Source organism: Crocinitomix catalasitica ATCC 23190 (assembly GCF_000621625.1).
Classification (GTDB): Bacteria; Bacteroidota; Bacteroidia; order Flavobacteriales_D; family Crocinitomicaceae; genus Crocinitomix; species Crocinitomix catalasitica.
Genome location: NZ_JHXV01000021.1, coordinates 1 through 89,374, shown reverse-complemented (window position 1 = coordinate 89,374; position 89,374 = coordinate 1). Strand labels below are relative to the sequence as shown.

Sequence of the window (89,374 nt, the reverse complement as noted above, 5' to 3'; positions counted from 1 at the left end):
AAAATAAATTATCGAGCCATAGTTCTAGACTATCTGCTCCTCCTAATAATTCAATTAACCCATTGATGTCTTGGGGAACAAACAGTGAATATTGCCATGAGTTCGCTTCTGTAAAATCAAATGTTACTTCGCTTGGTTTAAAGTTATCTTTCCATCCTCCATTAAATCGTGGTTGCATGAATTTAGAATCTGGATGGTATAAGTTTTTATAATATTGCGCACGTTTATAAAAAATGGAAGCGATAGAATCATGTCCTAAAGAGTCTGCAAATATAGCGATACACCAATCATCATAGGCATATTCTAATGTTTTAGAAACTGATTCAGATTCGTTCTCAGAGGAAATAAATCCGGCCTTTTTATAGTCTTTAAGTCCTAAATGATCTTGTTCTGCACTATGGATCATTGCTTTTAATGCCAATTCGTGATCGAATTTTCTAATACCTTTATTATAAGCATCAACAATTACTGGAATGGCGTGATAGCCGATCATACAATGCGTATAATTCGCAGAAAGCTCCCAAATCGGAAGAATGCCACCATCTTTATATTGATTTAGAAAAGTATTGATAAAGTCAACAGTCTTTTCCGTTTGCATGATAGTAAATAGGGGATGAGTCGCCCGAAAAGTATCCCACAATGAAAAAACGGTGTATTGCGAATGATCAGCTGCTGTATGTATTTGCTGATCCATCCCACGGTATCTGCTGTCAACATCCGAAAATAAATTAGGATTTAAATAACTATGGTAAACTGCAGTATAGAAAATACTTAATTCGTCTTTGTCATCTGTTTGTATTTGAAGTTTACTCAATTCTTGATTCCAAACTTTTTTATTCTCCGCTAAATACGAATCAAAATCCCATACTGAACCTTCCTTTTTTAAATTGTTCAAGGCACCTTTAATATCAACAGCTGAAGCACCTACTTTAACGATCAATTCCTTTTTTAAATGACCAAATTGTAAAGCTAATTGCGTAGGTTTACCTTGTTTGTTTTTAGTTAAAACCCTATCCTTTACAGCTTCAGAAAATTGAATAGCAAAATAGAAATGCTGTTCCGTAGCCCACGCTTCTGATATCCGCTTACCTATTATTGTCGAATCATTCATAAAAATAAGATCGGCGTCTAAAACTTTGTCTCTATGATTGAGGTCGAGTAATAATTTTTTTGTTTCCCATTCTGGAAAAGTATAGCGATGAATTCCGCATCTTTGAGTCGTTGTAAGTTCGACTTTTATGTCATCCTCAAATAATTCGACCTTGTAATAACCAGCATTTGCCTCTTCCGATTGATGACTGAATTTTGCGCCATAACCTTGTGAATTCGGGTAACCACTTTCCCATTCTGTAATTCCTGTAAAAGGCATTAAAAGTAAGTCGCCATAATCAGAAACACCAGTACCGCTTAAATGTGTATGACTAAATCCGTATATAACAGAATCGCTATAATGGTAACCTCCACAACCATCCCAGCCGTCTAGTCTGGTGTCTGGAGATAATTGTACCATACCAAAAGGCATTGCTACACCTGGATAAGTATGTCCATGACCACCTGTTCCAATAAAAGGATTTACATAGGCCGTAAAGTCTTTTAATTGAGCATTAGCAATTGAACTAGAAAGTAGTGTAAATAGAAAGAGGCAACAAATTCTTAACATATGATTCTAGATAGAAACAGGGACAAGACTTTCGTGAATAGTCGCAACAGCACCTAAAATTCCACCATTAATTTCGTTTAATGTCGAAATGCGTAAGTTTAATTTGTCACGCATATTTGGTAAAATGTAGGATTTAAGATGTTTTTCAGTTTTACGTTTCAATAGATTCCCGCTCTTTGTGATTCCACCTGAAAGGTAAATACATTCTAAATCTAGAATGTTTACAAGTTGAGAAATACCGAAAGCCAAATCTCTTGTTACTGTTTGGATAATTTCAAGGGCTACAGGATCTTCTTTTCTAGCCGCTTTCATTATTTCAATTGGCGTAAGGTTACTTGGAGAAATATTGTTCAAAACAGAGCCTCCGCTACTGAATTCTAATTTTTCTTTTGCCGTTTTAACAATTCCATCTTTTGCAACGTATGTTTCTAAACAACCAAAATTACCACATTTACATTCCCTTCCATCTCTCCTTACAATAGTATGTCCTAATTCACCAGCTAAGCCATTACTTCCCAAATAAATTTTATTGTCAATATAAAGTCCTAGACCAATACCAGTGCCTAAAGTAATAACAGCAAAATTATTTTGATCGGTAGCTTCTCCAAATACTTTTTCTCCTATTGCCGCAGCATTTGCATCATTAATTACGCGGATAGGTAGATTGAATTTAGCAGCAAAGATTTCATTTAATGGGACTATTTCACCCCAGGAAATATTAGGAGCAAATTCCATACTTTGATTGGTCTCATTAACGCTCGGAGCGCCAATACCAATGCCTGTGAATTGGTGTTTGCAATTTTTTTTCAAGTGTTGTTGAATTGATTCAGCTAAGTCTTCAGCCGATTCAAATTCTGTTGTTTTGAATGTGTTTTCGTACAAAAACTCACCATTCTCAGTGACAACACCAAAACATACATTTGTCCCCCCAATATCAACGCCCAAGTAGTTATTCATAAATTTTGGTTTGTTTTATTTTATAACCAATTCTCCCAAAATAGAGGATGTAAAGGTAAGAAATTATCGGAAACAAGAAGGCTGTAGGTAAATCTATCCAATCTGCCATCAATCCAAAACCTAAAGGAAGTATTGCGCCACCAACAATCATTATAATCAATAAAGAGGAACCTTGACTGGTATAATCTTTTAATTCGGCAATTGACAATGTGAAGATGTTAGACCACATGATTGAATTAAATAAGCCGATTGCTATGACTGACCATAAACCAATATTACCCTCAAATATATATGATGTTAGGAGCAGGGCAACGCAAATGAAAGAGAAACTAGCCAATAGTTTTTGACTTGATTTGCTAAAAATCAACATTAAGATGAATTGAATTGTCACAAATATTAGTAGTGGTGATGTGAACTTGAAAATGGATACAAAAATGCCAATTGTCAATGATTCGTCATTCGCCAATACATGAGACTTTAATCCAATAAACATGAATAGAATAATAAAGGTTGAAAATATTGTCAATACACCATTTCTAATTTTCTGGGCAAGTGTTTTTTGCATATCAATCTCATCAGCAATACTTGCAATTAATAATCTGCCAATCATAGCTCCTCCCCAGTATAAAGCTAAATAATCTGTAGCCATTGACTTATTGACATTACCTATTGTTGGTAGCATTGCATATTCTAATAATTTACTACTGATTGCAACTTCGGCTCCAACATAAAAAAAGATAGCCAACATTCCTTTTTTTAGATGTGAAAACTGTAAAGCATTCCCTTTTAAGTTCGTTGATAATTGATTTTTATAATCGGGTAGATCAACTTTATACAACAAGAAAGCGAATAAAAATAGAATAGCACCGCATATAAGATAAGGAACTTGAATGGCTGTATTGCCCGATAAATAATTAAATACTAAAAAACCACCTAGTAGCGGTCCTAAAGTCGTTCCCAACGAATTGAATCCTTGCGCCAAATTCAATCTAGCACTAGCAGATTCAGGTTTACCAATTATCGCAACATATGGATTACATGAAATTTGAATAAGTGTTAAACCAATTCCAATTATAAAGAAAGAACCTAGAATTACATAATAGTTATTAGACAATATTGTTGGGTAAAAAGACATACAGCCTATACCTGCAATGATTAATCCCGACATTATTCCTTGTTTATAGCCAACCTTATTTATAGGATCACCAAATTTGTTGGAATAAAGATAATAGGAGAGGGCACCTAGTCCATAAGCACCAAAAAAGGCAAATTGAATCAATAATGATTGTAGTTCTGTTAGAATGAAAAGTTCTTTGAAATATGCAACCAATACATCGTTCATGGCCGATATACCTCCCCATATAAAGAAAAGTAAAATGATTAAAATAAGAGCATAAGGATATTTCGACTTTTCTACATTCACACAGGCCATTTTTTGAAGAATTTAAAAGTAACAAATAATTTTAACTGCTCGTGAGATTTTTTTTCAATAAAACTGAGTAGTTTTATGCTCAAATAATTTATTTAAAATTAGGTCTTAATGTGCGGAATTAATGGAATTTTCAAATATGCGGGCATATCGCATTCAGAAGAATTAATAAAAAACATGAATTTTGCCTTGAAGCAACGTGGACCTGATGCTGAAGGAATTTATACAGATGAGCATATTCATCTAGGACATCGACGCTTATCGATTATTGATCCTGTAAGTAGTTCAGACCAACCATTTACTTCACATGATGGCAGATATGTTATTGTTTTCAATGGTGAAATTTACAATTTTAAGTCTATTAAAGCTGATTTAGATTATCCATTTTCTACGAATGGTGATACAGAAGTTGTTCTAGCTGCATTTATTAAATACAAGGAGAAATGTTTAAAATTATTTAATGGCATGTTTGCCTTTGCTATTTGGGATAAAAAGGAACGTTCTTTATTTATAGCGAGAGATAGGATGGGCATAAAACCACTTTATTATGTTTTAAATAATGAAGAGATTATTTTTTCATCTTCTCTAAAATCAATCCTCTCTACCAAGTTAATAGATAAGAAAATTTCAGAAAATGGACTTGTCGATTATTTAAGGTATCAAACAGTTCATGCGCCTTATACCTTAATAGAAGGTGTATTTATGCTGATGCCTGGTCAGTACCTTAATCTAGTAGAGAATAAAGAACCAGAATTTAAAACATATTGGTCTCCTGCAAATGATTATGTTCAAAGTGGCAATTCAATAACGGAAGTCCAAAAAAATGTTCGTCAAAAACTATCCGAAAGTGTAGAAAGAAGAATGGTTGCAGATGTGCCTTTTGGTGCATTTTTATCAGGTGGAATAGACAGTTCAATTTTAGTGGCTTTAATGAGCAAGCAACACAATAGTAAAGTTGATACTTTTTCAGTCGATTTTGAAGAAGAGGAATTTTCTGAGGCTAAATATGCACGAGAAATTGCTGCATTGTACAAAACGAATCATCACGAAATAAAATTAGACGTCAATGATTTCAAGGATATGATCCCTGAAGCATTATCATTTATGGATCATCCAAGTGGTGATGGTTTGAATACTTTTGTTGTATCAAAAAAAACTGCTGAAGCTGGGGTTAAAATGGCATTAAGTGGATTGGGCGGAGATGAACTTTTTGCAGGGTACAGTATTTTTAATCAGATCGGTGATCTTCAATCGAAAAAATGGCTATCAAGTTTTCCAGTTTATTTAAGAAAACAAATTGGGAATGTTTTGTATCTCATGAAACGAGATGTGCCGTCTGCAAAAATTCAGCAAATATTAAAGTTAGAATCATTTGATTTAGAATATATATATCAATATTATCGCCAAGTTTTACTTGATAAACAAGTGAGTTCTTTATTGACAAGTTCAGTATTGCCATCTAGTCGTGTTTTGGATATTGTTCACGAACAAGTAGGATATAAAACTGCAGGGTGGAATTTACCGTCATTAAGTCGAATTTCAATTGCGGAATTCTCAACTTATATGCAAAACACCTTGTTGCGTGATGCTGATCAAATGAGCATGGCTAATGGATTAGAAGTAAGAGTGCCATTTTTAGATCATGAGTTAGTTGCTTATGCTTTAGGAATAAGAGATGAAATAAAAAAACCAACAAGTCCTAAAAAATTATTAGTAGATTCTTGTGCTGATTTGATTCCGGAGTCAATCTATAATAGAAAAAAAATGGGATTCGTTCTTCCTTACGAAACATGGATGAAAGGTGAGTTAGCTTCTTTTTGTAAGGAAAGGTTAGACCAGTTGAAAAATATTAAATATTTTCGTTCAAATGTTTTAGATCAATATTGGACTGAGTTTTTAAATGGGTCTAAAACAATAACATGGTCGCGTATATGGCCATTAGTAGTATTAGGAGATTGGGTAAAAGAAAATGGAATTGGAGAATAAAATAAAATTAAAACGTGTATTAGTCTGTATTGACTGGTACGAACCTGGTTTCAAAGCGGGAGGACCGATCAGGTCGGTTGTTAATATAATCAACGCCTTGAGAGGCGAATTCGAGTTTTATGTTTTAACCAGTGCATACGATTTAGGAGAGACTGAACCTTATCCTGGAATAGAGACAAATCAATGGTTTGATCATGATGGGATATTGATAAAGTATTTGAGTAAAGACAATATGAAATCTTCAGCAATTAGAGGAAATGTACTTGAAATTGCTCCGGATTTAATCTATTTGAATAGTTTGTTTTCAACGCTATTTACGCTTGTTCCTTTGCGTCTTGCAAAGAAAATTCCAGTTATTATAGCACCAAGAGGAATGCTTGGAGCTGGGGCTTTAGCGATTAAGAAGAATAAAAAGAGAACTTTCCTTAGAATAGCAAAATGGAGTAGAATATATAAGAATGTTACTTGGCATGCATCTTCGAATTTAGAAGCAGACGAAATTTATGGGATGTTCGGTACACAAATAAAAGTATTTGTAGCTCAAAACATTTCGGTTGTTCAATCTATTAAATTAGATGATATTTTGGAACGCAAATCATTCGACCGAATAAAAATAGTTTTTATTAGCAGAATTTCAAAAAAGAAGAATTTATTGACTGCGATAAAAGCATTACATAAACTAAACGTTGATATTCCAATTGATTTCACTTTTTATGGCAACATAGAAGAAGACAATTATTTTAAGCAGTTAAAACGGGGGTTGGTAAATTCTAATGGCTTAACTATAAAATATGGAGGCGTATTACGTCCAGAAGAAATAAAGGCGGTATATGCAGAAGCTAATTTTATGTTAATGCCAACTGAACACGAAAATTATGGTCATGCTATTGTTGAGGCTTGGGCTTTTGGATGCCCAGTTATCATTAGTAAAAATACGCCTTGGCTTGATTTGCAAGAAAAAAATATTGGATGGGATGTTTCCTTAGAAGAAGAAGGGGCATTAGAGAATGCCATTACACGAGCTGTAGAGATCAATCAAGAAGAATATTTTGATATGGTTAAATCAAGTTTCAGCTTCTTTGCTGAAAACTTAGCTGCAGAAAATGTAATTGAATCCAATAAAAATCTTTTCAATAATGTCAGTTGATTTATCTACGTTTTCGAATAATTGGTATCAACCAGGGGGCTTTATAAAAAGGGGGGCTTGGTATATTTGTAATATTGTCTTTCTTAAAAACAGCCTTAACCCTTCTGGGAAACTGAAAATTTTTATTCTAAAATTATTTGGAGCAAAAATTGGGAATAATGTCGTGATTAAGCAAAGTATCAATATTAAATATCCATGGTTTCTAGAAATAGGAGACAATACTTGGATAGGGGAAGAGGCATGGATTGATAATTTAGGAATGGTGAAGATTGGTGCGAATGTATGTATATCGCAAGGCGCATTATTGTTATGTGGCAATCATAATTATAAATCTAAAAGTTTCGACTTAATGGTCGGTGAGATAATATTGGAAGATGGTGCTTGGATTGGCGCTAAAACTGTTGTTACTGGAGGAGTTAGAGTCGCTTCACATGCTGTTCTCTCTGCAGGTTCAATTGCGAATTCGAATTTAGAACCTTATAAAATTTATCAGGGGAACCCTGCTATTGCTATTCGTGATAGAAAAATTGACAATAACGAATGAAAATTTCATTAATTACAATCACGTACAATTCGGATAAAACACTGATTGATACGATCAATTCTGTTCGAAATCAAACCTACAATAATATTGAATACATTATAGTAGATGGAGGTTCGAAGGATGAAACTTTAAAAATAATAGAGAACAATAAAGATATTATCACACATTTTATTTCTGAACCGGATAAAGGGATTTATGACGCAATGAATAAAGGTGTAAATTTGGCAACTGGGGATATTGTAGGCATTCTTAATTCGGACGATTTTTATGCGAATAAGGATGTAATATCAAAGGTCGTCAACCAATTCAATGATAATGTTGATGGCGTTTATGCTGATTTAAATTATGTTGACCCGATAGATACTACCAAAACTATTAGGGTATGGAAGTCTGGAAATTATATTGAAGGTTCATTTAAAAAAGGATGGATGCCTCCTCATCCAACTTTCTTCGTTAAAAAGGAGGTATATAATAACTTTGGAGGTTATAGTATTAAATTAAAATCAGCTGCAGATTACGAGTTTATGCTTCGTGTCATTCATAAAGAAAAAATACGAATTAGTTATTTGCCAGAAACTATTGTAATGATGAGGGCTGGCGGATTGAGTAATGCTTCTCTTAAAAATAGAATTAAGGCAAATCGTGAAGATCGTGAAGCGTGGAGAATGAACAACATCAAACCGGGCTTATTTACCCTTATACAAAAGCCACTTTCTAAAGCGCTTCAATTTCTCAAAAAATAACCATTTTCGTACTTTATTTTTCTTTTTCGGAAATCTAATTAATTGATATTCTATTTTTTTAGTATTCCAGTGAATACAACTTACTTAGGGATTTAAATACTTTTGATTGTCTTATAAATAGCACTTCAATAATAACTGGTATTTTTTCTAGTGATTCCTTATATCTTAATGTATTTTTACACAAAACGTTTACTTATGAAGAAAAAGATATTGTTGGGCGCAATCCTTTCAACAGGATTACTGTCATACGGTCAAGGACTGACTGAAAATTTTGATGATTATACAGAGGGAGAGTATATTGGAGTTGTGTCGGACGAATTTTCGACGTGGAGTGGAACGGTAGGAGGATCAGAAGATGCGAAAATTAGTACTGCTGAAGCGGCTAGTGGAGCAAATTCCATTTATTTTAACTCGAGTGTTGCTGGTGGTGGACCACAAGATGTTGTTGTTCCTTTTGGAGGAGAATATAATACAGGTAATTTTGTTTTTGAGTCTAATTTTTATGTAGCTGCTGATCGTGGAGCTTATTTTAACTTTCAAGGAACGGAAGAATTGTCTGAAATGTACAGTGTAAATTGCCAAATGGTTAATGATGGGCAGTTGATTTTATTCCCTCAAACAGGAGGTAGTTTTATTGAAACCACTTTCGAACATGATACTTGGTTCAATTTGCGAATAGAGGTGAATTTGAATACCAATAATTGGGAATTATTTATTGATGATGAATCAAGAGGAAGTTTTACAAATAACCAAAATCAAATCTCTTCTATTGATATTTTTCCGGTGAACAATGCATATGGAGGGAATAATAGATCAACTTTTTATATAGATGATTTTATGTATATGCATACACCCTATACATTACCTGATGTAAATGCAGCTGTAGTTGGTATTGGTAATGTGAATGGTTTGGCGACTGTATCAAAAACTGCAAGTGTCGATATTAGAAATTTAGGAACAACTACTATCAATTCTTTTGATGTTGAGGTGACTTATAATGGGACTACATTATCACAAAGTTATTCGATGGATATTGCTTCTGGTGATATTTTAACAGTTGATATAGACGAAGCTTTTGAATTGGTTGGAGGTGCAAATGATATTGTTGCTACTGTTTCAAATGTTAATGGCGCTGCAATGGATGATGATGCGTCTGACGATACAAAAATTATTACGATTGATCCATTAGTTCCAGCCACAGGTAAAATTGTTATTGGTGAAGAAGCTACTGGAACTTGGTGTGGTTGGTGTCCTCGTGGAGCAGTATATTTGGATTATATGGCTGAACAATATCCTGATCATTTTGTAGGAATTGCAGTTCATAACGGTGATCCGATGGTTTATGAACCTTATGACTCGGGTATTAACGGCTTAATTTCAGGCTATCCAAGCTTATTGGTTGATCGATTATCAAGCATTGATCCTTCAGCTGTTGAAAGTGATTTTTTAGAAAGAATTGTCGTTGATCCTAAGGCCGTAATAACTGTTGGAGCTGATTATATTGATGGCAGTGATTGGATTGATATTTCTGTGACTGCTGATTTTAATGAAGCGGTTACAGGAAATTACAAATTGGCTTGTGTGATTGTAGAGGATGAAGTGACTGGTACCGGTAGCGGATATAATCAAGCGAATTATTATGCAGGAGGTGGATCAGGTGTAATGGGAGGTTATGAATTATTACCAAGTTCTGTTCCTGCCACAATGATGGTTTATCAGCATGTAGCTCGTGTTATTTCTCCAAGTTTTGCAGGATTAACTGGTAGCTTTCCTGATGCTATTGAAATAGGAGCCTCTCATACTGTTAACTTTAATTTGGCTATCGATCCAAATTGGGATTTAGATAATATTCATATTGTTGGTATTCTAATTGCTCCAGATAGAAAGGTCGATAATGCTGGTTTTGCTTCTATTTCAGGAGCAGTGGAAAACGGGTTTATTGAATCTGAGAAGGTTGTTCTAGCTACAGAAAAATTAGATGCAGGATTAGATAAAGTCACAATTTTTCCAAACCCAGCAACTGATCAAGCAAATGTTCAATTGGTTAATTTGAATGACGAAGATGTTGAGCTTTCTATTTATACAATTAGTGGAACGTTATTAATGCAAAAGAGCTACGGAAAATTAAAAGGTGATTTTAATTTACCAATTAATGTGAGTCAATTAGCAAAAGGAATTTACATGGTGAATACGCAAATTGGTGAAAGAACTAAAGTTATGAAATTAAGCGTTAACTAATTTTAACTGTAACATAAGTGTCTATTTTGTCTTATACTAGATAGGATAGATCAATATTAAGTCAACATTCAAAAATTCTATCAACACCAAATTGGTGAATAAATAGTAGTTTTGAATGTTGATTTTTTTTTGGGAAGTCACTACTTTGGATCTTTAATATAATAATTCTTATGACGCTAACGAAAAGTCTTTGCTTTGCTCTTATTTGTTTAAACTTTGGTTTGTATGCTCAGACAAGGTTCGATAAGCATTTAATAGAGGTTACATTACATGAATCGGATTCGTTATTCTTGAATTTCGTGAAGACTCCTGATTTATTCAGTGAAAGATGGGATACTTTAGCACAGCCTAGTTTTTGGAAGTTTGTAATGCGAATGTCTCCTGAAACGAGCATTCTTAACGTAGCTTCGACTAGAGAAATTCTTGAATTAAAGCCATTAAAGGATTGGGATAAATTATCTGATGATGAAAAGGAAGCATATCGTGTAGCTTTGCGAGCAGAGCATAATTTAGCTGAAGATACACGCATTTTCATGACAACTGGAAAAAGTGACTTCTTTCAGTTTGATTTGGTATTTCCTAGTATTTCTAAAGGCGTAGAGGTTTTTGTTGAGAATAATACTGACCCTTGGTATGCACAAGCTATTTTAATGATTGAAAGTCCAGGAAAGGTGGCTTTCTCCAATGCAGGTGCACTTGGTCCATTTCAGTTGATGAAATCAGTGGCTAAAAATCATGGACTTCGCGTTGATAAGTATGTTGACGAACGAAAAGATTTCGAAAAATCGGCTAAAGCTTCAGCTCATTTAATTCGAACAGCTTGCATTCCTGAAGCTAAACGTATTTTGCGAAAATTTGGAATAGATGTATCACCAGAAGATGAACATACATTGTGGTTTAGATTAATTGTAATGCATTGTTACCATGCAGGTGCTGGAAATGTTGAAGGTGTTTTGACTAATATCGTTAAACCCAATAGTGGTGGACAGGATTTAATAACTAATTTGTGGATGTCTGAATATGGTAATTTTAGAAATGCTTCACAAAATTATTCTCAATTAGCATTGGCGGCATTAATAATTCTAGACGACCTCATTCTAACAAAATGTGCAGAAATTTGCGAATACGAGTTGCTGAATTAATATGATCTCGTTTTTGGGCATAAAAAAACCCATATAGCTATAAATTTTAAAATTCTTCTAAAACATGGTTAGCACTACCAACTTGGTTTTGAAATCCTCTGTTAACATTTATAAAAATGATCAAATCTAAATTTGATTGAGGTCTGTCAGCAGGAAGTTGAGATCATACTAATATAAAAAACGTTAAGAACCAAAAACATACTACATGGGCGTTTGCCTGTGCAAACTAAAGTTAAGACTCACTGCGTGGCTAACTTGTTTTATAAAGGTAAGGCTAATTATCCAATTTCAAAAATGAAGTTTTCAACAATCTTCAATCCATACTCTGATAAAATTGACTCCGGGTGGAATTGAACACCTGAAATAGGTAGTGTTTTATGGTCGAAAGCCATCACAATATCATTTTCTGACAATGCGGTTATAACTAAGTCTTTCGGAAAATTAAAGGCATTTGCAGCCCAAGAATGATATAAACCAACCTTGAATTTTGGAGCTGTATCAAGAAATAATTTTGATGGTGATACGATTTCAATCGATTCGGCAATACCATGTTTGACAACTGGTTGATTGTATATTTTACCTCCAAACTTCTCTATTATGGCCTGAAAACCTAAGCAAACACCTAGTACTGGTGTTGTTTCTATAACTGCATCCAAAACGTCAAATAACCTACCCGCATCCTTTGGTAATCCTGGACCTGGCGAAATTATAATCTTATCGTAAGAATGAAGTTGAGTAATTTCTATTTGATCGTTGTAAACAACATCTAATTCTACATCAAAGGATGTTATATAGTGGACTAAATTGTATGTGAACGAATCGTAATTATCTATTAATAGTATTTTCAAAATTCACAAATTAAGATTCAGATTGAGTCACAAATTTAAACAAGAGTTTTAAAAATAGGTAGACTATTGATTTTATTATTTTTGAATTCTATTATGTCTCAAGTTTTGATCACCAAAAACGAACCTATACCGCAAGAAAAATTCCATCGCACCAATACTATTACTTGCTGTATTTAAACTCGATACATTTATATCGTAAGAAGCACCAATACTAAATTTCGATAGTTCTAATATAGCATTCGCGATTAGTGCATCCCCAATTCTAAAATATCCTCCAATATTCAATTTTACATTGTCAAAATATGCTGTAGAACGCGAAGCTCCTTTTAATTGGAATCTGAAATTAGAACCTAAGGTTAACGCTTTATTTGGCCCTTGAATAAAGCCATAGAAACCAGGCATGAATGTGATGTTTGTATATTCATTACCAAATTCTCCCTGACCGTGAAGTGTTAGTTTTCTGAATAATTTATCTTCCGCCCCAAAAACACTCACTATTTGTTTTGTTAAATGCTCTCCTGCTATACCAAGATTTATTTTTTTATCTCTGCTGAATCTTTTCTGCCAATAAATTCCAGCTGCCATATCAAATTTAATGATGGTCATATTGTTCGAGAAAAAGTCTTCATTATGACCTATTTCTTGATTGAATGATGAACCTGTCCATTGGTTATCCCATGTTAAATTATCACCGGTAATTGTTCTTTGAAAAAACGCAGGTTGAATACCAAAGGCAATGTGATCAGCTTCTCCAATTTGAATGGCATAGCTAATTGGAACAGCAATAATATTTGTTGTATAATTACTTACACCGGCAGCATCGTTGAAAAAGGTAATACCAGCGCCTAAAAAATTAGCTTCACCAGTATATGTTTCGTCTAACATTCGCCAATCTGCACTTGCTGTTATTGTTCGATAAGGTTCTGCACTTACACTCAACCATTGACTTCTATATCCTGTTGCTAAGCGTAAATGATCTTCAAAAAATCCCGCACTTGCCGGGTTGATATTTAGTTGAGATTCATTAAACAAACTGTAATGTTTATCCTGCTGAGCATGAATTGAATATGTCTGATTAAGAAACAAAAGAAATGCAACGATAATCTTAATTTTCATAGCGATAAATTATAAAGTAATCATACCTGATAATTACAAAAAGATTAAAATATAAAATTTATTCAATATGTAGGCAATATTCTCTGTTTGAGTAGGTTATTTGTTTAATTTATAACAGTTATAAACAGAACGGTTTATTTATTTCAATACATTACTTGCCTTTATCGGTAAATGATTCGTTATTTTCGTGTCCAATTCAATACAAATAATTTTTAAATTAAATTCAAACGCTTTCGGATATGAAAACAATTATAGAAACAAAAAATGCACCTTCAGCTATTGGTCCTTATAGCCAAGCAGTTCTTTTTAATGGAGTTTTGTACACAAGTGGTCAAATCGCGATTGATCCAAAAACTAATGCTTTGCTAGAAACAGATATTCAAGGTGAAACAAAAATGGTTATGAATAATTTATCGGCAGTATTATCAGCTGCTAAGATGAATTTTTCTCATGTGATTAAAACAACAATTTTCTTGAAAGATATGGATGATTTTCAGGCTGTAAATGAGATTTATGCAACTTTTTTTAGTGATAATTTTCCTGCTAGAGAAACAGTTCAAGTTGCAAAATTACCTAAAGATGTAAAGGTTGAAATTTCAATGATTGCCAGCCTCTAAATGTTTACATTTTTTCGATGGAAAATGAAAAGACCTATTAAAAAATACAATATTGTTGAGGCGATTAATATAAGATCGAAATAACCAAATTCCAATTCAAAAAATCTGGCTCCCATGTATAGGTAAGCCGTTAAAATTAATGCTACCTGCGCTAGCATATAGCAGATAAAACCTATTCTTTTTTTTCTCCAAATTAAAACCAAGCCAATTAATGAAATAAATAGGATTAGTATTTCTGCTAAGGTGTATATGGTTAATTGTTGGTAGGTATCAAAATAAAAATATTGTTTGAAACCTATATTCTCGTATGCTGCCTTTACGTAACCCCCATTCTTTAAATTTCCTACGAGTACTAGAGAAATCAGTGTGAGAATATGCCAAGAAATTAAATATATCCATACTGCAAAACCCGCAATTACAGAGAGTCGCGTTAAGATATTTGGACGTGTTTTACCCAATACAATATTCTTGAATCGCTGAAAAAAGGTATGTTTTTGGACTTTTTCTAATGTCATGTTATACGCGTATTATAATCCAAAATTAAACTTAAATTAAATCGAAATCTATACCAGACCATTTTTTGAATAGTGATTTCCCTTGCTTTGAAGGAATCTGCATTTTTTCAATTTTATAGTGTGGATAAGATGACTTATTTAAATTAGGACAAGTGATTTCTACAATTCTACCAAGTCGACTAACTACCAGTTCTATAGAACTATCTTTTAAATCTTTAAATAACTCACTGATATTATCCTCTACGAGATGACCATTAACTTTTTCAATTATGTCGTTATGCATTACTCCTCCTAGCTCTGCCGAACTGCCTTGAGCGATTCGTTGAACCACTGTTTTACCTGCAATATTTACAATTTTAATTCCTAATATATCTTCTATTAATACAGGGTTCTGTTCCATCACCAATTCGTACCCCATTTTCTCTAATGTTTCCACTAAAATTGATTCGAATAGGGTAGTGCCGAAATAATAATTTTTGAAAAAAGCATCTAAATTTTGTCCAGTAAATTCTTCGAGTATACTTTTATAGTCTTCTGTAGAATAACCTTTATTCTTTAATGCAAAATCTTTATAAAGCTTAAACATCACATCGTGAATAGTAAATTTGCTTTTACTGTTATCACGAATCATAATATCAAGGATAAAGGCCAATATAGCACCTTCTGTATAGATAGATACTTTTCTGTTTGGTGCACCTAATTCATATCCATCTAACCAAGTATCCCAACTTGATTCGGCTACAGAATAATTAAAGCGTCCAAAATTGTCGAAGTGTTTTTGGAATAATTTTTCTAATTCTAATTTATACCAACTAAAATCTTTCACTTCTGATTTTAATAAAAACCAATCTCCTAAATATGTCGTTACACCTTCTGCAACGAATCCTAAATGACTATAATTCTCTTTACTATAATCATAAGGATACATTTCGGTTGGTCGAATAGCTTTAACATTCCAGGCGTGGTATAATTCATGCGCACTCACACCTAAAAAATCATCATATAAAGCAGTCATTAAGTCTTTACCTGGACCTAAAGCGATCACTGTATTATGCGTGTGTTCAACTCCGTGATAAGCTTTTACATCTAAAATTTGATAGAGAAAATGATAAGGTATTTTAGGGAATCCAACAAATTTATTCCTTCTATCACTGAATGATTCAAGCTGTAATAATGTGAATTTTTCAAAATCTGCGATAATTTTATCCCAATCTAGCTCAGCATTCCCTTGAATCCATATGTGGAATTCACGATTTAATACATTATAAGTTTTGTGAATCAAATTGGCACTTGCGATAAATGGAGAATCTGCTAAATCGTGGTAAGAATCAGCGTATATTGTATTCCCTTTTAATTTTGCACTACATGCAATTTGAAAATCGTCCGGTAAATCCAAACTTACTTCACAGGGGCTATTGATAGACGATTCATCATAAATAATACAATTAACAGGATTTACATACAATTGTATGTCATCCATATAAGTTGATCCTGCATTTAATTGAGCAGCGAAATATTTATATCGTATATGTATGGTTGAAGAATTTTCGCAATTAATTTGCCATTTATCCTTCGAGATTTTATGAAAATCTACATTTTTATGATCTTCATTTTTGACTTCGAAATTTTTTATGTTCTTAGCAAAATTCCCTAATTCATATCTGCCTGGTCGCCACGCAGGGAATTGTAAGATTATTTCTTTTCGTTTATTTGTTTCAAAAATCGCTTCAATTAAAATATATTGTTGCGTAGGTTGTTCGTAAGTAATTTTATAATTCATCAAGCTTTATTCTTCTGTTGATCGGTTAAAATTTTCTATCATTATTTGAGGTAATGGACCAGATTCACCTGATTTTCCAATTTTACCTACTTGTCCATCTATTCCTTGTTTACCCTCTTCTTGTCCATCAAGTGCTTTGCCTGGGTCACCCGCTTCGCCCGCTGCACCCGCTTCGCCCGCTTTACCTCCTAAATTGTACACGAGTATTTTCTGCTTTAAATTTTCGGCTGTAGGGTGCAAATATAAATATACTTTTCCGCCATTGCCACCTGTTCCACCATTTCCACCATTTCCTCCGTTACCTCCGTCTCCAGGATTGATATTGCTATCATCCTTTATGCGACCTTTTCTGCCATCAGTACCTTTAGATCCATTTCCGCCTTTACCTCCTTGACCGCCGGATGCATCAATTTTAACACCAAAACCATTGTCATAATATTTATAGTAGAAAATTTGATTCGTTATTAAATCTTCAACCTTGAATACGTAGAATTCATCGCTTGTATGTTTCCAGACTTTAACAGAGATTTCTCTACCATGACTTCCGTTTAACCCGTCTTCACCATCTCGACCGTCCTTCCCGTCACTTAAGAGAACTGGTTTCAATTTTCTATTCGCTTTATCTCCTTCAATACCATCAACTCCTTGAAAATTTATAGTTAATGTTCCCTTAAAGTTATAATCAATTAACGCCGTATTGGTCAGTGAGTTTTCGTTGTGAATGTACGAAGCTGTTATCTTAATTTGTGTTTCATCAAATGATTTTGGGAAACTATCGATATATATATTCCCGTCTAAAAAGGTGCCGCCAGTTAGTACTATTTGTAAATCTCTTTTATCAGTTATATCTTTTTGTTTTCCTTCCTCATTAGACATTTTAATTTTAATAGGAATTACACCAGCATAATTGATGTTTTGAGATTGATCATATTCCAAATTAATTGATGTATAGTTTTGATTTTTAGACAATATAGCACAAGAGCCTAAGCACATGCTCATTATAAGGCATATATAAATTATATTTTTCATAGGTTAAATGATTTTGCTTATTCAAAAATAAAATAATTCCATTGTCTATCACAATATAAATGATAATTACTTAAATTCGCACCAGATAAATAAATTGAATTATGACTTACGATATAATAGTAATAGGAAGTGGGCCTGGCGGATATGTAGCTGCGATTAGAGCATCTCAATTAGGTTTAAAAACTGCAATTGTAGAAAAAGCCGAAATTGGTGGTGTTTGTTTGAATTGGGGATGTATTCCAACGAAAGCCTTATTAAAAAGTGCAAACGTATTTGAATATATAACACATGCCGAAAATTATGGTATTGAGGTCAAAGGAGGTACGCCAGATTTTGACAAAGTAGTTAAAAGAAGTAGAGGCGTTGCTGATAAAATGAGTAACGGAGTTCAATTTTTGATGAAAAAAAATAAAATTGACGTTCTTGCAGGAATGGGAGAAGTAGCTGCTGGTAAAAAGGTAAATGTTACTGATGATAAAGGGAAAACTACTACTTATTCAGCAAATAAAGGTGTTATTATTGCTACTGGTGCACGTTCTAGACAACTACCAAACTTACCTCAAGATGGTAAAAAAATAATTGGATATAGAGAAGCGCTTGTTCTTCCATCTTTACCAAAATCTATGGTTGTTGTTGGTTCTGGAGCAATTGGAGTAGAATTTGCCTATTTCTATAAAACAATGGGAGTAGATGTTACTATTGTTGAATTTATGCCAAATATTGTTCCAGTTGAAGATGAAGAGGTTTCTAAACAATTAGAGCGTTCTTTCAAGAAACAAGGAATAAAGATCATGACGAATTCTTCTGTTGAGAAAGTTGATACGAAAGGATCAGGTTGTAAAGTATCTGTTAAAACCAAAAAAGGAGAAGAAATTATTGAATGTGATATTGTTCTATCTGCTGTTGGTATAGAAACAAATTTAGAAGGTATTGGTCTTGAAAAAGTTGGAATTGCAACAGATAAAGGAAAAGTATTAGTTGATGGTTATTACCAAACTAACATTCCAGGATATTATGCTATTGGAGATATCGTATCTGGACCAGCACTAGCACACGTTGCATCTGCAGAAGGTATTATTTGTGTTGAAAAAATAGCAGGGATGAATATTGACACTCTTGATTATGGAAATATCCCAGGGTGTACATATTGTTCTCCAGAAGTTGCCTCTGTTGGTATGACAGAAAAAGCAGCAAAAGAAGCTGGACATGAAATTAAAATAGGGAAATTCCCATTTTCTGCATCTGGTAAAGCTAGTGCCGCTGGAGCAAATGATGGATTTGTAAAATTAATTTTTGATGCAAAATATGGTGAACTTTTAGGAGGACACATGATTGGTGCCAATGTTACTGAAATGGTAGCTGAATTGGTTGCTGTTAGAAAACTAGAAACAACAGGGCATGAATTGATTAAAACTGTTCATCCTCACCCTACAATGAGTGAAGCGATCATGGAGGCTGCAGCTGCAGCTTATGATGAAGTTATACACTTATAGGGAACCAAGATATTTATATAAAACACCCAAATTGCTTTTTAGCAGTTTGGGTGTTTTTTTTTAATTTTTATCAATTTAAAAGTCCAATAATAGAGGAAATAGGTTGAAAATCGGGTTAATTTATTAATAAATTAGGTATTTATACTGTTTTTAATGGGGGGTGACTGATATATATTTGCTATATCATTATACCCAAAACTAATTGAAAAAATTAAATTCATAACGATGAGTTTAATAAAAAACTGAGTGGTAGTCCAATTTGTAGATTTATTGAGAGTAGGGTTTTTCATGGTAATACAGCAAATTGTACAATACTCAGATTAAGTAGCAATTCAATACTCATTTCATTTTTGAAATGAGTATTGTTTTTTTAGTACATTTGGTTTCAAATTTTTGAAGTGAAAAAAGTCCTTTTCTATATACTACTTTTAACTACCATCTACTCGTGTAATAAAACACCCTTGCTCGAAGCATCTGAAGCTTTAGTTGGTAATTGGGAACACAAAACCGCATTTGCAGTTGCCCACCAAATAATCATAAATGAAAATGGGGAAGGTTATATGGTTTGGGTTATTGACGGTAAGAATTCTAAACAAACCAAAATAAGAAAATGGTATCTCGATAATAATCAATTGAATTTTGGAAAGGCTGTATTTAATGGTGAGTTCTATGAAATTGATGAATATCCTACAACTGCTTTTACAGAATTAATAAATTATTATGATACTATTTTGAAGGATCAGCGTTATATTATTCTGGATGGAAATTATTATAAAGAATTCGAATAGTTAAAGCTAAAACTTAATTAATTTTACACAAAAAACATGAAATTTTATCTTTTCATCCCATTCATCTTTTGTTTAAATTCCTGTTCTAATGGTGAACTATCTGATGCGGAGGGATCAGAAGTTCCTTATGCTAAGGGAAAAGAAATCTATGATAGGTCTTGTGTTTTATGTCATCAAGAAAGTGGATTAGGTATTCCTGATTTATATCCACCATTAGCACAATCAGATTACCTCTTAAAAGATAAATATCGATTAATTAGGAATATTGCTTTCGGACTAGAAGGAGAGATTGTTGTAAACGGAGTTGGTTACAATTCGATAATGCCACCACAAGTTCTAAATGCTGAAGAAATTATGAATGTATCTAATTACGTTTTAAATACTTGGGGTAATAAAGCAGGGGAGGTTTCAATTGAAGATGTTGAAACAATTTTAAAAGAAACAAATTGATCATTTTAAGCAAATTAAAATTGAGATTAAATTTTGCTATTTTTGGACTTGTGTTAAAATAAGATAAACTATGATTCTACTAGACGGAAAAAAAACATCGAACGAAATTAAAGAGGAAATTGCTAAGAAAGTAGAATTACTGAAGCAAAACGGTAAAAAAACACCGCATTTAGCAGCTGTAATCGTCGGTGAAAATGGCGCTAGTTTGACTTATGTTAATGCAAAAGTAAAGGCTTGTGAAAAAGTAGGATTCGAGTCAACTTTAATTAATTTACCGGAGGATACAACTGAAGAAAAATTGCTAGACGTAATTCGTGACCTTAATACGAATGACGAAATTGATGGTTTTATTGTGCAATTGCCTTTACCAAAACATATTGATGAGCATAAAGTGACGCTTGCCATTTCTCCTGCGAAAGATGTAGATGGATTTCATCCAGAAAACTTAGGGAGAATGGTACTTGATTTACCAACATTTTTACCAGCAACTCCCTATGGAATTGTTCAATTATTAGACCGTTATAATATTGAAACTTCGGGTAAAAGTTGTGTGGTAATTGGAAGAAGTCATATTGTTGGTTCTCCGATGAGTATTTTGATGTCTAGGAATAATAAAGTAGGGAATTGTACGGTGACCTTGACCCATTCAAGAACAAAGAACTTAATTGATTACACTAAAAATGCTGATATCATAATTGTAGCCTTAGGTAAAACTGAATTTTTGACTGGTGAAATGGTGAAAGATGGAGTAGTGGTTGTTGATGTTGGCATTACAAGAGTAAAGGATGATACAAAAAAGTCTGGATTCAAATTATTAGGTGATGTTAAGTTTGATGAAGTTGCCGCTAAAGCATCTTATATCACTCCGGTTCCTGGTGGGGTTGGACCGATGACAATCGCTTCTTTATTGATGAATACATTGCAGGCCGTAGAGACGAAATAAGTTTCAGATGAAAAAAATCGTCTTTTTTTCGTCATTAATTATTGTAATTAGTATAAGCCTTTTTCTGTTTTATAATCCACATATATACAGAAAAATACAGTTTAAAAATGAACCGCCTAAAATTGGTTTATTGCCTTTTGAGGACTTTTCTGAAAAGGATATTGAGGTTGTTAAAACTGAATTAGCAAAGCGATATGGATTCGATATTGCAATCCTTCCCCAATTCAAATTACCTGCAATGGCATATACTACAATCAAAAAACCTAGGTATCGTGCAGATTCTTTATTAAACTGGCTAGAAACTGTTCTTCCAGATAGTTTGGACGCTTTAATAGGACTAACAAACAGGGATATTTCTTTTACTAAATACCAAGAAGACAGCAAAACAATTAAGGATCCTGAATGGATGTATAAAGATTTTGGAATTTTTGGACTCGGTAGAGTTGGAGGAACAGTAGCTGTTGTTTCCTCTAATAGACTTCGGGCAAATGTTTCTAAAGAAAAGTTTCACTTAAGGTTAGCACGAATTACTTCACACGAATTAGGTCATGTACTTGGTTTGAGGCATTGTCCTACAAAAGAATGTTTGATGAATGATGCGAATGAGTCAATCAAAACTATTGATCAAAGTACGGGCGAATTATGCGAGGATTGTAAATCGAAGATTAATTAGATCGTTTAGACAGATGAATTAAAGTTCCGTTTTCTATAGTCAAATTCGAGTCAAAATTATTCGTAAATAATTGCCCTGTTCCTAAACCTTGTGGTAAAGGATTATTTTTGGTAAAAGTGTATTGAGCAATTGCATTTAAACCAATATTGGTCTCTAAAGCGGATGTTATCCACCATTTTATATTGAATTCTTCCGCAGCTTTTATCCATTCGTTTGTTCCTCGAAGACCACCAATTAAACTTGGTTTTAGTATGATATATTGTGGTTTAATTTGTGTCAATAATTCCAGTTTATTTTCGTAACCTGTAATGCCTATTAACTCCTCATCTAAAGCAATGGCTAAAGGTGTATTTAAACAAAGTTCAGCCATCTCCTTATGCTGTCCTTGCTTAATAGGTTGCTCAATAGAGTGTATATTTAAACTTGCTAAACGCTTTAGTTTGTCCATCGCTTCTTCAGGAGAAAAGGCGCCATTTGCATCTACTCGAATTTCTATTTGATCTTCATTAAATTCGTTTCGAATTGAAGCGATTAGTCGTAATTCACTTTCGAAATCAATTGCACCTATCTTTAATTTAATGCATTTGTAACCAGCTGCCAATTTTTCAATGATTTGTACGCGCATTTTTTCATATTCGCCCATCCAAATCAATCCATTGATCGGAATTGAAGCTTTACCATCAGTGAACGCAGATGGAAATAAAATGTCATCACCTCCATTCTTAAGATCCAATAAAGCCGTTTCAATCGCAAATAGAATAGATGGAAAGGATGTTAATTCCACCAAATCATTTTCAATATGATCATTAATATTGGCAGCAACTGAATTTAATTTATCAATATATAATTCGTTCCAATCGGGGGATAGTGTTTTGATAATGGAAGCCTCACCTTTACCTACAAGTAATTCGTTTTCTGTTTTCCAAAGACTTAAAATCCAGGAATCTTTTTCGGTCAAAACACCTCTTGATGTTCCACTTGCTTGTTTGAAAATTGATTTATGGTTGACAAATTTTGCTGCATACATAGTGCAAAAATAATCGATTTTAACTGCAATTAAAACTCATCTACATTCATCTGTTTATATTATTTACCGACATGTCACGAATTGATATTTTGTTTATCGTAAATTTGTACCCATGAATTTACCGTCTAAACATTTAGAAGAACTAGTAGAACATTTTTCATCTCTACCTGGTATCGGAAAAAAAACGGCTTTAAGGTTAGTCCTCAATTTGATGAAGCGCGATAGCGATGACGTGAAGTCATTTGCCAATTCTTTAGACCTATTACATGAAAATATTGCTTCTTGTACAAATTGTGGGAATCTCACAGATAAAGAATTATGTCAAATATGCTTACAACCTAATCGTTTAAATGATTTGGTTTGTGTAGTTGAAGATATCCGTGATATCATGGCAATTGAAGCGACACAGCAATTCTCAGGGCATTATCATGTGCTAGGAGGTGTTATCTCTCCGATGGACGGTATCGGTCCAGCAGACTTAAATATTGAGCATCTAATTGAAAGGTTGGTAAAGGGCAGTATTTCTGAAGTGATTTTAGCTTTAAATTCATCTATGGAAGGAGATACAACGAATTTCTATCTCTTCCGAAAATTATCACAATTCCCTGTTAAAGTCACTACATTATCTAGAGGTGTTGCAGTTGGAACAGAATTGCAATACGCTGATGAAATTACTTTAGGTCGATCTATCGTTAACAGAATGCCTTTTGATTTTAATTTGGTGAAGAAATAAGCATTTGTGAATTATGATTGTGAGGCGTAATCATAAAATGCATTAGAATAATATCCCTTACGAAGCGAACCCGCAAAACTTGAACCCTTCAGAAGATTGCATTGTTTACGGAATCGAGCAAATAAATGATGAATTATACTATCTTATTTTAGCTAAAGGTGATTATACTCCAAGACTCTATCATCGGGATAATTTTAAAGTTATAGATAACCATGAATCATCTTATTGGATAGCGGATAAAAACCTTCCTGCCCGAAAATTATTCAATGATTGGCTAGTATTTGAAGATTATTTAGACTGGTTTTTTAATGGAGCGGAACACTTGGATGTTGATGAGTTTGAAGTTAATATTGAATACTTTCCGTATTATCAAGATTTGATCGAAAACGAATTGAATGGTATTGTTTCAAATGAAATTTGAAAATGAATACGATTGAAGCTTTCCATTTGTCAATATAATTTAGCAGAATTGACATTCGTCAGTATTACAACCCTAAATATTAAGTACCTTTAAAGAAGGTGGTGAATATTGTAATTCCCTCAATTAATTTGAAAGAATAAAAATTAAATATTATGAACGCAACGAATAATAATTGGACCAAAGAGGAATTGAAAACTTATATCTTGATTTATTCTGCGAATGCGGATCTATCAGCATCTCAAGAAGAAATTACATTAATTAAATCTAAAGTAGATGCTGGTGTTTGTGAAAAAATGAACAAGGAATTTGCTAAGGATAATGACTATCAAGCGTTGCAAAAGATGCTTAAATTTATTGAGAATTTGGGTTATTCAAATGAGGAAATAGATGCGTTATATGCAGAAATAAATGAACTCTTTTTAACGGATAATGATTTTGATATCATGGAACAGAATCTAGGCATGGGATTAAAACGACTTTTTGGTATGATTAAAGCAGACAACGAAAAACAGGAATAATTCCGTTGATAATTTAAATTGATTCAAAAAAAAACCTTCTCATCAATATGACGAGAAGGTTTTAATATTGTAATCCTATAGTTCTCTAGTGACCTTTTGCTGCTAAATATCTTTCAGCATCCAAAGCAGCCATACAACCAGTACCAGCAGCAGTAATTGCTTGACGGTAAACATGATCAGCAGCATCTCCTGAAACAAATACACCTTCAACATTCGTTTTTGATGAACCAGGTTGGTTAATGATATAACCAGTAGCATCTAATTCTAAATAGTCTTTAAATATTTGCGTGTTTGGAATGTGTCCAATTGCAATGAAAACACCTGTTGCAGCTATTTCCTCTGTTTCTTTTGTTTTATTATTGATTGTTCTTACACCAGTAACAACAGCGCCATCTCCTAATACTTCGTCAATTTCTGTATTGAATTTGATCTCAATATTTTCAATTGATTTCACTCTTTCTTCCATAATTACAGAAGCACGGAATTCGTTTTTACGAACCAACATGGTTACTTTTTTACAAATATTCGCTAAATAACCGGCTTCTTCACAAGCAGAATCACCAGCTCCTACAATCACAACTTCTTGTTCTCTGTAGAAAAAGCCATCACAAACAGCACATGCAGAAACACCTCCACCTAAAGCTAAATATTTTTGTTCAGAAGGTAAACCTAAGTATCTTGCAGAAGCTCCTGTCGAAATAATAATTGTATCAGCATGAATTTCTTTTTTCTCATCAACCCATACTTTATGAACAGGACCACTAAAGTCAACTTTTGAAACCCAACCATCTCTTACGTCAGTATCAAAGCGTTTTGCTTGATTCATTAATTGAATCATCATTTCAGGACCAGTGATGCCGTCAGGGTATCCAGGGAAATTTTCAACATCATTTGTAGTTGTTAATTGTCCACCAGGTTGTAATCCTTGATATAAAACAGGTTTCATATTCGCTCTAGCAGCATAAATTGCCGCAGTATATCCAGCAGGACCAGATCCAATGATTAAACACTTTACTTTTTCTATATCACTCATATTATTGTTTTAATTTCTTAATTTTTGTCAAAGATAATAGGTTTGGAATTTATTTCAGCAATTGTTTTCGATGAATGTTTAAATGCTAAATTTTAAAATGATTTGAGAATAGATTACGATTAACTTTTTATTTCAATTAAAAGATGGTATTTTTGCACCGCTCAAAAAATACGATGTATCATTATGATTGACCATTCTCTCTTCAAGAAAAAAGAACTTTACCCATTCCAAAAACGAGTCGTAGAACAGATTATAAAGGAATTACAGACGGAAGGAGAAAATTTTAATCTATTATTCCAACTTCCAACTGGTGGTGGAAAAACTGTGATATTTTCAAATATCGCGAATGAATATATTAAAAGGACGGGAAGGAAAGTTCTAATTTTAACACACAGAATCGAATTATGTGTCCAAACTTCAAAGCAATTGGTTGCTTTAGGTATTAAAAATAAGGTAGTAAATAGCCTTGTTAAAAACCTTGATGACCAAGCGGATTTTAATTCGTTTACAGCAATGGTTGAAACTTTGAACAATCGTTTACAAGAAGATAGTGATTTTGTAAAAAACATTGGTCTTGTAATTGTCGATGAAGCACACAATAATTCATTCCGTAAGATTTTCCAATATTTTCAGGATATAAATATACTTGGTGTTACAGCAACACCGTTAAGTTCGAATAAAACTTTACCTTTAAAAGACAATTACGATAAATTAATTGTTGGAGAGAGCATCAAGTCTTTAATTGATAATGGTTACTTATCTAATGCCGATACTTATACCTATGATGTTAATTTACATGGACTTAAAATAGGGGTGAATGGTGATTTTACTGTCAGCTCTAGTGATAAAGTCTACAGTAATTATTTTATGCAAGAAAAGTTGCTCTTTGCATATGAAGAGGTTGCTGTCAATAGAAAAACATTAATATTTAATAGTGGAATTGAATCATCAAGAGCTGTTTATGAACTGTTTAAAAAGCAGAATTATAAAGTTCGTCATTTGGATAGTACTTTCGGCGATGCCGAACGGAAAGATATCCTAAAATGGTTTAAAGAGACACCAGGATCTATATTAACGTCAGTAGGAATCTTAACGACAGGTTTTGATGAACCTACAGTAGAAACGATTATTCTAAATAGAGCAACACGATCACTGACTTTATATCATCAAATGATAGGTCGTGGATCTCGAAAATTAGAGAATAAAAGTTTATTCCAAGTTATTGATTTAGGGAATAATGTTCGACGTTTCGGTTATTGGCAAGAATATATTGATTGGCAAGATGCTTTTAATTATCCGGATAGATTTTTGGAAGCTAGACTTAGCGAAGAAGACGATATTCAGTTTGAGGCGGCATATGAGCTTCCAATGAATTTAAAAAATAAATTAAAAACGCCTCAATTACTTGAAGATTTCTCAATGAAGAAAGTCTATAATACTTGCATTGAGACGGGTAAAAAAGGTAAAGAAGCTGTAGATATATCGTTAGATAACCATTTTGAAGTCGTGATAGAAAATTCTGAAGATGTTTATGATGGACTGATTCTACAAGAAGCTTTACAAGACGACATTGAAAGACGTTTGAAGCATTATACTAAATGTATCACTAAAGCGACTGACAGTTATTTAAATTGGCTGAAAGAAACTTATAATAGACAGCTGAGTCAAAGAATTCGTTCAGAGCTAGACGGGTAATTAAAATTTGGCTATAATTTTTTTGGGAACTTCACCTTTTCATTTGCGTTTAGAATATAGTTTTAGGCGGCTTATGAAAAGAATCCTCAATATTTGTTTAATCATTTTGTTTTTTTCATATAAACAAAAATGCCTAAACCATACTAAATGGTAGTTTTTAAGAGACAATCGCCGGTATGGTTTGTACTTACAATCTATCCAATCCCGTTTTTAATAGTCAAAGGTCTGTAATGCAGCATTGAAACCATATATGAGTGGGGGTAGATGTGTATGATTATACATTCTTTAATTTTACTAGATGGGGTGAGTTACTTTTCGAATCACATAATTTGAATGTTGGTTGGGATGACTATTATAATGGAAAAGTCGCTGAAGCAGGCGTATATTTATGGCAAATTGTAGGCGAAGAGATAATTTCTGACAAGACATTATCGTATCAAGGACAAATTACATGATTAAAATAGTAGAAAATTATTTCTCCGCAAAAAAGCGCGTGAAGTATTAAAGCATTTCGAATTCCATTCCTTCTTTAACTTCTCCCATTACTTTGGTTTTCAAGTTTTGAAAGTCGTATAAGTCAGCATCAAACATATGACTTGGTGTTATATTCTTAAGGGCTGTGAACATAATTTCAGACCTATTGGCATATTTTTCATCCCATGATTGTAACATCTTTTTCACAACTTGTCGTTGTAAATTTTCTTGTGCTCCACATAAGTTACAAGGAATAATAGGGTAGTCACGCATTGCTGCATATTCAATTATTTGTGCTTCCTTAACATAAGCCAACGGACGCATTACAACAAATCGTTCATCATTCGTAATATATTTTGCCGGCATTGTTTCAATCTTACCAGCAAAGAATAAGTTTAAGAAAAATGTTTCCAAAATATCATCTCTATGATGTCCTAAACAAATTTTATTACAACCTAAACGTTCGGCTGCTTCGTATAAAGTTCCTCTTCTCAATCTAGAGCACAAACTACAAGTTGTTTTACCTTCAGGCACCATTTCTTTGACGATGCTATATGTATCGCGTTCAACGATTTCAAAATTAGCACCAACTTTAGATAAATATGCAGGTAAAACTTCTTCCGGAAATCCTGGTTGTTTCTGGTCTAAATTTACAGCAATGATTTCAAAATTAAAAACAGATGCTTTTTGAATTTGCATCAAAATATCTAACATCGTATAACTGTCTTTTCCGCCAGATACACATACCATTAATTTATCTCCATCTTGAATCATATCAAATTCATTGATGGCGTTCCAAACTGTTTTCTTAATCTTTCGATTCAGTTTTTCTTCCTGAGCATCAGTATCAACTACCTTCTCTTCATTCATTGTTTTTCCCATTTTAAAATTCGGTCATACATTATTAAACTACCACTTACAGCGACGTTTAATGATGATTCACCTGGTAACTGTACTAGATGATGACAACGATTAATTACATGTTTCGGTAAGCCATTATCTTCGGCTCCTAACAAGTACGCTCCTCTGGCAGGATGTGCAAAGTTAGTGATTGCTGTAGAATTATCACTCATTTCTACACCAACAAGTTGTGTTGAGTAAGGTAAAGTCTTGTAAAACTGGTCGAAATCATCATATTTATAGAAGGGGATTTTAGACCAAGTCTTTTGAGAGTCTGAACTTTGATGGTTATACTTGCCGTCTATAATAAAAATGAATTTGGCTCCTAAAATATAAGCACTCCGCCATAATGTTCCTACATTATGATGCGTTTTAGGTTGATAAAGCCCAATACCAAAAAACGATTCTTCTTTCAGCGGCCACTTTTTCTTCATTCCTGCTAATTTTCGTTCAAATTATCAGCTTGAATTTCTTGTCGTTTATATATGTCGTAATATGCACCTTTCAAATCCAGTAAAGAGTCGTGTGTGCCAGATTCTATAATTACACCATCATCAAATACTAAAATTTTATCAGCATATTTTAAACTAGAAATTCTGTGACTTATAATAACAGCTGTATTATTGGCTAAATCATTTTTAATGGCATCTAAAATATATTCCTCTGTTTCATTGTCTACGGCCGATAAACAATCATCAAGAATTAATAAACTTGGTTTCTTTATCAACGCTCGAGCTATTGAAAGCCTCTGTTTTTGACCACCGGATAAGTTAATTCCTCTTTCTCCTAAAATGGTGTCAAAACCTGCGGGGAATTTTTCTATAGTTTCTAAAATACCTGCATTATTTGCAGCTGATCGCATGGTTTCTTCATTCACTTGAGTACTATTCACTCCAAAATTGATGTTATTTTTAATAGTGTCAGAGAATAAAAAATGTTCTTGAGGTACATAGCCTATAATTTTACGCCAACTGTCTAATTTTATATCCGTAAGTGGAATGTTATCAATTAATATTTCACCGCTATTTGGATCCAATAATCGCATTAATAAATATGCTAATGATGATTTTCCAGATCCCGTTCGTCCGATAACACCAACCGTTTCACCTTTATTTATTGTAAAAGACAAATTTTTCAATGCATGATGTCCTGTATTTTCGAAAGTCAAATTCACATCGTTAAAAGTGATACTTTCTTCGAATTCAATATCACGACCAATATCTGTGATGATTTCAGGGTCATTCTCTAAAAATTCATTAATTCTTGTTTGTGACGCTGCTGCGTGTTGAACAATTGAAGTAACCCAACCAACAGACGCAAAAGGCCATGTCAACATATTAACATAGATCACAAATTCGGCGATTTCACCAGGATCTATTTCTCCGTGATAGGCTTGAATTCCTCCAACGTATATTGTAAGAATTGTACTTACACCTATTAATAGGGTAATGGTTGGCATAAAAAAAGCATTGGTAGTTGCCAAAGACATATTATTGTCCTTGTAATCATTCGCGGCTTTATTGAATTTCCCTTCAACCGAATTCTCTTTAATATGTGCCTTAATGACTCTAATTCCAGAAAAAGACTCTTGAACAATAGTCGTTAATAAAGATTGTTGACGTTGAACTTTTTCACTTTTCTTATTCAAAATTCGACTGACATAATAAATCAATACCGACATGATTGGCAATGGCATTAATACATAAACTGTTAACGTTGTATTCGTTTTTAGCATTTGGTATAAAACCAAAGCAAATAGGAAAAACAGATTTATAGTATACATTATGCCAGGTCCTAAGTACATTCTAACACGACTGACATCCTCACTAATTCTATTCATTAAATCCCCTGTAGAATTCTTTTTGTAGAATTTAAAGCTTAACTTTTGGTAGTGGGTATAGATTTCATTCTTTAAATCGAATTCAATATAACGTGACATGACAATGATCGTTTGACGTGTAAGAAATAGAAAGAATCCCTTTAATAAGGAGAATAACATGTATAATCCACCGGCCTTAAGTCCAAGTTTTAGTAAATTTGAAAAAGTGTCTGTTTCACCACTTTCAACTTGAGCAAAAATTTCGTTGATTGTTACCCGCACAATTACAGGCATTTCAACTGAGAAAATGTTGGAGATAATGATGAAAATTACCCCAAGGATGAGACGCCATTTATAGCGGACCAAATATTTATTTAAATAGAATAAAGAAGACATGTAAAAATTAGTACTTTTGTAGCGCAAAAATCACGTGCAAAGTTAGTATTAAGATTCAGAATAAACTAAAATATTTTAACCTTCTATAAATATGTTTGAAGTAAAAGATATCAATGAAATAGACTTGGAAGCAAATCCAATTATTGAAAGAATGTCAAAATACAACCATGAACAGTTGTTGTTTTGTAATGATAACGCTACTGGTCTTAAAGCGATTATCGCGGTACATAATACTGTTCTAGGACCTGCACTTGGAGGAACTCGAATGTGGCAATACAACAACGAAGTGGAAGCTTTAAATGATGTTCTAAGATTGTCAAGAGGAATGACGTATAAAAACGCAATTTCTGGATTGAACTTAGGTGGGGGTAAAGCGGTAATTATTGGCGACTCAAGAAAACATAAGAGTGAAGCGTTATTCAGACGATTCGGGAAATTTGTTGAAAGTCTGGGTGGTAAATACATTACAGCTGAAGATGTAGGTATTTCTCCACAAGATATGACTTGGGTAAACATGGAAACAGATCATGTTGTTGGTTTACCTGGTAAGAGCGGTGATCCTTCTCCAGTAACGGCTTATGGTGTTTACATGGGGATGAAAGCTGCAGCTAAAGCTCAATTCGGAAGTGATTCATTAACGAATAAGAAAGTGGCTGTTCAAGGTGTTGGACATGTTGGAGAATACCTAGTTTCTCATTTGGCACGCGAAGGTGCTGAGATCTTTATTACAGATATCCACGAAGCTACACTTCAAAATGTAAGTGCTAAATATGGTGCTAAAGTTGTCGGATTGGAAGAAATTTATGATGTAGATATGGATATTTATGCTCCATGTGCATTAGGAGCAACGGTAAATGATGCGACTTTAGAAAGATTAAACTGCTCAATTATTGCTGGTGCTGCGAATAACCAATTGCAGGATGAGAATATCCATGGCGAAATAGTGAAAGAGAAAGGAATTATATACGTACCTGACTTTATGCTAAATGCTGGTGGAGTTATAAATTGTTATGCTGAAGTAAAAGGTTTAACAGCTGAATGGGCAATGACCAAAGCTGAAGAAATTTATAATACATCTTTGAATATTATTAATAGATCAATTGAAGACAATGTTCCTACTTACAAAATTGCAAATGCAATGGCAGAGGAAAGAATTAAGTCAATAGGAACAGTAAAACTACCAATGTAATATAATGTTAAACAGACGACATTTAAGAATAAAAGTATTGCAAATTTTATACGCATTTTTTCAAACGGAAGATGCGGATTTAAGAACTTCTGAAAAGCAATTGTTGCGATCGGTTGAAAGGATGTATGAACTTTATTTAAGTTTTTTATTGACTTTTGAAGAAGTGCAAGGATTTGCTCAACAAAGAATAGAGGACAGACAGAATAAAGTACGTGCTACAAAAGAAGATCTAAGTCCAAATTTGAGATTTGTAAACAATCCTATTATTCAACATTTTAAATTGAATAATGACCTTAAACGAGCTTCTGAAGAATTGAAGATTGATTGGACAGGTGTGGTTGAAAATGATTTGATGAAAAAATTATTTCTAAAAATAATTGAATCAGACATTTATCTCGAATATATGGCGCTTGAATCCACAGACTTTGAAACGGACAAAAAATTCGTAGTTGATTTATTTAAGAGTGAAATAGCTAATTTTGAATTGCTACACGATTATTATGAAGATCAAAGTATTTTTTGGTTAGACGATATTGATCTAATGTGTTCAATGGTTGTGAAATCTATTAAGTTAGTAACTGAAGAGTCTGATGAAAAAGATCAAATCTTAAGATTACACAAGGATAAAGCAGATGAAATTGATTTTATTCTAGAATTGTTACGTAAGACGGGAAAGTATGATGAAGAAAATTCAAAACTGATTGATGAACTTACTCAAAATTGGGAATTGGATAGGATAGCTAAAATGGATATTATTCTATTAAAAATGGCTATTACTGAATTAAAAGTATTGTCTTCAATTCCTAAAAAGGTAACATTGAACGAATATATAGAGATTTCTAAGTTTTACAGTACTCCTAAAAGTCAAGTATTTATTAATGGTATTTTAGATAAAGCGATTGAATTACTTGAGGAAAGAGGAGAGTTGAAGAAAACAGGACGTGGACTAATAAATTAAATAAAATGAAAAAACTAATTTTAATAGCAGGTATTGCTTTAACGATTACAGCTTGTACTTCAAATGAAGGAGCTAATGATGAAGCTAGAAGAACTGAATATGCCAAATTTTTGGATTCACCAACAACTATTGAATACGACGAAGAAGTATTTAATTTTGGAGAAGTAAAGGAAGGAGAAATGGTTAAACATACTTTCAAATTCACAAATACTGGTGACGAGCAATTAATTTTAGTAAATGTAAATGGATCATGTGGTTGTACTGTTCCCGAAAGTTGGCCTAAACATCCAATTGCACCAGGAGAAGGCGGAGAAATAAGCGTAGTTTTTAATACCAATGATAGAGTAGGGAAAGCCCAAAAGAGTATTAGAATAGAAGCGAATACGGCACCTGTTTCAACAACTGCCGTTCAGTTAGTTGGAACGGTAGTAGAGTAATTTAATTAATCAAATAAAAGAAAATAAAAAACATGAACAAATCAGTTATATTATTGCAAGAAGCAGCACAAGGTTCGCCTTACCAGAGTTTAATTATGTTCGGGTTAATTGGAATTGTATTTTACTTTTTCATGATTAGACCCCAAATGAAAAGAACGAAAGAAGCGAAAAACTTTAGAGAATCGCTTTCACAAGGTGATCAAGTGGTTACTATCGGTGGAATTCATGGTAAAGTTTTGGAAATTTCAGATACAACAGTATTAATTTCTTCTGAAGGTTCAAAATTACGTGTTGAAAAATCTGCATTAAGTGCTTCAGCAAATGATCAACTTGCTGCACAAAGAAGATAAGATTCAATATTAAACTCATTTAGAGTATATGAAAAATGCCCTGAAGTTAAAGCTTCAGGGCATTTTTTTTGGTTTGGAATGACAAGTCATGAATCTTATTGAAAAGATCCATCTCTATTCGTAATACCTATAATTATTGTAATGAATTGTTGTTGGTTACATTTCTATATCCAAATTGAATAATTTTCTAAACTTGTCTAATGATGGGTTTTCGTTCGCCAATTTATCAAAATTGGCTTTTGTATCAAAGACCTGCATTCTTTCCTGCTCAATTTGTTTATAAGTCAATGTCACTGAGCCATTCTTAAGCTCTTTTCTAATAAAACCAAGAATGTCTATTTTATCTCTCTCAAGTTCGGCACCTTGTACAGTGTTTGAAATATCAAGATTAATAACGTAGTCTGAAGACATTGTCATTGGTGAACTTGTCAGAGTCGAATATAGACTGTCTTTTCGTTCCCTTTTAATTTTTAAACAATAGTTTTTCCAAACCCGTTCTAGATCTTCAAATGTAAAAGGTTCTTTTTGTTGACTTAGCTGATCTTGAATTGCTTGATCCTCTGTGTTCACTTTTGGATTAAGGGTGCTGTTAATACCAAGATTTGTAGTCGTTAATTTCCCTGTAGGGCGTGAGACTTGTTTTCTTTCAGCCTGTAATTTAGTTTTAATAGGGTTAGCGGCTTTGGTATTCAGTTTAGCTTCAGTTGATGGCGCAGCTGCACTACTTTGGCCTTGGCCATCAAAAGGTAGAATTTCAATATTTTGAATATCAATTATCATGCTTGTTTCTGCAAAGCATTAACGATTGATGTGATTTTCATTAAGCAAACTTCAACTGTCAGTCGTTTATTTTTACTCGCTCTATAATTAACATCCGTATCACGCAATATATCTAAGGCAAGTAATATAAATGATTGATCAACTTTTTCTGATTGAGCTTTGTAAAGTTCTTTTATCTCCTGGGGCACTTCAAGCAAGCCAATTGTAGAGACATCTTTACAAACTAAAACATTTCTTAAGTGTTCAGCTAAGCCCAATAAGAATTGACTTCCATCAAATCCTTTCGATAAAATTTCGTTATATGTTAGTAAGTTCTCAGGTATGTTTCCGGCTAGTGCGGCCTCAACTATTTTAAAATAATAGTCGTAATCAAGAACATTTAAATTTTCTAATACAGATTCGTAAGTAACATTATCATTACTAAAAGAAACGACTTGATCGAAAATTGATAAAGCATCTCTTAAAGCACCATCTGCTTTTTGAGCGATCACATGCAACGCTTTTTCGTCAGCGGTAATTTTTTCTTGCGTTGCGATATGTTGCAAATGTGAGACGATGTCAATGATTTGAATTCGATGAAAATCAAAAATTTGACAACGTGATAATATGGTTGGTAAAATTTTATGCTTTTCTGTCGTCGCCAGAATGAAAATAGCGTGTTTAGGTGGTTCTTCTAACGTTTTTAAGAATGCATTAAAAGCAGCAGAAGAGAGCATGTGAACCTCATCTATTATAAAGATCTTATACTTTCCAATCTGTGGCGCTATCCTAACCTGGTCAATTAAGTTCCGAATATCATCAACCGAATTGTTTGAGGCTGCATCTAATTCAAGAATATTGAAGGAATGTCCTTCGTTAAAAGAAGTACATGACTCGCAATTATTACATGGTTCAATATCTTCACCCAAGTTAAAACAGTTAATTGTCTTAGCTAGAATTCGAGCAGTGGTAGTCTTACCAACTCCTCTTGACCCGAAAAAAAGAAATGCTTGCGCTAAATGATCATTTTTAATCGCATTTTTCAAAGTTGTAGTAATGGACGATTGTCCAACTACTGATTGAAAAGTTTGCGGTCTATATTTTCTTGCTGAAACAACGAAATCACTCATAATTATTATAATTGATACAAATATATTTATTTCGAGGGCTGCAGGCTGCGAAATTCGAATCTATTTTATTAACATTGCTAAGAAATTCATTCAAAAATTAAGATTGATAATTGGTTTCTCCATTTTCTCAACTATTTCTATCGAATATAACTTTGTATTTCGGAATATAACTGTATCTTTGCGCCCTAATTAAAATTATAATCATATGAATAGGTACGAAACTGTTTTCATTTTAACTCCCGTTTTGTCTGAAGAGCAGGCAAAGGAAGCAGTAAAAGTGTATGAAGATTTTATCACCGATAATGGTGGTGTTATTAAACATAATGAATTTTGGGGTCTCAAAAAGATGGCTTATCAAATTCAGAAAAAATCGAATGGCTTTTACAATTTAGTTGAATTTGAAAGCGCAGGAGATTTAATCCAGAAATTGGAGGTTGCGTTTAAACGTGACGAGCGAATTATGAGATTTTTAACCATCAAAATGGAAAAAGATCATGTAGCATTTGCTGAAAAAACGAGAAAAGCTGCTAAAGCTTAATCAGTGTTTAATAATAAATAGGTAAAAGAATGGCACAATCAGAAATTAGATATCTTACTCCGATTAATATTGAAATTAAAAAGGAGAAATATTGTAGATTTAAGAAAAGCGGAATTAAATACATTGATTACAAAAATCCAGATTTCTTAATCAAATTTATTAATGAGCAAGGGAAAATCTTGCCGAGAAGAGTAACTGGCACTTCTCAAAAATTTCAGAAAAAAGTAAACAAAGCAGTAAAAAGAGCTAGACACATAGCTATTTTACCTTATGTTGCTGATTTAATGAAATAAGATTAATAGTTAAACATTAAATTCCTCTGTTATGGATATTATATTAAAGAAGAACGTAGATAAATTAGGATATAAAGACGAAGTTGTTACTGTAAAGAATGGTTATGGAAGAAATTTCTTAATCCCTCAAGGTTACGCAGTTTTAGGAACTGAATCTGCTATGAAAGCGCATACTGAAGTAATGCGTCAAAAGTCTCATAAAGAGTCAAAAATCAAAGAAGAATGTGAAGCTGTTGCAAGTAAACTAGAAGGTTTAATTGTAAAAATTGCAGCAAAAGTAGGTGAGAGTGGAAAGATTTTTGGATCTGTGAATACAATTGGTTTATCTGATGCTTTAAAAGCTTCAGGTGTTGAAATCGATCGTAAATCACTTAAAATTGTTGAAGAGCCAATTAAAGAAGTTGGTATCTATAATGCAATTGCAAATTTACACAAAGAAGTTATTAAAGAATTCCAATTTGAAGTAGTTGCTGAATAATTTTATTCTTTATTAAAATTAAGATTAAAGTCCTGCCGTTTGGTGGGACTTTTTTTGTTTATATACATATTTTTTAGCCTTCTTTTATTAATTTATAGTCATGTGATAGATTATAACTATATTAACGCCCGTGAATAAGTGTGATTTGTATCTAAATCGATTTATACGACTGATTATCAATATGCTTGTTAAGCAGTTGGGGTTTTTAACCCTATTGATTTCGCCTCTGCTTGTTTTTGCTGAGAAGAACGATGCAATCATCGATTCACTTGTTCTAGAACTTTCCAGTATTCAAAACTCAGAAAAGAAATCTGATGTCCTTTACGAATTAGCTCAAACCTATCTAAATACCAATTGTAAACGTGCTGAAGAATATGGTAAACTGGCCTTGGAAGTTGCCGAGGAAGCAAAGTATTATGTTGGTATCATGCATGGCTACGAAATTTTAGGTGATATTGCTGTTATTTATGACGTTAACTTTTTAAAGGCAAGGACTTATTATATTAAGGCCAATTCAATTGCTACCTATCTTAAAGATGATTTTAAGAGCGTTAAACTTCGACTTAAAAATATTCTCGTTAATTATAATCTTGGAGAAAGAAAAGGAATAGAAAAAGAGCTTGATAAAACATTGAACGCTCTTTTAAATAATGCTGAAATTCAAGATCTTTCGGAAATATATGCTTTCATGGCAAATGTATATTTTGAGGTGGACCTGCTCGCAAAAGGGGAAGACTATATTATTCATATTCTTAAAAATGTTCGAGATAAGGGACGAGATGAATTGCCTATTATAGAATTGATTTCAGCAGCACGTTATTATTTGTTTACAGAAAAATATACGAGAGCAAAAATATATTTACAGTCTGCAATTGAAAAGGCTAAATTCCAGGAAAATAAAATATTTTTAGTAGCAGCTTATTATCATATGACTAGGCTAAGCATGGCTTCTGAAGATTATGAAGTGGCAGTTGATTATTGTTTAAAAGGGATAGAGATTTCAAAGTCCGGAGGTTTTAACCTAGCACAATTGGAAAATTATAAGGTTTTAATAAAAGCTTATGATGCTTTAAATAATTTTAGTGAGGAATTGGATCAAACTAAAATTTATTTTGCGCTGCGTGATTCCTTAAGTCAGGCACAATATAGTGCTCAAACTTTAGCCTTTGAGAATGAATATAAAAACATCTTGAGTGAAAAGGAAATAGAACAAACTAAAATTGAATTACGTACTAAAGAACTTGAAATTGCCAACGATGCTTTACTAATTCGATTGGCAATTGTCGCTTTATGTGCAACGGTTTTAATTTTAATTTTATTGTATGCAAGACTGCGTTATAAGAACACAATCAATAGAGAATTAGAAGATCAAAAGATAGAATTAGAAAAATTATCAATTGTTGCGGCGAATATTGAACAAATGGTGCTGATAGCAGATAGCTCGAATAGAATTACATGGGTGAATGCAGCTTTTGAAAGAAAGTACGGCTATATAAAATTCGAATTGATTGGAAAATCTGTTAATGACATTATCTATGGAACTTTATCAGATGAAAATACAAGGAAAGAAATTGAAAATACCGTATTCGACGCTAAGTTTAGCTATGATGGTGTAATTGAACATTATAAAAAAGATGGGAATTCATTTGTTGCAAGGGTGCATTATACGCCTATCAAAAATGATAAGGAAGAGATTACACGATATGTATTGATATCTCAGGATATCACTGAGAAGAAGAAGATAGAAGAGGAAATTGAAGAATTATCGTTAGTTGCGAATAATACAACCAACTCAATTGTTATTTTCGATAAAGATCATTCAATTATTTGGATTAATGAAGGTTTTGAAACGGTATTAGGTGTTGGGCTTTCTAAAGCTAAGGGTAAAAATATCGTTACTTTCTTCGAAAATGGATTAGTAGGTGATGAGGATAAAATTAAACTCAGAAACTTATTTTTGAAAAATGAAGCTTTTATAATTGAGATTGAACACATCAATAGACTGAATAATGAACATTTTTGGTTGTCCTTAAATGTAAACCCTGTAGTTGATGCTAAAGGTCAAATTGAAAAAACAATTGCAGTCGCAACAGATATTACAGAAATAAAAAAATTAGAGAATTTATACACAAGTTTAGTCGAAGGTTCTTCTGATTTAATATATGAAACGAACGAAACAGGGTATTTTGTATTCGCAAATGATGTATTAACTGCTAAAACCGGTTATGAAAAGGTCGCGTTGAGTCAAATGAATTACCAAGATGTTGTTCGTAGAGATTATAAGAAAACAGTAAAACATTTTTACGAGAATCAGCTAAAAGATTTAGTAGAATCAACTTATTTTGAATTTCCGATAGTTTCAAAGGATGGTGAAGATTTTTGGGTGGGCCAAGCAGCACATTTAAAAATAGATGCAACAGGAAAAGCTGTTGGTTTTAGAGTAATTGCTAGAGATATTTCAGCGAAAAGAGATGCCGAGGAGGCTTTGAAAAGAACTTATCGAAACGCAAAATTACTAGGGGAAATCGGGATGCAAATCACAGCGACACGTTCCCTGGTTGAAATTATTAATAAATTATACGATAATATTAACCAGTTAATGGATGCCAATGTCTTTGGAATTGGGGTGCCAATTAATAACAATACCGAATTGTTTTTTCCGAATGCAATTGAAAGTGGGCAGAAAATTGATGACTTCAGTTTCGATCTGAAAAAAGCCAAAGATAGGCTAGCAATTGTTTCATTTATTGATCAAAAAGAAATTATTATTGGAGATTTTTATCAAGAGTATAAAGCTTATGTACCTTCTATAAAATCAGATTATCCTATACCGAATAGTACTTCAACCTCTATTATTTATCTACCTTTACTATTGAAGGATAAAATTATTGGTGTAATAACAGTTCAAAGTTTTAAGCCGCATGCTTATGACGAATATCAAGTGAGTTTAGTTCGAAGTTTAGCAAGTTTTGTAGCCATTGCGCTCGAAAATGTAAGTCTTTATGAAACAATGGAAGACAAAATTCAGACTAGAACTAAGGAAGTAAGACTACAAAAGGAAGAATTAGAAATCAATTATTATAATACGCGGTTACTTAGTGAGATTGGGCAATTGATAGCTTCTACCCTAAGTATCGACGAGATTTTTGTTCAAGTATTTGAGAAGATCTCCAAATTAATGCCTGCTGATTTATTTGGAATTGGTCAATTACAATCTGAAGATGGACAAATAGATGTTCAGGAAATTATTAACGGTCAAATACAAGAATTAGATGCTGTTGAGTTTAATGAAAACTTAAACTTAGAAAGTTGGTGTATTGAAAATAAAAAGGAAATTCGAATAAGTAATTTTGAATCTGAGAGAAGTGATTATTTAAACGCGGATGTTCAATTGAAAAGAAAATCCTTTGTTTCGCAATTATACTACCCTCTAATTGTTGAGCAGAGTGTGATGGGGTATATTACCATTCAAAGTAGTATATCAAATGCATATCAACCTTATCATTCTGATATCATTAAAACGCTCGCTTCTTATATAGGTACTGTATTAAGTAATGCTAACCTTTATCGTACATTAGAATTGAAGGTAGCACAGAGAACGGTAGAGTTAGCGCAAAAGAATAAGGATATCATGGCAAGTATCGCTTATGCTAAACGACTTCAAAAGGGTATTTTGCCATCTAAGAATTTTGTTTCACAACTCCTTCCAGAGTCTTTTGTGTTTTTTGAACCTAAAGATATTGTTAGTGGGGATTTTTATTGGATTGAAAGAATAGGCAATAAAGTATTAATGGCGGTAGTTGATTGTACTGGACACGGTGTACCAGGAGCTATGATGAGTATTATCGGTAAAAATTTATTGGATCAAGCTGTCCATGAAAAAGGGTATACTGAGCCGGCAGAAATAATGAACTTTTTACAGGCGGGATTGTCATTGTCATTTGGGCAAACAAGTGAAGACAAGTCCGAATTGTACGATGGAATGGATCTCGCACTTTGCAATATAGATTTTGATAAAAATCGAGTTGAATTTGCCGGTGCAAATAATTCGCTTTACCTCGTTCGAGATAATGAATTACATATTACTAAAGGGAATTCTGTTGGAATAACAGTGGAAGTAGAAGAGTTTACAGGGTATACCAATTCCGTTATAGAGATTCAAAAAGGAGATATGATATATATGACTTCTGACGGTTATCCTGATCAATTTGGAGGTCCTAAGTATAAAAAATTCACCTCTAAATTAATGCGGGAATTAATGGTTGAAATTGCTAATAAGCCAATTGACGAACAAGCAATAATAATTAAGCAACAACATCAAAAATGGAAAGGTGACAAGGATCAAACAGATGATGTATGTTTCCTAGGATTAAGAATATAAAAAAAGCCGTTTGACAATTCAAACGGCTTTTTTATGGATTTGATTAATCTTTTATTTCTTAAAATTATCCGCAACAATTAAGTCTTTACTTCCGTGTCCCCAACTGTAGAAACCTTCGCCAGATTTAACACCTAATTTACCTGCAGTAACCATGTTCACCAATAGCGGACATGGTGCATATTTATCATTGCCTAAACCATCTTTTAATACATTCATAATTGCAAGACAAACATCTAAACCAATGAAATCAGCTAATTGTAATGGTCCCATTGGATGAGCCATACCTAATTTCATTACTGTATCAATTTCTTCAACACCAGCTACACCTTCATTTAAAGTAATAATAGCTTCGTTGATCATAGGCATTAAAATTCTATTCGCAACAAATCCCGGATAGTCGTTCACTTCTACAGGAACCTTGTTCAACGATTTTGATACGTCCATTATCTCAGAACATACAGCATCTGAAGTTGAGTATCCACGAATAATTTCAACCAATTTCATAATTGGAACTGGATTCATAAAGTGCATACCAATTACTTTGTCTGGATTTTCAGTAACCGCAGCTATTTTTGTTATTGAAATAGATGAAGTATTGGTCGCAAGAATACAATTAGCATTCGTATACTTATCCATGTCCGCAAATATTTTTAACTTTAAATCAATATTTTCTGTTGCCGCTTCAACTACTAATTCTGCATTTTCAACACCTGCTTTAAGATCTGTGAAACATGTAATATTGTTTAATGTTTCAGTTAACTTCTCGTTTGTGATTTTTTCCTTAGCCAATAATCGATCAAGATTTTTTTTTATCGTAGCCATTCCTTTATCTAAGGAATCTTGTGAAATGTCAACTAAATTGACTTTATAACCATATTGTGCAAAAGTATGAGCAATACCATTACCCATTGTACCTGCTCCAATTACTGTAATATTATTCATTTTTCTAATTTAAATTCATGTTAAGTTGCTAAGATAATTAAAATGAGACAATGAATTTATTTCTTTTCACATTCAATATTAAATGATCGACTCTATAATTTTACTCATTTCCTTTCGTTATTTTTGAACTGTGGAAAATCATGAAACTTCTTCATCAAATAAATCTTACTCTGTTTTTCTATTAGGAGGAATAGCAGCAATCTTATCCATGCCCGTTTTTATTTTATTGTACAAGTACTTTCCGATGCTTGAAATAAATTTGGGGGATTATCAATTGAGACTGGATCATATCATCTTGTTTTTGGCTATTTTCTTCACCATTTATTATTTGGTTAAAATTTTTAGGTTTCTGTTCTATTTCATTATGATAGGAGGTCTTCTTGTATTAACGGTGACTAATTTTTCAGGTATATATACTTTACAGAATTTATACCATGATTATTCTAATTTACTTTATACGATTGGTGGTCATTCACTAGGGCAGAAATTCGAGAATAAAAATGTAAAATTCAGCAAAGAACAGATGCTGAGAGAAGCTATTGATTTTAAAGAGCCTGTTGTGCGGAATTATGCAGCCAGTATAGCTATTAAACATTTCAGTGATCAATATCATTTATCGACAAATCGCAAATGGGTCCAGTTCTTTAGTGTCTTCAAAGAAATCTATGGCAAATGGAATTATGTTTATGACCCTATAGAAGACGATTATTACGCCAAGGCTACTGAAACGATAGGTCAATTGTCCGATGACCAATTATTTAAAGGGGATTGTGATGATTATTCTATTATGATGGCCGCTTGCATAAAAGCGATTGGGGGAGAAGTAAAACTTGTTAGGACGTTAGTTGATCAGAATGATAGACAAGTCGGGCATATGTATCCGGAAGTAAAATTTGGAGATGAAAAGGATTTAGAGACAGTTGTTTATTTGATTAAAAACATATTTTTTATTGAAGAGTCCTTAAATAAATCTGTTTATTATTACCAAGACAGTAAAGGCTTTATTTGGTTGAATTTTGACTATACAGACAAATATCCAGGTGGTAAGTATATGAGTGAAGTTCGCGAAAGTGAGATTATAATTTAACAACGAATAAAAGTCTTTTGGTGTAAAATTTTGTTAAATTAAAGCGCTTGTTGATCTAAATTAAAGGAAAAACCCAAAATATATCGTACCTTAAAGTGTAATATTTCGAACTTATGGATATTAAAAAATTCAAATTCTTGTGCCCTTATTGTAATACAAGTGTAAGTAAAAATGGGATTATTAGTCTAGCTACTCTTCGTGAGAATGGAGATAGGGGGATGATTCATATGTCTACAACATTTGGTAATTATAGTTATGACCATGTACCTGAATACGAATTTGTAAACGGGGAGGTTGTAGAATTTATTTGTCCCAATTGTCATAAAAACCTCGATTCGGAAGAGTATTTACATTTTGCGCAACTTAAAATGAAGGTCGATCAAAATATTGAATTTGATGTTATATTTTCACGTAAGGCAGGTTTGAGGAAAACCTATGTTATTACCGAAGATGGAATCGAATCGTATGACGGTTAACGAATAATTTGTTTTTTCGGGCAAATAATAATTTTTTACTTCTTTAATAATTATCTAAATTTTTATATCAATTCAAATCCATTACTTTAGCATAGACATCTAAACTAAACATCTATGCGCGTTATTTCAATATTATCAATTCTACTTTTATTACTTTATAGCTGTTCGGGATCAAAAAATACTGACCAAGCTGAAAGCGTAACTATTAACCCTGAGTTTTCACGATATATTTCTGCATTTACAGGAGGTGTTATTAATTTAGATGCGCCTATACGTGTTCAATTTTTAGAGGATTTGAATCCTGAAAAAATGGCTGAAATAGATCTTGAAGATATTTTTGAAATATATCCTGAAGTGGATGGAATCGTAAGTCTCAAGGATAAAAGGACATTAGAGTTTGTTCCAACAGATCTTCTTACGGCAGGAACACGTTATAAAGTAACTGTTAAATTGGATGAATTTATTGCTGTGGAAAACGGGTTAGATGAATTTGTTTTTAATTTTTCAACAGTCAAAAAGTCTTTTAACCTTTCAATTATTCAGTTTGAAAGTTCGGATGAGAATGATTTTAAACGACAAAATCTTCATGGTCAACTTACGTTTTCAGCACCTGTAGATTCTAATGGTGTTGCAAAAATACTAACAGCTGTGCACGATGGAGAGGAACTTGAAATCACTTTTCAAAAAGAAAGTAAATTCAAGTATAACTTTACTGTTAAAAATATACTTAGAAAAAATGAACGTACTGATTTACATTTAAAATGGAATGGTGAATCTATAGGTGTGAAGAAGAAGTCAAGTAAGACAATAAAAATACCGAATAATAAAGAGTTTGTAGTGATGGATGTGGAAGTTAAACATTCTCCAACACAATATGTGATTGTTCATTTTTCAGACCCTTTAGACGCTGATCAATTCCTTGATGGTTTAGCTTATTTACAAGACCACGACGTAAAGGTTGTCGCTGAAAGTCAAAGAATTTTATTGTATCCAACAAGCAGAATAGTAGGAAAAGATCGCTTAATCATTGAAAAAGGGATCAGAAATAAGAAAGGGAAGAAATTAGAAATACTCAGTAAAACGAATGTTTATTTTGAAGATATAAAACCTGAAATTAAATTATATGGTGAAGGTAACATCGTTCCAAAAGAGAGTAAGGTACATTTCCCATTTGAAGCCATTAATCTTAAAGCTGTAGATGTCTCGGTGACTAAAATATTTGAAGACAATGTGATCCAATTCCTTCAAGTTAACAGCTATGATGGTACCTATCAGTTAAGAAGAGTGGCCCAAGAAGTTTTTAATGAACGGGTAGATTTGGATCCAGATGATCTTATTGATTTGCATAAATGGAACAATTTTTCGATTGACTTAAGTAAATATATTGAACTTGATTTAGGTGCAATTTATAGAGTAGAACTTTCTGCGAAAAAGGAATATTCATTGTACGAATGTGTGGATGAAAATGAGAAAGGTGAGGAGAATCTAACAAGTTTCCAATTCACACACGACGATCGTGAATGGAATGAAGACAATTGGTACTCGTCGGATTATTATTACGATTATGACTATTATGATTACGACTATAGCTACAATTCTGGTGATTATCAAAATCCTTGCTCAGATTATTATTACCGCAGTAAAAAAATAGAGCGAAATATTTTAGTTTCGGATATTGGTATTATAGCAAAGGCGGGGGCTGATAAAAAAATGCACGTATTTCTTACAGATTTGAATACTGTAGCACCAATGGCTGGTGCATCTGTAAAGTTTTACGATTTTCAACAACAGCTTCTCGGAGAGGTTGTAACTGATAAGGACGGAATGGCAGTTGCTGATCTAACGAATAAGCCTTTCGTTTTAGTCGCATCATTGAATGATCAAAAAGGATATTTAAAATTAAACGATGGCGAGAGCCTTTCCTTAAGTAAGTTTGATGTGTCTGGAGCATCTGTTCAGCATGGTGTTAAAGGTTTCATTTATACTGAACGAGGTGTTTGGCGACCAGGAGATAGTTTATATGTTTCATTTATTATTGAGGATAACGCGGATGTTATTCCTGCGAATCATCCGGTCAAATTCGAATTGATAAATCCGAAAGGAATTGTGGTTGAGAAACGTGTTGTCACCTATGGACTGAATGGATTATATGATTTTAGAACAGCAACTAATGAGAATGATATAACGGGTAATTATCGTGCGAAAATATCAGTTGGTAATAGAAAATTTTATAAAACATTAAAAGTAGAAGCGGTAAAACCGAACAGATTGAAAATAAATTTAGGTTTCGCGGGAGATTTATTGGGACAAACCGATAATAGACATGTTGAAATGGAAGTGAATTGGTTGCATGGTGCTGTTGCCAATGCTCTAAAAACGAAAGTTGATGTCCATTTAACATCAACAACTACAAAATTTAAGAAGTTCAAGAGCTTTATATTTGATAATCCTATTGAGTCATTCACATCTGATGATAAAACCATATTCGAAGGGAAATTGAACCAAGAAGGTAAAGTGAAATTCGACCACGGCATTTATTTAAATAAAGATGCTCCCGGTATGTTAAAAGCATATTTTACAACCAAGGTTTTTGAAAATGGTGGTGAATTCAGTATTGATAGGAGTATCGTTACTTTCTCACCGTTTAAAAACTATGTCGGTATTAATGTTCCTGAAGGAGGTTTATATGGTGGTGGGCTTGTAACAGATCAACGACATGAAATTGACTTTGTAACTGTTGATGAAAATGGTAATTTAAAAGATTCGGAATTAGATATCAAAGTGTACAAATTGTCTTGGAGATGGTGGTGGGATTCGTACGATAATAATTTATCAAGTTATATAGCACGCTCAAGTACAACGCCAGTGCAGACTAAAACAATCAGAACAAAAAATGGAAAAGGAACTTATAATTTCCAAATTAATCAACCTGAATATGGACGCTATTTAATTTTAGCGAAAGACAGAAATTCTGGACATACAACTGGTAAAGTCGTTTATATGGATTGGCCATATACGGCAAGAGCGAATAGAAGGAATGCTGAAAATGCTACGATGTTGACGTTTTCTACAGATAAGGAGACTTATGTCAAAGGGGAAACAGTAAATATGTCTATTCCTTCTCCTGCAGCTGGTCGGGTTTTAATTTGTTTAGAAAGTGGAACAAAAATCATAGATAAGTTTTGGATTGATACAGAAAAAGGTGAAACTAAATTTAGTTTTGAAGCAACTGATCAAATGGATCCAAATGTTTTCATTCATGCGACTTTAATTCAACCACATGAGAATCAGGTTAATGATCTGCCAATTAGGTTGTATGGCGTAATTCCAATAGGTGTTGAAGATCCTGCAACACATTTGCAGCCGACAATTACAATGAAGGATGTATTACGTCCCGAGTCTACTGCGCAAATTAAGGTAGGGGAGAAGTCGAATAAAAAGATGACTTATACTTTAGCTATTGTTGATGAAGGTCTTCTAGATTTGACCAATTTTAAAACACCAAACCCATGGAAACATTTTTATGCAAGAGAAGCATTAGGTGTGAAAACATGGGATATGTATGATTATGTAATGGGTGCATATGCTGATAAAATGGACCAATTACTAGCGATTGGTGGTGATGCTGATGGTTTTGGGAAAAAAGCTGTAAAAGCGAATCGTTTTAAACCAATGGTGAAGTTTATCGGACCTTTTGAGTCTAAAGGTAAAGCGATGTCACATAAAATTGATATACCGAATTATGTAGGTGCCGTTCGTGTGATGGTTATTGCTGAACAAGATGGTGCTTATGGATCAGCTGAAAAGTCTGTAGCTGTTCGAAATCCACTAATGGTGCTTGGAACTTTGCCTAGGGTTGTCGGTCCAACTGAAAAAGTGACTTTGCCTGTAAATGTCTTTGCCATGGAGAAAGAGGTGAAGAATGTAAAAGTTGTTGTAGAGACGAACGACTTTTTTAATATTGATGGAGGCAAGGTGAAGTCTGTTAAATTCAGTAAAATTGGTGATAAACTTGTAAATTTCGACTTGACAGTTGCTAAAAAGACTGGTATTGGAAAAGTTACCATCTATGCGACAAGTGGAGAGCATAAAGCGAGATACGATTTTGAAATAGATGTGCGTTCTCCAAACCCAATTCAAACCACTACAGTTGAAAAGATTTTACAGGCAGGCGAGAGTTTTAATCAAGATGTGGCATATTTTGGATTGACCGGAACGAATCAAGCTTATTTAGAAATCTCTAATTTCCCGCCTTTAGATTTAGGTAGAAGGTTAGATTATTTGATTGATTATCCTCATGGTTGTATTGAACAAACAACATCAGCTGTTTTTCCTCAATTGTTTTTAGCAGACTTAATGGAGTTGGATAAAAAGAGAAAAGCCGAAATTCAAACGAATGTAAATGCTGCAATTCAACGCTTTAAATTGTTTCAAACAGTTAACGGAGGATTTTCATATTGGCCTGGAGGGAGCTATGATTCTGATTGGGGAACTAATTATGCAGGACACTTTATAATTGAAGCTGAAAAGAAGGGATATGCCGTTCCTTCAAATTTAAAATCGAATTGGATTAAGTTTCAACGTGCACAAGCAAGAAATTGGAATCGAGCGAATGAAAGTTTAGACGGTGCCAATTATAATGATTTAACCCAAGCATATCGATTATATACGTTGGCTTTGGCAGGTAAAGCTGAAACTGGAATGATGAATAGGCTTAGAGAAAGGGATGATTTAAGTTTACCTGCGAGATGGCGATTAGCTGCGGCCTACAGATTAACGGGACAAAAAGAAGCAGCGATGAGTCTTATATCGAATCAAGAGACAACAGTTCCAACATACAGAGAGATGTCTTATACGTATGGTTCTAATACCCGTGATGAAGCTATGATTCTTGAAACTTTAGTTTTAATGGATAAGAAAGGTGTTGCGGCTGATTTGGCAAAAAGAATCGCCAACCAACTCAATCAACAACGGTGGATGAGTACACAGACTACAGCTTATTCTTTATTAGCAGTAAGTAAATTTATTGGAGCAAATAAAGTGGAACGAAACTTAAAATTTGACTATAAAATTAATGGTCAAGCCGGTAACCGTAATTCTAAAATTACAATGGTTAGTTTTGATTTGGCTGGAAATTCTAAAAATGTGAGTGTGAAAAACTCAGGTGAAGGAATTTTATATTTGAGATTAATAACAAAAGGAGTTCCTGTTGAAGGGGAAGAAGAAGCTGTTGCAAACAATGTAAATATCAGTGTCAACTATTTCACAATGAAAAATGTTCCAATTAATGTCTCAGAAATGCAACAAGGACAAGACTTTATTGCGGAAATTACGGTTCGAAATCAAGGATTGAAGGGAGACTTAAAAGAAATGATTTTAGCACATATTGCTCCATCAGGTTGGGAGATTCATAATACCAGAATGGATGATTATCAGCACGCGAACTCAAGTGTCTATACTTATCAAGATCAACGTGATGACCGTTTGTACACATATTTTGATATCAGAAGAAATCAATCAAAAACATTTAGAGTGCAATTCAATTCTAGTTATTTAGGTAAGTTCTATTTGCCTGGAATTGTGGTTGAAGCCATGTATGATAATACGGTTTATGCGCGAACAAAAGGGCAATGGGTTGATGTTGTTCAAAATGGTAGCATGCCATAATTTAAATGATATATGAAAAAAGAAAAAAGTTCTACAATCTTTTGTGGAGCTTTTTTTTTATATTTAACAAAAAATTACAGAAATGAAATCTAAACTACTCTTAGGACTTCTCGCATTAATAGCAATTAGTTTTGCTGCATGTAAAAAAAATAATGGCTGTTCTCGTTCAGAAAAGGCTTGGGTAATGGATTTATCTGATTCTGATTCTTGTGGATTAGTATTTAGATTAGAAGACAATACATTGCTTGAGGCAACGAACGTCAACGAATTTCAAAATTTTGAAAACGGTGATTTAGTTTGGATCAGTTATAAAGAAACAGCAGGTGCAAGTTTATGTAAATTGGGTACTATCGTTAAAATTAGATGCTTAACGGAAAGAGAATTTTAAAAAAATCAATTGATTTCTTAATTGTTTAACTCGCGGGTTTCTTCTTTGATGAATTAGAAATAGCTTTTGCTATGCTTTCTATAAATCTATTTATAAACTTACTTCTTCTTTTACAAGTTCTAGTTTGTCACCGTTTAAGACTGGTATAACTGGAGCTAGATTAGGTGTCAAACAGTATTTTATATCCTCGTTTAAATTTAAATTTTTAAGTCGTCTGCGATGAGATGATGCTTTAAGGTATCCTAAAATATTATCCTTAGCACTTAAGAAAAGATATTTAGCAGCAATTGAGGAGTCTTCTTCAGATCTAAAATTCCCTGTATTTACTAAATAGTCAGTAATTGCTCCAGCACAAATTGTATCTTCTAAATTAAACTTGTTTTGCCAACCTGAACAAAGACAAAGAATATTTTTATCCTGTTCTGATAACCATTTTTGAAGCACATCTAAATTGGATAATGCACCGATAACTACTTGTCCAGATTCTTTCGCAATATTGATGGATTTTGTTCCATTTGTCGTACTCAAAACGACTGATTTACCTTTTAATTCAGGCTTCATGTAAGAATAGGGAGAATTGCCAAAATCAAAACCTTCAACAATTTTTCCTTGCCTTTCAGCCCCCACTAGATATCCCTTTTTCTGATATTCAAGCGCTTCATCAATTGTTGAAACAGGAATTAAAGATTCGACACCATTATTAAAAGCAGCACAGATAGCAGAAGTTGCCCTGAGCACATCAATTACCACAATAATTTCAAATTCTTCTTTAAATAGGGGAAATAGGTAGGGAGAAAAACAGACTTCGATTTTCTTGCGGGTTTCCTTAGTGTTCATTCTTCTAAAATACAAAAAAAACTCAATTATTTACATTTATAGAATTTGCAAATAACTGAGTTTATAAAGTTTAAATTATCGATTATTGGTTAATCAAGGTGCATGAAATCTTTTTTCGCTAACAATTCATCTTCTGTTTCGCGAATATCTTCATCGTCTACACAACAATCAACTGGGCATACTGCCGCACATTGGGGTTCATCATGGAATCCAACACATTCAGTACATTTTGAAGGTACTATATAATAGACATCCATATCAACCGGATCTTTATCTTCATCAGCATTCACTGGCGAACCATCAGGAAGATTTACCATTCCAGTTAATGATGTGCCATCAGCATAACGCCATTCAGCCCCTCCCTCATATATTGCATTATTCGGACATTCCGGTTCACATGCTCCACAATTAATACACTCATCTGTTATTATAATCGCCATTGTAATTTGTTTACATTAGTTAATTAACTTTGCAAATATAAATTGTATCGGTATGATATTGGCAGAAAAAATAGAAATTTTATCCAAATTAGGTGAAATATTAGATAATGTAGGGAATAATCGCCCTTGGCCTGGTTTTGAAATTGGAATTAATCAGTCTGAATACGATTCTTTGGTTGAATTAACGCAAACTGTTCGTCATCATAATGGTTGGTTTACTGAAGAAGCAGTGAAATCTTCTTTTTTAGGGATCTCAAAATGGCTAAATGAAGATACTTTACAGCATTGGATTTCGAATTATGAATTATCCGAGAATAAAAGTAAATCTGTCGCACTGATAATGGCAGGAAATATTCCTTTGGTTGGTTTTCACGATTTTATAGCTGTATTTCTTAGTGGGAATAAAGCAATGATTAAATTATCATCTAATGACGATAAATTATTACCTGCTTTAGTGAATATTATGTCCCTATTTAATCCTGAAATGAACGAATGGGTTGAATTTGCACAATCAAAATTATCAAATTTTGATGCTGTGATTGCTACAGGTAGTGATAATTCATCTACTTATTTTCAATCCTATTTTGGTAAGTATCCTCATATTATTCGAAAGAACAGAAAATCAGTAGCTGTTCTAAAAGGAGATGAGACAAAAGAAGAAATAGCTGAATTAGCAAAGGATATATTTACTTATTATGGTTTGGGATGTAGAAACGTTTCTTTGGTTTGGATTCCTGAAGATTTTAATCTAGATAGACTTTTTGAAGCTTTTTACGATTATCACGACATAATAAATCACAATAAATACGCAAACAATTACGATTATAACAAGGCGGTTTACTTAATGAATTTGGAAGAAATTCTAGATAATGGATTCTTACTTGTTAAAGAAGCTAAAGATTTAAACAGTCCGCTTGGGATGTTGCACGTGGCTCGATACACGAATTCTAGTCAGGTTCATCAATTTTTATTAGAGAATGCGACTTCTATTCAAGTTGTAGTGGGGAAAGAATTCACATCGTTTGGAGAAGCACAACAACCAAAAATTGATGATTATGCAGATCAAGTAGATACTTTGAAATTTCTCACTGAATTATAAGCCAATCCAACTCTGTTACTTATATTTGTAGCACCTTGAAATAAAATAAAGGAAATGACAAAAATTAAATTCGGTACAGATGGTTGGCGCGCCATAATAGCTAAAGATTATACAGTTGATAACGTTGCTCGTGTTAGTACAGCAACAGCAGATTGGGTATTGCGTCATCATAAGAACCCAAGTATTGTTATAGGACATGATTGTAGATTCGGTGGTGAACTTTTTGTTGAAACAGCAATTAAAATATTTGTACACAAAGGAATTAAGGTTTATACAACGGATAAAGGTTTCGTTTCTACACCTATGATTTCTTTGGCTACTAGAAAATTAGATGCTTCAATAGGCGTTGTTATCACAGCAAGTCACAATCCACCCTCTTATAATGGTTATAAACTTAAAGGTAATTTCGGTGGACCATTATCTCCGAAAGAGGTTGAAGAAATCGAGTCGATTATTCCAAATGTAAACGAAATTAATCTTGATATAATTAAATTAGACCAAGCTAAAAAGGACGGTTTAATTGAGTATAAAGATTTCGAACAAATGTATATTGATCAGGTTGAATCAGTTTTTGATTTAGATTTGATTAAGAATGCAAAATTCGGATGGGCTTATGACGCCATGTATGGAGCTGGTCAAAATGTTCTTAAAAGGTTAATGCCGGATATGACATTTTTACATGCCGAATATAACCCTTCTTTCATGGGGCAAGCACCAGAACCTATTGATAAAAATTTACGCGAATTTTCAGAATTAATCGCAAAAGATAAGAGCATCTCTTGTGGTTTAGCTACTGATGGTGATGCGGATAGAATTGGCTTGTATAACGATAAAGGAATTTTTATCGATTCTCACCATATCATTTTATTAACCATTCATTATTTGGTTAAGTACAAAGGGTTAACTGGTAAAGTAGTGACTGGGTTCAGTTCAACTCCTCGTATCAAACAAATATGTGCACATTATGGACTAGAGCATGTTGAAGTGCCAATTGGCTTTAAATACATCTCTGGTATTATGGCTGATGAAGATGAAGATGTTTTGTTAGGAGGAGAAGAGTCAGGTGGAATTGCAATTAAAACGCATATTCCTGAACGTGATGGAATTTGGATGGGATTAACTATCTGGGAATTCATGGCTTCAACAGGTAAAACGCTTGACGAATTAATCGAAGAGGTTTATGCAATTGTTGGACCGTTTGCTTTCGAACGAAGCGATTTACATATTACTGACGAAAAGAAAAATAAAATTATTGAAAAGTGTAAAAACCAATCCTTCAATATGTTTGGAAAGTACCAAGTCCAAAAGGTTGAAACATTAGATGGTTTTAAATACATTTTTGATGAAAATAGATGGTTGATGATTCGACCTTCTGGAACGGAACCTGTGTTGCGTACATATGCAGAAGCTCCGACTTTAGAAGAAGTTCGAACAATTTTAGAATCTTGTAAATTAACTATAGACGCTTAAATATTATAGCAATAACTAATCATGGCAGGTAATTCATTTGGAGAACTTTTTAAATTAACTTCATTTGGAGAGTCACATGGTATTGCTATTGGTGGTGTGATTGATGGTTGTCCATCGAATTTTGAATTGGATTTGAAAGAAATTCAGAATCAATTGGATCGCCGTAAGCCAGGTCAGTCGGTACTTACAACGCAACGCAAAGAATCCGATACGGTTGAATTTATCTCGGGAATTTTTGAAGGAACGACTTTAGGAACTCCAATTGGTTTTATTCTTAAGAATGAAGATCAAAAATCGAAAGATTATGATCGCATTGGACAAGTGTTTAGACCTTCTCATGCTGATTATACGACCGAACAAAAATATGGCATTCGTGATTATAGAGGTGGAGGGAGAAGCAGTGCTAGAGAAACAGCTGTTAGAGTTGTTGCTGGCGCCATTGCTCAGCAAATCTTAAGAAAATTAGGGGTCGAAATATATGCATACGTAAGTCAGGTCGGTACGATAAAACTTAAGAAGGAATATGCCGACGTTAATCCAATAGATATTGATAAAAATATCGTTAGATGTCCAGATCCTGAAATTGCCGAGAGAATGGCGGCCTATATTAAAGAGGTTAGGGCAGAAGGGGATACTGTTGGAGGCATGGTTACTTGTGTAGCGAAAAATTGCCCCGTTGGAATAGGTGAACCTGTATATGACCGGTTAAATGCAGATTTGGCAAAAGCAATGTTTAGTATTAATGCAGTAAAAGGCTTTGAATTGGGTTCAGGTTTTGATTCTATTGCGATGAAAGGCAGCGTGCATAATGATAGTTTTGAAAAGGTGGGCGATAAGATCTCAACTAAAACCAACTTTTCGGGGGGAATTCAAGGTGGAATATCTAATGGTCAGGATATTTATTTCAATGTTGCTTTTAAACCTGTTGCTACAATCATTAAAAATCAAACTACAGTAAATACTGCAGGAGAACCTGTCGAATTTAAAGGAGAAGGAAGACATGATCCTTGTGTTGTTCCACGCGCTGTACCAATCGTTGATGCAATGTGTGCTTTAGTTATTCTTGATCATTATTTAAGACATAAAGCAACAATACAATTCTAGATATCCAATTTCGCATTCATTTCGATAATTATATCTTTTAGTGTTTTTTTCAGGCTCAGCGGTTCAATAATGGTCGCAAAGTCAGCAAAACTTAAATACCATCGAACGAAACCAATGGATGATTCACTTAAAAAAGTCATTTCAACCTTATCACCAATAGGTTTTTGTGATATAAAACCATAATGTCTTTTGCTATTCTCCATGAATCGTGCGACTTTATTGTCGACTAAAATAATGATTGAGACTTTTTCATTTTCCGTTCGCTTTAAGCGCAGTTCATCCATCGAAGCATGCGCACGACTAAATTCTAATGTGGTTGCTTTAATTTCTAATACTCTATCCGTTCTAAACTGTCTATAATCGTTCCGTAAATGACAATAACCATAGATATACCAGTAGTTGTTCTCATAAAAAATACCAATTGGCTCTAAATACCGTTCGTTAGGTTTTATCTGTTGCAAAGCGTGATATTTAAAAAATACCTGCCGTTTTTCTGCTATACTTTGAATGAACAATTCTAGGGCATTTGAAATATTTATATTGAAAAGTGATTGGGTCGGCGAAACACTAATTTGAGATTCTAAAGTCTCAATCCATTCCTTTTCTCTACTTCTTAAAGTTGATTTCACCTTTAACATGGCAGACTCAAAATGACCGCCTAAGGATTTGTCTGTGTATTGTTGCATCAATTTTTCTGCAGCTACAAAACTTCCGGCTTCCTCTTTGGTGAACATAATTGGAGGTAATCGATATCCTTCCATAATAGAGTAACCAACACCTGCCTCTGCAACAATAGGAACACCAGATGACTCCAATGTTCGAATGTCACGATAAATAGTTCGGAGACTTACATTGAATCGATCAGCCAATTCTTGCGCCCTTACAATTTTTTTTGATTGTAATTGAATGAGTATCGCTACTATTCTGTCAAATCGATTTAATGTATCCATTCTTAAAATTGATTTACAATATTTCCAAATATATAACTTCCAATTCAGCCAACTATAGAATTTATGTTTTTTCATAATGATTAAATTTTGAAGTAAACATTCTTTAATAAGACTTGCAATGTTCTCAAAATTACAGGGCGTAAGTGTCAACCTACTGTCAGTAGTGATTGAATTATTTTTAGCTATTATTGAATTTACAACACGCTGAAAATTTATTTTGAATCTTTAAAATATTGGTGACAAACAGTTGTCACTAGTCGATAATAAATTTGCCTCATAAACTAAAAAACTATAAATAATGAACACAACGCAATTAAATTCGGTTATTACTAAGGGAGAATTATTAGATCATTGGCAAGGACATAGAAGACTAACAAGAAGGTTGATTGAGGCTTTTCCAGAAAAAGAATTCTTTAATTATTCAATTGGCGGCATGCGTACTGCAGCAGAAATGATGATGGAACTTATAGCTATTACTGGTCCAGGGATAGTAGAAATAGCAACAGGTAAGACCAATCAGCTCGTTGAATCTTTTGAGCATGGAAATAAAAAGCAGGTTTTTCTTGATAAATGGGATGAGCAAACCGAAATAGTAAATCGTAATTGGGATAAAATTACGGAAGAACGATTCCATGAAAAAATTAAATCATTTGGGGAATACGAAGGAACTGTTCATTCCACAATTTTTTATTTTATTGATAATGAAATTCATCATAGAGGTCAATGTTATGTTTATTTAAGAGGATTAGGAATTGAACCACCGTTTTTTCCACAACGTTAATATATATTAGAGATGATGCAAGTTTTAGTTTTTAAAACTTCGGTTAAAAATGAGATGGAGATCTTACAACTTAAACCGAAATTAAACAAACTAATACAGCGGACTGATTCTTGGAATTTTGATTTGGAGGATTGTGACAGGATCCTCCGAATTGAATCAGATTCTGTAAAAGCCTGTTGTATAAAGGTTGAACTCCATAGCATGAATTTCGAATGCACAGAGTTGGAATAAATGAGATAGTAGAAATGATAGAATACCACAAAAGTGGTATTGCTTAGAATGAATCTAAATAGTAGATTTGTTCTGTGGAAAATTTAAATCAATTGATCAGCAATTCGTGTCACCAATTTGTTAGTGCTTGTGACAAAAAGAAAAACTGCTGCAAAAAGTATAAGAAAAAGGGACGTCATTGCGGTGGTTGTCCAAAAACTTAATACTCGATTTATCAGTCAAAGTACAATCTCTCGAACCTTTTACATTCTAGTTTCTTAACAGTTTTTATGATATTTTTTTCATGAATCGAATAATTTTCTGATTTATGAATTAACTTTACGCCTCGTGAAAAAAATAACTCAATATTAAAATGCTCAGCAATACTCGAACTACAAACATATTACTACTCATAATTGTTATACCTTTTGTATTTTACTTACTGAAAATTTTATCATTCATTTTTATTCCACTTGTCTTTTCAATGTTTATTGCATTGTTGTTTTTACCATTAATGAGATGGTTACAGCGCAAGAGGATTCCAAAAACATTTAGCATAGTAATTGTTGTCGCTATAATTATAGGAGTTATAGGTGTGGGAGCTGGTTTAATTAGTTTAACTAGTCAAGAAATAAGAGCTTCACAAGACGATTTTTTAGCAAAGGCAATGGTTAAAATTGATCAATTCGGTTCATTTGCCGAGGAGGTAACAGGCGTTAAAATATTAAATGAAGAAGGTTCTTTTGCTTCAAACTTTATTCAAAAAGAAAATGCAGCAAAACAAATTAGTTCAACGCTAGGACTTATTGGGAATGCGGCTACGTCTGTGTTAATGACCTTGTTCTTTGTTGTGTTGTGGCTCGCCGAATCGATAAATGTCCAAAAGCTATTGAACAATACTATTCTGCGACAAAAGCATACCTCTATAAAAACCTTTATCAAGATTGAAAACGATTTAATCACTTTTATAAAGGTGAAATTTGCAGTGAGTTTATTTACTGGAATAGGTATAGGTTTGTCTTGTTTGTTCTTTGGGGTGAGTTTCCCGATCTTTTGGGGCCTTTTCGCATTTCTGATTAACTTCGTTCAAATGATCGGTTCATTTATTTCAGTAATCTTGTTAGCAATATTCGCTTTTGTTGAATTAGACCCTACATCTACGTTATTTTTCTTTGTAATGTCCATTACGGGGGTTCAAATTATATTTGGAGCAATATTAGAGCCGGTTTTTATGGGTAAATCGTTCTCCATCAATATAATTACCGTTCTTGTAATGTTAATGTTATGGGGCTTTATTTGGGGCGTACCAGGATTGATTATGTCAATTCCAATTACTGTATTCTTGAAAATAATATTCGAGCAATTCAGAAGCACCAAAATTCTAGGTCAGGTGATTTCTGCTAACGATTAATCTAGAATGAAATATTTTCTTTCTTCTAAACTCGGCAGTGCACAAGATTTAGATTGAATTTTATGTCTTCTTTTAGCGACGAAGTTGTAAAATGGATCTCTGATAAATTTCGGAACAATATACAACGAGAAGAGTAGAGGATAGGCGCCTTTTAGACCAAGGCAGATTTGTAATACTGCACTGGATCGATCATATACCTTATTGTTTTTTAAAAAATAAATCGTGTCTAAATTTATCTTCAAATTATGTTTGTCGAGACTTGTTTTAGCAAATTCACTTTGCAAAGCAGCGAAATAGAATATTTGCTTTTTATGTTTGTTTATAAACTGAACTGATATATTGCAGAATCCACATTCACCATCATAAAATACTACAGGATTTATATTTTGATTTTCTTTCACAGTATAAATTTATTAATTTTATGATGCTAAAAAAAGTAAAAAATGAAAATAGGACTATTATTATCGGGAAGTGGTGTTTATGATGGCTCAGAAATACAAGAATCAGTACTTGCTATGTTGGCTATTCAAGAGGCCGGACACGAATATGTGCCCATAAGTATCAATCAAGCGCAACATCATGTTATCAATCATTTGACAGGTGAAGAGATGGATGAAAACAGGAATATGTTAATTGAGGCAGCTCGAATTGCAAGAGGAGATATAAAAGAAATAAATACAATAAGTCCTGCCGATATTGATGCCGTAGTTATTCCTGGAGGTTTTGGTGCGGCTAAAAATTTCACTAAATGGGCATTTGATGGACCTCAAGGCGCAATTCTACCAGAAGTTAAGCTGTTTTTAGTCAATATGGTGAATGTAGGGAAACCGATTTGTGCTTTATGCGTCAGTCCCGTGGTTTTAGCGAAAGCTTTTGAAGATTCAGATATTAATTTGCAAATGACTTTGGGGTCGTCGAAAGTTTCTTCTCCATACGATATTAATGGTTTCCATGAAGGGATTAAATCTGTTGGTGCAACGGTTGCTGAGGCTACTTTGAGTGAGATAACAATTGATAAAACGAATAATATTGTATCCGCACCTTGTTATATGTTAGATGCGAATATTGTTGAGATTAGAAATAATATTAAACAAGCCGTTGAAGCTACGATAGCACTTTGCTAAATATAATTACATCTTCGTTTTTAAAGGGCAATTCAATATTGTATATTTGCCTTCGATAAAAGTTTAAACATGAAAAAAATTTACAAATGGTTGCTAAATACATTGCCTCGACCGATGCTTATTCGCTTGAGTTATGTTTTTAAAAAATTCGCACCACTTATCTATAAAGGAGACGCGGTGGAATGTCCTGTTTGTGAACGATCATTCAGTAAATTTCTTTCCTACGGTTCTAAAGTTACACATCGGGATAATGTGCTTTGCCCATATGACTTAACACTTGAAAGACATCGTCTAATGTGGTTGTATTTGAATCAAAAATCCAACTTTTTCACAAAGCCTGATTTAAAAGTGATGCATATCGCTCCGGAACAGTGCTTTCATAAGAAATTTCAAGCTCAAAAAAATTTAGATTATACAACAGGCGATTTAGTTTCTCCAATTGCGGACTTACATTTTGATCTTCACGATATTCCACTTGAAGATAATCAGTACGAAGTAATATTCTGTAACCATGTAATGGAGCATGTAAAAGATGATTTACGTTGTATGCAAGAATTATTACGTATCATGAAACCCGGAGGATGGGGAATCATGCAAGTACCTATTGATAGTACAAGAACAACAACTTACGAAGACGATTCAATTACCAGTCCAGAAGAGAGAGAGAAACATTTTTGGCAATACGATCATGTTCGTTTATACGGATTAAATTATCCAAAACGACTAGAAGAAGCAGGTTTTGAAGTCGAAACAATTGATTATAAGAAAGAATTATCAGACGCAGCATTCGATCGATACAGATTGATGAAGTCTGAGTTGTTATATATCGTAAGAAAGCCCCTATAAATAGAGGCTTTCTTGAATGTTTAATAAAAAATAACTGTTGCTTTTGTAACGGTTATTTTTTTGTTCTGATCAATAGAATTAATTCATCAATCATTAGATTTTTTATAATTTATGCTTGAATTGCTCCAACGTTATATCTTTTTTCAGTGTCGTTATGATTAGCCATCTCAATTCCCATTGATATAACTTTACGTGTCTCAAGGGGATCGATGATCGCATCAATCCACAATCTAGCTGCAGAATAATAAGGGGAGATTTGTTTGTCGTATCGTGCCTTAATTTTTGCATAAAGTGCATCTTGTTTAGCTTCATCAACTTCTTCTCCTTTAGCTTTCATCGATGCGACTTCAATTTGCATTAATGTTTTAGCTGCAGATGCACCACTCATAACTGCTAATTCGGCTGTTGGCCAAGAAACAATTAGTCTAGGGTCGTATGCTTTACCACACATTGCATAGTTGCCAGCTCCGTATGAGTTTCCAAGAACAATAGTGAATTTAGGAACAACAGAATTAGACATAGCACTTACCATTTTCGCACCATCTTTAATTATACCAGCATGTTCTGATTTAGAACCTACCATAAACCCACTCACATCTTGTAAAAAGACCAATGGAATATTTTTTTGATTACAGACCATAATGAATCGTGCGGCTTTATCAGCTGAATCGGTATAAATAACACCACCAAATTGTGTTTCACCTTTTCCGTTTTTAACCAACATTCTTTGATTTGCTACAATTCCAACACTCCAACCATCAATTCTAGCATAACCACAAACGATTGTTTTCCCGTAATCTTCTTTGTATTCTGTAAACTTAGATTCATCCACAATTCGATGAATGATATCTAAAGTATTATATGGTTTTGCTCTTTCATCTGGAAAAAGGCCATAAATTTCTTTTGGATCTAATTTAGGAGCTTTAGCTTCTGTTCTGCTGAACCCTGCAGTTTTAGCATCACCGATTTTATCCATCAATTCACGAATTGTTTCTAAACATTCGTCGTCATTCTCAACTTTATAATCACAAACACCACTGATAGCAGTATGTGTTGTTGCTCCGCCTAATGTTTCGTTATCAATAGACTCTCCAATAGCAGCTTTTACCAAGTAGGATCCCGCTAAGAATATTGTACCAGTTTTATTAACGATTAATGATTCATCCGACATAATAGGCAAGTACGCACCACCAGCAACACAACTGCCCATTACTGCAGCGATTTGTGTAATTCCCATTGAAGACATAACCGCATTATTTCTAAAAATTCGACCGAAATGTTCTTTATCTGGGAAGATTTCATCTTGTAAAGGCAAGAATACACCTGCGCTATCAACAAGATAAATGATTGGTAAGTGATTCTCCATTGCAATTTCTTGCGCACGAAGATTTTTCTTACCAGTAATTGGGAACCAAGCACCAGCTTTTACTGTGGCATCATTAGCAACAATAATACACTGACGACCTTTTACGTAACCAATTTTAATAACAACACCTCCGCTTGGACAACCACCGTATTCTGTATACATTTCATCGCCAACAAAGGCACCAATTTCAATGGTCTCAGAATCTGGGTCGATCAATTTTTGAATTCTTTCTCGTGCAGTAAGTTTGCCTTTTGAATGATGTTTATCAATTCGCTTCTTACCGCCACCTAGATAAACTTCTTCTAATTTAGATTCCATTTCTGAAATCCTCATTTTCATTTTATCTTCATTTTTATTAAACTCAAGTTCTGCTTTACTAATTGACATTAATGTATATTTTTGAAGGTGTTTATTATAGATGTCAAATATACGATATTGAGGTCTGATTTAAATGAAACATCTTAAATAATTCGAAATGAATGTCAAAATTATTATTGAGAATTTTAATGTACGCGTTTATGGTGTACTTATCGAGAAAAATGCAGTCCTTATTACACGTGAGAATAGATTTGATATCGAAATGATAAAATTTCCAGGAGGTGGATTGGAAAAAGGTGAGGGAATTAAAGCTTGTTTAGAGAGAGAGTTTCAGGAAGAGTTTGGTGTTGAAATTGAATTAGTTGAACTGTTTTATATCAACGAATTTTTCCAACAATCAGCATTTGCGTCAAAAGATCAATTAATCAGCATATATTATAAGGTGAGGCGGCTTAATGACACCGAAAAAATTGTAAGTAAAGAAGAAGGAGTAGGAGTAGAATGGTACAATGAAAAAACTTTAAATAAAGAAATGATGACTTTTCCAATAGACAAGATTGTTGCAGAAATGATAGGGGAATAAAAAAAAACGCCTTTGATTTCTCAAAGGCGTTTCAAAAAAAAATAAAAAATTATTTTTGAACTTGAATTTTAGTCATTTCTATTTTGTCATTAATGGTTGTTTTAACGAAATACATACCATTCGCAACATCACTTAAATCGATTTGTTTAGTGTGTGTTCCAGCATTTAAATTAGTACTCGTTTCAGTAGAAACAACAGCGCCTAACATATCAACAATTTCATAAGACACAACAGCCGCTTCATTTAATTCTAATTGAACGTTTATTAAATCAGCCGTTGGATTTGGGTAAGTAATCACTGAAAAATCATTGATTTCTTCATTGTCAACACCAACAGTATTTAGCGCTGCTGCTTGAGCTGCAGCAATAATATTTTCTTTTTCTTCAGCGATAAATACAATCACTCTTAAAGCTCCAAGTCTAACAGGAATGTCTTTAAGTGTTTCAGGAACATCCCATGTATATGTTCTAGCAACGTTTGTTCCGACAGTTGCACCGTCAATATCATCACCCCATCTTCCAGAAATCATATTACGCAACATATGCATATGTGTATATGATCCGTCATCATTAACTTGATCAGGATTAAAATCTCTTCCGCCAGTTTGAGGTCCATCAATAAAATCTTCAACTACAGCAACGTAAATACTTACTGTTTCTGGAATTCCTTCTCGGGTGAAATGAGCTTCAACATCAACGGTTAATTCTCTTGTTACGGGATCAATTGTTCTTTCGGCAGCAATATTAACATAAGATTCTTCAGTTAATACTTCGTCTGCAGCTGCAGCCCAAGCACCTCTGCTCATTGCAAAGTCAGAACCAACAAATACTCTTCTATTAATAGAACCAGAAGGATAACTATCTGCACCAGAAATACCTGCGTATGACGAACCGAAAGACGTTCTAAAATCAGGGTCAGCTCCACTAGGATTGGCATAATAACCTGTATGTAAATTTATTAAGAATACTTCACCTGGATTAGCTTCTTCAATTTCTCCACCGATTTTATGACCATCAGGACAGAAAACGCAATAGATGCCTGTAAACTCTTCAAGAACAACTTGTTTGTTACCTGGTTCGGTACTTACTGGTAATTGACCAAAGGCAGTCGCACCAACAAATATTGATAAAAATTGTAATATTTTTTTCATAATAGTTATTTAAAGTTCCGTAAATATACTAATTTTTTATAGGAAATTTTGTTGAAGAAATAGGGCATTATTGTGATCCTAATTTGAATGGAGATTGGTTAACCAATACGTTTTTGAATATATTCTTCCATTCGATTTAGAAATTGATCGGGTGTACTCGTTCTCCAATCAACCTCTTCCAATTCTCCACCTAGTAGAAAGTAATAATCCAAATCGTAGTCCTGAATTTCTTTTAAAACATGTGGCCGTGTATTGACTAATGCTATCCATCCATCTTCATCTTGCACTTCTTCGAACCATTCTTCGTAATAGTCGTCGCTGTCTCCGTGAAAATTTAACAGGTTTTCAGCAATTAGCACAAATTTATGTATCCCAGACTGCATTAATACCTCAATTATGTCACGTTTTAACAGCATGATATCATTGTTGATAGGGTCGTTCCATTCACCAAATAATTCAATGACAGCAAAATTAGTTTCGTAATCGACAAATAGAATTTTTATAAATAGGCTAGGAGAGTCAATATTATCCCATTGTGGGTGTATCACATAGTTGTATATCGCATCCGTGAATTCGAATTCGCTATACTCGCGATCGTAGAATGGTGAATTAGGGTCTTCGGCTGCTATATATAGTCCTCGCCAATTATAAAAAGGTTCAATTGTATGCACGCTGTAAAGTTAAGTTAGAAAATATAGATAGCAAAGAAGATTTAATTAACTTTGATAAAAATAAAACCTAAGAAATGAATTTGAAAAAGATAATTGGAGTCTTCGCACTCATTTTATTTATTGCTAGTTGTGGTTCTGACAGGACTCGAGAGGAGAAATTAGCGGCTATAATTTCTCAAATAGAGTCACCGTATTTTATGGTGAATGTGAATGCCGGAGATCTTATTAAGAAGTCGGGTGTTTTAAATGGAGCTTTACCATTTATGTTTGAGCAAATTGCGGATGGTTATATGGATGCCGAAAAAACAGGAATCGATGTTCAAACTAATCTTCAAGTTGTTATTGGTGACAATGGAGCGAGCTTTCCTTCCGTCTACGGTTTGTTTAAATTAAGTAATGAGAAGGCTTTTCGCGAGTTTTTGGAGGAAGAAGCGGGATTAGAAATTTTAGAGATGGATAAGTTCGCTTATGCTTCAAGTGTAAACGAAGGATATGTGGTTGTGTGGAATGAAGAATTTGTAATGGTGAATAATATTCCGTTTAATATGGAATCACTATATAGTGGTGAAGGGGAGATGGCAGATGTAGAGACAGTTAAAAATTGTATTCAATTATTAAAAACTGCAAACAAAGCTGAAATTAATGATACTTATTTGACTTTTATTGAAAAAGAAGGTGATGCTAATTTTGCTTTTGATGGAAAGAATTTTTACCAATTCTTAAATAGAGCATCAAATGGAGCGAATGATGAATTAATTTCACAAAAAGATAAAATAGAAGCGCTTAAACTCGAAATGGCGTTGAATTTTAATGATGGAGCAATTAATTTAAATGTAGCATCGCTAGCGGATAAGGATGTTTCCGGAGAATACAATGTTTTTATGGAAAGTGGTATTCGTAAATCTTTGATGAATTTAGGGTTGTCAAAACATCCAGTAATGGCTTTTGCATTTAATTTGAATTTAGATAAAATTTCAGATTTATTTGAAGAGAATTTCCCGAGAGAATTTAAAGAATTAAAGGGTGATGTGTTTTCAGCAAGTAATTTAAGGTTTGAAGATATTAAAGCTGCTTCAACAGGTGAGTTCTTAGTTTTAGTAGATAATGTTAAGTTTTCTAAAAAAGACATCTTATATGGAGATGAAAAAATTAATGGAAAATTTGCTTTAGTTTTTGGTATAGAGGATAAGGCAAGTATTCTAAAATTAATTCCAGACAGTCTTAAGGAAAATATGAATGGCGTTATGAGACTGGGTGAGGCAAATATTTTTGTAAACGACGATTATTTATTTGCATCTAACGATAGTTTATGGGCGACAAAAATCGCAAGTGGTAATGGTGTATCATTAACATCTGTTCAAGAGTGGGACGAATCAAAACCGTTTAACTTTAGCTTAAACTGTGAACCTTTAACACGATATTCAGATTTTGATGAAGCGAATGCAGTTTTAAGTTTACTTACCTATATAACGATGCAGGCAGATAGTGAAATGTTTAACTTAGATATTTCTTTTAAGAATAAAGAAATTAATGCTTTAAGAAATATGATAGAATCTGTTGGTCGTAAAATGACAGGAATGGATAAGATGGAAAGAGAATTTGAGAATGCTGTCGAAGAAGGAGATATTGAAGATATGATAGAGCTTTTGGATCAAGTTGCAAATTAAAATATTGATAGTACTAAAATAAAAAAGGCTCCAATTGGAGCCTTTTTTATTGAAAACTATTAGATTATAATATAGTAATCAATTTTGGCTTTTCAACCTCTTTTACTGCTTTAGGAATTTCAATGCTTAAAATTCCAGCATTATACGTTGCTTTAATATTTTCTATTGCAACATTTTCGGGAAGTGTAAAATCTCTATTGAAACTTGCTACACTAAATTCTTTTAATCTGAAATTCAATTTAGGCTTTTGTTCCACATCTTTCTCTACAGCTTCCTTAGTTTTTGAAGAAACACTTAGAATATTCTTATTTAAAGCAATGCTGAAATCTTGCTTTTCAAAACCCGGGGCAGCAATGTCTATTAAATAATAAGACTCTAATTCTTGAATGTTTACGGGAGGGTATACATTCTGTTTTCTAATTTTCTGTACAGGCTTAAAAAAATCATCTATAAATAAGTCTGCAATCATATCTCCAAAAACTGGTAATTCTTTTTGTTTGTTTAAAGTTAAGTTCATGTTGTTGTTTTTAATTGTTTGAATAAAGTTGTTCAATTTAAGTACCAAACTAGAAATAAAGACAATTAGTCATGCTTTGCGTGTTTTACATGTCAATATGGCGCTTATCGTTGGTTTTTGACTATTGATGAATTAAATAATTGTGAAAAAAAGTCAAATAAATCGTAAAGTGATGTGAAAAATAGGGGGGGGTGTTGAAAAAAAAAGTGTTTTTTATTTGTGATACCCCCTAAAAATAAATTAAATTTGTCAAAAAAATATATTTTATGTCTAGTTCAAGAAGAAATGCCTTAGATGAAGTATTGCATCGAGAAGCGCAACACACAACTCAAAATGAGAGACGTGTATCTGTTTATTTTGGTGAAAACACCTTTCATATTGATAAAATGAGAGAATGTTTGACTGAAGAAGCTTATTTAGTTGTGAAGTCAGCGATTGAAACTGGTTCACATGTAGATAGAATTCATGCAGATCAAATTGCGACAGCAATGAAAGATTGGGCTATTTCAAAAGGAGCAACGCATTATACGCATTGGTTTCAACCTTTAACTGGTTCTACAGCTGAAAAGCACGATGCATTTTTCAAGCCTGTAGGTCCAGGAAAAGCTATTGAACGTTTTGAAGGAGATTTATTGGTTCAACAAGAGCCTGATGCTTCTTCTTTTCCGAATGGTGGAATTAGAAATACTTTTGAAGCGAGAGGTTATACAGCTTGGGATCCTTCTTCTCCTGCCTTTGTAATCGGTAAAACATTATGTATACCTACTATTTTCATTGCGTATACTGGTGAAGCTTTAGATTATAAAATGCCATTGATTAAGGCATTGGCTAATGTTGAAAGTATTGCGACAGATATTTGTCAGTATTTTGACAAAAATGTAACGAATGTAAAGGCAACTTTAGGTTGGGAACAAGAATACTTTTTGATTGACACGGCATTGTTTAATGCACGTCCAGATTTAATGATGACAGGTAGAGCAGTATTTGGACATGCACCAGCTAAAGGTCAACAATTAGATGATCATTATTTTGGATCTATTCCAGAACGTGTAACTGAATATATGCGTGAGTTCGAATACGAGGCATTATGCTTAGGTATTCCTGTTACAACAAGACATAATGAGGTAGCGCCTAATCAATTTGAGTGTGCACCAATGTTCGAAGAAGTTAATATAGCAAATGACCATAATTTGTTATTAATGGATTTGATGGAGAAAATTGCTGTAAAACATAACTTCAGAGTATTGTTACACGAAAAACCATTCGCAGGCATTAATGGTTCAGGAAAACATAATAACTGGTCTTTAGGAACAAATAATGGAATCAATTTATTGCAACCAGGTAAGAATCCTAAATCTAATTTACGTTTCTTAACTTTCTTTGTTAATACAATTAAGGCGATATATGACAATGCTGATTTATTAAGAGCGGCTATTGCTTCAGCAGGTAATGATCACCGTTTGGGAGCAAACGAAGCACCACCAGCAATAATTTCGGTGTTTATTGGTTCACAGTTAACAAAAATGTTAAATGATCTAGAGGAAAGTATTACCGCTGGAAAAATGACACCAGAAGCTAAAACTGAATTAAAATTAAATATCGGTAAGATTCCTCAAATTTTACTTGATAATACAGATAGAAACAGAACTTCACCTTTTGCATTTACAGGTAATAAATTCGAATTTAGAGCTGTAGGATCTACTGCAAACTGCGCACAAGCGATGACAATCTTAAATACGATAGTTGCGAGCCAATTAAGAAAGTTTAAAGTTGAAGTTGATGCGAAAATTGCTAAAGGAGAAAAGAAAGATGAAGCAATTTTAAAGGAGTTACAAAAACTGATTGCTGAGAGTAAAACAATTCGTTTCGAAGGGAATGGATACGGAGAAGAGTGGAGAGTAGAAGCAGAGAGACGTGGTTTATCTAACTTGGTTGATACGCCTAGAGCTCTAGATGTATTTGCTCGTAAAGAAGTTGAAGAATTATTCAGTGAAATGGGAGTTTTAAGTCCTGTAGAATTGGAAGCAAGACATGAGATTGAATTAGAAAATTATATTCTAAAAATTCAGATTGAAGCAAGAATAATGGGCGATTTGGCGAAAAACCATATCATTCCAGCTTCTATAGCTTATCAAAATATCTTGATTCAAAATGCACAAGGATTGGTAGATCTTTTAGGTGAAAAAGAAGGAAAAGAATCCGCTAAATCTCAATTAGAATTAATTAAAGCGATTTCTAAGCATGTAAATGCAATGAATGAGAAAGTTGATTTAATGATTGAAGAACGTAAAAAGGCGAATAAGTTAGAATCTGCAAGAGATATGGCTTATGCTTATTGTGATAATGTTAAAGCAATGTTCGATGGAATTAAATATCATGGAGATAAATTAGAAATAATGGTTGATGATGAATTGTGGCCATTACCTAAATTACGTGAATTATTGTTTACTAAATAATTTCAAAAAATATATTTTTAAAAGCCTCGAATTTAATTCGGGGCTTTTTTTATTTATACCTATCGTGCAGTCCTTCACCTTTTAGAATTAATGGGATTATTTTATCTATGCGATTTAATTTCGTTGCAAGTCTTTTCGCTGAAATAATATGTTCGGCAAATTCGCGTTTTTTTGATTTACTAAATTGATCAAAAGCTTCACTCAATATTTTGTCAGCGCTCAAAACGTCTTTAAGTTCGACTGGAATAATTAATGATTTATCTGAAACGATCTTTATTCGCTTGCCATCCTTTTCATTTTGAATTGCTTCAAGTAAGTACTTCTTAATTAATTCAATATTGATTTGATTGAAAGCTGTAAAACGCCATTGTAATTGGCCTCTTGTTACTTCTTTATTCGCATTGATTAATATTTTGTCAGGATCACTTAGAAAGCTGCCTTGGAAAAACCACAAAGCAATATGGTCTTTGAAAGCGGCAATACTTACTACATTTTTATTATTGATGGTATAGGTTGGAATGCCCCATTTAATGGTTTCTGAAAGTTCGGTATCTGTGCAGATGTCCCGTAATATCAATAATTCCTTTTCCCAAACTTTGTGCTTGTCAAAATAATCAGTGATATGTTTAATTGAATCCATTAATTAATTTTTGACAACTTTATACCTCGTAATAAAATCACCTGATCGAAAACTAATAAAATAAACACCGGACTTAAGATCTTTTGTATTAATTGTCATTGTTTCGTAAAGGTTGATTACTGTTTCTTCACGAACAACTTGGCCAACAATATCTTCAATTCCTATCAAAACATCGCCGAGACATTTTTCTTTGAGGATAACATTGGTCTCATTTTTAAATGGATTAGGGAAGATATCTGCAGAAATGCATATATTGTCATCATCTACTTTTGTCGTGTCAATATCTATTTTCAATTCTGCAAAACCACTGCATTCACCTCCATAATTATCAAGAATAGTAATAAGTAATTTTTTAGCACGTAAATTGTCAAAATTTAGAATTTCATCACCTTCATACGTGTTTTTTCCTGGTGCCATTGGTAAAACGACTTGCCCATATTCTTGCCAATTGTAGCCGTCTTCCGAATAATCTATCATAATGTTTTGAGCGCCATAACTAACCATTTCCGGATCATTGATATTCCAAATTTTTAATTCGTTTAGATATCTTATTTGGTTGAAATCGTATTCGATCCAATGCGAAGGGCCTCTTAATTCGTTTGGGTTATCGCTAGTTTCACATGATATCCAAGCATCAAACCAAGTTGAACTATGTCTATCTGGTAAACATTGACCAAATAACATAGCAGAACATAGAAGCGAAAGACTAAAAAGGAGTATTAATTTTTTCATAATTTACATATTCATAAATCCAATTGGTGGTGTGTCAGTTGATAAATCTGCTACGGTATGGAAATTACCGAGATTCGGAAAAACAGTCGACAAGTCTGCTGGATCAATCCCATACCAAAGTGCTAATTCCGCGAACATTGAATCTGTTGCGGTTGTTGGAATAATAACACCTCCATGTATATAATCTGGTCCGTCAATCTCTAATGTAGGGTAGGTACCATAAATACGATTTCCATTAACGTTTCCGCCCATAATCATTGAGTTTCCGCCCCAACCATGATCACTTCCGTTTCCATTTGATTGTAATTTTCTAGCAAACTCAGATCCTACAAAGGTAGTAACGTCGTTAAAAACCCCCATTTCATTCAGTACATTCTTGAATTCAACTAATGCGTTGTTTACGACAGATAGCGCTGTACCATGATCTAATATTAATTGGTCATGGTGATCCCATCCTCCAATTTGCAAGAAAAATATTTGTCGTTCGAAACCTAAACTGCCCCGCGCGGAAATAGATTTAGCAACCATTTTAAATTCTTGCGATAATCGATGTGCGCTAAAACTTGTATCAAACTCAGGAAGTCTATCAATTACCTCTTTAAATTCCGATCCTGCAACAATCGCACTATTCAATGTGTTAGAATATGTATGTTTGAAAGGATCCGAAAATGTATAATTTAAAAGTGAGTCAACGGCGGCTCTTCTGTCAGGGTTGTGACCATATTCTTCGTCATAATTAATTGGTAAAGTTGGACCGCTTTGATTCATTGAAAAAGGAATTGAATTCGCTCCATTTTGAAAAATATTTGTTCCAGACATGGAGATATTCATCGAAATATTCTCATTCATATTCGTATAATCTAGTAAGTCCGCCATGTAGCCGCCCCATCCTTTGCCAACACGCTCATGTGGTCGAGCCGTTTGCCAATGTTTATATTGGTCGAGATGAGAGAATAAGCCGAGCGGTAAATTCGCTGATCTATCATTATAACTAGCCACGGTAGTAGGTTCTACCAAAGTTCCGACATTGGCCATAAAGGCTAAGTCACCAGCATTAAACATATCTCTAACGTCTGGTAAATTTGGATTCAGACCAAAATCACCAGAACCAATAGGGAGTAAATCAGGTCGATCAATTGCTAGGTTCGATCGTGTATCAAAATAATGATTGTATTCAGATAATGTATTGGGAATTAACATATTATATGAGTCGTTGCCGCCATGAAGAAATAGACAAACCATTGCTTTATAGTCGCCAAAGGGTTCTGGTGGTGGCATGCTCATTAAAGAGTTTAACGATTTTAATTGCACCATTGCAGATGCTGGTGAAACCAATCCTAGAGCACTGGCAAGACCGAGTTGTCTTAAAAATTTCCTTCTCGAATTTTCTGGAGTCTCTTTCATATTGTATTAGTTTAATATCGTAAAATCAGGACTTATTAATATTAAATAAGTAGCCAATTGTATTCTAGAATAAGCACCACTAAGCGTTAAATCATATTTGTTGATTGTTTCTTTAATAATTCCCCTTGTTCGATCAGACATTTGACCATTACACAAATAAATATCTAAATGATCTAGCAAAACATCTGCATCGTGCGCGTATGTCATTAAATTGGAGAGGTCGGTGGGAACAACATTGTCACTGCCTTCTGGTACATCATCTGCTCGACAAACCAATAAATATTCCCATTCCACCCAATAATAAACATGGTTAGCAAAGTTGATGCTTGTACGAGAATCATGAATTTCAAATTCAGGCCCCATTAAATCAGCATCACCTAATGGCCCATTTGGACTATAAAACGGATTAAAAAAATTAAAAACGGTAGGAGAGTGCAGTGGGTGTTGATCTAAATCGTTTATTAGATTATACGAATAGTTCCAATACTTATCATAAGAAGATGTACCCGCAAATTGTCTTGTAAACCCTGTTACCCTCAAAATAGGTTCTTTTAATTTTCCTTGCGCCGCGTTTGAGATCCACTCACAATCTCTTGCCTCGGGGTGCATCAGAATAGCTTTTAAAACCGCTTGCATATTCCCACGAACATCATTGCCGTCGTTATTAAAAACTTTAACCACATTCTCGATGTAGCCAGGTGTTGGATTCGATTTGATAAAATGCTGAATTAATCTTAGACAAATAAATGGACCTACATTCGGGTGGTTAAAGATATGGTCTAAAGCATCTTCGACATCTTTAACACCTGTTTGTCCACCTGGAATTGTATAACCATTTAGTAAATATTTTGGACCTTCCTCATGATAGTCCTCATGCATTAACATCGGCTTAGTTACATCAGCAATATAAATACTATTCCAAAACTCAGGTTCTTCTCCATCTTTTCTAGCACCTATACCAAAACCAGTAAATATTTTAGCAAATTCTTTGATGTCATCGTTGTCGTATGTAGGAATTGCCTTCCCGTCATTATCGAGTTTTAATGAGCCGTCATCATTTAGCATATTTAAACCAATTGAAAAAAGTTGCATTATTTCTCGCGCAAAATTCTCATCAGGAAAAGTATTTCGATCTTCATTCGACTTTGCATTATTCAAATGACTCAAATAAACACCCATTGCCGGGTGTTTTGATATTTCACCTAATATATCTCGGTAATTACCGAATGCATTGCTCAATAGAATGTCATAATAATTAGCCATTGCTAAGCCGTAACCTCCAATGTTTGATTCTGTAGAAATGACCAATATTTCACTTAATGCATAGGCCATTCGTTGTCTTAATAAGTCATCACCCCTAATAGTCATGTCCCACCAAGCATAATCAAGTTGATAAGCTTGTGGGCGAGTAGGGTACGAAATAGAATCACGTCCTCTTTCTAAATGAAGATCAAAACAAATGGTATAAACTTCTTGAATTGATTTGGAGAGATTACTAGCAGGCGTATTGAATTGTTTAGTTAACCATTTTTCAATTCCAATATCTGCAACAGTTTGAACCAATTCTGGATTCGCTCCAAAAGTAGCCTGAGATAAAAAACGTGCTGCTTCAATTTTTTTTGCGATTAAACCTTCACCGTTTATAGTGTTCTCATCGCTTGCAGTAAATTCACCCTCGTATAATTTTGCTGAATTACTTGAGCTAACAGAGATTCCTTGATTATTACCAGCTCCTATAAAACTCTGTTTTTTTTGACTGAAGGAAACAATTGCAATTGATAATATAGCAAAAAGTGTCAATAAATATCTCATGTTTTCTCGTAATAGTATTTAACAATTTACGAAAAAAAATAAGGGAATTAAGGAATAGAAGATAAAAAGATGTGAACAGTGAAATGCTTAAATTCCTAATTCCACCCAATCAGAGTTCTAGCATTAGCAATTCATACATGGCAACCATTGCGTTAATGTCATTTTTGTAGACCGTTTCATCTGGAGAGTGAACATTGTTTTCTGGTGCGCCAATGAAGCACCAATCAAACGGCAAAGATGTTTTTTGAAGCATTGTTCCATCACTACCTCCTGCACTCTCCACTTCAAGTTGATAAGGAATTTTTGAATCTTTAGCAATGGCAATAATTTTATTCAAAAACACACGTCTAGGAATGCCTTGATCTCTCATTGAAATGGCGACACCTTTTCCGTGTTGAACACCATCTGTAACCCAAGTGATATCTGATATTAATGCTTGTTTTATGTTGTGCTTTTCAAGTAAATACTTGCCTAAAAAACCGACAGATCCACCACCGTGTTCTTCGTATGTAGAAAATACAATAGCACCATCTTCTAAATTTTCAGCGACACGAAGAGCCGACCAAACACCTAGTCTATTGTCCAGATATGGTGTACTAATTGAATGGGTTTCATTTCTGAAATTAGGTTTGAATGAAAGCGGTGTTCCTCTATCAATTACTCTGTCATAAACACATTTGTAAAAAGTTTGACCAACTTCATTTTCGATGACCATAAGTTCTGTTTCAATTTCTCCAGAACTATCACTTCCAACTAAAGCTAAACCTTCTTGAATAACTGGTCCACCTATTTTTATCAATTGATTATTGTATCCAACAGTAAAGCCAATGGTGTCTGTATGCGCAAAAATAGCCGTACGTGGTTTACCAAACACAAGGATTAATGCATCTTGAAAACCATCACCATCAATTATTTCTGGTTGAACTTTCCAATTGCCCAAATTCTCCATCACATAAGCCTTTATATAGTTCTTAATTTCAGACTCATCACCGCTCGTGCCTCTTATGGCGATTAATTTTTGTAAAAGTTCCATTATCTTGTATAAATCAGTTTTATATTAATATTGATCAAAAGTTCAAAAGCAGCAACCATGCCTTCGCTTTTCATTCTTGGTAAAAACACAGTAATTGAAGGCAAAGAGTCGTCAAAATTCTGTGATTTAATAGACGCGTCAAACTTATTGAGTAAGCTCATTACAGCACCTGTTTCGCTATAATTATAAGTGATTTCATAATAATTAGAGATAGATCGCTTTCGGATTTTAGCAATCTTCAAGGCTTCTTTTGCACTTGTTTTGTAAGCATTAACCAATCCGCCTACACCTAAGTTTGTGCCTCCATAATAACGGACAACAGCAATAAGTACATTAGTCAGGTCGAAAGCAATAATTTGTCCGAAAATTGGTTTTCCAGCTGAATTATTCGGTTCTCCATCATCAGAATAACGGTCGTGAAACTTTTCAGTTCCGAATCGCCAAGCAAAACACACATGACAAGCGTTGTGATGTTCTTTTCTGAATTTATCAATGTATTCTTTGGCTTTATCCTCTGTTTTACACGGAATAACAAAGGCTAGGAATTTTGATCCCTTCTCTTTGTAAAATCCTTCACTGATTTCAGAAATTGTTAAATATTCGTCCGTTTTATTCGTCACAAGAACAAAAGTACTCAAATTTATAAGCAAGATTTGGAAGAATTAGTATTCTTTTAAACTTCGTTAATGATGTTATAAGTTCAAAATGAAATTTAAGACGGAATATTTTTTTTATCTTTGCAACAGGATGATTTCTCTCCAATATTGAGGAAAGGATGGGTATTCTCCGTGATGAACCTAAAGCATAAATAAGATTTATTAATCATTAGCAAGTAAAACACTATGAAAACTTTAGAAAAATTATCTTCAGCGCAATTAATTGAAATGGAGGATAAGCATGGCGCACATAATTATCATCCATTACCAGTGGTATTAGAAAGAGGAGAAGGAGTATATGTTTGGGATGTTGAAGGTAAAAAGTATTATGATTTTTTATCAGCATATTCAGCAGTAAACCAAGGTCATTGTCATCCTAGAATTGTAGATGCGATGGTAAACCAAGCTAGAACGTTAACGCTAACTTCTCGTGCATTTCACAATAATGTACTTGGTCAATTCGAAAAATATGTAACTGAGTATTTTGGTTTTGATAAAATATTACCAATGAATACAGGGGCAGAGGCTGTTGAGACAGCAATTAAACTTTGTCGTAAATGGGCATACGAGAAGAATGGTATTCCAGAAAATGAAGCAAATATTATTGTTTGTGAAAACAATTTTCACGGACGAACTACAACAATTATATCATTTTCTAACGATGAAAATGCAAGAAAGAACTTCGGTCCTTATACACCAGGATTTATAAAAATTCCTTACAATGATATTGAAGCTTTAGAAAAAGCTTTAGCTGAAGAGAACGTTGCTGGATTTATGGTAGAACCTATTCAAGGTGAAGCGGGAGTATATGTTCCCGATGATAACTATTTATCAGAAGCAAAAGAATTGTGTAAAGCAAGTGGCGTATTATTTATCGCTGATGAAGTGCAAACAGGGATTGCTAGAACAGGAAAATTATTAGCTGTTGATCACGAAGAGGTAGAGCCAGATATCTTAATCTTAGGGAAAGCAATTTCAGGAGGTGTTTATCCAGTTTCTGCTGTTTTAGCTAATGATACAGTGATGGGAGTAATTAAGCCAGGTCAACATGGTTCTACTTTTGGTGGGAATCCAGTTGGTGCTGCTGTTGCAATGGCTGCGCTTGAGGTTGTGAAAGATGAAAATCTAGCTGAAAAAGCAGAAGAATTAGGTCAGTTTTTTAGAGATGAAATTCACAAATTAGTTGCTAAATACCCAATTGTTAAATTGGTACGTGGTAAAGGATTGTTGAATGCAGTGGTAATTAACGATAGTGAAGAAAGTGAGACTGCTTGGAATATCTGTTTAAAATTACGTGATAATGGTTTATTAGCGAAGCCAACACATGGTAATATCATTCGTTTTGCACCACCATTGGTGATGACAAAAGATGAATTAATAGATTGTATTTCAATTATAGATAAAACTTTGGCTGAATTTTAATTCGCCAATAAATTTTAAAGATAGAGCATCAATCCTTAGTTGGGTTGATGTTTTTTTGTGTTTAACAAGGAACGATTTTCTCTAATAATTCAATGGCCATAAAACCAGAACTGTCAATCGTTTCTAGTTTAACTTTCACCGTTTGATTAATCAGCGTAGGATTAAAGGCTGTTTTTACTTTGACATAGTTTTCCGTGAAACCATACATTACACCTTCGTTCTCTTCAGCTTCAAACAATACACGCCACTCAGTGCCTATTTGAGATTCGTAGAATGCTCTTTTTTTCTTTTCTGATAAGATATGAAGCTGTTTACTTCTTTCTCGACGAATATGCATTGGAACAGCATTCTCCATTTTTTTTGCAGTTGTATTCGCTCTTTCCGAATAGGTAAAAACATGAAGATATGAAATATCTAATTCATTTAAGAAAGTAACTGTTTTCATAAATTCTTCATCTGATTCACCAGGGAATCCAACAATTACATCAACACCAATACATGCGTTCGGCATTGTCGATTTAATCTGTTCAACACGTTCAGTATATAAAGCCGTTAAATATTTTCGGCGCATCTTCTTAAGCAATTCGTCAGAACCTGACTGCAATGGAATGTGGAAGTGAGGAACAAATCTGTTTGATGTGCTAACGAAATCGATGATCTCATTGCTTAATAAATTGGGTTCAATCGATGATATTCTAAAACGGTCAATACCTTCAACTTGATCTAACTGTTGAACGAGTTCGTAAAAGTTCTCATCACCACCTTGACCAAAATCACCAATATTAACGCCTGTTAACACAACTTCTTTGATTTCTGTATCCGCAATTTTATTCGCTTCTTCAATCGTTTCTGCGATATTTGCATTCCTACTTTTACCTCTCGCTAATGGAATTGTACAAAATGTGCAGAAATAATCACAGCCATCCTGAACTTTTAAGAAAGAACGAGTACGATCACCAATGCTGAAAGAAGGAATAAAGTCTTTTGTTTCCTTGATGTTTATAGCTTCTACACGTGCGGTTTCATTCTTCTCTAATTCCTCGACATGGGCAAGAATATTAAACTTTTCATTTGCTCCTAAGACTAAATCAACACCAGGAATATGGCTGATTTCTTCGGGTTTAAGCTGTGCATAGCACCCAATCATCGTTACAAAAGCGTTAGGATTGACTTTGAGCGCCTTTTTTACTATCTGTCTACACTTCTTATCTGCATTTTCAGTCACCGAACAAGTGTTGATAACGAAAATATCAGGTTGATCGTTAAAATCAACTTTAGCGTAACCCTCTTCTTCGAAATTACGAGAGATGGTAGAGGTTTCTGAGAAATTTAGCTTACATCCTAAGGTGTAAAAAGCAACTTTTTTATACTGATTCATAACTATTTTGCAAAGATAAGGAATTTTCGCATTTCATTCGAACAAAAAAAAGCCTCAACAATTTGTTGAGGCTTTTAAATATGTTTAGCTAAAGTGAGGCTTACAATTCTTCGAAAGTAACTTCTTCTTTAGTTGTATTGTATTCGTCTTCTTCTTCAGGTTTTTTATACTCACCAGTTTCCCAAAGACTTTTGATTTTGTCTAATGCTTCTCCCATTCCGTCAGAAAATTTATCAAAATCCTCTTTGTATAGGAATATTTTGTGCTTCTCGTATTCAGGTGTCCCTTCGTAATCCCCAGTTCTTTTACTTTCTGTAATTGTTAAATACAAATCTTTTCCTCGGGTTGTTTTTACGTCAAAGAAGTAAGTTCGTTTTCCAGCCTTTACTCTTTTCGAAAAAACTTCATCATTTCTATCATTCATCTTTACCTGTTTTATTTATTATTATACTGAATACAAAATTATAACTTAAAAGCAATTAGGGAAATTTTAAGGCAAAAAAATCTGATTTATTTTGTGAGTTATATCTTCATCTTGATCTGGTTTAAACCAATTGACGGATGTGTTTTTAGCAAACCAAGTGACTTGCCTTTTTGCAAAATGACGCGTGTTTCTTTGAATTAGACGAATGGCTTCTTCTAAGGGGATTTCATTTTTTAAATATGAAAATAACTCGCTATAACCTACTGTTTTAAGTGCTTTTAATTGATTGAAAGGTTCAAGCGATTTAACTTCTTCAATCAAACCCTTTTTTACCATAATCTCTACACGTGAATTGATTTGGTTGAATAAGATTTCTCTATCTGTATTTAATCCAATCCATGCCATTTGAAATGGTCTTTTTTTAGCTGTTTTTTTTCTTAATTCGGAGTACTTTTCATGGGTTAATTCGAATGTTTCAAGGGCTCTAATTACTCTTCTAGAGTTTTGCATATCGCCGATTTCATAATATTCTGGATCAACGTCTTTGACTTTTTGCGCCAATTTTTCAAGACCAAATGTTTGCCATTCTTCTTTTAACCTAGCTCGAATTGCTTCATTTGAAGGAATGTCATCTATTCCATACGCCAAGGCATTAATGTATAGTCCGCTACCACCAACAGCAATGCAATATTCGTTCGTTTCAAATATTTTATCTAAAGTTTCAAGTGCTTCTTTTTCAAAAATACCCGCTGTATAACGTTCGTGAATAGAATGAGTACCAATAAAATGATGCTCGGCCGCTGCTAATTCTTCCGTACTGGGTTTTGCGGTACCAATATTCATCTCTTTATATATTTGACGCGAATCAAATGATAGAATAGGGCACTGATAATGTTTTGCAAGGCGGATACTTAGTGCTGTTTTTCCAATTGCAGTAGGACCAGCAATAATAATGAGTTTCTTATTTGACATCATTAAACCAGACATCAATAAATTCTCTAATACAACCTTGTCCGCCTTTTTTAGTCAGTATAATGCTGGATATTTTTTGAATTTCAAGAACAGCATCATTTGGACAAGCAGAGATACCAACAGTTTGCATAATCTCTAAATCATTGATGTCGTCACCAACAAAAGCTACTTGAGATGGTTGTAAATTTAAAGTAGAACACCACTGTTGAAGTACATGAGTCTTCTTGTCTTGTCCAACATAAACATGTTGAATACCAAGTAAATTAGCACGATCTTGTACCATGTTTAATTTATGTCCATGTGAAATGATACCAAATTGAACGCCTGTTTTTGAAAGTCGCTTAATCGCCATTCCATCTTTGGTATTGTATTTTTTTATCTGGTCACCGTTTTCAGAGAAATACATTCCACCATCCGTCATAGTACCGTCAACATCAAGAATTATTAACTTGATGTCTTTCGCATTGACGTCGTCTAGTTTATTAATTTCATGTCTAAGCAAGACTTCTAAGCTTACGCCAAAGAAATCTGCTACCCTTATCAATTCATCTGGACCAGGTTCCATTAAGCTAACTTTTGGCATGGCTAATAGCTCCTCTAACTTACCAAAGGTTAATCCCCTTTGATAAGTTAAGTAGTCTAAATTTCTATTGTAAGTATTCATGAGAATAGTGGGCTTAAATAATATTTTTCCCCACTGCGTTTGCAACTGGGTGTAAGGTATTTAATAATGTCTTGAATTCGTTATGATTCAACTGTTGAGAAGCATCTGATTTTGCAACTTTAGGATTTGGATGAACTTCAATAATTAATCCATCAACTCCCATTGCTAAACAAGCTCTTGTTAAATCAGGAACACCATAAGCATGACCCATAGCGTGGCTAGGATCAAGAATTATAGGACAATTAGTATATTCTTTTAAATAAGCAACACCACATAAATCTAATGTGAATCGTGTCTTCGTTTCAAAAGTTCTTAAACCTCTTTCACAAAGAATAACATTAGGATTGCCACCCGATAAAACAAATTCAGCACATTGAACAAATTCTTGTAAAGTCGATCCAAAACCACGTTTAATCATTACTGGCTTTTGTGTTTTCGCACAAGCACGCAGAATTCCTTGATCGTACATTGCTTTGGCACCAATTTGAATAACATCAGAGTATTCAATCACTTCTTCAACATGTGTTGCATCGCGCACTTCTGTGATTACATTAAGGCCGTGCTCTTCCTTCATTTTCCGAAGTAATTTTAAGCCTTCTAGACCTAATCCTTGAAAACTATATGGAGAAGTACGTGGTTTATAACAACCACCTCTTAAAGTCGTTAAGTTTAGTGATTTTAATAAATTAGATGATTCTTGAATCTGCTCTTCTGATTCAACAGAACACGGTCCAGCGATCATTATTGTATTTCCAGAGTCACCACCTATCGTCACATCACCAATCTTAACGGCTCTTGTTTCGCTTTGGTATGATCTTGAAGCCATTTGAATGTCTGAATCGAAAGTAAAACTTTCAAGCACATCATTTTGATATTCAGGAGCAACCTCTTTTAAACCAGAAGATGAAACTAGAACATATTTATCTTCCTCAATAATGAGAAAAGAATTCATTTTAGCTGCCGCTTCTTTAGCTTTGTTTTCACCAATATTTTTGTTCAAGTGAATTATCATATTTCTCCTTTTATTAAATTTATAAAATTAACTGTACCTACTGCTTTTTTATCTTTGTTGATAACTGGTAAATAGAGTACAGGTCGTGTTTCTTTTTTGATGAATCTCAATAATTGATAAACTGTATAGTTTTCATCAATTACGAGTGGGGTTTGGTTAATTAAATCAGCTGGATTCAATTGGTTTAAATTATCTAAATTTTGTAATAATCCTCTTCGAAGATCACCATTACCAATAATTCCAATCAATGTATTGTCTTCTTCTAAAACAAGTGTAAAACCTAGATTACCCGTGTCAATTGATTTTAAAGTTTCTTTTAGGTTTAAATTATTCGAATAAATGACTGGAGATTCGTTTAAATCTCTCATAAAATCTTTTACTAAAAAGTTTGATTCTATTTCATTCAACTTCAAATTGAGTAAAGCCGTATTGATAGTAGCTGAATTGAAGAGATACGATCCTGAAACAGAAGCGTAGACCCCCATATTCCTTAGTATAAAAGAAACTTCGCCATTTACACCGCCATCAACATGGACTTTTTTACCCGGATATTTCGTTTGAAATTCTCGGATTCTTCTAAAATTGATTTTATCAAATTTTCCACCACTTTGTCCTGGAACAGTAGCCATGAAAAGAATAAAATCGAATTCATTCGCGTATTGATCAAATACATCAATTGGTGTATTCGATGTTATCGCTAGGCCCAATTGTCCTGTAAATTCTTTTGGAATCTTAAGGTTTTTATCTTTTAAATCCTCATATTGAAAAGTGACATATTCTATATCAAATTCAGCCAAAGTTGGATAAAATCTATCCGCATTCTCAGTGATTATATGAAGGTCTATTGGAATTTGTGAATTTTTTTGAATTGTAAGAATATCGGCAAAAACATTTAAATCATCATTGCAGTCAACATGAATCATATCAACATGCGAATCATTTAATGCATGAATGGTCGATAGAATATTATTCTCTTTATCTGAATATATTGAGGCCGATATTTTCATTTCTTATTTCTCGATTGGGTTAAAATTCATGTCACAAATCTGTATTTTAAAAGGTAGATCGCGAAATACTTTGTGCTGTAAATCTGCCGTTAATAATTCAAGATTCTTTTTTTGGGCTGAAGGCAAAGATTTATATTCATCATTTAATACCATTTTCAGAATAAACGACTCTGTGTCGCTTGTTAATTGAACGGAATGTGTTTCGTTTTGAATAAGGTGATGATCGTTAAAGTATTTACCTAAACCTTCAACGTATCGATTTGAAATATCTTCTGTAAAATAAATTTCAAGATTCCCGATCGTGTATTTTTCGCCAAAACTCGTTCCACAACTCGATGCAATTAGCATTAAGCAGAAAAGCAGTATATTTATTTTATTAGTTTTAATGCGCTTCAAATTTAAGATGTAAAGATATGAAGTTAATAGACAAAGTTGGAAAAGAATGTTGATTGAATTTAAAAATAAAATTTTTATCGGTAGTGATAACCGAAAAAGCCTATTCGATTGTAGGATACCAAAAGACGCCAAAGCGATGATTATATTCGTTCATGGTTATAAAGGTTTTAAAGATTGGGGTGCTTGGAACTTGATGGAGAATTATTTCGTTGATAAAGGAGTTGGATTCGTTAAGTTTAATATGTCACATAACGGTGGTACAGTTGACAATCCAATTGATTTTGATGATTTAGAAGCATTCGGGAATAATCGTTATTCTTATGAGTTGAACGATTTAAATATTATTATCGCTGAAACTAAAAGAATGGTCGAGCAGGAGTGTGAATTAGAAATTCCAATTTTTCTTTTGGGTCATAGCAGAGGCGGAGGTATAGTGATTTTAGGAGGAGACAATCATCCTGATATTGAAGGAATAATTTCGCTTGCAGGAATTTCAAATATTGAAAATAGATTCCCAACTGATGAAGCACTTGAAGAATGGAAAGAAACAGGGTATTACACAGTGTTTAATGGAAGAACGCACCAAGAAATGCCACATTATTATTCTTTTTATGAAGATTTTATACAGCATAAAGGAGGATTAGATATTGAAAAAACAGCATCGGGTTTAAAGAAAAAATTTTTACAAATTCATGGAGATATGGATTTGGCTGTTAGTATTTCAGAAGGCCTCTTGTTAGCGCGTTGGACAGAAACTGAAATTGAAATTATTAAAGGTGCTGATCATGTTTTTGGCAGCAGTCATCCGTGGATAACGAAAGAATTGCCATATGATTTAAAGCTTGCATTGGAAAAGATTTTTAAATTTATCACTTAATATTATGATTGTTAATTTCTTGCGTTTTTTTAAGTTTTATTTTGGATGCAAAATAAATTAGTTTAGTTTTATTAGATTGATGCTGCTATGAAAGCTACTAAATTTCTAATCTTAATTTGCTTAATAAGCTATTCCTTCAATGGATGGACGCAAGAAATCTGTGATAATGGTATTGATGATGATGGCGATGGTTTGGTTGATTTGAATGATGTTGAGGATTGTGAATGTACGGGTCTTATTGAAACAAGCTTTATTCCAAATCCTTCATTTGAAGATTCGCTGTGTTGTCCATATCGACCTGGAATGTTAAATTGCGCAGATGCATGGACAGATGTAGGTTCTGCTGATTACTACACGAATTGCGAAGATTTTGGCGTCCAACCTCCTCCTGCTTTTCCCTTACCGGGGGATGGTTTTGGATATGTCGGAATAGGAGCAAATTTTAGCCCTAGTCCACTTGCGGTTAGCACCGAGTATATAGGTGCTTGTTTGGATTCTCCTCTTTTATCTGGTAGTACGTATGTACTCAACTTCTATACAGCTTATTCCCGTGGTTTTTTGGATTTAGATTTAACCGTTTATGGAGCTACTTCATGTGTTGATTTAGCTTGGTACGGCGACTGTCCTGAAGGATTATTGTCATGGGAAATCTTATCAGAAGTTTTGGTTACTTATCCTGAAGATAGGTCATGGATTGAGGTAACCATGACAATTACACCTGACGAAGATATTGCGGCTATAGCACTTTGTTGGCCTTGTACTGCTGAGTACGGTTCGAGTTATTATTATTTTGATGAATTTGTATTGGTAGATAGTACATCATTTTTTATCTTGGAAGAATCCGGTGGTTGGTGTACTGGTGATTTAATACTTTCTTGTGTAGGAGATGAACCTGGAGGAACATGTCAATGGTATAAAAATGGAATTGCGCTTATTGGTGAAACAGAAGATGTTTTAGACCCAATACCATATGGCGAAGGTCTTTATAGTGTAGTATATTCAAATGAATCTTATTGTATTCGCAATGATTATATTTCTCCTGGTATTTTCGATGTAAATTTTGATTACGAACTGTCCGGATGTTTCCCAACCTCTGTTAATTTTAGTAATCTTACGGATTCAATTCATTGGGGACCTGTAAGTTGGCAATGGAGTTTTGGTGATGGATTTTTTTCGGAAGACAAAGAATTAACCTATGAATATATTGACCCTGGCGTATATGAGGTGATCCTAATTGGAATCAGTACTGATGAATCTTGTTCCGATACGGCCTCTTATGAAATTATAGTTTATGATAATCCAAATGCAGAATACGAAATTGAATCAGAAACAACTTTTCTTTTTTGGGGATCCATAGCGTCCTGTACTAAACAAGAATTACAATTTAATGATTTATCAACTTCAGATCCGTTAGCGCCAATTACAATTTGGCACTGGGATTTTGGCGATGGTACTACAAGTGATGAAGAAAATCCTGTGCATATTTATGTAGGTATAGGTACTTATCGAACTAAATTGTATGTTGAAAATGAATTTGGTTGTAGGGATTCCTTTAGACTGTCAATTTACATCACCGCATTAAATCCAGAATTTACTGTAATTAATAATTGTGTTTTTGAAGAACTGATATTTACTAATGAATCAGAACCTTCGGCGGATTTGACTGTAGACAGTTACGAATGGCTTTTTGGCGATGGCTCTACAAGTGATTTGGAAGATCCAACACATGCTTATTTGGATGAAGGAATTTATACAGTCGAATTAATCGCTATCAGTGAATCTGGTTGCCGTGACACGATGAGACATGAAATTACACCTTATCCATCTCCTGATGTAGGTATCGAATTTATTGTCACTGGTATTTCATCGGAAGATGGTGGAACAGGAGGTTGTATTTATAACCCCGTTGAATTTTATGATCATTCATCAATCGATGATCCTTATACAATAGTAAGTTGGAATTGGGATTTTGGTGATGGCGCAACGAGTACGGATGAAAATCCTGTTCATGATTATGATGCTCCAGGTTTATATACTGTGTCATTGACAACCGAAAGTGATTTAGGTTGCGAAGCTAATGGAACTATAGATATTCTAATGGTTGATGGTATTGCAATTGTCTCACCTGATACTACAATCTGCCAAAATGGAACAGCAACGGTTTATGCACAAAGTTCGGACGGATCACCTCACGATTATACTTGGTCAATTCCAGGTTCAGATGAATCAAGAATTCAAACTATTCCTGCTGCAGATGCACCAATTAAGATTTATGTGTATGCAACTGATCCTGCTGGGTGTGTTTCTCCAATGGATTCGATTTATGTTGATGTATTGCCTCCTTTCACTGGCGATTTAACGATTCCAATTCATACTTGTGCTGGTGATGATATGAACGGATCAGTAATTCCAATAGGCGGTGATGGTGCTTATAATTATAGTTGGACAGCGAATGGTTTAAGTCTGCCTGTAAATGCACCTACAATAACACATAACCCATTTACAACAACCGAATATTGTGTGACGATAAGTGATGGCTGTGAGACAACTCCTTTAACACTTTGTGCAACAACTTATGTGGCACTAATTCCCGCTTTTACCTCTGATAAAACCTTTGGTTGTATCGGAACAGCAGTAGAATTTACCAGTCTTTCCGAACCAGTAGACTCCATACTTGAATACGAATGGGTTATTGAAGGCGAACGTTATTCTGGGCCATCGGCAGCGCATGTTTTTGAAACAGAAGGTAGGTATACCATTAAATTAAACGTCCTAACAATTGATGGTTGTTGGACAAGTTTTTCAGTCAATAATTATATAATCATTTATGGTTTACCAACACCAGAGTTTTACATTACACCGAATCCAGCAACTGTATTGAATTCGCAAGTTGAATTGGTGAATATCAGTCCAAATCCATATAGCTCATTCCAATGGCGCATGCCAAGAGGAGCCCCAGATTATGCGGAAAATGATTCTTTAGTTACAGTAATTTATCCTCCAGAGGTTAACAATCACTGGGTTACAATGATTGAAACAACCGAATTTGGGTGTATTGATTCAACCCTTTTAACGGTGTTCATAGAACGTGAACATATCCTTTATGCGCCAAATGCCTTCACACCAGATGGGGACACTAGAAACAATACATGGCAAGTCTATGTGGACGGCCTTGATGTTTACGATTTTCATCTGACAATTTTCAACCGTTATGGCGAAAAGGTTTGGGAAACATACGATGTTAGCAAAGCTTGGGATGGAAGGTATGGCAATCAAGGCATCGTTCAAGATGGCACTTACGTCTGGATCATAGAAGCGAAAGATTTATCAACCGACAAACATTTTAGGTTTGAAGGAATGGTGAATGTGTTGAAGTAGTTTTTGAGTATTAGCTTATTTATTGTAAATTCGTTGTGATTCAGTTTGCTATGAAATTGTCTAGATTATTAATTCTCGTATTCATTACTTGCTTTTCTTTAAACGGATTGACGCAAGAAATATGCGATAATGGCATTGACGATGATGGCGATGGTTTGGTTGATTTGAACGATGTGGAGGATTGTGAATGTGTATCACTTATTGGTTCAAGTTTGATTCCAAATCCTTCTTTTGAAGTTACCGTTTGCTGTCCTGAAGTTAGAGGAATGTTAACTTGTGCAGAAACGTGGATCCAAGCTTCCGAGCCAACTACTGATTATTACCATACTTGTGGTTTAATGGAGGGTTTTTTAGGAATTACAATGCCTGATTTACCAATTCCAGGTGATGGCGATGCTTTTGTAGGTTTTTGGGCAAATTCAGCTGAGTGGTCAGAATATGTTGGTGCTTGTCTTGATGCACCTTTGATTGCAGGAACGAGCTATGTATTAAATTTATTCACGGCTTACGGATCAGGTGTGAGTGATTTGAATTTATCAATTTATGGCGCAACAACTTGTGTCGATTTGCCTTGGGTTGGCACCAATTGCCCTGATGGAATAGGTTCTTGGGAATTACTTGATGACGTTTTAGTAGCTTATGATTTAGGAGGTTCATGGCAAGAGTTCACATTGACATTTACGCCTTCCGTAGATATTTATGCAATAAGTATTGGAGGGCCATGTTCGATGGCAGATTTTAGAGTGGAAGATTATTATTTCATTGATGAATTAATATTAATTGACAGTGCTGATTTCTTTAATCTTGATAAGGTAGGAGGATGGTGTACAGATGATTTAATTCTGTCGGGAATCACGGAGGAAGAAGGCGGGACTTGGCAGTGGTATAAGGATGGTATAGCATTAATTGGAGAAATTTTTATTGATTTTGAGCCAATTCCTTATGGTGAAGGTGAATTTAGTGTTGTTTATTCTAATCGTGGATATTGTGAACGATATGATTATTTTTCACCTGGCATTTTTGACGTTAGCTTTGACAATGAAGTTCCGCCTTGTTTTCCATCTCCAATTTCATTAGTCAATACGAGTGATTTGTTCTATGATGAACCATACGAGTGGATATGGAATTTAGGGGATGGTGCTGAATTATTAACCGAAGACGTGACGTATACTTATGCTGATCCAGGCATCTATTTGGTTGAGTTAATAGGGTTAAGTACTGATCCTTCATGCAATGATACGAGCGTTGCAACGCTCACAATTTATTATCCACCAGATGCAGTTTTTGAGATTGAATCAGAAACAATTTTTATTGTCTCAGGAAACCCAGTTTCTTGTACAAACCAAGAGATTCAGTTTAACGATTTATCAACTTTTGATCCATTAGCACCAATTACAAGTTGGCGCTGGGTATTTGGAGATGGTACAATTAGCACGGAAGAAAGTCCAATTCATATCTATGAAGATTGGGGATCATATTGGGTTAAGTTAATTGTCGAAAATGATTTCGGATGTAAGGATTCAATGCGTGATTTATTAATAATTGGAGACTTAAATCCAGACTTTACATACGTGAACAATTGTTTATATGAAGATTTAATATTCGAAAATGAAACTGCCGCATTAGGCCTCGTTATTGCGGATGAATATGAATGGTTATTCGGTGATGGCGGAATAAGTGATTTGGAAGATCCAACACATGCTTATTTAGACGAAGGAATATATACAGTCGAATTAATAGCGATTAGTACATCAGGTTGTAGAGATACGATTAGAAAGGAAATTACGCCATATTTGGCACCTGAGGTAAGTTTTGAGTTTGTTGTGACAGGAATTTCATCAGAAGATGGTGGAACCGGAGGTTGTCATTATAATCCCGTTGAATTCTACGATCATTCTACAATCGAAGAACCTTATGAAATTGTAAGTTGGAATTGGAACTTTGGGGATGGAGGAACAAGTACCGATGAAAATCCAATTCACGAATATGCCAGGCCAGGAACGTATTCGGTGACGTTGACCACCGAAAGTGATTTTGGATGCGAAGCAACTGGAACAATGGATATTTTAATGGTGGATGGCATCGCAATTATTTCACCGGATACTACAATCTGCCAAAACGGAACGGCAACTATTTATGCACAAAGTTCGGACGGGTCACCTCACGATTATACTTGGTCAATTCCAGGTGCAGATGAATCAAGAATTCAAACTATACCTGCTGCAGACGCACCAATAAAAATATATGTGTATGCAACTGATCCTGCTGGGTGTGTTTCTCCAATAGATTCTATTTATGTTGATGTATTGCCTCCGATCACAGCCGATTTAACGATTCCAATTCATACTTGTGCAGGTGATGATATGAACGGATCAGTAAT

General features: G+C 33.8%; 80 protein-coding genes. 43 read left to right on the top strand and 37 right to left on the bottom strand.

The genetic code is table 11. From position 1 onward, the window contains the following. The 3 genes from T367_RS0112895 to T367_RS22325 form a co-directional block, all read right to left on the bottom strand. Positions 1–1,660: GH92 family glycosyl hydrolase (locus T367_RS0112895; protein WP_027420225.1), on the bottom strand; the 1,660-nt coding region annotated here is incomplete at its 3' end. A gap of 6 nt (positions 1,661–1,666) precedes the next feature. Further along, entirely contained in the window at positions 1,667–2,617 is a 951-nt protein-coding gene (locus T367_RS0112890; RefSeq protein ID WP_027420224.1) for an ROK family protein, read from the bottom strand. Continuing rightward, positions 2,610–4,049: an MFS transporter gene (locus tag T367_RS22325; protein WP_035843804.1), complete on the bottom strand. Its 1,440-nt coding sequence runs from the start codon at positions 4,047–4,049 to the stop codon at positions 2,610–2,612. The genes T367_RS0112890 and T367_RS22325 overlap by 8 nt, the downstream gene beginning before the upstream one ends. 108 nt (positions 4,050–4,157) lie before the next feature. On the opposite strand from T367_RS22325, the gene asnB reads away from it, so the two are divergent. From asnB to T367_RS0112855, 6 genes are all read left to right on the top strand, one after another. Then, the gene (gene asnB, locus T367_RS0112880; protein ID WP_027420223.1) at positions 4,158–6,032 is read left to right on the top strand and encodes an asparagine synthase (glutamine-hydrolyzing); all 1,875 of its coding nucleotides are present in this window, start codon (positions 4,158–4,160) and stop codon (positions 6,030–6,032) included. Further along, on the top strand, positions 6,016–7,179 hold the full coding sequence (locus T367_RS0112875; protein ID WP_027420222.1) for a glycosyltransferase: 1,164 nt from the start codon (positions 6,016–6,018) through the stop codon (positions 7,177–7,179). Before asnB ends, T367_RS0112875 begins: the two co-directional genes overlap by 17 nt. After that, entirely contained in the window at positions 7,169–7,723 is a 555-nt protein-coding gene (locus T367_RS0112870; protein WP_027420221.1) for a WcaF family extracellular polysaccharide biosynthesis acetyltransferase, read from the top strand. Before T367_RS0112875 ends, T367_RS0112870 begins: the two co-directional genes overlap by 11 nt. Continuing rightward, the gene (locus T367_RS0112865) at positions 7,720–8,466 is read left to right on the top strand and encodes a glycosyltransferase family 2 protein (protein ID WP_027420220.1); all 747 of its coding nucleotides are present in this window, start codon (positions 7,720–7,722) and stop codon (positions 8,464–8,466) included. Before T367_RS0112870 ends, T367_RS0112865 begins: the two co-directional genes overlap by 4 nt. A gap of 195 nt (positions 8,467–8,661) precedes the next feature. Further along, the gene (locus T367_RS0112860) at positions 8,662–10,704 is read left to right on the top strand and encodes a T9SS type A sorting domain-containing protein (RefSeq protein WP_027420219.1); all 2,043 of its coding nucleotides are present in this window, start codon (positions 8,662–8,664) and stop codon (positions 10,702–10,704) included. A gap of 170 nt (positions 10,705–10,874) precedes the next feature. After that, positions 10,875–11,846, top strand: coding sequence for a transglycosylase SLT domain-containing protein (locus T367_RS0112855; protein ID WP_027420218.1), 972 nt, complete (start codon positions 10,875–10,877; stop codon positions 11,844–11,846). Positions 11,847–12,124: 278 nt separating this feature from the next. Here T367_RS0112855 and T367_RS0112850 read toward each other — a convergent pair whose 3' ends face one another. Then, entirely contained in the window at positions 12,125–12,694 is a 570-nt protein-coding gene (locus T367_RS0112850; RefSeq protein WP_027420217.1) for an anthranilate synthase component II, read from the bottom strand. A gap of 75 nt (positions 12,695–12,769) precedes the next feature. Next, on the bottom strand, positions 12,770–13,810 hold the full coding sequence (locus T367_RS0112845; RefSeq protein WP_027420216.1) for a PorP/SprF family type IX secretion system membrane protein: 1,041 nt from the start codon (positions 13,808–13,810) through the stop codon (positions 12,770–12,772). Positions 13,811–14,049: 239 nt separating this feature from the next. Between T367_RS0112845 and T367_RS0112840 the strand changes: the two genes are divergently transcribed. After that, the gene (locus T367_RS0112840) at positions 14,050–14,427 is read left to right on the top strand and encodes a RidA family protein (protein ID WP_027420215.1); all 378 of its coding nucleotides are present in this window, start codon (positions 14,050–14,052) and stop codon (positions 14,425–14,427) included. On the opposite strand, the gene T367_RS0112835 is transcribed toward T367_RS0112840, so the two are convergent. Genes T367_RS0112835 through T367_RS24935 form a run of 3 tightly spaced genes read right to left on the bottom strand, consistent with a single transcriptional unit; the run spans position 14,424 to position 17,751 of the window. Continuing rightward, complete coding sequence (locus tag T367_RS0112835; protein WP_027420214.1) at positions 14,424–14,942, bottom strand: hypothetical protein; 519 nt, start codon at positions 14,940–14,942, stop codon at positions 14,424–14,426. The genes T367_RS0112840 and T367_RS0112835 overlap by 4 nt on opposite strands. A gap of 31 nt (positions 14,943–14,973) precedes the next feature. After that, positions 14,974–16,722: a M61 family metallopeptidase gene (locus T367_RS22320; RefSeq protein ID WP_051568539.1), complete on the bottom strand. Its 1,749-nt coding sequence runs from the start codon at positions 16,720–16,722 to the stop codon at positions 14,974–14,976. Between the two features lie 6 nt (positions 16,723–16,728). Next, complete coding sequence (locus tag T367_RS24935; protein WP_157454225.1) at positions 16,729–17,751, bottom strand: hypothetical protein; 1,023 nt, start codon at positions 17,749–17,751, stop codon at positions 16,729–16,731. Between the two features lie 98 nt (positions 17,752–17,849). Here T367_RS24935 and lpdA point away from each other — a divergent pair, with 98 nt between their 5' ends. The 5 genes from lpdA to T367_RS0112800 all read left to right on the top strand — a co-directional run bounded on the left by lpdA (position 17,850) and on the right by T367_RS0112800 (position 22,098). After that, positions 17,850–19,244, top strand: coding sequence for a dihydrolipoyl dehydrogenase (gene lpdA, locus T367_RS0112820; protein ID WP_211252708.1), 1,395 nt, complete (start codon positions 17,850–17,852; stop codon positions 19,242–19,244). Positions 19,245–19,642: 398 nt separating this feature from the next. Next, a complete protein-coding gene (locus T367_RS0112815; protein ID WP_157454224.1) occupies positions 19,643–20,032 on the top strand; it encodes a hypothetical protein in 390 nt (129 codons plus the stop codon). 36 nt (positions 20,033–20,068) lie between these two features. Continuing rightward, the gene (locus T367_RS22315) at positions 20,069–20,482 is read left to right on the top strand and encodes a c-type cytochrome (RefSeq protein ID WP_051568538.1); all 414 of its coding nucleotides are present in this window, start codon (positions 20,069–20,071) and stop codon (positions 20,480–20,482) included. Positions 20,483–20,552: 70 nt separating this feature from the next. Beyond that, on the top strand, positions 20,553–21,425 hold the full coding sequence (locus T367_RS0112805) for a bifunctional 5,10-methylenetetrahydrofolate dehydrogenase/5,10-methenyltetrahydrofolate cyclohydrolase (protein ID WP_027420210.1): 873 nt from the start codon (positions 20,553–20,555) through the stop codon (positions 21,423–21,425). 7 nt (positions 21,426–21,432) lie between these two features. After that, on the top strand, positions 21,433–22,098 hold the full coding sequence (locus T367_RS0112800) for an archaemetzincin (RefSeq protein ID WP_027420209.1): 666 nt from the start codon (positions 21,433–21,435) through the stop codon (positions 22,096–22,098). On the opposite strand, the gene T367_RS0112795 is transcribed toward T367_RS0112800, so the two are convergent. Beyond that, complete coding sequence (locus T367_RS0112795; RefSeq protein WP_051568537.1) at positions 22,091–23,125, bottom strand: o-succinylbenzoate synthase; 1,035 nt, start codon at positions 23,123–23,125, stop codon at positions 22,091–22,093. The genes T367_RS0112800 and T367_RS0112795 overlap by 8 nt on opposite strands. 112 nt (positions 23,126–23,237) lie before the next feature. Here T367_RS0112795 and recR point away from each other — a divergent pair, with 112 nt between their 5' ends. From recR to T367_RS22310, 3 genes are all read left to right on the top strand, one after another. Then, positions 23,238–23,858, top strand: a complete 621-nt coding sequence (gene recR / locus T367_RS0112790; RefSeq protein ID WP_027420207.1) for a recombination mediator RecR — start codon at positions 23,238–23,240, stop codon at positions 23,856–23,858. A gap of 79 nt (positions 23,859–23,937) precedes the next feature. Beyond that, the gene (locus T367_RS0112785; RefSeq protein WP_027420206.1) at positions 23,938–24,279 is read left to right on the top strand and encodes a hypothetical protein; all 342 of its coding nucleotides are present in this window, start codon (positions 23,938–23,940) and stop codon (positions 24,277–24,279) included. Positions 24,280–24,431: 152 nt separating this feature from the next. Next, positions 24,432–24,797, top strand: a complete 366-nt coding sequence (locus T367_RS22310; RefSeq protein ID WP_051568536.1) for a hypothetical protein — start codon at positions 24,432–24,434, stop codon at positions 24,795–24,797. A gap of 85 nt (positions 24,798–24,882) precedes the next feature. On the opposite strand, the gene trxB is transcribed toward T367_RS22310, so the two are convergent. Beyond that, positions 24,883–25,830, bottom strand: coding sequence for a thioredoxin-disulfide reductase (trxB, locus tag T367_RS0112775; RefSeq protein WP_027420205.1), 948 nt, complete (start codon positions 25,828–25,830; stop codon positions 24,883–24,885). 183 nt (positions 25,831–26,013) lie between these two features. Here trxB and T367_RS0112770 point away from each other — a divergent pair, with 183 nt between their 5' ends. Together T367_RS0112770 and T367_RS0112765 are read left to right on the top strand one after the other, a co-directional pair. Continuing rightward, the gene (locus tag T367_RS0112770) at positions 26,014–27,525 is read left to right on the top strand and encodes a DEAD/DEAH box helicase (RefSeq protein ID WP_027420204.1); all 1,512 of its coding nucleotides are present in this window, start codon (positions 26,014–26,016) and stop codon (positions 27,523–27,525) included. Positions 27,526–27,779: 254 nt separating this feature from the next. After that, a complete protein-coding gene (locus T367_RS0112765) occupies positions 27,780–27,980 on the top strand; it encodes a gliding motility-associated C-terminal domain-containing protein (RefSeq protein ID WP_027420203.1) in 201 nt (66 codons plus the stop codon). Positions 27,981–28,026: 46 nt separating this feature from the next. On the opposite strand, the gene ttcA is transcribed toward T367_RS0112765, so the two are convergent. The 3 genes from ttcA to T367_RS0112750 are packed head-to-tail and all read right to left on the bottom strand — an operon-like array spanning position 28,027 to position 31,114. After that, complete coding sequence (gene ttcA / locus T367_RS0112760; protein ID WP_027420202.1) at positions 28,027–28,881, bottom strand: tRNA 2-thiocytidine(32) synthetase TtcA; 855 nt, start codon at positions 28,879–28,881, stop codon at positions 28,027–28,029. Next, a complete protein-coding gene (locus T367_RS0112755) occupies positions 28,866–29,333 on the bottom strand; it encodes an RNA methyltransferase (RefSeq protein WP_035843767.1) in 468 nt (155 codons plus the stop codon). Before T367_RS0112755 ends, ttcA begins: the two co-directional genes overlap by 16 nt. A 5-nt stretch (positions 29,334–29,338) precedes the next feature. Beyond that, positions 29,339–31,114 carry an ABC transporter ATP-binding protein gene (locus tag T367_RS0112750; protein WP_027420200.1) on the bottom strand — a complete coding sequence of 592 codons (1,776 nt, stop codon included), beginning with the start codon at positions 31,112–31,114 and terminating at the stop codon, positions 29,339–29,341. 91 nt (positions 31,115–31,205) lie between these two features. Here T367_RS0112750 and T367_RS0112745 point away from each other — a divergent pair, with 91 nt between their 5' ends. From T367_RS0112745 to yajC, 4 genes are read left to right on the top strand one after another with little or no spacing between them, the layout of a single operon-like run. After that, positions 31,206–32,303, top strand: a complete 1,098-nt coding sequence (locus T367_RS0112745; protein WP_027420199.1) for a Glu/Leu/Phe/Val dehydrogenase dimerization domain-containing protein — start codon at positions 31,206–31,208, stop codon at positions 32,301–32,303. Between the two features lie 37 nt (positions 32,304–32,340). Then, positions 32,341–33,261: a transcription antitermination protein NusB gene (locus T367_RS0112740; RefSeq protein WP_027420198.1), complete on the top strand. Its 921-nt coding sequence runs from the start codon at positions 32,341–32,343 to the stop codon at positions 33,259–33,261. 5 nt (positions 33,262–33,266) lie between these two features. Then, positions 33,267–33,698, top strand: coding sequence for a DUF1573 domain-containing protein (locus tag T367_RS0112735; RefSeq protein WP_027420197.1), 432 nt, complete (start codon positions 33,267–33,269; stop codon positions 33,696–33,698). A gap of 32 nt (positions 33,699–33,730) precedes the next feature. Then, positions 33,731–34,048 (top strand): preprotein translocase subunit YajC, encoded by a 318-nt coding sequence (gene yajC / locus T367_RS0112730; RefSeq protein WP_027420196.1) that lies wholly within the window; start codon positions 33,731–33,733, stop codon positions 34,046–34,048. 156 nt (positions 34,049–34,204) lie between these two features. On the opposite strand, the gene T367_RS0112725 is transcribed toward yajC, so the two are convergent. Together T367_RS0112725 and dnaX are read right to left on the bottom strand one after the other, a co-directional pair. Beyond that, positions 34,205–34,828: a hypothetical protein gene (locus tag T367_RS0112725; protein WP_027420195.1), complete on the bottom strand. Its 624-nt coding sequence runs from the start codon at positions 34,826–34,828 to the stop codon at positions 34,205–34,207. Then, positions 34,825–35,937 (bottom strand): DNA polymerase III subunit gamma/tau, encoded by a 1,113-nt coding sequence (dnaX, locus tag T367_RS0112720; RefSeq protein WP_027420194.1) that lies wholly within the window; start codon positions 35,935–35,937, stop codon positions 34,825–34,827. The genes T367_RS0112725 and dnaX overlap by 4 nt, the downstream gene beginning before the upstream one ends. Positions 35,938–36,142: 205 nt before the next feature. Here dnaX and rpsF point away from each other — a divergent pair, with 205 nt between their 5' ends. The 4 genes from rpsF to T367_RS0112700 all read left to right on the top strand — a co-directional run bounded on the left by rpsF (position 36,143) and on the right by T367_RS0112700 (position 41,627). Beyond that, on the top strand, positions 36,143–36,475 hold the full coding sequence (gene rpsF, locus T367_RS0112715) for a 30S ribosomal protein S6 (RefSeq protein WP_027420193.1): 333 nt from the start codon (positions 36,143–36,145) through the stop codon (positions 36,473–36,475). Positions 36,476–36,504: 29 nt separating this feature from the next. After that, positions 36,505–36,768 (top strand): 30S ribosomal protein S18, encoded by a 264-nt coding sequence (rpsR, locus tag T367_RS0112710; protein ID WP_027420192.1) that lies wholly within the window; start codon positions 36,505–36,507, stop codon positions 36,766–36,768. Between the two features lie 31 nt (positions 36,769–36,799). Next, positions 36,800–37,246, top strand: coding sequence for a 50S ribosomal protein L9 (rplI, locus tag T367_RS0112705; RefSeq protein WP_027420191.1), 447 nt, complete (start codon positions 36,800–36,802; stop codon positions 37,244–37,246). 181 nt (positions 37,247–37,427) lie between these two features. Further along, positions 37,428–41,627 (top strand): PAS domain S-box protein, encoded by a 4,200-nt coding sequence (locus T367_RS0112700; RefSeq protein WP_027420190.1) that lies wholly within the window; start codon positions 37,428–37,430, stop codon positions 41,625–41,627. Positions 41,628–41,678: 51 nt separating this feature from the next. Here the strand turns inward: T367_RS0112700 and T367_RS0112695 are convergent, their stop codons facing one another. Beyond that, the gene (locus tag T367_RS0112695) at positions 41,679–42,569 is read right to left on the bottom strand and encodes a 3-hydroxyacyl-CoA dehydrogenase family protein (RefSeq protein ID WP_027420189.1); all 891 of its coding nucleotides are present in this window, start codon (positions 42,567–42,569) and stop codon (positions 41,679–41,681) included. 130 nt (positions 42,570–42,699) lie between these two features. On the opposite strand from T367_RS0112695, the gene T367_RS0112690 reads away from it, so the two are divergent. The 4 genes from T367_RS0112690 to T367_RS0112675 all read left to right on the top strand — a co-directional run bounded on the left by T367_RS0112690 (position 42,700) and on the right by T367_RS0112675 (position 50,187). Then, complete coding sequence (locus T367_RS0112690; RefSeq protein WP_027420188.1) at positions 42,700–43,656, top strand: transglutaminase domain-containing protein; 957 nt, start codon at positions 42,700–42,702, stop codon at positions 43,654–43,656. A 113-nt stretch (positions 43,657–43,769) separates the two neighbouring features. Continuing rightward, positions 43,770–44,132: a hypothetical protein gene (locus T367_RS0112685; protein ID WP_027420187.1), complete on the top strand. Its 363-nt coding sequence runs from the start codon at positions 43,770–43,772 to the stop codon at positions 44,130–44,132. 114 nt (positions 44,133–44,246) lie between these two features. After that, positions 44,247–49,799 (top strand): MG2 domain-containing protein, encoded by a 5,553-nt coding sequence (locus tag T367_RS22305; RefSeq protein WP_035843741.1) that lies wholly within the window; start codon positions 44,247–44,249, stop codon positions 49,797–49,799. Positions 49,800–49,881: 82 nt separating this feature from the next. Beyond that, positions 49,882–50,187, top strand: coding sequence for a hypothetical protein (locus T367_RS0112675; protein WP_027420186.1), 306 nt, complete (start codon positions 49,882–49,884; stop codon positions 50,185–50,187). Between the two features lie 90 nt (positions 50,188–50,277). Here the strand turns inward: T367_RS0112675 and T367_RS0112670 are convergent, their stop codons facing one another. Both T367_RS0112670 and T367_RS0112665 read right to left on the bottom strand, forming a co-directional pair. After that, complete coding sequence (locus tag T367_RS0112670) at positions 50,278–51,024, bottom strand: 2-phosphosulfolactate phosphatase (RefSeq protein ID WP_027420185.1); 747 nt, start codon at positions 51,022–51,024, stop codon at positions 50,278–50,280. An 89-nt stretch (positions 51,025–51,113) separates the two neighbouring features. After that, positions 51,114–51,464 carry a 4Fe-4S dicluster domain-containing protein gene (locus T367_RS0112665; protein ID WP_027420184.1) on the bottom strand — a complete coding sequence of 117 codons (351 nt, stop codon included), beginning with the start codon at positions 51,462–51,464 and terminating at the stop codon, positions 51,114–51,116. A gap of 52 nt (positions 51,465–51,516) precedes the next feature. On the opposite strand from T367_RS0112665, the gene T367_RS0112660 reads away from it, so the two are divergent. Genes T367_RS0112660 through aroC form a run of 3 tightly spaced genes read left to right on the top strand, consistent with a single transcriptional unit; the run spans position 51,517 to position 55,137 of the window. After that, on the top strand, positions 51,517–52,563 hold the full coding sequence (locus T367_RS0112660; protein ID WP_027420183.1) for an acyl-CoA reductase: 1,047 nt from the start codon (positions 51,517–51,519) through the stop codon (positions 52,561–52,563). A gap of 54 nt (positions 52,564–52,617) precedes the next feature. Continuing rightward, positions 52,618–54,033, top strand: a complete 1,416-nt coding sequence (locus T367_RS0112655) for a phosphohexomutase domain-containing protein (protein WP_027420182.1) — start codon at positions 52,618–52,620, stop codon at positions 54,031–54,033. 21 nt (positions 54,034–54,054) lie between these two features. Continuing rightward, positions 54,055–55,137, top strand: a complete 1,083-nt coding sequence (aroC, locus tag T367_RS0112650; RefSeq protein ID WP_027420181.1) for a chorismate synthase — start codon at positions 54,055–54,057, stop codon at positions 55,135–55,137. On the opposite strand, the gene T367_RS0112645 is transcribed toward aroC, so the two are convergent. After that, a complete protein-coding gene (locus T367_RS0112645; RefSeq protein ID WP_027420180.1) occupies positions 55,134–56,162 on the bottom strand; it encodes a helix-turn-helix transcriptional regulator in 1,029 nt (342 codons plus the stop codon). The two genes, aroC and T367_RS0112645, sit on opposite strands and share 4 nt — an antisense overlap. A gap of 223 nt (positions 56,163–56,385) precedes the next feature. On the opposite strand from T367_RS0112645, the gene T367_RS0112640 reads away from it, so the two are divergent. Both T367_RS0112640 and T367_RS0112630 read left to right on the top strand, forming a co-directional pair. Beyond that, on the top strand, positions 56,386–56,868 hold the full coding sequence (locus tag T367_RS0112640) for a DinB family protein (protein ID WP_027420179.1): 483 nt from the start codon (positions 56,386–56,388) through the stop codon (positions 56,866–56,868). A 583-nt stretch (positions 56,869–57,451) separates the two neighbouring features. Beyond that, the gene (locus T367_RS0112630) at positions 57,452–58,489 is read left to right on the top strand and encodes an AI-2E family transporter (protein WP_035843722.1); all 1,038 of its coding nucleotides are present in this window, start codon (positions 57,452–57,454) and stop codon (positions 58,487–58,489) included. Here the strand turns inward: T367_RS0112630 and T367_RS0112625 are convergent. Continuing rightward, positions 58,486–58,890 (bottom strand): thiol-disulfide oxidoreductase DCC family protein, encoded by a 405-nt coding sequence (locus T367_RS0112625; RefSeq protein ID WP_027420176.1) that lies wholly within the window; start codon positions 58,888–58,890, stop codon positions 58,486–58,488. The two genes, T367_RS0112630 and T367_RS0112625, sit on opposite strands and share 4 nt — an antisense overlap. 42 nt (positions 58,891–58,932) lie before the next feature. On the opposite strand from T367_RS0112625, the gene elbB reads away from it, so the two are divergent. Both elbB and T367_RS0112615 read left to right on the top strand, forming a co-directional pair. Then, positions 58,933–59,613 carry an isoprenoid biosynthesis glyoxalase ElbB gene (elbB, locus tag T367_RS0112620; protein ID WP_027420175.1) on the top strand — a complete coding sequence of 227 codons (681 nt, stop codon included), beginning with the start codon at positions 58,933–58,935 and terminating at the stop codon, positions 59,611–59,613. A gap of 69 nt (positions 59,614–59,682) precedes the next feature. Next, positions 59,683–60,459, top strand: coding sequence for a class I SAM-dependent methyltransferase (locus T367_RS0112615; RefSeq protein WP_027420174.1), 777 nt, complete (start codon positions 59,683–59,685; stop codon positions 60,457–60,459). 109 nt (positions 60,460–60,568) lie between these two features. Here the strand turns inward: T367_RS0112615 and T367_RS0112610 are convergent, their stop codons facing one another. Next, a complete protein-coding gene (locus tag T367_RS0112610) occupies positions 60,569–62,212 on the bottom strand; it encodes an acyl-CoA carboxylase subunit beta (RefSeq protein ID WP_027420173.1) in 1,644 nt (547 codons plus the stop codon). Positions 62,213–62,300: 88 nt separating this feature from the next. On the opposite strand from T367_RS0112610, the gene T367_RS0112605 reads away from it, so the two are divergent. Continuing rightward, on the top strand, positions 62,301–62,726 hold the full coding sequence (locus tag T367_RS0112605; RefSeq protein ID WP_035843714.1) for an NUDIX hydrolase: 426 nt from the start codon (positions 62,301–62,303) through the stop codon (positions 62,724–62,726). Between the two features lie 49 nt (positions 62,727–62,775). On the opposite strand, the gene T367_RS0112600 is transcribed toward T367_RS0112605, so the two are convergent. After that, on the bottom strand, positions 62,776–63,876 hold the full coding sequence (locus tag T367_RS0112600) for a T9SS type A sorting domain-containing protein (protein WP_027420171.1): 1,101 nt from the start codon (positions 63,874–63,876) through the stop codon (positions 62,776–62,778). Between the two features lie 98 nt (positions 63,877–63,974). Further along, positions 63,975–64,547 carry a hypothetical protein gene (locus T367_RS0112595; protein ID WP_027420170.1) on the bottom strand — a complete coding sequence of 191 codons (573 nt, stop codon included), beginning with the start codon at positions 64,545–64,547 and terminating at the stop codon, positions 63,975–63,977. 74 nt (positions 64,548–64,621) lie between these two features. Here T367_RS0112595 and T367_RS0112590 point away from each other — a divergent pair, with 74 nt between their 5' ends. Then, on the top strand, positions 64,622–66,214 hold the full coding sequence (locus T367_RS0112590; protein WP_027420169.1) for a hypothetical protein: 1,593 nt from the start codon (positions 64,622–64,624) through the stop codon (positions 66,212–66,214). Between the two features lie 64 nt (positions 66,215–66,278). Here T367_RS0112590 and T367_RS22300 read toward each other — a convergent pair whose 3' ends face one another. Next, positions 66,279–66,731 (bottom strand): Hsp20/alpha crystallin family protein, encoded by a 453-nt coding sequence (locus T367_RS22300; RefSeq protein ID WP_051568535.1) that lies wholly within the window; start codon positions 66,729–66,731, stop codon positions 66,279–66,281. Between the two features lie 266 nt (positions 66,732–66,997). Between T367_RS22300 and T367_RS0112580 the strand changes: the two genes are divergently transcribed. Next, positions 66,998–69,187 carry a glutamine synthetase III family protein gene (locus tag T367_RS0112580; protein WP_027420168.1) on the top strand — a complete coding sequence of 730 codons (2,190 nt, stop codon included), beginning with the start codon at positions 66,998–67,000 and terminating at the stop codon, positions 69,185–69,187. A 49-nt stretch (positions 69,188–69,236) separates the two neighbouring features. Here T367_RS0112580 and T367_RS0112575 read toward each other — a convergent pair whose 3' ends face one another. The 6 genes from T367_RS0112575 to T367_RS0112550 all read right to left on the bottom strand — a co-directional run bounded on the left by T367_RS0112575 (position 69,237) and on the right by T367_RS0112550 (position 75,446). Beyond that, entirely contained in the window at positions 69,237–69,827 is a 591-nt protein-coding gene (locus tag T367_RS0112575; protein WP_027420167.1) for a YdeI/OmpD-associated family protein, read from the bottom strand. Positions 69,828–69,830: 3 nt separating this feature from the next. After that, positions 69,831–70,559 (bottom strand): T9SS type A sorting domain-containing protein, encoded by a 729-nt coding sequence (locus T367_RS0112570; RefSeq protein WP_084274414.1) that lies wholly within the window; start codon positions 70,557–70,559, stop codon positions 69,831–69,833. 3 nt (positions 70,560–70,562) lie between these two features. Next, on the bottom strand, positions 70,563–71,963 hold the full coding sequence (locus T367_RS0112565) for a DUF1501 domain-containing protein (protein WP_027420165.1): 1,401 nt from the start codon (positions 71,961–71,963) through the stop codon (positions 70,563–70,565). A 6-nt stretch (positions 71,964–71,969) separates the two neighbouring features. Then, positions 71,970–73,775, bottom strand: coding sequence for a DUF1800 domain-containing protein (locus tag T367_RS22295; RefSeq protein ID WP_051568534.1), 1,806 nt, complete (start codon positions 73,773–73,775; stop codon positions 71,970–71,972). Positions 73,776–73,884: 109 nt separating this feature from the next. Beyond that, the gene (locus T367_RS0112555) at positions 73,885–74,808 is read right to left on the bottom strand and encodes a M20/M25/M40 family metallo-hydrolase (protein WP_027420164.1); all 924 of its coding nucleotides are present in this window, start codon (positions 74,806–74,808) and stop codon (positions 73,885–73,887) included. Then, entirely contained in the window at positions 74,808–75,446 is a 639-nt protein-coding gene (locus T367_RS0112550) for an IMPACT family protein (protein ID WP_245593052.1), read from the bottom strand. Before T367_RS0112550 ends, T367_RS0112555 begins: the two co-directional genes overlap by 1 nt. Before the next feature lie 204 nt (positions 75,447–75,650). On the opposite strand from T367_RS0112550, the gene rocD reads away from it, so the two are divergent. Next, positions 75,651–76,886: an ornithine--oxo-acid transaminase gene (rocD, locus tag T367_RS0112545; RefSeq protein ID WP_027420162.1), complete on the top strand. Its 1,236-nt coding sequence runs from the start codon at positions 75,651–75,653 to the stop codon at positions 76,884–76,886. Between the two features lie 61 nt (positions 76,887–76,947). Here the strand turns inward: rocD and mtaB are convergent, their stop codons facing one another. From mtaB to T367_RS0112510, 7 genes are all read right to left on the bottom strand, one after another. Continuing rightward, a complete protein-coding gene (gene mtaB / locus T367_RS0112540; RefSeq protein WP_027420161.1) occupies positions 76,948–78,264 on the bottom strand; it encodes a tRNA (N(6)-L-threonylcarbamoyladenosine(37)-C(2))-methylthiotransferase MtaB in 1,317 nt (438 codons plus the stop codon). 100 nt (positions 78,265–78,364) lie between these two features. Further along, a complete protein-coding gene (locus T367_RS0112535) occupies positions 78,365–78,688 on the bottom strand; it encodes a DUF3276 family protein (RefSeq protein ID WP_035843692.1) in 324 nt (107 codons plus the stop codon). Positions 78,689–78,754: 66 nt separating this feature from the next. Then, on the bottom strand, positions 78,755–79,675 hold the full coding sequence (gene miaA, locus T367_RS0112530) for a tRNA (adenosine(37)-N6)-dimethylallyltransferase MiaA (RefSeq protein WP_027420159.1): 921 nt from the start codon (positions 79,673–79,675) through the stop codon (positions 78,755–78,757). Further along, entirely contained in the window at positions 79,650–80,324 is a 675-nt protein-coding gene (locus tag T367_RS22290) for a KdsC family phosphatase (RefSeq protein WP_051568533.1), read from the bottom strand. Before T367_RS22290 ends, miaA begins: the two co-directional genes overlap by 26 nt. A 13-nt stretch (positions 80,325–80,337) precedes the next feature. Continuing rightward, complete coding sequence (gene aroF, locus T367_RS0112520) at positions 80,338–81,336, bottom strand: 3-deoxy-7-phosphoheptulonate synthase (protein WP_027420158.1); 999 nt, start codon at positions 81,334–81,336, stop codon at positions 80,338–80,340. Continuing rightward, on the bottom strand, positions 81,333–82,343 hold the full coding sequence (locus T367_RS0112515; RefSeq protein ID WP_027420157.1) for a CBS domain-containing protein: 1,011 nt from the start codon (positions 82,341–82,343) through the stop codon (positions 81,333–81,335). The genes aroF and T367_RS0112515 overlap by 4 nt, the downstream gene beginning before the upstream one ends. Before the next feature lie 3 nt (positions 82,344–82,346). After that, positions 82,347–82,739 carry a hypothetical protein gene (locus tag T367_RS0112510; RefSeq protein WP_157454223.1) on the bottom strand — a complete coding sequence of 131 codons (393 nt, stop codon included), beginning with the start codon at positions 82,737–82,739 and terminating at the stop codon, positions 82,347–82,349. A 46-nt stretch (positions 82,740–82,785) separates the two neighbouring features. Here T367_RS0112510 and T367_RS22285 point away from each other — a divergent pair, with 46 nt between their 5' ends. The 3 genes from T367_RS22285 to T367_RS22280 form a co-directional block, all read left to right on the top strand. Beyond that, positions 82,786–83,616: an alpha/beta hydrolase family protein gene (locus T367_RS22285; protein ID WP_035843684.1), complete on the top strand. Its 831-nt coding sequence runs from the start codon at positions 82,786–82,788 to the stop codon at positions 83,614–83,616. 87 nt (positions 83,617–83,703) lie between these two features. Further along, positions 83,704–86,994, top strand: coding sequence for a T9SS C-terminal target domain-containing protein (locus T367_RS0112500; RefSeq protein ID WP_027420155.1), 3,291 nt, complete (start codon positions 83,704–83,706; stop codon positions 86,992–86,994). A gap of 50 nt (positions 86,995–87,044) precedes the next feature. Next, on the top strand, positions 87,045–89,374 hold a 2,330-nt coding region (locus T367_RS22280), incomplete at its 3' end, for a PKD domain-containing protein (RefSeq protein ID WP_035843679.1).

Coding starts and splice junctions, on each gene's coding strand:
- T367_RS0112890 (WP_027420224.1), bottom strand. CDS start 2,617: ATGAATAACTACTTGGGCGTTGATATTGGGGGGACAAATGTATGTTTT.
- T367_RS22325 (WP_035843804.1), bottom strand. CDS start 4,049: ATGGCCTGTGTGAATGTAGAAAAGTCGAAATATCCTTATGCTCTTATT.
- asnB (WP_027420223.1), top strand. CDS start 4,158: ATGTGCGGAATTAATGGAATTTTCAAATATGCGGGCATATCGCATTCA.
- T367_RS0112875 (WP_027420222.1), top strand. CDS start 6,016: ATGGAATTGGAGAATAAAATAAAATTAAAACGTGTATTAGTCTGTATT.
- T367_RS0112870 (WP_027420221.1), top strand. CDS start 7,169: ATGTCAGTTGATTTATCTACGTTTTCGAATAATTGGTATCAACCAGGG.
- T367_RS0112865 (WP_027420220.1), top strand. CDS start 7,720: ATGAAAATTTCATTAATTACAATCACGTACAATTCGGATAAAACACTG.
- T367_RS0112860 (WP_027420219.1), top strand. CDS start 8,662: ATGAAGAAAAAGATATTGTTGGGCGCAATCCTTTCAACAGGATTACTG.
- T367_RS0112855 (WP_027420218.1), top strand. CDS start 10,875: ATGACGCTAACGAAAAGTCTTTGCTTTGCTCTTATTTGTTTAAACTTT.
- T367_RS0112845 (WP_027420216.1), bottom strand. CDS start 13,810: ATGAAAATTAAGATTATCGTTGCATTTCTTTTGTTTCTTAATCAGACA.
- T367_RS0112840 (WP_027420215.1), top strand. CDS start 14,050: ATGAAAACAATTATAGAAACAAAAAATGCACCTTCAGCTATTGGTCCT.
- T367_RS0112835 (WP_027420214.1), bottom strand. CDS start 14,942: ATGACATTAGAAAAAGTCCAAAAACATACCTTTTTTCAGCGATTCAAG.
- T367_RS22320 (WP_051568539.1), bottom strand. CDS start 16,722: ATGAATTATAAAATTACTTACGAACAACCTACGCAACAATATATTTTA.
- T367_RS24935 (WP_157454225.1), bottom strand. CDS start 17,751: ATGAAAAATATAATTTATATATGCCTTATAATGAGCATGTGCTTAGGC.
- T367_RS22315 (WP_051568538.1), top strand. CDS start 20,069: ATGAAATTTTATCTTTTCATCCCATTCATCTTTTGTTTAAATTCCTGT.
- T367_RS0112805 (WP_027420210.1), top strand. CDS start 20,553: ATGATTCTACTAGACGGAAAAAAAACATCGAACGAAATTAAAGAGGAA.
- T367_RS0112800 (WP_027420209.1), top strand. CDS start 21,433: ATGAAAAAAATCGTCTTTTTTTCGTCATTAATTATTGTAATTAGTATA.
- T367_RS0112795 (WP_051568537.1), bottom strand. CDS start 23,125: ATGTATGCAGCAAAATTTGTCAACCATAAATCAATTTTCAAACAAGCA.
- recR (WP_027420207.1), top strand. CDS start 23,238: ATGAATTTACCGTCTAAACATTTAGAAGAACTAGTAGAACATTTTTCA.
- T367_RS22310 (WP_051568536.1), top strand. CDS start 24,432: ATGAACGCAACGAATAATAATTGGACCAAAGAGGAATTGAAAACTTAT.
- trxB (WP_027420205.1), bottom strand. CDS start 25,830: ATGAGTGATATAGAAAAAGTAAAGTGTTTAATCATTGGATCTGGTCCT.
- T367_RS0112770 (WP_027420204.1), top strand. CDS start 26,014: ATGATTGACCATTCTCTCTTCAAGAAAAAAGAACTTTACCCATTCCAA.
- ttcA (WP_027420202.1), bottom strand. CDS start 28,881: ATGGGAAAAACAATGAATGAAGAGAAGGTAGTTGATACTGATGCTCAG.
- T367_RS0112755 (WP_035843767.1), bottom strand. CDS start 29,333: ATGAAGAAAAAGTGGCCGCTGAAAGAAGAATCGTTTTTTGGTATTGGG.
- T367_RS0112750 (WP_027420200.1), bottom strand. CDS start 31,114: ATGTCTTCTTTATTCTATTTAAATAAATATTTGGTCCGCTATAAATGG.
- T367_RS0112745 (WP_027420199.1), top strand. CDS start 31,206: ATGTTTGAAGTAAAAGATATCAATGAAATAGACTTGGAAGCAAATCCA.
- T367_RS0112735 (WP_027420197.1), top strand. CDS start 33,267: ATGAAAAAACTAATTTTAATAGCAGGTATTGCTTTAACGATTACAGCT.
- yajC (WP_027420196.1), top strand. CDS start 33,731: ATGAACAAATCAGTTATATTATTGCAAGAAGCAGCACAAGGTTCGCCT.
- T367_RS0112725 (WP_027420195.1), bottom strand. CDS start 34,828: ATGATAATTGATATTCAAAATATTGAAATTCTACCTTTTGATGGCCAA.
- dnaX (WP_027420194.1), bottom strand. CDS start 35,937: ATGAGTGATTTCGTTGTTTCAGCAAGAAAATATAGACCGCAAACTTTT.
- rpsF (WP_027420193.1), top strand. CDS start 36,143: ATGAATAGGTACGAAACTGTTTTCATTTTAACTCCCGTTTTGTCTGAA.
- rpsR (WP_027420192.1), top strand. CDS start 36,505: ATGGCACAATCAGAAATTAGATATCTTACTCCGATTAATATTGAAATT.
- rplI (WP_027420191.1), top strand. CDS start 36,800: ATGGATATTATATTAAAGAAGAACGTAGATAAATTAGGATATAAAGAC.
- T367_RS0112700 (WP_027420190.1), top strand. CDS start 37,428: ATGCTTGTTAAGCAGTTGGGGTTTTTAACCCTATTGATTTCGCCTCTG.
- T367_RS0112695 (WP_027420189.1), bottom strand. CDS start 42,569: ATGAATAATATTACAGTAATTGGAGCAGGTACAATGGGTAATGGTATT.
- T367_RS0112685 (WP_027420187.1), top strand. CDS start 43,770: ATGGATATTAAAAAATTCAAATTCTTGTGCCCTTATTGTAATACAAGT.
- T367_RS22305 (WP_035843741.1), top strand. CDS start 44,247: ATGCGCGTTATTTCAATATTATCAATTCTACTTTTATTACTTTATAGC.
- T367_RS0112675 (WP_027420186.1), top strand. CDS start 49,882: ATGAAATCTAAACTACTCTTAGGACTTCTCGCATTAATAGCAATTAGT.
- T367_RS0112670 (WP_027420185.1), bottom strand. CDS start 51,024: ATGAACACTAAGGAAACCCGCAAGAAAATCGAAGTCTGTTTTTCTCCC.
- T367_RS0112665 (WP_027420184.1), bottom strand. CDS start 51,464: ATGGCGATTATAATAACAGATGAGTGTATTAATTGTGGAGCATGTGAA.
- T367_RS0112660 (WP_027420183.1), top strand. CDS start 51,517: ATGATATTGGCAGAAAAAATAGAAATTTTATCCAAATTAGGTGAAATA.
- T367_RS0112655 (WP_027420182.1), top strand. CDS start 52,618: ATGACAAAAATTAAATTCGGTACAGATGGTTGGCGCGCCATAATAGCT.
- aroC (WP_027420181.1), top strand. CDS start 54,055: ATGGCAGGTAATTCATTTGGAGAACTTTTTAAATTAACTTCATTTGGA.
- T367_RS0112645 (WP_027420180.1), bottom strand. CDS start 56,162: ATGAAAAAACATAAATTCTATAGTTGGCTGAATTGGAAGTTATATATT.
- T367_RS0112640 (WP_027420179.1), top strand. CDS start 56,386: ATGAACACAACGCAATTAAATTCGGTTATTACTAAGGGAGAATTATTA.
- T367_RS0112630 (WP_035843722.1), top strand. CDS start 57,452: ATGCTCAGCAATACTCGAACTACAAACATATTACTACTCATAATTGTT.
- elbB (WP_027420175.1), top strand. CDS start 58,933: ATGAAAATAGGACTATTATTATCGGGAAGTGGTGTTTATGATGGCTCA.
- T367_RS0112615 (WP_027420174.1), top strand. CDS start 59,683: ATGAAAAAAATTTACAAATGGTTGCTAAATACATTGCCTCGACCGATG.
- T367_RS0112610 (WP_027420173.1), bottom strand. CDS start 62,212: ATGTCAATTAGTAAAGCAGAACTTGAGTTTAATAAAAATGAAGATAAA.
- T367_RS0112605 (WP_035843714.1), top strand. CDS start 62,301: ATGAATGTCAAAATTATTATTGAGAATTTTAATGTACGCGTTTATGGT.
- T367_RS0112600 (WP_027420171.1), bottom strand. CDS start 63,876: ATGAAAAAAATATTACAATTTTTATCAATATTTGTTGGTGCGACTGCC.
- T367_RS0112590 (WP_027420169.1), top strand. CDS start 64,622: ATGAATTTGAAAAAGATAATTGGAGTCTTCGCACTCATTTTATTTATT.
- T367_RS22300 (WP_051568535.1), bottom strand. CDS start 66,731: ATGAACTTAACTTTAAACAAACAAAAAGAATTACCAGTTTTTGGAGAT.
- T367_RS0112580 (WP_027420168.1), top strand. CDS start 66,998: ATGTCTAGTTCAAGAAGAAATGCCTTAGATGAAGTATTGCATCGAGAA.
- T367_RS0112575 (WP_027420167.1), bottom strand. CDS start 69,827: ATGGATTCAATTAAACATATCACTGATTATTTTGACAAGCACAAAGTT.
- T367_RS0112570 (WP_084274414.1), bottom strand. CDS start 70,559: ATGAAAAAATTAATACTCCTTTTTAGTCTTTCGCTTCTATGTTCTGCT.
- T367_RS0112565 (WP_027420165.1), bottom strand. CDS start 71,963: ATGAAAGAGACTCCAGAAAATTCGAGAAGGAAATTTTTAAGACAACTC.
- T367_RS22295 (WP_051568534.1), bottom strand. CDS start 73,775: ATGAGATATTTATTGACACTTTTTGCTATATTATCAATTGCAATTGTT.
- T367_RS0112555 (WP_027420164.1), bottom strand. CDS start 74,808: ATGGAACTTTTACAAAAATTAATCGCCATAAGAGGCACGAGCGGTGAT.
- rocD (WP_027420162.1), top strand. CDS start 75,651: ATGAAAACTTTAGAAAAATTATCTTCAGCGCAATTAATTGAAATGGAG.
- mtaB (WP_027420161.1), bottom strand. CDS start 78,264: ATGAATCAGTATAAAAAAGTTGCTTTTTACACCTTAGGATGTAAGCTA.
- T367_RS0112535 (WP_035843692.1), bottom strand. CDS start 78,688: ATGAATGATAGAAATGATGAAGTTTTTTCGAAAAGAGTAAAGGCTGGA.
- miaA (WP_027420159.1), bottom strand. CDS start 79,675: ATGTCTGGTTTAATGATGTCAAATAAGAAACTCATTATTATTGCTGGT.
- T367_RS22290 (WP_051568533.1), bottom strand. CDS start 80,324: ATGAATACTTACAATAGAAATTTAGACTACTTAACTTATCAAAGGGGA.
- aroF (WP_027420158.1), bottom strand. CDS start 81,336: ATGATAATTCACTTGAACAAAAATATTGGTGAAAACAAAGCTAAAGAA.
- T367_RS0112515 (WP_027420157.1), bottom strand. CDS start 82,343: ATGAAAATATCGGCCTCAATATATTCAGATAAAGAGAATAATATTCTA.
- T367_RS22285 (WP_035843684.1), top strand. CDS start 82,786: ATGTTGATTGAATTTAAAAATAAAATTTTTATCGGTAGTGATAACCGA.
- T367_RS0112500 (WP_027420155.1), top strand. CDS start 83,704: ATGAAAGCTACTAAATTTCTAATCTTAATTTGCTTAATAAGCTATTCC.